This window comes from Rhodococcus sp. 1R11, assembly GCF_004563845.1.
Taxonomy (GTDB): Bacteria; Actinomycetota; Actinomycetes; order Mycobacteriales; family Mycobacteriaceae; genus Rhodococcoides.
On sequence record NZ_SPNG01000012.1, the window covers coordinates 1 to 114,456 of the forward strand.

The 114,456-nt window shown below is 64.8% G+C and carries 109 protein-coding genes (1 of these 109 only partly in view); 71 read left to right on the top strand and 38 right to left on the bottom strand.

Features of this window, described 5'->3' with window-relative positions; genetic code table 11:
• From E4P29_RS19910 to E4P29_RS26005, 7 genes are all read left to right on the top strand, one after another.
• Window positions 1–1,118, top strand: a 1,118-nt coding sequence (locus E4P29_RS19910; RefSeq protein WP_135046887.1) for an acyl-CoA carboxylase subunit beta, incomplete at its 5' end; no start/stop codon positions are given.
• Window positions 1,115–1,390 carry an acyl-CoA carboxylase epsilon subunit gene (locus tag E4P29_RS19915; RefSeq protein WP_135046888.1) on the top strand — a complete coding sequence of 92 codons (276 nt, stop codon included), beginning with the start codon at window positions 1,115–1,117 and terminating at the stop codon, window positions 1,388–1,390. The genes E4P29_RS19910 and E4P29_RS19915, both read left to right, overlap by 4 nt.
• A 14-nt stretch (window positions 1,391–1,404) precedes the next feature.
• On the top strand, window positions 1,405–3,201 hold the full coding sequence (locus E4P29_RS19920) for an acetyl/propionyl/methylcrotonyl-CoA carboxylase subunit alpha (RefSeq protein ID WP_135046889.1): 1,797 nt from the start codon (window positions 1,405–1,407) through the stop codon (window positions 3,199–3,201).
• A gap of 13 nt (window positions 3,202–3,214) precedes the next feature.
• Window positions 3,215–3,679 carry a MarR family transcriptional regulator gene (locus E4P29_RS19925; protein ID WP_135046890.1) on the top strand — a complete coding sequence of 155 codons (465 nt, stop codon included), beginning with the start codon at window positions 3,215–3,217 and terminating at the stop codon, window positions 3,677–3,679.
• Window positions 3,680–3,940: 261 nt separating this feature from the next.
• Window positions 3,941–4,420, top strand: a complete 480-nt coding sequence (locus E4P29_RS19930; protein ID WP_135046891.1) for a Fur family transcriptional regulator — start codon at window positions 3,941–3,943, stop codon at window positions 4,418–4,420.
• Window positions 4,421–4,495: 75 nt separating this feature from the next.
• Window positions 4,496–6,691 (top strand): catalase/peroxidase HPI, encoded by a 2,196-nt coding sequence (katG, locus tag E4P29_RS19935; protein ID WP_209205479.1) that lies wholly within the window; start codon window positions 4,496–4,498, stop codon window positions 6,689–6,691.
• Between the two features lie 165 nt (window positions 6,692–6,856).
• Window positions 6,857–7,000, top strand: coding sequence for a hypothetical protein (locus E4P29_RS26005; RefSeq protein ID WP_167735557.1), 144 nt, complete (start codon window positions 6,857–6,859; stop codon window positions 6,998–7,000).
• A 3-nt stretch (window positions 7,001–7,003) separates the two neighbouring features.
• Here the strand turns inward: E4P29_RS26005 and E4P29_RS19940 are convergent, their stop codons facing one another.
• Window positions 7,004–8,002: a fumarylacetoacetate hydrolase family protein gene (locus E4P29_RS19940; RefSeq protein WP_135046893.1), complete on the bottom strand. Its 999-nt coding sequence runs from the start codon at window positions 8,000–8,002 to the stop codon at window positions 7,004–7,006.
• Window positions 8,003–8,108: 106 nt separating this feature from the next.
• Here E4P29_RS19940 and glsA point away from each other — a divergent pair, with 106 nt between their 5' ends.
• Window positions 8,109–9,317, top strand: coding sequence for a glutaminase A (glsA, locus tag E4P29_RS19945; protein ID WP_135046894.1), 1,209 nt, complete (start codon window positions 8,109–8,111; stop codon window positions 9,315–9,317).
• A gap of 25 nt (window positions 9,318–9,342) precedes the next feature.
• On the opposite strand, the gene E4P29_RS19950 is transcribed toward glsA, so the two are convergent.
• Both E4P29_RS19950 and E4P29_RS19955 read right to left on the bottom strand, forming a co-directional pair.
• Window positions 9,343–10,524: an FAD/NAD(P)-binding oxidoreductase gene (locus E4P29_RS19950; RefSeq protein WP_135046995.1), complete on the bottom strand. Its 1,182-nt coding sequence runs from the start codon at window positions 10,522–10,524 to the stop codon at window positions 9,343–9,345.
• Window positions 10,525–10,532: 8 nt separating this feature from the next.
• Window positions 10,533–11,000 (bottom strand): hypothetical protein, encoded by a 468-nt coding sequence (locus E4P29_RS19955; protein ID WP_135046895.1) that lies wholly within the window; start codon window positions 10,998–11,000, stop codon window positions 10,533–10,535.
• Window positions 11,001–11,201: 201 nt separating this feature from the next.
• Here E4P29_RS19955 and E4P29_RS19960 point away from each other — a divergent pair, with 201 nt between their 5' ends.
• Together E4P29_RS19960 and E4P29_RS19965 are read left to right on the top strand one after the other, a co-directional pair.
• Window positions 11,202–11,888: a HemK2/MTQ2 family protein methyltransferase gene (locus E4P29_RS19960; protein WP_135046896.1), complete on the top strand. Its 687-nt coding sequence runs from the start codon at window positions 11,202–11,204 to the stop codon at window positions 11,886–11,888.
• A 61-nt stretch (window positions 11,889–11,949) separates the two neighbouring features.
• Window positions 11,950–12,114, top strand: coding sequence for a CDGSH iron-sulfur domain-containing protein (locus tag E4P29_RS19965; RefSeq protein ID WP_135046897.1), 165 nt, complete (start codon window positions 11,950–11,952; stop codon window positions 12,112–12,114).
• Here the strand turns inward: E4P29_RS19965 and E4P29_RS19970 are convergent.
• On the bottom strand, window positions 12,096–13,094 hold the full coding sequence (locus tag E4P29_RS19970) for an iron-containing redox enzyme family protein (protein WP_135046898.1): 999 nt from the start codon (window positions 13,092–13,094) through the stop codon (window positions 12,096–12,098). The genes E4P29_RS19965 and E4P29_RS19970 overlap by 19 nt on opposite strands.
• 127 nt (window positions 13,095–13,221) lie before the next feature.
• Here E4P29_RS19970 and E4P29_RS19975 point away from each other — a divergent pair, with 127 nt between their 5' ends.
• Window positions 13,222–14,403, top strand: coding sequence for a zinc-dependent alcohol dehydrogenase (locus E4P29_RS19975; protein ID WP_135046899.1), 1,182 nt, complete (start codon window positions 13,222–13,224; stop codon window positions 14,401–14,403).
• A 76-nt stretch (window positions 14,404–14,479) separates the two neighbouring features.
• Here the strand turns inward: E4P29_RS19975 and E4P29_RS19980 are convergent, their stop codons facing one another.
• A complete protein-coding gene (locus E4P29_RS19980) occupies window positions 14,480–15,433 on the bottom strand; it encodes a ferritin-like domain-containing protein (protein WP_135046900.1) in 954 nt (317 codons plus the stop codon).
• A 207-nt stretch (window positions 15,434–15,640) separates the two neighbouring features.
• On the opposite strand from E4P29_RS19980, the gene E4P29_RS19985 reads away from it, so the two are divergent.
• Both E4P29_RS19985 and E4P29_RS19990 read left to right on the top strand, forming a co-directional pair.
• Window positions 15,641–16,018 (top strand): OsmC family protein, encoded by a 378-nt coding sequence (locus tag E4P29_RS19985; protein WP_135046901.1) that lies wholly within the window; start codon window positions 15,641–15,643, stop codon window positions 16,016–16,018.
• Between the two features lie 39 nt (window positions 16,019–16,057).
• Complete coding sequence (locus tag E4P29_RS19990; RefSeq protein ID WP_135046902.1) at window positions 16,058–16,894, top strand: YihY/virulence factor BrkB family protein; 837 nt, start codon at window positions 16,058–16,060, stop codon at window positions 16,892–16,894.
• Here the strand turns inward: E4P29_RS19990 and E4P29_RS19995 are convergent.
• The 4 genes from E4P29_RS19995 to E4P29_RS20010 all read right to left on the bottom strand — a co-directional run bounded on the left by E4P29_RS19995 (window position 16,842) and on the right by E4P29_RS20010 (window position 21,283).
• A complete protein-coding gene (locus tag E4P29_RS19995) occupies window positions 16,842–17,555 on the bottom strand; it encodes a CDP-alcohol phosphatidyltransferase family protein (RefSeq protein ID WP_135046903.1) in 714 nt (237 codons plus the stop codon). The two genes, E4P29_RS19990 and E4P29_RS19995, sit on opposite strands and share 53 nt — an antisense overlap.
• A 98-nt stretch (window positions 17,556–17,653) precedes the next feature.
• Window positions 17,654–17,887 carry a hypothetical protein gene (locus E4P29_RS20000; RefSeq protein WP_135046904.1) on the bottom strand — a complete coding sequence of 78 codons (234 nt, stop codon included), beginning with the start codon at window positions 17,885–17,887 and terminating at the stop codon, window positions 17,654–17,656.
• Between the two features lie 97 nt (window positions 17,888–17,984).
• Window positions 17,985–20,303: a glycosyltransferase gene (locus E4P29_RS26440; protein ID WP_245154421.1), complete on the bottom strand. Its 2,319-nt coding sequence runs from the start codon at window positions 20,301–20,303 to the stop codon at window positions 17,985–17,987.
• Window positions 20,300–21,283, bottom strand: a complete 984-nt coding sequence (locus E4P29_RS20010) for a WcbI family polysaccharide biosynthesis putative acetyltransferase (protein WP_135046905.1) — start codon at window positions 21,281–21,283, stop codon at window positions 20,300–20,302. The genes E4P29_RS26440 and E4P29_RS20010 overlap by 4 nt, the downstream gene beginning before the upstream one ends.
• Before the next feature lie 131 nt (window positions 21,284–21,414).
• Between E4P29_RS20010 and E4P29_RS20015 the strand changes: the two genes are divergently transcribed.
• Genes E4P29_RS20015 through E4P29_RS20035 form a run of 5 tightly spaced genes read left to right on the top strand, consistent with a single transcriptional unit; the run spans window position 21,415 to window position 26,510 of the window.
• A complete protein-coding gene (locus E4P29_RS20015) occupies window positions 21,415–22,482 on the top strand; it encodes a glycosyltransferase (RefSeq protein ID WP_135046906.1) in 1,068 nt (355 codons plus the stop codon).
• Window positions 22,479–23,591: a glycosyltransferase gene (locus E4P29_RS20020; RefSeq protein WP_135046907.1), complete on the top strand. Its 1,113-nt coding sequence runs from the start codon at window positions 22,479–22,481 to the stop codon at window positions 23,589–23,591. The genes E4P29_RS20015 and E4P29_RS20020 overlap by 4 nt, the downstream gene beginning before the upstream one ends.
• Window positions 23,588–24,607, top strand: coding sequence for a glycosyltransferase (locus tag E4P29_RS20025; RefSeq protein ID WP_135046908.1), 1,020 nt, complete (start codon window positions 23,588–23,590; stop codon window positions 24,605–24,607). Before E4P29_RS20020 ends, E4P29_RS20025 begins: the two co-directional genes overlap by 4 nt.
• A complete protein-coding gene (locus tag E4P29_RS20030; protein WP_135046909.1) occupies window positions 24,604–25,455 on the top strand; it encodes a galactosyltransferase-related protein in 852 nt (283 codons plus the stop codon). Before E4P29_RS20025 ends, E4P29_RS20030 begins: the two co-directional genes overlap by 4 nt.
• Window positions 25,456–25,487: 32 nt before the next feature.
• Window positions 25,488–26,510, top strand: a complete 1,023-nt coding sequence (locus E4P29_RS20035; RefSeq protein ID WP_135046910.1) for an LLM class flavin-dependent oxidoreductase — start codon at window positions 25,488–25,490, stop codon at window positions 26,508–26,510.
• A gap of 79 nt (window positions 26,511–26,589) precedes the next feature.
• Here the strand turns inward: E4P29_RS20035 and E4P29_RS20040 are convergent, their stop codons facing one another.
• Window positions 26,590–27,783, bottom strand: coding sequence for an alpha/beta fold hydrolase (locus E4P29_RS20040; protein ID WP_135046911.1), 1,194 nt, complete (start codon window positions 27,781–27,783; stop codon window positions 26,590–26,592).
• Window positions 27,784–28,136: 353 nt separating this feature from the next.
• Here E4P29_RS20040 and E4P29_RS20045 point away from each other — a divergent pair, with 353 nt between their 5' ends.
• A complete protein-coding gene (locus E4P29_RS20045; RefSeq protein WP_135046912.1) occupies window positions 28,137–29,393 on the top strand; it encodes a PucR family transcriptional regulator in 1,257 nt (418 codons plus the stop codon).
• Complete coding sequence (locus E4P29_RS20050; RefSeq protein WP_245154422.1) at window positions 29,390–30,124, top strand: EAL domain-containing protein; 735 nt, start codon at window positions 29,390–29,392, stop codon at window positions 30,122–30,124. The genes E4P29_RS20045 and E4P29_RS20050 overlap by 4 nt, the downstream gene beginning before the upstream one ends.
• A gap of 61 nt (window positions 30,125–30,185) precedes the next feature.
• Here the strand turns inward: E4P29_RS20050 and E4P29_RS20055 are convergent, their stop codons facing one another.
• A complete protein-coding gene (locus E4P29_RS20055; RefSeq protein WP_027496220.1) occupies window positions 30,186–30,383 on the bottom strand; it encodes a CsbD family protein in 198 nt (65 codons plus the stop codon).
• Window positions 30,384–30,501: 118 nt separating this feature from the next.
• Between E4P29_RS20055 and E4P29_RS20060 the strand changes: the two genes are divergently transcribed.
• Window positions 30,502–30,963: a hypothetical protein gene (locus tag E4P29_RS20060; RefSeq protein ID WP_135046913.1), complete on the top strand. Its 462-nt coding sequence runs from the start codon at window positions 30,502–30,504 to the stop codon at window positions 30,961–30,963.
• Between the two features lie 72 nt (window positions 30,964–31,035).
• On the opposite strand, the gene E4P29_RS20065 is transcribed toward E4P29_RS20060, so the two are convergent.
• The 4 genes from E4P29_RS20065 to E4P29_RS20075 form a co-directional block, all read right to left on the bottom strand.
• A complete protein-coding gene (locus E4P29_RS20065) occupies window positions 31,036–31,584 on the bottom strand; it encodes a DNA starvation/stationary phase protection protein (protein WP_027496222.1) in 549 nt (182 codons plus the stop codon).
• A gap of 79 nt (window positions 31,585–31,663) precedes the next feature.
• Complete coding sequence (locus E4P29_RS20070; protein ID WP_135046914.1) at window positions 31,664–32,728, bottom strand: TerC family protein; 1,065 nt, start codon at window positions 32,726–32,728, stop codon at window positions 31,664–31,666.
• Window positions 32,725–32,880, bottom strand: a complete 156-nt coding sequence (locus E4P29_RS26010) for a hypothetical protein (RefSeq protein ID WP_167326732.1) — start codon at window positions 32,878–32,880, stop codon at window positions 32,725–32,727. The genes E4P29_RS20070 and E4P29_RS26010 overlap by 4 nt, the downstream gene beginning before the upstream one ends.
• 160 nt (window positions 32,881–33,040) lie before the next feature.
• Complete coding sequence (locus E4P29_RS20075) at window positions 33,041–34,255, bottom strand: helix-turn-helix domain-containing protein (protein WP_135046915.1); 1,215 nt, start codon at window positions 34,253–34,255, stop codon at window positions 33,041–33,043.
• 215 nt (window positions 34,256–34,470) lie between these two features.
• On the opposite strand from E4P29_RS20075, the gene E4P29_RS20080 reads away from it, so the two are divergent.
• Both E4P29_RS20080 and E4P29_RS20085 read left to right on the top strand, forming a co-directional pair.
• Entirely contained in the window at window positions 34,471–35,910 is a 1,440-nt protein-coding gene (locus E4P29_RS20080) for an amino acid permease (RefSeq protein WP_135046916.1), read from the top strand.
• The gene (locus E4P29_RS20085; RefSeq protein ID WP_135046917.1) at window positions 35,907–36,806 is read left to right on the top strand and encodes a universal stress protein; all 900 of its coding nucleotides are present in this window, start codon (window positions 35,907–35,909) and stop codon (window positions 36,804–36,806) included. Before E4P29_RS20080 ends, E4P29_RS20085 begins: the two co-directional genes overlap by 4 nt.
• Before the next feature lie 7 nt (window positions 36,807–36,813).
• Here E4P29_RS20085 and speB read toward each other — a convergent pair whose 3' ends face one another.
• Entirely contained in the window at window positions 36,814–37,773 is a 960-nt protein-coding gene (gene speB, locus E4P29_RS20090; protein WP_027496227.1) for an agmatinase, read from the bottom strand.
• Between the two features lie 115 nt (window positions 37,774–37,888).
• On the opposite strand from speB, the gene E4P29_RS20095 reads away from it, so the two are divergent.
• From E4P29_RS20095 to E4P29_RS20105, 3 genes are read left to right on the top strand one after another with little or no spacing between them, the layout of a single operon-like run.
• Window positions 37,889–38,521, top strand: a complete 633-nt coding sequence (locus E4P29_RS20095; protein ID WP_135046918.1) for an XRE family transcriptional regulator — start codon at window positions 37,889–37,891, stop codon at window positions 38,519–38,521.
• Window positions 38,518–39,363 (top strand): carbon-nitrogen hydrolase family protein, encoded by an 846-nt coding sequence (locus tag E4P29_RS20100; RefSeq protein ID WP_135046919.1) that lies wholly within the window; start codon window positions 38,518–38,520, stop codon window positions 39,361–39,363. Before E4P29_RS20095 ends, E4P29_RS20100 begins: the two co-directional genes overlap by 4 nt.
• A complete protein-coding gene (locus tag E4P29_RS20105; RefSeq protein ID WP_135046920.1) occupies window positions 39,360–41,045 on the top strand; it encodes an NAD(P)/FAD-dependent oxidoreductase in 1,686 nt (561 codons plus the stop codon). The genes E4P29_RS20100 and E4P29_RS20105 overlap by 4 nt, the downstream gene beginning before the upstream one ends.
• On the opposite strand, the gene E4P29_RS20110 is transcribed toward E4P29_RS20105, so the two are convergent.
• Window positions 41,042–41,752 carry a YoaK family protein gene (locus tag E4P29_RS20110; protein WP_135046921.1) on the bottom strand — a complete coding sequence of 237 codons (711 nt, stop codon included), beginning with the start codon at window positions 41,750–41,752 and terminating at the stop codon, window positions 41,042–41,044. The genes E4P29_RS20105 and E4P29_RS20110 overlap by 4 nt on opposite strands.
• Window positions 41,753–41,780: 28 nt before the next feature.
• Window positions 41,781–43,277: a PucR family transcriptional regulator gene (locus E4P29_RS20115; RefSeq protein ID WP_135046922.1), complete on the bottom strand. Its 1,497-nt coding sequence runs from the start codon at window positions 43,275–43,277 to the stop codon at window positions 41,781–41,783.
• Between the two features lie 129 nt (window positions 43,278–43,406).
• Between E4P29_RS20115 and gabT the strand changes: the two genes are divergently transcribed.
• Together gabT and E4P29_RS20125 are read left to right on the top strand one after the other, a co-directional pair.
• Entirely contained in the window at window positions 43,407–44,771 is a 1,365-nt protein-coding gene (gene gabT / locus E4P29_RS20120) for a 4-aminobutyrate--2-oxoglutarate transaminase (RefSeq protein WP_135046923.1), read from the top strand.
• A gap of 1 nt (window position 44,772) precedes the next feature.
• The gene (locus tag E4P29_RS20125) at window positions 44,773–46,224 is read left to right on the top strand and encodes an NAD-dependent succinate-semialdehyde dehydrogenase (protein ID WP_135046924.1); all 1,452 of its coding nucleotides are present in this window, start codon (window positions 44,773–44,775) and stop codon (window positions 46,222–46,224) included.
• A gap of 95 nt (window positions 46,225–46,319) precedes the next feature.
• Here E4P29_RS20125 and E4P29_RS20130 read toward each other — a convergent pair whose 3' ends face one another.
• Both E4P29_RS20130 and E4P29_RS20135 read right to left on the bottom strand, forming a co-directional pair.
• Window positions 46,320–47,465, bottom strand: a complete 1,146-nt coding sequence (locus tag E4P29_RS20130; RefSeq protein ID WP_209205474.1) for a Glu/Leu/Phe/Val dehydrogenase — start codon at window positions 47,463–47,465, stop codon at window positions 46,320–46,322.
• A gap of 166 nt (window positions 47,466–47,631) precedes the next feature.
• Window positions 47,632–48,111, bottom strand: coding sequence for an Lrp/AsnC family transcriptional regulator (locus E4P29_RS20135; RefSeq protein WP_027496234.1), 480 nt, complete (start codon window positions 48,109–48,111; stop codon window positions 47,632–47,634).
• A gap of 134 nt (window positions 48,112–48,245) precedes the next feature.
• Between E4P29_RS20135 and pdhA the strand changes: the two genes are divergently transcribed.
• The 3 genes from pdhA to E4P29_RS20150 all read left to right on the top strand — a co-directional run bounded on the left by pdhA (window position 48,246) and on the right by E4P29_RS20150 (window position 51,737).
• Window positions 48,246–49,328 carry a pyruvate dehydrogenase (acetyl-transferring) E1 component subunit alpha gene (gene pdhA / locus E4P29_RS20140; RefSeq protein ID WP_032375633.1) on the top strand — a complete coding sequence of 361 codons (1,083 nt, stop codon included), beginning with the start codon at window positions 48,246–48,248 and terminating at the stop codon, window positions 49,326–49,328.
• Window positions 49,325–50,329, top strand: a complete 1,005-nt coding sequence (locus E4P29_RS20145; RefSeq protein ID WP_032375634.1) for an alpha-ketoacid dehydrogenase subunit beta — start codon at window positions 49,325–49,327, stop codon at window positions 50,327–50,329. Before pdhA ends, E4P29_RS20145 begins: the two co-directional genes overlap by 4 nt.
• Before the next feature lie 76 nt (window positions 50,330–50,405).
• Window positions 50,406–51,737: a dihydrolipoamide acetyltransferase family protein gene (locus E4P29_RS20150; protein ID WP_135046925.1), complete on the top strand. Its 1,332-nt coding sequence runs from the start codon at window positions 50,406–50,408 to the stop codon at window positions 51,735–51,737.
• Between the two features lie 32 nt (window positions 51,738–51,769).
• On the opposite strand, the gene E4P29_RS20155 is transcribed toward E4P29_RS20150, so the two are convergent.
• On the bottom strand, window positions 51,770–53,239 hold the full coding sequence (locus tag E4P29_RS20155; protein ID WP_135046926.1) for an MDR family MFS transporter: 1,470 nt from the start codon (window positions 53,237–53,239) through the stop codon (window positions 51,770–51,772).
• A gap of 139 nt (window positions 53,240–53,378) precedes the next feature.
• On the opposite strand from E4P29_RS20155, the gene E4P29_RS20160 reads away from it, so the two are divergent.
• Window positions 53,379–53,996, top strand: a complete 618-nt coding sequence (locus E4P29_RS20160; RefSeq protein ID WP_135046927.1) for a helix-turn-helix domain-containing protein — start codon at window positions 53,379–53,381, stop codon at window positions 53,994–53,996.
• Between the two features lie 67 nt (window positions 53,997–54,063).
• Here E4P29_RS20160 and E4P29_RS20165 read toward each other — a convergent pair whose 3' ends face one another.
• Complete coding sequence (locus E4P29_RS20165) at window positions 54,064–55,206, bottom strand: FAD-dependent oxidoreductase (RefSeq protein WP_135046928.1); 1,143 nt, start codon at window positions 55,204–55,206, stop codon at window positions 54,064–54,066.
• Window positions 55,203–55,700, bottom strand: a complete 498-nt coding sequence (locus E4P29_RS20170) for an Lrp/AsnC family transcriptional regulator (protein WP_135046929.1) — start codon at window positions 55,698–55,700, stop codon at window positions 55,203–55,205. The genes E4P29_RS20165 and E4P29_RS20170 overlap by 4 nt, the downstream gene beginning before the upstream one ends.
• A 166-nt stretch (window positions 55,701–55,866) precedes the next feature.
• Here E4P29_RS20170 and E4P29_RS20175 point away from each other — a divergent pair, with 166 nt between their 5' ends.
• Both E4P29_RS20175 and E4P29_RS20180 read left to right on the top strand, forming a co-directional pair.
• Window positions 55,867–56,439, top strand: coding sequence for an antibiotic biosynthesis monooxygenase (locus E4P29_RS20175; RefSeq protein ID WP_135046930.1), 573 nt, complete (start codon window positions 55,867–55,869; stop codon window positions 56,437–56,439).
• Between the two features lie 46 nt (window positions 56,440–56,485).
• Window positions 56,486–57,010, top strand: a complete 525-nt coding sequence (locus E4P29_RS20180) for a peroxiredoxin (RefSeq protein ID WP_135046931.1) — start codon at window positions 56,486–56,488, stop codon at window positions 57,008–57,010.
• A 3-nt stretch (window positions 57,011–57,013) separates the two neighbouring features.
• Here E4P29_RS20180 and E4P29_RS26560 read toward each other — a convergent pair whose 3' ends face one another.
• Window positions 57,014–57,136 (bottom strand): hypothetical protein, encoded by a 123-nt coding sequence (locus E4P29_RS26560; RefSeq protein WP_280634556.1) that lies wholly within the window; start codon window positions 57,134–57,136, stop codon window positions 57,014–57,016.
• Between the two features lie 114 nt (window positions 57,137–57,250).
• Between E4P29_RS26560 and E4P29_RS20185 the strand changes: the two genes are divergently transcribed.
• Window positions 57,251–58,369, top strand: a complete 1,119-nt coding sequence (locus E4P29_RS20185) for a methyltransferase (RefSeq protein ID WP_135046932.1) — start codon at window positions 57,251–57,253, stop codon at window positions 58,367–58,369.
• A 24-nt stretch (window positions 58,370–58,393) separates the two neighbouring features.
• Here E4P29_RS20185 and E4P29_RS20190 read toward each other — a convergent pair whose 3' ends face one another.
• Window positions 58,394–58,819, bottom strand: coding sequence for a hypothetical protein (locus tag E4P29_RS20190; RefSeq protein ID WP_032376583.1), 426 nt, complete (start codon window positions 58,817–58,819; stop codon window positions 58,394–58,396).
• Between the two features lie 197 nt (window positions 58,820–59,016).
• Between E4P29_RS20190 and E4P29_RS20195 the strand changes: the two genes are divergently transcribed.
• Window positions 59,017–59,865 carry a Bax inhibitor-1/YccA family protein gene (locus E4P29_RS20195; protein ID WP_135046933.1) on the top strand — a complete coding sequence of 283 codons (849 nt, stop codon included), beginning with the start codon at window positions 59,017–59,019 and terminating at the stop codon, window positions 59,863–59,865.
• A 66-nt stretch (window positions 59,866–59,931) separates the two neighbouring features.
• On the opposite strand, the gene E4P29_RS20200 is transcribed toward E4P29_RS20195, so the two are convergent.
• Both E4P29_RS20200 and E4P29_RS20205 read right to left on the bottom strand, forming a co-directional pair.
• On the bottom strand, window positions 59,932–61,152 hold the full coding sequence (locus E4P29_RS20200; RefSeq protein WP_135046934.1) for an acetyl-CoA C-acetyltransferase: 1,221 nt from the start codon (window positions 61,150–61,152) through the stop codon (window positions 59,932–59,934).
• Window positions 61,153–61,224: 72 nt separating this feature from the next.
• Window positions 61,225–62,238, bottom strand: coding sequence for an SGNH/GDSL hydrolase family protein (locus tag E4P29_RS20205; protein WP_135046935.1), 1,014 nt, complete (start codon window positions 62,236–62,238; stop codon window positions 61,225–61,227).
• A gap of 95 nt (window positions 62,239–62,333) precedes the next feature.
• Between E4P29_RS20205 and E4P29_RS20210 the strand changes: the two genes are divergently transcribed.
• Window positions 62,334–63,719 carry a cystathionine beta-synthase gene (locus tag E4P29_RS20210; RefSeq protein ID WP_135046936.1) on the top strand — a complete coding sequence of 462 codons (1,386 nt, stop codon included), beginning with the start codon at window positions 62,334–62,336 and terminating at the stop codon, window positions 63,717–63,719.
• A gap of 53 nt (window positions 63,720–63,772) precedes the next feature.
• Here the strand turns inward: E4P29_RS20210 and E4P29_RS20215 are convergent, their stop codons facing one another.
• Window positions 63,773–64,945 carry an acyl-CoA dehydrogenase family protein gene (locus E4P29_RS20215; RefSeq protein ID WP_135046937.1) on the bottom strand — a complete coding sequence of 391 codons (1,173 nt, stop codon included), beginning with the start codon at window positions 64,943–64,945 and terminating at the stop codon, window positions 63,773–63,775.
• An 81-nt stretch (window positions 64,946–65,026) separates the two neighbouring features.
• On the opposite strand from E4P29_RS20215, the gene E4P29_RS20220 reads away from it, so the two are divergent.
• The 12 genes from E4P29_RS20220 to E4P29_RS20275 all read left to right on the top strand — a co-directional run bounded on the left by E4P29_RS20220 (window position 65,027) and on the right by E4P29_RS20275 (window position 79,425).
• Window positions 65,027–66,199 (top strand): cystathionine gamma-synthase, encoded by a 1,173-nt coding sequence (locus E4P29_RS20220; protein ID WP_135046938.1) that lies wholly within the window; start codon window positions 65,027–65,029, stop codon window positions 66,197–66,199.
• The gene (locus tag E4P29_RS20225) at window positions 66,196–66,966 is read left to right on the top strand and encodes an aspartate/glutamate racemase family protein (protein ID WP_135046939.1); all 771 of its coding nucleotides are present in this window, start codon (window positions 66,196–66,198) and stop codon (window positions 66,964–66,966) included. The genes E4P29_RS20220 and E4P29_RS20225 overlap by 4 nt, the downstream gene beginning before the upstream one ends.
• 108 nt (window positions 66,967–67,074) lie before the next feature.
• Window positions 67,075–68,283, top strand: a complete 1,209-nt coding sequence (locus E4P29_RS20230; RefSeq protein ID WP_245154423.1) for an MFS transporter — start codon at window positions 67,075–67,077, stop codon at window positions 68,281–68,283.
• A gap of 198 nt (window positions 68,284–68,481) precedes the next feature.
• The gene (gene mdo / locus E4P29_RS20235) at window positions 68,482–69,753 is read left to right on the top strand and encodes an NDMA-dependent methanol dehydrogenase (RefSeq protein WP_027496261.1); all 1,272 of its coding nucleotides are present in this window, start codon (window positions 68,482–68,484) and stop codon (window positions 69,751–69,753) included.
• 82 nt (window positions 69,754–69,835) lie between these two features.
• Window positions 69,836–70,873, top strand: a complete 1,038-nt coding sequence (locus E4P29_RS20240) for a MoxR family ATPase (protein WP_135046941.1) — start codon at window positions 69,836–69,838, stop codon at window positions 70,871–70,873.
• On the top strand, window positions 70,870–72,387 hold the full coding sequence (locus E4P29_RS20245; protein ID WP_135046942.1) for a VWA domain-containing protein: 1,518 nt from the start codon (window positions 70,870–70,872) through the stop codon (window positions 72,385–72,387). Before E4P29_RS20240 ends, E4P29_RS20245 begins: the two co-directional genes overlap by 4 nt.
• Window positions 72,388–72,573: 186 nt before the next feature.
• Window positions 72,574–73,761: an iron-containing alcohol dehydrogenase gene (locus E4P29_RS20250; protein ID WP_245154429.1), complete on the top strand. Its 1,188-nt coding sequence runs from the start codon at window positions 72,574–72,576 to the stop codon at window positions 73,759–73,761.
• Window positions 73,758–75,110 (top strand): histidine kinase, encoded by a 1,353-nt coding sequence (locus tag E4P29_RS20255; RefSeq protein ID WP_135046944.1) that lies wholly within the window; start codon window positions 73,758–73,760, stop codon window positions 75,108–75,110. Before E4P29_RS20250 ends, E4P29_RS20255 begins: the two co-directional genes overlap by 4 nt.
• The gene (locus tag E4P29_RS20260; RefSeq protein ID WP_135046945.1) at window positions 75,107–75,787 is read left to right on the top strand and encodes a response regulator transcription factor; all 681 of its coding nucleotides are present in this window, start codon (window positions 75,107–75,109) and stop codon (window positions 75,785–75,787) included. The genes E4P29_RS20255 and E4P29_RS20260 overlap by 4 nt, the downstream gene beginning before the upstream one ends.
• Before the next feature lie 119 nt (window positions 75,788–75,906).
• Entirely contained in the window at window positions 75,907–78,087 is a 2,181-nt protein-coding gene (locus E4P29_RS20265) for a molybdopterin-dependent oxidoreductase (RefSeq protein ID WP_135046946.1), read from the top strand.
• A gap of 37 nt (window positions 78,088–78,124) precedes the next feature.
• Window positions 78,125–78,439, top strand: a complete 315-nt coding sequence (gene fdxA / locus E4P29_RS20270; protein ID WP_135046947.1) for a ferredoxin — start codon at window positions 78,125–78,127, stop codon at window positions 78,437–78,439.
• A complete protein-coding gene (locus E4P29_RS20275; RefSeq protein WP_135046948.1) occupies window positions 78,436–79,425 on the top strand; it encodes an NAD(P)/FAD-dependent oxidoreductase in 990 nt (329 codons plus the stop codon). The genes fdxA and E4P29_RS20275 overlap by 4 nt, the downstream gene beginning before the upstream one ends.
• An 18-nt stretch (window positions 79,426–79,443) precedes the next feature.
• Here E4P29_RS20275 and E4P29_RS20280 read toward each other — a convergent pair whose 3' ends face one another.
• Window positions 79,444–80,502, bottom strand: a complete 1,059-nt coding sequence (locus E4P29_RS20280) for a helix-turn-helix domain-containing protein (RefSeq protein ID WP_135046949.1) — start codon at window positions 80,500–80,502, stop codon at window positions 79,444–79,446.
• Window positions 80,503–80,719: 217 nt separating this feature from the next.
• Between E4P29_RS20280 and moaA the strand changes: the two genes are divergently transcribed.
• Window positions 80,720–81,778 (top strand): GTP 3',8-cyclase MoaA, encoded by a 1,059-nt coding sequence (gene moaA / locus E4P29_RS20285; protein WP_245154424.1) that lies wholly within the window; start codon window positions 80,720–80,722, stop codon window positions 81,776–81,778.
• Window positions 81,775–83,025, top strand: coding sequence for a gephyrin-like molybdotransferase Glp (gene glp / locus E4P29_RS20290; RefSeq protein WP_135046950.1), 1,251 nt, complete (start codon window positions 81,775–81,777; stop codon window positions 83,023–83,025). The genes moaA and glp overlap by 4 nt, the downstream gene beginning before the upstream one ends.
• A gap of 308 nt (window positions 83,026–83,333) precedes the next feature.
• Here the strand turns inward: glp and mftM are convergent, their stop codons facing one another.
• Entirely contained in the window at window positions 83,334–84,161 is an 828-nt protein-coding gene (mftM, locus tag E4P29_RS20300; RefSeq protein ID WP_135046951.1) for a mycofactocin oligosaccharide methyltransferase MftM, read from the bottom strand.
• Window positions 84,162–84,439: 278 nt separating this feature from the next.
• Here mftM and mftA point away from each other — a divergent pair, with 278 nt between their 5' ends.
• The 5 genes from mftA to mftD (E4P29_RS20325) are packed head-to-tail and all read left to right on the top strand — an operon-like array spanning window position 84,440 to window position 88,558.
• Window positions 84,440–84,553 (top strand): mycofactocin precursor MftA, encoded by a 114-nt coding sequence (gene mftA / locus E4P29_RS20305; RefSeq protein ID WP_069973092.1) that lies wholly within the window; start codon window positions 84,440–84,442, stop codon window positions 84,551–84,553.
• Window positions 84,554–84,555: 2 nt separating this feature from the next.
• A complete protein-coding gene (gene mftB, locus E4P29_RS20310) occupies window positions 84,556–84,840 on the top strand; it encodes a mycofactocin biosynthesis chaperone MftB (RefSeq protein ID WP_135046952.1) in 285 nt (94 codons plus the stop codon).
• 33 nt (window positions 84,841–84,873) lie between these two features.
• Window positions 84,874–86,106 carry a mycofactocin radical SAM maturase gene (gene mftC, locus E4P29_RS20315; RefSeq protein WP_135046953.1) on the top strand — a complete coding sequence of 411 codons (1,233 nt, stop codon included), beginning with the start codon at window positions 84,874–84,876 and terminating at the stop codon, window positions 86,104–86,106.
• 2 nt (window positions 86,107–86,108) lie between these two features.
• A complete protein-coding gene (gene mftD, locus E4P29_RS20320) occupies window positions 86,109–87,287 on the top strand; it encodes a pre-mycofactocin synthase MftD (RefSeq protein ID WP_135046954.1) in 1,179 nt (392 codons plus the stop codon).
• Window positions 87,284–88,558 carry a pre-mycofactocin synthase MftD gene (gene mftD, locus E4P29_RS20325; RefSeq protein ID WP_135046955.1) on the top strand — a complete coding sequence of 425 codons (1,275 nt, stop codon included), beginning with the start codon at window positions 87,284–87,286 and terminating at the stop codon, window positions 88,556–88,558. The genes mftD (E4P29_RS20320) and mftD (E4P29_RS20325) overlap by 4 nt, the downstream gene beginning before the upstream one ends.
• Here the strand turns inward: mftD (E4P29_RS20325) and E4P29_RS20330 are convergent.
• From E4P29_RS20330 to E4P29_RS20340, 3 genes are all read right to left on the bottom strand, one after another.
• Window positions 88,522–89,253, bottom strand: a complete 732-nt coding sequence (locus tag E4P29_RS20330) for an aspartate/glutamate racemase family protein (RefSeq protein WP_135046956.1) — start codon at window positions 89,251–89,253, stop codon at window positions 88,522–88,524. The two genes, mftD (E4P29_RS20325) and E4P29_RS20330, sit on opposite strands and share 37 nt — an antisense overlap.
• A 10-nt stretch (window positions 89,254–89,263) precedes the next feature.
• Complete coding sequence (locus E4P29_RS20335; protein ID WP_135046957.1) at window positions 89,264–90,817, bottom strand: NCS1 family nucleobase:cation symporter-1; 1,554 nt, start codon at window positions 90,815–90,817, stop codon at window positions 89,264–89,266.
• Window positions 90,818–90,911: 94 nt separating this feature from the next.
• Entirely contained in the window at window positions 90,912–91,637 is a 726-nt protein-coding gene (locus E4P29_RS20340) for a GntR family transcriptional regulator (protein WP_135046958.1), read from the bottom strand.
• A 70-nt stretch (window positions 91,638–91,707) separates the two neighbouring features.
• Here E4P29_RS20340 and mftE point away from each other — a divergent pair, with 70 nt between their 5' ends.
• The 13 genes from mftE (at window position 91,708) to E4P29_RS20400 (ending at window position 107,783) form a co-directional block, all read left to right on the top strand.
• Window positions 91,708–92,394 carry a mycofactocin biosynthesis peptidyl-dipeptidase MftE gene (gene mftE, locus E4P29_RS20345; protein WP_135046959.1) on the top strand — a complete coding sequence of 229 codons (687 nt, stop codon included), beginning with the start codon at window positions 91,708–91,710 and terminating at the stop codon, window positions 92,392–92,394.
• Between the two features lie 126 nt (window positions 92,395–92,520).
• Window positions 92,521–93,918, top strand: coding sequence for a mycofactocin biosynthesis glycosyltransferase MftF (mftF, locus tag E4P29_RS20350; protein ID WP_135046960.1), 1,398 nt, complete (start codon window positions 92,521–92,523; stop codon window positions 93,916–93,918).
• Window positions 93,919–93,999: 81 nt separating this feature from the next.
• Entirely contained in the window at window positions 94,000–95,493 is a 1,494-nt protein-coding gene (mftG, locus tag E4P29_RS20355; protein WP_245154430.1) for a mycofactocin system GMC family oxidoreductase MftG, read from the top strand.
• A 57-nt stretch (window positions 95,494–95,550) separates the two neighbouring features.
• Window positions 95,551–95,688 (top strand): hypothetical protein, encoded by a 138-nt coding sequence (locus E4P29_RS26015; RefSeq protein ID WP_167326762.1) that lies wholly within the window; start codon window positions 95,551–95,553, stop codon window positions 95,686–95,688.
• Between the two features lie 109 nt (window positions 95,689–95,797).
• Window positions 95,798–97,093 carry a transcriptional regulator gene (locus tag E4P29_RS20360; protein ID WP_027496283.1) on the top strand — a complete coding sequence of 432 codons (1,296 nt, stop codon included), beginning with the start codon at window positions 95,798–95,800 and terminating at the stop codon, window positions 97,091–97,093.
• Between the two features lie 121 nt (window positions 97,094–97,214).
• Window positions 97,215–98,738 (top strand): aldehyde dehydrogenase family protein, encoded by a 1,524-nt coding sequence (locus E4P29_RS20365; RefSeq protein WP_135046961.1) that lies wholly within the window; start codon window positions 97,215–97,217, stop codon window positions 98,736–98,738.
• Window positions 98,738–99,277 (top strand): DUF779 domain-containing protein, encoded by a 540-nt coding sequence (locus E4P29_RS20370; RefSeq protein WP_209205476.1) that lies wholly within the window; start codon window positions 98,738–98,740, stop codon window positions 99,275–99,277. Before E4P29_RS20365 ends, E4P29_RS20370 begins: the two co-directional genes overlap by 1 nt.
• An 84-nt stretch (window positions 99,278–99,361) precedes the next feature.
• On the top strand, window positions 99,362–100,345 hold the full coding sequence (locus tag E4P29_RS20375) for a cation transporter (protein ID WP_135046962.1): 984 nt from the start codon (window positions 99,362–99,364) through the stop codon (window positions 100,343–100,345).
• 121 nt (window positions 100,346–100,466) lie between these two features.
• Window positions 100,467–101,921: an ethanolamine permease gene (gene eat, locus E4P29_RS20380; RefSeq protein WP_135046963.1), complete on the top strand. Its 1,455-nt coding sequence runs from the start codon at window positions 100,467–100,469 to the stop codon at window positions 101,919–101,921.
• Window positions 101,918–103,330, top strand: coding sequence for an ethanolamine ammonia-lyase subunit EutB (locus E4P29_RS20385; protein ID WP_135046964.1), 1,413 nt, complete (start codon window positions 101,918–101,920; stop codon window positions 103,328–103,330). The genes eat and E4P29_RS20385 overlap by 4 nt, the downstream gene beginning before the upstream one ends.
• Complete coding sequence (gene eutC / locus E4P29_RS20390) at window positions 103,327–104,118, top strand: ethanolamine ammonia-lyase subunit EutC (RefSeq protein ID WP_135046965.1); 792 nt, start codon at window positions 103,327–103,329, stop codon at window positions 104,116–104,118. The genes E4P29_RS20385 and eutC overlap by 4 nt, the downstream gene beginning before the upstream one ends.
• Before the next feature lie 52 nt (window positions 104,119–104,170).
• On the top strand, window positions 104,171–105,787 hold the full coding sequence (locus tag E4P29_RS20395; protein WP_209205477.1) for an AMP-binding protein: 1,617 nt from the start codon (window positions 104,171–104,173) through the stop codon (window positions 105,785–105,787).
• A 31-nt stretch (window positions 105,788–105,818) separates the two neighbouring features.
• Window positions 105,819–107,783 carry an acetoacetate--CoA ligase gene (locus tag E4P29_RS20400; protein WP_135046967.1) on the top strand — a complete coding sequence of 655 codons (1,965 nt, stop codon included), beginning with the start codon at window positions 105,819–105,821 and terminating at the stop codon, window positions 107,781–107,783.
• Here E4P29_RS20400 and E4P29_RS20405 read toward each other — a convergent pair.
• Window positions 107,759–108,193, bottom strand: a complete 435-nt coding sequence (locus E4P29_RS20405; RefSeq protein ID WP_027496292.1) for a thioesterase family protein — start codon at window positions 108,191–108,193, stop codon at window positions 107,759–107,761. The genes E4P29_RS20400 and E4P29_RS20405 overlap by 25 nt on opposite strands.
• Window positions 108,194–108,269: 76 nt before the next feature.
• On the opposite strand from E4P29_RS20405, the gene E4P29_RS20410 reads away from it, so the two are divergent.
• On the top strand, window positions 108,270–109,727 hold the full coding sequence (locus E4P29_RS20410) for an amidohydrolase family protein (protein ID WP_135046968.1): 1,458 nt from the start codon (window positions 108,270–108,272) through the stop codon (window positions 109,725–109,727).
• Window positions 109,728–109,807: 80 nt separating this feature from the next.
• Window positions 109,808–110,233: a PPOX class F420-dependent oxidoreductase gene (locus tag E4P29_RS20415; protein ID WP_135046969.1), complete on the top strand. Its 426-nt coding sequence runs from the start codon at window positions 109,808–109,810 to the stop codon at window positions 110,231–110,233.
• A gap of 359 nt (window positions 110,234–110,592) precedes the next feature.
• Here the strand turns inward: E4P29_RS20415 and E4P29_RS26020 are convergent, their stop codons facing one another.
• The 4 genes from E4P29_RS26020 to E4P29_RS26035 form a co-directional block, all read right to left on the bottom strand.
• Window positions 110,593–111,201, bottom strand: coding sequence for a hypothetical protein (locus E4P29_RS26020; protein ID WP_167735558.1), 609 nt, complete (start codon window positions 111,199–111,201; stop codon window positions 110,593–110,595).
• A 23-nt stretch (window positions 111,202–111,224) separates the two neighbouring features.
• On the bottom strand, window positions 111,225–111,665 hold the full coding sequence (locus tag E4P29_RS26025) for a hypothetical protein (RefSeq protein WP_167735559.1): 441 nt from the start codon (window positions 111,663–111,665) through the stop codon (window positions 111,225–111,227).
• 1,593 nt (window positions 111,666–113,258) lie between these two features.
• Window positions 113,259–113,438 (bottom strand): hypothetical protein, encoded by a 180-nt coding sequence (locus E4P29_RS26030; RefSeq protein WP_167735560.1) that lies wholly within the window; start codon window positions 113,436–113,438, stop codon window positions 113,259–113,261.
• An 897-nt stretch (window positions 113,439–114,335) separates the two neighbouring features.
• A protein-coding gene (locus E4P29_RS26035; protein WP_167735561.1) for a hypothetical protein crosses the window boundary here: on the bottom strand, window positions 114,336–114,456 show its end. It continues 146 nt past the right edge of the window; 121 of the gene's 267 nt are visible here — the last part of the coding sequence; its start codon lies off the right edge, out of view; it ends in the stop codon at window positions 114,336–114,338.

Consider the following 114,456-nt stretch of genomic DNA (forward strand, 5'->3'; position numbering starts at 1 on the left):
GGGTGATCCCGCAGATCTCGGTGATCATGGGCCCCGCCGCCGGTGGACACGTCTACTCACCCGCCCTGACCGATTTCGTGGTCATGGTCGACGGCACCAGTCAGATGTTCGTCACCGGCCCCGATGTCATCAAGACCGTCACCGGGGAGAACGTGACGATGGAAGAGCTCGGCGGCGCACACACCCACATGGAGAAGTCCGGCGTCGCGCACTACGTCGCCTCGGGGGAGCAGGACGCCCTCGACTACGTCCGCGACCTCCTGTCGTACCTGCCGTCGAACAATCGGGCCGATGCCCCGCGCACGGCGGCGTCGGATCCGATCGTCGGATCCATCGAGGACAATCTGACGGCGGAGGATCTCGAGCTCGATACGTTGATTCCGGATTCGCCGAACACTCCGTACGACATGCACGAGGTGATCCGCCGGATCCTCGACGACGACGAGTTCCTCGAAGTGCAGGAGGGTCGGGCCCGCAACATCATCGTCGGGTTCGGGCGGGTCGACGGCCGGTCGGTGGGGATCGTGGCCAATCAGCCCACCCAGTTCGCGGGCACACTCGATATCGATGCCTCGGAGAAGGCGGCGCGGTTCGTCCGCACCTGTGATTGTTTCAACGTTCCGATCATCACGTTGGTCGATGTGCCGGGGTTCCTGCCCGGGACGGGCCAGGAGTACAACGGCATCATTCGGCGGGGGGCGAAGTTGTTGTATGCCTACGGGGAGGCGACGGTCGGGAAGATCACCGTCATCACCCGTAAGGCGTATGGCGGGGCGTACGACGTGATGGGGTCAAAGCACATGGGTGCCGATGTGAACTTGGCGTGGCCGACGGCGCAGATCGCGGTGATGGGGGCTTCGGGTGCGGTCGGGTTCGTCTACCGCAAGCAGTTGCTCGAGGCCGCGAAGAAGGGTGAGGACGTCGATGCGTTGCGGCTCGAGTTGCAGCAGCAGTACGAGGACACGTTGGTCAATCCGTATGTCGCTGCCGAGCGCGGGTATCTCGATGCGGTCATCCCGCCCAGTCACACCCGTGGGCAGATCGTGACCGCGCTACGACTGCTCGAACGCAAACAAGTGACCCTGCCCCCGAAGAAACACGGAAACATCCCACTATGAGCGGCGAAGCGAATCATGACGCAGCGAGCGCCGAAGCGAATCATGACGCAGCGAGCGCGAATAATGTTGCTGTTCAGGGTAGTTGGACGTTCAGTGGGCGTCCGACCGATGCCGATATCGCCGCGGTTGTCGCCGTGCTGACTGCTGCGCAGACTTCCGTGGTTCAAGAATCTCCGCCGGTGCTCGATCTGTGGGGTCGACCGGAAGATATGCATCGATATGGACTCGCCAGTGCTCCAGCTCTTTTCGTCAATGCCCGATTCGGCCAGTGAAGGACTTCGCACAGATGACCACCTCTACCTCCCATAAGAAGATTTCCAAGGTTCTTGTTGCCAATCGTGGTGAGATCGCGGTTCGGGTGATCCGCGCGGCTGCTGATGCCGGTCTGGCCAGTGTCGCTGTGTACGCCGAACCCGACGCCGATGCACCGTTCGTCCGCCTCGCCGACGAAGCATTCGCACTCGGCGGACAAACCTCCGCGGAGTCGTATCTGGTGATCGACAAAATCTTGGATGCCGCCGCCAAATCCGGAGCCGACGCCATCCACCCCGGCTACGGATTCCTCTCCGAGAACGCCGACTTCGCGGGGGCTGTCATCGACGCCGGCCTGATCTGGATCGGACCCTCCCCCCAGTCCATCCGCGACCTCGGCGACAAGGTCACCGCCCGCCACATCGCCGCCCGCGCCAAAGCACCCTCGGTCCCCGGCACCTCCGAACCGGTCAAAGACGCGAACGAGATTTTGGCGTTCGTCGACGAACACGGCCTCCCCATCGCCATCAAAGCCGCGTTCGGTGGCGGCGGACGCGGCATGAAAGTCGCGCGCACCCGCGAAGAAATCCCCGAACTGTTCGATTCGGCCACCCGCGAAGCCGTCGCCGCGTTCGGGCGCGGGGAATGCTTCGTCGAACGCTACCTCGACAAACCACGCCACGTCGAAGCCCAGGTCATCGCCGACCAACACGGCAACGTCATCGTCGCCGGCACCCGCGACTGCTCCCTGCAACGCCGCTTCCAGAAACTCGTCGAAGAAGCCCCCGCCCCGTTCCTCACCGACGCCCAACGCAAAGAAATCCACTCCAGCGCCAAAGCCATCTGCCTCGAAGCCGGCTACTACGGCGCCGGGACCGTCGAATACCTCGTCGGCCAAGACGGCCTCGTGTCGTTCCTGGAAGTCAACACCCGCCTGCAGGTCGAGCACCCCGTCACCGAGGAAACCTCCGGCATCGACCTGGTGCTGCAACAGTTCCGCATCGCCAACGGCGAAGAACTGTCCATCACCGAAGATCCCGAACCGCGGGGGCATTCGTTCGAGTTCCGGATCAACGGTGAAGACGCCGGGCGTGGGTTCCTGCCCGCCCCCGGCCCGGTCACCACCTTCACCGCCCCCTCCGGGCCGGGAGTGCGCGTCGATTCCGGTGTCGAATCCGGCAGTGTGATCGGGGGCCAGTTCGATTCGATGCTCGCCAAACTCATCGTCACCGGAGCCACCCGTGAGGAAGCCCTCGCCCGCTCCCGTCGCGCCCTGGCCGAATTCACCGTCGAAGGCCTGGCGACAGTCATCCCGTTCCACGCTGCGGTGGTCTCCGATCCCGCGTTCATCGGCGACGGTGACTCCTTCTCGGTGCACACCCGGTGGATCGAAACCGAATTCGACAATCAGATTCCTCCGTTCACCGCAGGCCAGCTCCAGAGTGACGACGCGGTCCTGCCGCGGCAGTCCGTCGTCGTCGAGGTCGGGGGTCGACGCGTCGAGGTCTCGTTGCCGGGCGAGCTCACCCTCGGCGGCGGCAACAGTGGGTCTGCCGGTGCGGTGCGGCGCAAACCCAAGGCCCGCACCCGTGGTGGTGCCGGAGCCGGCGCGGCATCCGGTGATGCGGTCACCGCACCCATGCAGGGCACCGTGGTCAAAGTCGCCGTCGACGAAGGTCAGAGCGTCGAGGTCGGGGACCTCGTCGCGGTCCTGGAAGCGATGAAAATGGAAAACCCCGTCAACGCCCACAAAGGCGGCACCATCACCGGCCTGAGCGTCACCGCAGGCGACGCCATCACCCAAGGCACCGTCCTCGCAGAAATCAAGTAGGGGGTACCTTTCGATGACTGCCCTCGCTGAATCGTTCGACGGCGACACCTCTCCGGCGCATTCCACCGAGTTCGAGATCGTGTCCACGGTACTGCGGATGGCCTCGGTCGCCCGGGTGCGGTTGGCGGAGGCGCTCGATGCCCAGGGGCTGAGCTGGGCACGGTACGAGGTACTCGAATTGGTCTGCAGGAGAGGGCCGTTGTCGTACAGCGCGCTCTCACGTGAATTGGTACGACACCGGACCAGCATCACTGCGACAACCGCCAGTCTCGTCGACGCGGGCCTGTTGGTGCGCAGTGTCAATCCGCGAAATCGACAGCAGTACTTGGTCGACGCCACCGACTCGGGGTATCGCGCGGTGACACGTGCCGAACGCGCGCTCGAACGGGCTCGGTCGCGGATGGCAGTCGATGCAGATTCCGAACAAACACTCGAAGTGCTGCGCGGCATCGAGAAGCAATGGAACAGGCGGCGCTGACCGACACATCCTCGCGCTGATGCGCCAACGGTGAATCGAATACCCCTGGGGCCTTACCTTCAGGGGTATTCGCGTATCCCGGAAGGTGCGGAAGCGACGACCGACGCTGCCGCCCGGCGGGTGAGTGAACCGAGGGGACGATCGAACTCCGGGCGAACGGCATGTGTCGAGTTGCCGTCGACATCGAATCGCGGTCGACAAGCAGTGAATTCGACTGCATACTTGACTTGGTCCAGAAAACCGGAGGATACTGACGCTGTGATGCCCATCTCACCCTATGCGGAGCAATTACGCACCGCCGATTTGCGCGTGACCCGTCCGCGGGTCACGGTGCTCGAGGTTGTCGAAACCAATCCGCATACGGACACCGACACGATTCTCGGACTCGTCCGATCGGTGCTCCCCGAGGTATCACGCCAGACGGTGTACGACGTTCTCAATGCCCTGACCGCTGCGCGCCTGGTGCGTCGCATCGAGCCCGCGGGATCTCCCGCGCGATACGAATCTCGGGTCGGGGACAACCATCACCACGCTGTATGCCGCAATTGCGGCGTCATCGCAGACGTGGATTGCGCGGTGGGCGAGACGCCGTGTCTCACCGCATCGGACTCCGTCGGTTTCACGATCGACGAGGCAGAGGTCATCTACTGGGGCTTCTGCGCACAGTGTTCGGCTGCTCGCGAGCAGCCGGCAGTTCCCGTTCAGTTCCCTCCCCGGTCTCGAACACAGCAGAGTTCGTGACCACCGATCACAGCCCGATCGTCACACCTTGGAAGGAAGCACGTGTCTGAAGATCACGTAACACGCGAAAAAGAGATGAACGAGGATCAGCCGCAGGAGAGCGGTGGCAAGTGTCCGGTCATGCACGACGCGATGCCCAGGCCGGTCGAAGGCGGCGGCAACCGTGAGTGGTGGCCCAAGGCGCTCAACCTGAAGATCCTCAAGAAGAACCCGGCCGTGGGCGATCCGATGGGTGCGGATTACGACTACGCCGCCGAGTTCAACTCTCTCGACCTCGCCGAGGTCAAGCGTGACATCGAAGCCGTGATGACCAACTCGCAGCCGTGGTGGCCCGCGGACTTCGGGCACTACGGTCCGTTCTTCATCCGCATGGCGTGGCACGCGGCCGGAACCTACCGCAAGCAGGACGGCCGCGGCGGTGCCGGAGCGGGCATGCAGCGATTCGCTCCCCTCAACAGCTGGCCCGACAACGCAAGCCTCGACAAGGCCCGCCGTCTCATCTGGCCGGTCAAGCAGAAGTACGGCCGCAAACTGTCCTGGGCCGACCTGATCGTGCTCACCGGAAACGTCGCCATCGAGTCCATGGGCCTGCCGACCTACGGCTACGCCGGCGGACGCGTCGACGCCTGGGAGCCGGACGAGGACGTCTACTGGGGCCCCGAGCAGACCTGGTTGGGCGACGAGCGCTACCACGGTGATCGCACGAGTCTCGAGAACCCACTGGCCGCAGTGCAGATGGGCTTGATCTACGTCAATCCCGAAGGCCCCAACGGTAATCCGGATCCCGTGCAGTCCGCACTGGACATCCGCGAGACCTTCGGCCGCATGGCCATGAACGACATCGAGACTGCAGCGCTCGCGGTCGGTGGACACACCTTCGGCAAGACCCACGGCGCAGCCGACCCCGATGCCCACATCGGACCGGAGCCCGAGGGCGCGCCCATCGAGCAGATGGGCCTGGGCTGGAAGAACAGCTTCGGCACCGGCTCGGGCGCCGACGCGATCACCAGCGGACTCGAGGTCATCTGGACCCCGACGCCGACCCAGTGGGACAACTCGTTCCTCGAGACCCTTTACGGCTTCGAGTGGGAGCTCTACAAGAGCCCGGGCGGCGCACACCAGTGGCGTCCGAAGAACGGAGAAGGCGCGGATCTCGTTCCCGACCCGGCGGATCCGTCCAAGCGTCGCCACCCGTCGATGCTGACCTCAGACATCGCGATGCGCGTCGATCCGATCTACGAGCAGATCACCCGTCGTTGGCTCGATCATCCCGAGGAGCTCGCAGAAGAATTCCAGAAGGCGTGGTTCAAGCTCACCCACCGCGACATGGGACCGGTCTCGCGTTACCTCGGCCCCGAGGTTCCGGCGGAGCCCCTGCTCTGGCAGGACCCGATTCCGGCCGTCGATCACGAGCTGATCGGTGACGCACAGATCGCCGAGCTCAAGCAGGCCATCCTCGGTTCCGAACTGAGCCAGGATCAGCTGATCTCGGCTGCCTGGGCGGCGGCATCGTCGTTCCGCGTCAGCGACAAGCGCGGCGGTGCCAACGGTGGCCGTCTGCGCCTGCAGCCGCAGGCCGGCTGGGAGGTCAACGAGCCCGACGAGATCGCACAGGTCGTCCGCGTTCTCGAAGGCATTCAGCAGTCGTTCTCCGGAACGGTGTCGTTCGCGGACCTCGTCGTCCTCGGCGGCGTCGCAGCCGTCGAGCAGGCCGCCAAGAACGCAGGCGTCGACATCACGGTCCCGTTCACCCCGGGCCGCATGGATGCGACGCAGGAGAAGACGGACGTGGACTCGTTCTCCGATCTCGAGCCCAAGGTGGACGGCTTCCGCAACTTCCTGGGCAAGGGCCAGAAGCTGCCTGCCGAGTTCAACCTGGTCGATCGGGCCAACCTGCTCTCGCTCAGTGCACCGGAGATGACCGTGCTGGTCGGCGGTCTGCGTGTACTCGGCGCGAACTACAAGGGGTCGACGCACGGCGTCCTCACCGACAAGGTCGGCACGCTCACCAACGACTTCTTCGTCAACCTCCTCGACATGGGCACCGAATGGGTTCCCACCGCGGAGGACGGCATCTACGAGGCCAAGGATGCCGCTACCGGCGAGAAGAAGTGGACCGGAACACGTAACGATCTGGTCTTCGGCTCGAACTCCGAATTGCGCGCTCTCGCAGAGGTTTACGCTTGCGACGACGCCAAGGAGAAGTTCGTCCGGGACTTCGTCGCGGCCTGGGACAAGGTCATGATGCTCGATCGCTTCGAGCTCGCCTAGTCCTCACCGGCGCTGACGCGTCGATCGAACTCGAAGTTGTGGATGGAATACGAGCTGGATCCATCCACAGCTTCGAGTTCGTCGTTACCGGCCTGTTATCTTTCGATGCCGATTCGTGACTTTGCACCCGGATTTGTCGCAATGTCCGATTGTCATGCTGGTTCCATGACACAACAGGACGTATCCGCAGGCTCTGCGGACAACAACAGAGACGAAACACGTCAGAGTGCATCCGGTTTCGGGTCGTTTCTCGAGATGTTCCAGGACGCATCGACCGACAAGTTGGACACCGAGCGCGGAATCCGATAGGACTCAGCGAGCTCCGATGGTGTTGGCGACGGAGCCGATCCGTTCGATATCGAGTTCGACGTGATCGCCCGGAACGATCCACCGGTCGAGTTCGAGCCCGCAACCGCGAGGCAGAGTGCCCGACGTCAGAAGCTCGCCGGGCTGGATGTTCTCGCCGCGACTCGCGTACGACAGAGATTCGCTCATGGAATAGCGCATCCCGGCAGTGCTGGTGGTCGACCAGAGCTCGCCGTTGACCCGGACGGTCGCGGCCAGCGAATCCAGATGTCCCGCAACCTCATCGGGGGTGACGATGTCTGCGCCCATCGAACTGGCGAACGTCTTGGTCTTGACGACCGGACCGAACGGCGTCCGCCGCTGCTCTTCCCACTGCGTGTCCCGCGCGCTGATGTCGTCGAAGACGATGTAGCCGCCGATCGCAGCCCCGGCCTCCCGTTCGGATGCATCTCGGATCGGTCGGGTGACGACAGCACCGAATTCGAGCTCGAAGTCGAGAACTCGGCTGTACGACGGCCATTCGACATCGGCCTCGTCGGCCACGACGGTCAGGTGATTGCCGGTGTAGTAGATCGGATGGTCGTCGAACCCCGGACCGGGACGCAGAGCCGGGAACGTTCGACGCGTCAGCATCTCGAACCCACGGATGAACGGGACGGCACGCGGAAGATTCCGACGAACGAGGTTGTGTGCGGCGAGGTCCCAGTGCTCTTCCCAGCCCAGGAAACAGCGCAGCGACGCCGGAACGACGGGGAGGGTCGGTGCCGGTCGTTCCATCGTCGCGACGCCCTCGTCGGCCGCCCGCCGCGCCACCGCAGCTGCGGCATCGCGAGCGGATTCACCTGCATCGAGGAACCGAAGCATGGATCCGGCGAGCGGGCGCAGGATCTCGGGGCCACCCAGAGTCGAGAGCGCAGCCTCGAGATCGATCCATGTGGTCGTGTCGGGCACGTGGACGGCAAGGCGGTCGGCTGAATCGGTGGAGGTCAAGCGTCGCAGTCGCACGGGCGCGTCCGATCTGTGCGGAGCGATGCTCCACAACGGTTGAGGAACCCGGAGTGTAAACGGTGCCACGGTCGGTGTGTCAAGACCCGACAGTTAGCGTGGAGTGATGAGATCACCGGTGCCCGAGTATCTTCAGTCCGTCCTGACGGAGTGCCGACACCTCGACGACGGGGATATGTCGAGCGGCAACCCGGAATTGGCAGCGGCCGATCCCGACACGTTCGCGGTCGCGCTCGCCACGGTCGGCGGGTCGCACTACGGGGCGGGCGATACCGACACCGAATTCTCGATCCAGTCGATCGCCAAGGCAGTGGCCTATGCGCTGGCCATCGAGGACAACGGACTCGCGGCGGTACTCGAGGCCGTGGACGTCGAACCGTCGGGTGATTCGTTCAACGAGATCTCGTTGGAAGCGCGGACCGGTCGACCTCGCAACCCTCTGATCAATGCCGGTGCGCTGGCGGTACATTCGATGATCGGGGGCAGTGACGGCGAAGAACGAGCGGGGCGGCTCATCGAGCTGCTCGGAGCCATGGCAGGCCGCGAACTCCACATCGATCGGGCGGTGTACGAGGCCGAACTGGAATCCGACGATCGAAATACCGCGATCGCACACCTACTGAAGTCGGTCGGCCACCTCGGCGCGGAACCCGCAGTCGTCGTCGACGGATATGCGCGCCAGTGCGCGGTGAAGGTCACGTGCAACGATCTGGCCGTGATCGCATCGGTGATGGCGAACGGCGGAACCGATCCGTCCACCGGCCGACAGATCGTCGACCCCGCGGTCAACCGTCACGTTCTCGCCGTCATGACAACCTGTGGGATGTACGACGGAAGTGGCAGTTGGATTGCGACCGTGGGCATTCCGGCCAAGAGTGGAGTCGCGGGAGCCATCATGGGCGTACTCCCCGGGCAGGTGGGTGTTGCCGTGATCTCGCCCCGGTTGAACGAGCACGGAAACAGCGTCCGCGGAGTCGCCGTGTTCGAGAGGCTCTCACGCGACCTCGGTCTGCACATGATGCACGTCCCTCCCAGCGGCGAATCCGCCATTCGCACGCTGAGCGAATCCGACGGCGTCACGACCGTCGAACTGCAAGGCGAGCTCCGGTTCGCCGGTGCGGAATCCGTCGTCGCCCGACTCGCGGCCGGCGTCCCGGACTGCGAGAAGATAGTCGTCGATTTCACCGAAGTGCGCGCCGTCGACGGAGCTGCACAGCGCCTCCTTCGAGAGGCGGTGAGCGGACTGGAGGGCGACGGCTACCGCGTCGTCGTCGAGGATCCCGACGGGCTGATGAACGTCTCCCGCGACAGCTGACACCTCTCGAAGCAGACGCTCGGTGTCACAGTCGCCCGGCGAGAATCATGTGCCAGTAGGACTGCGGTAGGCCGTATCGGTCGAACGCCCACGCGGACCGTCTGGGTTTCAGGGGATCGAGAAACGAGGGTAGCGACGACGCCAGTGCGCCGGTCCGGTCGAACTCGGCAGTGATCAGAGTGTGCGCTTCGACAGCGATGGGTGCGACGGTGTACCCGTCGTAACTCGACATCGCTCCGCCGCTCCTGGATGCGACGAGATTGTCGACGAGGACCGAAATCTGTTTGCGGAGAGCGCCACCCGAGGAGTCGGTGTCGATCGCTGCACCGTCGCCCGCAGCCCACACCTCGGGGTGACGTCGGTGCCGCATCGTGCGGGAGTCGATGTCGACGACACCGTGCTGCTGCTCTCCGGCCAGACCGGACTCCTCTACCCACAGTGGTCCGCGATACGGCGGGACCAGGTGCAGCATGTCGTAGTCGAGTCGCTCGTCGCCCCCGGCGTTATCGGTGACGGTGATGCGCTTGCTCTCCGGCTCGAGCGCCGTGACCGCCGTATCCATCAGGACGCGCACACCCAGGTCTCGGAGGTGGCCGGCGAGCCGGGGGTCCAGGTCAGGGACACCGAGCAGACTCTGACGATCGACGACCAACGTGATGTCGACGGTCGGTAGTCGTCCCGTGCGCTTCCAGTGGGCCGCCGCGAGAAACAGCGGCTTGACGGTGGTCCCGGTGCACCCGACGGGCGGACGCGGCACGGTGAACACGGCGTGACTGTGTGCAGGCAGGTCACGGACCAGCCGCCACGTGCGCTCGGCCCGGTCGAGGTAGTTGCTGGCGACATCCGGAAAACGAAGTGCCGCATGCACACCCGGCAGAGCGGCTTCGTCGGCGATCAGACCTTGCCCCAGCACGAGATCGCGGTAGCCGTACTCGATTCCCGACGCGCAGCGAACCGATCGATCTGCCGGATCCACCGACACGACCGAATCTTCGAGCCAACCACAGCCCTCGGGGATCACCGAGCGTTGGGTCCGTTCGGCCTCGGTCAGCGGTGCCTGGCCGGCACCGACGTACGACAACAGGGGCTTGTACGTATGCACCTGCTTGGGCTCGATCACGGCGACGTCGGACACGCCCTTCTTCAGCAGTCGTGCGGCCGCGCTGATCCCGGCGTTGCCTCCACCGATGATCAGCACGTCGTACATGGTGCGGGTCACCGTGAATCGGCCGCCTGCGCTGTGACTTCGGTGCGGGCACCGGTATTGCTGCGGGCATCGGCGAGCGTGCGGTAGACGAACACGCGGTCCGAGACGCCGTTCGGGTCTGCCCCGTCGGGAAGCACAACGGAGAGTTTCTGCTGCCAGCGACCCTGGCGAATAGCGGTGGCGTCGAGCACGGAGCGAACTCCTGCCGCGACGAACGTGACGCGAGACAGATCGAGAATCAGAGCCCGGCCGCGCTCGGCGGCTTCCCCCAACGTCTCGGCCAGCACCGGGACGTCGACGTCGGTGATGGAGCCGGCAATTCGCACCTCGATGTCGTCGCCTGCGCTCTCGTCGACCGACACCGTCATCTCGGCCTCCGGGAGCGAGAAGCGGGTACTCGAGGCGCGGTCGTCGGTGGTGGAGAGCGATGGAACCACACCGGCGAGCGGAGTTCGAATGGACGGAACGACGATCATGGACAACTCCTCTGGAGCCGAACTCCTGAACCCGTGCAGGGGGAGTGCGGCAGTCGACTGCCGAGACTGCGGGCTGCTCCTCAACCACACACGAACTAGCACTACCCCGAAGTACGTGTCGGTAAGCCTGTTCCGAACAACCGGTTTGCGGGGCTTGGACACGGGAATACGAATCCGACAATGCACGTGGGAGGAATGTCCATGACGACAGCCGAATTCGATTCCGTCCGTTCGCTGGCACGAGTGCACGCCGATCCCGGAGTGTACGAGCCTCAGGAGGATTCACTTCTGCTGTGCGACGTCGCCGCAGATTCCCGGCTCGTACCCGGAGCGCGCGTACTCGACATGTGTACCGGTAGCGGCGCAGTAGCCAACACCGCAGCACTGCTCGGTGCCCGCGAGGTGGTGGCCTTCGACATCTCTCCGCGTGCGGTTGCCTGTGCGCAGCGCAATGCCCGGTCGGTCGGAGTCGATGTGGATGTGCGGCTGGGGTCGTTCTCGGAGGCAGCCGAGCTGGAGCCGTTCGACGTTCTGCTGTGCAATCCTCCGTACGTCCCGTCGGAGACCGCGCCGACCGGGATGGGTCTGCATCGCGCGTGGGATGCCGGCGAGGACGGGCGAGTGGTGCTCGACCCTCTGTGTACGCGAGGCGCGGAAATGCTGGCACCCGGCGGTGTGCTGCTGGTGGTCCACTCCGAATTCTCGGGCCCGCAGCGAACACGGGAGATGCTGAATACTCACGGTTTCGGTGCATCGGAGGCGGCGTGCCGCACAATCGACTTCGGGCCCGTCATGACGGCTCGTGCCGAGTGGCTCGAGGCCAAGGGCGTGCTCGAAGCAGGCCGCAGAACGGAAGAATTGGTGGTGTTGCGTGGAGACAAGCGATGAGCCGACGGGTGGTGATGTTGCACCTGCGCGCACTCGGGTGAGATTGGTCCGAGGCGGACCGATGCTGATCGACGGGCCGGTCGAGATCGAACTCGACGACGGCTCCGTCGTCACCTCGGATCGTTTCGTGGTTGCGCTGTGTACGTGCAAGCGCAGCAAGACGTACCCGCTGTGTGACACGAGCCATCGCGCGAAGCGACGAGCGGCTCAGTCCAGCGACGACTGACCGGTGGACCACCGCTGCATCACGTGGTCCGCAAGCTCGTTCTCGACGAAGTCCAGTGCGCGCATGCCGAATACGATGTCGGATTCGATGTGCGGTTCCTGCCTGACCAAATTCTCCACCACGTCGTGGCGCAGCACCTGCTCGTGAACGGCATCGGCCTCGACATGCTCGGCGTAGAACGCGATGCATGCAGCCGGCGCGGACAGCCTGCGGAGACCTTGCACGAACCGCTGCGAACCCGGCGAGGACGTGATCTCCGTGGCAGCGAAATGGCCGACGGTGGCACCTCGGCGGCTGCGATGCAATCCCAACAACGACATGAGGTTCACCCACGCGAGTGTTTGCGCGGGAACGCGATCCACGTACCCGAGGTAGGACGCATCGAGGTCTGCTGCCGTCATCGATTCGGCCCACAGATGCTGGTGGACACGCTCACCCCTGCCACCGCCGTACTCGTCGAATTCGACGGCGACATAGGAGGCCTTGACCTGGCCGGCCAATCTCGGGATCGCCCACGCATGGGGATCCGCTTCCTTGAGGTGGTAGATGGACCGGTGTACGAAGTACTCGCGCATCTGCTCCCACGATCCTTCGTCCCGCAGGAACCACGACGGACCGGTACCCGACGACGCCTCGATCGACAGTCGTGTCATTTCGGCCACGACGTCGTCGCCGGGTTCGACATTCGAGCGAACGTAGTCCTGAAACGCGGACTCGAGCCCAGCTCTCAACTGCAGCAGTGCCGGATCCCATTCCAGTTCGTCGTCCACGCCCTCGAACCCGCGGTAGTGCAGTTCGTAGCTCATGAGCAACGCCAGTTGCATATCACGGGACGTCGGGTCGGCATCCGTTGCGCTGGGTAATGCGCCACCGCCGCCGGTGGAGAGGTACCGGGCGACTGCGTCAGAGAGTGGACCACATGGCACCGGCAACCGAGGCGACACGAGGGTGGGGGCGATGGCGGGGGTCACGACACTCATTGTTCACGCCTACCCGCTCCCGGTCACGGTCAATCGCGTGGGTCCGATGCGTTTGCACGCATACGAACCAGGTAATCCGCTTCGTGCGGTTCCGAGTTTCGGGGTCGAGCAACAGAGAGGAGCCTCCATGCGCGCAGTGACATGGCAGGGCAAGAGGAACGTCAGCGTCGATTCGGTGCCCGATCCCCGCATCGAAGCGCCGACGGACGCAATTGTGAAGATCACGACCACCAATATTTGCGGATCGGACCTACACCTGTACGAGACGCTCGGTGCCTTCATGGACCAGGGCGATATTCTGGGTCACGAGCCCATGGGAATCGTCGAGGAAGTCGGTTCGGAGACAGGCGATCTCGCCGTCGGAGACCGTGTGGTAATCCCGTTCCAGATTTCGTGTGGGCATTGCTACATGTGCAATTCGAGTCTGTACACCCAATGCGAGACCACCCAGGTTCGTGAGCAAGGCATGGGTGCCGCGTTGTTCGGCTTCTCCAAGCTGTACGGCCAAGTGCCCGGTGGGCAAGCCGAGTACCTCCGTGTTCCGCAAGCGCAATTCACGCACATCAAGGTCCCCGAGGCCGGACCCGATTCGCGATTCGTCTATCTCTCCGACGTATTGCCTACCGCGTGGCAGTCGGTGGAGTACGCGTCGATACCTGCAGGCGGGTCGGTGACGGTGCTCGGACTCGGTCCCATCGGAGACATGGCCGCTCGCATCGCTCAGCACAAGGGTGCTCGGGTCATTGCCGTCGATCTCGTACCCGAGCGCCTGGCGCGAGCTGCGGCACGGGGAATCGAAACGGTGAATCTGGCCGAACACAGCGGTGGCGTCGGCGACGTCATTCGTGACATGACCGACGGCAGAGGAACGGACTCGGTGATCGATGCCGTCGGAATGGAGGCGCACGGATCACCGGTCGGCAAGCTGGCGCAGCAGATCGTCGGGATGCTTCCCGACGCCGTGGCCGCGCCGATGATGCAGAAGGCCGGCGTGGACAGGCTCGGTGCGCTGTACTCGGCCATCGACATCGTTCGACGCGGCGGAACCATCTCGATCATCGGTGTGTACGGGGGTATGGCCGATCCGCTACCGTTGATGACCTTGTTCGACAAGCAGATTCAGCTGCGGATGGGCCAGGCGAACGTCAAGCGATGGGTCGACGACATCATGCCGCTTCTCGGCGACGACGATCCGTTGGGTGTGGATTCGTTCGCCACTCACGAGCTTTCGCTCGAAGAAGCGCCGCATGCGTACGACATCTTCCAGAAGAAGCAGGACGGTGCGATCAAGGTTCTGTTGAAGCCCTGAACCATTCGAATACAGCGATGCGGCCCGGAACTTCACGGGCCGCATCGGTATTCGCAGAAGGAACGATCGATCGTCGTCAGTCGACGGAGATGACGTCCTTGGCGATTGCTGCCAGGCGGGTCTGTCCTGCGGACACGACTCCGTGGCGGTTCTTGTGCGCCTCCTCGTACGCCACGACAGTGCGTACATCGGCGGGTGTGGTCAGTTCCTTGATGGCGGCCACGGCGTCCGAGACGTTGAGGTCGTCGTAGTCCGCTACCGGGAGCTCGTCGGCGGTGAGAGTTCCGCCGGCGGATCGAGCCGTGTGAATGGCGTCGGCGACAGAATCGACACCTTCGCTACGGGTCACATCCTCGGCGGCTTCGAGTGCTGCATCGCGGCTGGCAGTCAAAGTCTTGACGGCAACGTCGCCTGCGTGTGCACCGCGACCGAGCAGTGCGCTCAGTCGATCCGGGGTGGCGCGGGCGGCGTCCAGTGCGCGGTCGAGACCGCGGGCCGACCAGTTGGCCGGTGCGTTGACGATCTTGACTGCGGTGCCGGCGGCTGCCTGGAAGGGCGTCCGGCGCAGTGCGGCGGGTCCACCCAGGGCGTCTTCGGCGAGGACGGTCTCGAGCCATTCGACCGTGGCGGCATGCGCGGTGGCCAAGCGGCCGGCCAGTGCAACGACGGACGGTTCGTCGGCTGCTGTCGCCAGAGCCTTGATGTACTTCGCACGCCCCAGCAGTTGCTGCTCGAGGGCGAGATCACCCAGTAGTGCCTCGTCGAACGGCTGCGCCTGCTCGGCGACTGCCTTCACCGCTGCGAAGGTGCGTCCGATGAACGGTGCCACTACCTCGGGCAGGCCACCGAGGTCGCGCAGTGCCTCCTCGATAGCGGCAGCGCGGTCACGTCCGTTGGCGGCGTTCTGCGTCAGTTCCCGACGAACCGCTTCGGTGCGCGCCTGCACGACGCGGGTTTCCGCGACCTGGATTTCGGTGTGAGTCAGCTGCAATGCAATGCGCAACTGAGCGATCAATGTCGATGTGCTCATGGTGCTCCCCTTTCGGTGGGTGGGTACATGGATCCGGCCGATGCCTGTGGGTCACAGCGTGATGCTCGGCCCTGTTCTGGTGTTACCCGCCGGTAAGTTCTGCCAAACGGCTGTACCGCAGGTGTGAACAGCGACACGTCCGAACCGCTACTCGTGTCGACGGGATCCAACGGTTTCGATCGGCGGCGGAATGGACATCCGACACCGATGACTACCGAGCTGTACACAGCAACCGTCTCTGCAACTGCGACCGGCGTGACTTCGGACGACGGAGTGCTGTCGTTGAGTGTGCGAGAGCCGGCCGAACTCGGTGGCCCGGGCGAGGCCACCAACCCCGAGCAGCTGATGGCCGCAGCGCTGTCGAGTTGCTTGGTGGAGTCACTGCGGATCGCGCTGGGGACCGTCGGCGGCAGTGTCGACGAACTCGCGGTCAAGGGAACCGTCGTGCTGACCGATTCCGACGCGAAGTTCGCACTGTCGGTGTCGCTACCGGGCACCGACAACCCGGAGGCCGTACTCGCGCAGGCCACGTCGATCTGCCCGTTCCTCAAAGTGATCGACGCCGTGGACGTCACCCTTGAATAACCGCTCGATCATTCGGCTTACCCGCTCCGAACGCGCGCGATGATGTCCATCCGCGTTCGGGCGGTTCGCGGATTGCAGGCGATCAAAGCGGGGTTCGCGCGGGAGGACACCACTCTGATCGCGGGCGGTCTGACGTTCTACGCGGTGATCGCCGTCGTCCCACTGTTGCTTCTGACGATCCGCGCGACCGTGTTGTTGGTGTCGGCGCAGTGGGTACAGGGCGGATTCGACGCCATGTCGGAGTTGCTGCCCGATGCGTTGGGTGCCCGCGCGGCGCTCGACGGTCTGGCCGATGCCGGAATACACCTGGGACCGCTGGGGGTCGTGATTTCGATATTCCCCGCGACGTTCTACGGAGAGGGTCTGCGAAGGGCGATCGTTCGCTTCGCCCCGACCCGTGAAACGTTCACCGGGTGGCGAGGCAGAGCTGCCATGGTGCCCTTTTTCGTTGCCGCCCCGGTGTTGCTCATCGGGGTGCTGACCGTCGCACGCGTTTTGCACGCGACCACGGGCGGCGGGGGTGCCGGTGCATTGGCTCTACGAATATTTCTGGGGTTCAACTGCCTGTGGTTGATCCTGGCCGTTCCGCTTGCCTGGACCTACCGGGTCATCGCGCCGCGGGCGGTGGGGTGGCGGGCTCTCGTGGCCGGCTCCTTGGTCACGTCGTCGATCGTCACCGGGTTCGTGCACGGCTTCATCTTGTTCCTGGCCATTCCGGTCGACCTCGGTGCACCGTTCGGCGGTCTCACCGACATCGGCGGCGGTGTGGCAATCATGCTGTGGATGTTCGTCTTTCACGTGCTGGCGCTGGCCGGCTGGCTGATCACCGCCGAGTTCGATCGGCCCGTCGGTACAGCCCGAACATCAGCTGGGTGAACCCGAGAACGGCCAGCCCACACGTCACCGATATTCCGATCGTCGCAGACGTCTGAGCGCTACCGGGGCCCGCGCCCGCAACGGTCGCGGTGACGACGGCGGCAACGACCCGAGACGGCCGCTCCCACACTGTCAGAAAGCCGACGTCGGAAATTCCGGCTCCGACGGCACGCGCGCGGGCCGTCTCGTGCAGCAATGTCGTCACACCGACGGCAACGACGATGGGCATCGGAGCGCCCAGCGCGAGGCTGCCCGCGAGGAACAGCAGATCGCTGCACCGATCCGACACCGTGTCCAGTAGATAGCCCCACTGCGATATAGAACGACCGATCATGGCCACGCCGCCGTCGATACCGTCGAGCAGCCCGGAGAACACGATGAGCACCGCCGCCAGGAGGGGCAGCGACGTGCCGGGCCGGGACAACGCCACCGAGCCTGCAGCCGCAACCACCGCGGCGATGGTGACGGAGTGGGCCGAGACGGACGCGCGCACGAGCGGGGCGCTCAGGAAGTACACCAGACGAAGCCAGGTCGACACGAGCACCGACGACGATGGATCGATGTTGCTGTGCAGACCCGACCATGTCGACAGATATTCCTGGCGGGTCGCCGGAAGTTCGGACGAAGTACGCCGGCTCGGTGTGCTGCGCTGGTTGACCATCGACGATCCTTGCTCGGCAAATCGAAAGACCGACTCTACGAAAGATTCGTCGGTGAATACCCGCCTACTCGAAACCCACACCCGAGCGGCTCGAACAGTTACTGCTCGTCGGAGTTGCTCTGTCTCCTGCGGGCTTTGAGCCGGGATATCTTGATCCCGACGGCCGCGAACAGAATCAGCCATCCCGCGATCAACACTCCGCCTCCGACGAATGCTGCTCGCTTCAGAGGATGGGTGTCTGCGTACACGTAACCGACTGTGCCCCACAACAAAGCGATGAAAGCGATGATCGCCATCATCCACATCATCGAATACAACGTTCTGTTCATCATTCGCCCGATCTCGCCGTTACGTTCGTTTGCCGCCTGTTTACATTCTCCCACTGGCCGTACCCGATTCGGTCGAGTCGACACCGGAAGCACCCCACATTCACCAGGCAAGTTTCGGTTGTACCTCGCCCGCGGAGAGTCCGAACTCCGCGCCTGTCCGATGCATGTGCCCGAACATGGCCTCCGCGAGGTCCTCGGAATCCATTCGCACAGTCGACGACCACCGTCGAGCGCGAGCGCTCGACCGAGACGTGCGTAGTTCGACTGTCCCCGAGTTGCCCACGTCTACAGTCAGCCGGTCCGCTCCTGTCTCCACGAGACTACGAAGTGCGTCGGCACCGAACAGGACCAGGCCGCGCACCTCGAGCACCGCGTGAGAACGTGCGGTGTCTCCCGGGAGCCCCACCTGGATGCGGCAGTCGGCGTCGCCCCACTGCCGCCGTAATTCATCGGCACCGGGTCCGTGAATCCACACCCGACAATCAGGATGCCTCAGGATCGAGCCGACGGTCTCGAGGAGGGACGCAGCGCTGTGCCCGGTGGTATCGACAACCGCGACGATCTCCGGCAACGCGAAGGTCAGACCTCGGTTACGCGCCGCAGGGTCGGTGATGCGGGAGGCCAGCATCAGCGCTTCGGCATTCTTTCGCTCTCGGTCTCCGCCCGTGCGTTCGGCCCAGTCGGGCCCGTCGTGCCAGGCGACAGCTCGCGGCCGATGGGCCAGTACGGCACCTGCGGCGTAGGCCCGATGCGCGAATTCCCAGTCTTCTCCGCCGTACCCGACGAACGTCGGGTCGAACCCGCCGAGTTCCTCGAAAAATGCTCGGCTGCAGGACATCACGGCACTGATGACGTATCGGTACGAACGACGGTCCGCGTCGAGAAGATCTCGCGAACCGGCGTAGCCGTCACGAAGCCATGGGGGCTCGGTGAATTCCGTCGGACCCGCAGATCGGCCCTCGAACCAGGTTCCGACATCCGCGGGCGACCACCCGCCGAAATCGGCATGTCGACGCCTACCCACCGTCACAGCATCGGGAACGGCCACGATCAGGCGTACCGATTCCTCGATGTAGTCGGGTTCGGGCACGGTGTCGGCGTCGAGGAAGCAGAGGATGTCTCCGCGCGCTGCGGACGCACCGAGATTACGTACGGCGGCGGCCCTGAATCCGAGATCCGGCTGGCGCACGACTGTGATGTCGAGAGCCGAGCCGAACCCCTCCACATTCGGTTCCTCGGGAGATCCGTCGTCGGCGACGATCACCTGGATGCGGGACGCGGGCCAGGTCTGCGCGGTCAACGCTGTCAGAACCAGGTCGAGCTGATGCTGCTGCCGGAAGTAGGGAATCACGACCGACACACACGGCGTGTCCGATGCGGTCGGTGCCAGATCCCACCGATTGTTCGGAACCACCCAGCGGCCGTCGGGCAGCGGGATGGACGGTCGAGCCATGCCCTCTCGGAACAGGGAGCTGTACAGGTCGGCCGCCTGCGCGGGCGAGGGATACGGTGCCGCGTCAGCGGTCTGCCATGTCTTCTCGGGGCGGCGCAATGCCTCTGCCATCGCCTCGGCCAGGCCCTCCACCGTGTCCTCGTGAATCCACAGCGCGTCGGGGGAATTGAGGGCCATCTCGTCGACGTATCGACCACGAGGGACCAGAGGGCGACGGCCCGCCGCGATCCAGGTGTTGATCGAACCGGATGCCGATACGTGCCGGTGGAAAGCAACCGGAACAGCAATGGACCGCAGTCGTTCGTTCAGATCGGCGTCGGGAACGAAACCGGTCGTCGAGAACGGCCTGCCCAGATGCCGGGCGGTGGCGCGTAATTCGTCGAGTACGTCGTCGTGTCCGGCCGACGCGGCCCCGATGATCTCGAACCCGACGTCGGTGTCCAGTGCGGACATGGCGCCGAGCACCTCGCTGTGTCCCTTCCCCGGATAGACGAACCCGAGAATCCCGACGACTCGCCGGGTGATGACGTCGTCGGGTCGTAGTGTCGGGCGGTCGATCGGCAGGGGAATCACCCTGATGTCGGGTCGACTGTCGAGTACGTCCTCGAGAAGCAGTCGCTCGTGCACACTCGACACCACGACCGTTGCAGCGCAGTCGATCACTCGGCGGTAGCAGTCTGTGCGTGCCGCGAACGCGGAGCCGTCCGAGATCTGCGGCACGTCGTGCAGCGTGACGGTGATGCGGGCTCGATGCTGCTGTGCCAGTGCGGCAATGGCATCGGCCGCTTCGGGCGCGGTACGTCCGAACAGCCGGTCGGTGAAGTGAATGTGGACGGGGTCATCGGGCGGTAGTCGGTCGGCAGCGGTAACCACGGGACTCGCTGTGGCGGCGGCCATGTCACGGGCGCAGCGGACGACTCCGTGGTCCGGTGGGCCGACCACGAGATGATGCACGGGTGCGATCACGGCGTCGTCTGCAGGATTCGCAGGAGCTCGGAGTGGCGAGTGAGTGCGGCGTCGACGAACTGGGGGTGAGCCGCATACCAATCGAGGTGAGCGCGGTGTACGGCGTCGCTGGACACGTCGGAACCGTCGACCATCCAGTCGGGGCGAGCATTACCGGGGAGGCCGAGTGCGTGAAGTACCCGACGTTCGACGGGCGCTCGAACACCGCCGAGCAGTTCTCTGCCTGGATCACTCACAGTGCTGCCGGTGTCGAGTCGGTCGAGTATTCGCTGCGCGAGTGCACTCAACACCACGTTGGTCGGGTGGTTGATCGTATGAGTGGCACGGCTTCCCGCACCCTCGAACAGGTCGGACGCAGCGATGTCGGTGTCGCGGCTCTCGCGTCGTCGTAGTTCCTCCAGGCTCGCCTGCGCGGCATCACGAAAGCCGGCGTCGGATACCGAGAGATCCCAGTCCTCGCCGGACCGCACTCCACGCTCGAAGGCCACAATCGTCCGCAGATCGTGGTACGGAACGAGATCCGGAACGGCTGCTGGATCGCTCGGATGCCGAACGATGACCTGAAAAGGATGCAGCGCAGCGTATCTCAGCACGGGCCAACGAAGTGTCAGGGCTTCGGGCGGGAGTGACCGTCTCAGATCGGGGACCCCGAGCGGCAAATCCCGATAACCCTCCCGCACAGGTTGAGTCAGCAGTACCGAGGTCTGCCGGACCAATCGATCGACATGCGGCAGATCGGCGGATTCGAGTTCGTGTACCGGCGGGATTCGTACCGTCCGAAACGGCATCGCCGCATCCGAGCTCAGCAGAATGCGCATCGCCTCGGCCTGGCAATTACCCCAGACGAGCAACAGGGGGCGATCGTCGAGGGGTGTACGTGGCGCGGCCTCGAGCCCCGATATTCCGTAGAAATCGCCGTAGTGGCGAGTACGCCCGTCCATGTCTGCCCCGACGTCGTGTGAGTGCGTGTGTTCGACCATGCTTCTGGTCAACGTAGCCCCGCCGAACCTGCGATGCCAACCGCGATTGAACTCGGTACGAAGTGGGTACAGACCCCATGCGCGTGTCGGGAACAGGCACGATTTCGTCTGACCTGTACCCGAAGGAATTCATGATTCGTATTGCGTCCGTACCCTCTTCTCACGTCTACGTACGGCACGTGCAGCCGGTGCCCGGCGGATCCGGCGACTCGGTGGTGCTGTTGCCGGATCCGACGCCGGTTCGCGTCGATGTGCCGGGCCAGTGGTGGCCGCCTCGCCTCCTCGACGCCGGGTGGTTGGCCGAGCAGCCCGATTCGAGCTTCGACGTTCTGCACGTGCATTTCGGCTTCGAGTCCTTCTCGCCGGAAGAACTGACCCGCACGGTCGAATATCTGCGGGCCCATCGCAAGCCCTTGGTGCTCACCGTCCACGACGCGCACAATCCCCATTTCGCGGACAACACCGGCCATCTGGAGCAGCTGGACGTGTTGATACGTGGTGCCGATGCCGTGATCACCCTCACCGAGGGCGCAGCTGCGTGGATAGCCGATCGGTGGAACGTGCATGCGACGGTGATCGAGCATCCACACGTGGTGCCCCTCGAGCGAATGAACGTCCCACGCCCGGTGTCGGACTCGTTCGTCATCGGAGTCCACGCCAAGAACTTGCGAGCGAACATCGACCCGCTTGCGGTCATGGACGCCGCCGTCGAAGCGGCCCGATCGCTACCGGCTGCGACGGTGCGGTTGGACATAGACGAGGACGTGTTCGACACGGCCGGCCACTGGTACGACCCGACCGTCGGCGCGAAGTTGCTGGACTACAACAGTTTCCCCGATGTCGACGTACGGGTGCACGCCCGATTCGACGACGCCGAACTGTGGGACTACCTGACTTCGATCGACGTCTCGGTACTGCCGTATCGGTTCGGAACACATTCGGGTTGGCTCGAGGCCTGTCGGGATCTGGGAACGGCCGTCGTCGCGTCCGATTGCGGGTTCTATGCCGACCAAGCGCCGATTCACAGTTTCGTCATGAACACCGACTCGTTCGATCCCGACACGTTGGTGGCAGCCGTGCAGGCGTCCCATGCCGATCGAACCACAGCGCTCGACGCCGCAACCCGGGCCGAGCAGAGACAACGAATCGCAGCGACCCACGCTGGGATCTACGCAGCAGTGACAAAGGAGATGCGTTGAACGAGAAGCCACTTCGCATCGCGGTGCTGGCGTCATCGAGTTTTCCGGTGGCACAGCCTTTCGCGGGCGGTCTGGAGGCACATGTCTACAATTTGGTGCGGGCGCTGACCGAGCGTGGACACCACGTCAGTCTGTTCGCCGCAGACGGATCGAGCGTCGATCTGGATGCCGCGATGTTGCCGGTCCGAACGCTGGATCTGACACCGATTGCCCTCGCCGATCTCGCGGTCACCCCCACTGCGGTTCGCGAGCACCACGCGTACCTCGCCGTGATGATGGAGCTGGCCGGTGCGCTGTCGAACTCTTTCGACATCGTGCACAATCACAGCCTCCACTACCTGCCGTTGGCGATGTCCGCCACGCTGCCGGTGCCGATGGTGACCACTCTGCACACGCCGCCGTTCGCGTGGCTGGAGTCGGCTGTCGCCTTGGCTCCGTTCGGTGCCAACACTTTCGCTGCTGTCAGTGCGTTCGCAGCCGAGCAGTGGGCCGACGTCGCGACCGGGACGATCGTCATCCGGAACGGGATCTCCCTGCAGGACTGGCCGTTCGGTGCGGGCGGCGACTACGTGGTGTGGTCCGGACGGTTGGTTCCCGAGAAGGGGTTGAACCTGGCCATCGCCGCCGCGAAGCTCGCCGGCCGGTCGCTACGAATCGCCGGCCCCATCAGCAACCTCGATTACTTCCACGGTGTCGTCGAACCCCTGCTCGACGATCGAGTCCGGTACGTCGGACACCTCGATCAGCCGGCCCTCGCCGCGCTGGTGGCCGGTGCCGAGGTCGCGCTGGTGTCGCCGGTGTGGTCCGAGCCGTACGGTCTGGTGGTCGCCGAAGCCCTGGCCTGCGGTACCCCCGTGGCGGCATTCGCCCGCGGAGGGATACCCGAGATCATCGACGCCTCGTCCGGAGTGCTGGTGCCCGCCGACGACGTGGCGGGGCTCGCCGACGCCATTCCCGCCGCGGCAGCATTGAACAGGCACGACGCGCGGGCGCGCGCCGAGCAGGTGTGTTCGGTCGACCGGATGGTCGACGAGTACGAGGAGCTGTACCGATCGACCCTCGAGTCCGCATCGGCACCGGAGTCCGCCCACGGTCTCGCGATTGCATGATCGGCTACTACGCACACCACCACGGGGTAGGCCACGTCACTCGGTCCGATGCGATTGCGCGTCACTCGGGTGAGCCGATGACGGTGCTGTCCTCGCGGGCGCGGCCTCCGGAACATGCTGCAGCGGAATGGATCGCACTGCCGCTGGATGTGAACGACACCGTGGGCGAGGCAGCCGCCGACGACATCTCGGCCGGGGGAGTGGTGCATTGGGCACCCCACGACGTCGACGGGCTGACCGCACGGATGGCAATGATTGCCGAGTGGGTTGCGCGGGAGCGACCGCGGGCAGTGGTGGTCGATGTGTCCGTGGAAGTGGCGATGTTTCTGCGGCTGATGGGTGTTCGGGTCATCGTCATGGCGATTCCGGGAAACCGGGCCGATCCCGTCCATGCAATGGCCTACCGCGCGGCGACGCACATTCTCGCACCCTGGTCACGCAGTGTGTACGACCCGGCCTGGTTGCATCCGTACGCCGCCAAGACGACGTACTCGGGCTCGATCAGCCGTTTCGCGGGACGGGCACGAACCGACACGCCGAACACTGCGGCCTCCGAAGGCTCGGTTGTCGTACTGGGTGCAGCGGGCGGCACCTCGTTGACGCGTGAGCTGGTGGACTCGTGGTCCGCCGTGGACGACCGGTTCGACTTTCGCGCACTCGGAGTCGCCGGCGGTGACTGGGTGGACGACGTGTGGCCGGTGCTGTGCTCGGCGGCTCTCGTGGTGACCAATGCCGGGCAGAACGCCGTGGCCGACGTCGCCGCGTCGGGCACGCCGGCCATCGTGGTTCCGCAAGCCCGGCCGTTCGACGAGCAGGCTGCCACCGCGCACGCACTGGCGGCCGGATCCATCGCCGTGGTGCTCGACGAGTGGCCCTCGGTCGATCGGTGGCGACGCGCTGCCGACTGCGCCCTGGGCATCGGCGGACGGACATGGTCGCTGCTCGGTACCGACGGCGCACCCGATCGGGCGGCTCGCGCGATCGAGCAGGCTGCGGCCGGGACGGCTCGGCGATGAAAGTAGTAGTCGTGACCGTGGTCTCGGGTCGTCATGATCACCTCGCCGCGCAAGTTCGTGGATTGGCAGAGTCCACCGACCGGCCTGTCGAGCACATAGTGGTCGCCATGGGCGACGACGGCATTGCGGACGTACTCGCCCGATCCGGTTCTGCGGCAACGGTTCTCGACATGGACGCACAGACCCCGCTGCCGGTGGCGCGAGCGCGTAACCTCGGGGCGGCCGCTGCCCTCGATCGGGGTGCCGAGTTGGTGGTGTTCCTCGACGTGGATTGCATACCCGCCCCGAAGATGCTCGACAGATATCGCCGCGCCGCCCTGCGCCCCGACAGTCGGCGAACTCTGTTGTGTGGACCGGTGACCTACCTGAAACCCGACAGCGTCGGGCTCGAAGGCGACGCTCTGATCCCGCTCACCGCGCCGCATCCGGCTCGACCGAATCCGCCCGCGGGCGCGGTGGAACCCGGACACGATTTCGACCTGTTCTGGTCGTTGTCCTTCGCCGTGCACGCCGACACGTGGACCGAGATCGGCGGGTTCTGCGAGGACTACACCGGTTACGGGGGCGAGGACACCGATTTCGCGGCCACGGCCCACGCGTCGGGCATCGGGTTGCGGTGGGTCGGCGGCGCTCACGCGTACCACCAGTTCCATCCCGTGTCCGATCCGCCGGTGGAACATCTCGACGACATCGTCGTCAACGCTCGGATCTTCTTCCGCCGGTGGGGCCGGTGGCCGATGGGCGGGTGGCTCGAAGCGTTCGCGTCCCTCGAACTGGTCGAGTACGGCGACACCGAGATTCGCCGTCTCACCGCCGGTGTTCACGACACCGACGCCCGTGTGAATTAGGCTGGCCGGACTTTCACGAAACGAGGTCCGACGTGCCCGAACCATCCCGGCCCCTGCGTTCGCTCGGGTTTCTGACCATCGGGCTCTTCGACGAGAACGCACCCGAGGTCGGCCACGAATCGACGCTGCGCATCATCGAACTCGGGGAGCGGCTGGGATTCGACAGTGCGTGGCTACGTCATCGTCATCTGCAGTTCGGTATCTCGTCTCCCATCGCGGTCATGGCCGCCGCGTCGCAACGTACCGACCGCATCATGCTCGGTACTGCGGTGACGCCGTTGGGTTGGGAGAACCCGTTGCGTCTCGCCGAGGACCTGGCCACGGTGGATGTGCTGTCCGGTGGGCGCGTCAACGCGGGAATCAGTGTGGGACAACCGATGCACTTCGATCGCGTCGCACACTCGTTGTATCCCGACACCGCCGAGAACGAGGACTTCGGCTACGAACGAGTGTCACGGCTGCTTCGGTTCGTAGCCGGTGAACCTGCGTCCACGTGGTCTGGGACCGAGGGAATCGAGGCGTATTCCGAACGGGTGCAACCATATTCGCGCGGACTACGGGACCGAATGTGGTACGGCGGGGCCAGTCTTCGTTCAGCGCAGTGGGCAGGGGAGAACGCGATGAATCTTCTGGTGAGCAGTGTGGTGCGCGCCGAGGAGTCGACGGATTTCGATGCGATCCAGCGCGCGCACATCGGGCGGTTCCGTGACGCTCACCCGGCCGGTGCCGACGCACGGGTTTCCCAGGGGCTGGTGGTCATCCCCACCGACAGTGCTTCCGCTGCGCAGAGGCGCAAGTACGAGGACTACGTTCGCGCGCGCACTGCACGGACCGGAGAACCGCAGGGGCCGGCTCGGATGATGTTCGCGCCGGACCTCGTGGGTACCTCGGCCGAGATCGCGGAGCAGTTGTACGCCAATCTATCTTTTCGCGAGGTCGACGAGGTGGCGTTCGCGCTGCCGTTCAGCTTCGACTACGAGGACTACGTGCAGATCCTGGCCGACACGGCGCAGAAGCTCGGCCCGGCGCTGGGGTGGACCCCAGCACAGAACTGACCCGGACTTCCATCGAGGGCGATCGGCCCGATCGGCCCGATCGGCTGATCGCCCTCGGTGGAACAGAGGTACCGGTGTACTACTGGCCCGTGATGGGCGAGTTGTAGGCACACGGGATCGACTTCGCGGGGAAGCCCTTCGGATCCAGTGCGTTCTTGACGATGCCGATCGCGCGCGGTGAGACGGAGATCGACAGGTGGTCCGACAGGTCGATGCCGCAGCCGTCCTGCAGGGTGACGTTGTTGACGGTGGCACCGGGGCCTGCGGTCAGGAACGTCGTCTTGTACGGGGTGACGACCTCGTCGTACTTGGTGCCGATCACGGTGTACTTGATGCCGGGGTCGGTGTCACCGCCGACGGCCAGTCCCTTGACGAGTGGCGAGTCGATCACCTGGTCCGATGCTGCCGGCCCGGCGATGGCACCGACGACTCCCAGGACATTGAGTCCCAGGTTGTTGATGGTGCGCCCCAGAGTTCCGATGCCGACGAGTGTGGTGCCGTGATTCGATCCGGCGACGCTGACGACCGTGTTCACTTTGTTCTGCGTCGGGTCGGTCGGATTGGCACCGCCCTCGAAGCGTAGGTACTGACGGGTGACGAGCCCGCCCTGGGAGTGGCCGACGATGTCGACCTGGGCAGAGCCCGTGGCCGTCCGCACCGCTTCGACGTAGGTGGCGATTTCCTTGGCGTTCGACGCGACCGATGCAGTTCCGCGAAGCGACGGGAGATTGCCGACGACACTGGAGTCCCCGTCGCCGTAGTTGAGGGCGAAGATGCAGTAGCCCTCCTTCTTCAGGGCAGGCGACATGCGCGCGAAGTTGTTGTAGGCGTTCTCCCAGGTGCCGTGCAGGAGGACGACCGGGCGGGGGTGCGCGGCGGTGGGCTTGCAGTTCCAATCGTTGGCACCTTGAGGTGCGACGTTGGGGTTGACGATGCTGTAGAGGAATCCGGCCAGGAAGTTCTTCTGATCGGGCCCGTATCCGGTTGTCTCGGTCCGTGGGTCGTACGTCGCGGTGGCGGGGGCGGCCGAATCGATGCTCGGTGCCGTGATGCCCTGATCCGAGGCCTTGGGGTAGGCACCGGTCGGTCCCGGCGGAACGACGGTGTTGCCCTGCACGGTCGCGGGCGGTGCCGGTACCGGGACGGGTGCCGGCTGAGCCTGCGCTGCGAAACCCGAACCGAGGGCAACGGAGCATGCCATTGCAGCAATCATCGCAGCGCGGACTGTGGTGGCCTTCCTCGTTGCACGGAAGGTGGACCGAGAAGTGGTCATGAAGCCTGACTTTCGACGAGGGTCAAGTGGACAAGACGGAACTGTAAGCCCCGATTCCGGCCCGGAACGTGCTCCGAATCACGTTTGGAAACCACCTGCACGCGACCGTTCATTCGTGATGGGGCGTCACAAATGACGACGATCCGGACATGAATGTGGATTCGTTGCTGGATTCATGACCCAAAACAATCCCTGGGTTTTATTTGTGCACTATGGTTCGTATGTTCTCGTCGCGGCCGACGGTTCGGTCGTGGCAGGACGGTTCGATACCGAGGCAGGGGCGTTGTGGGCAGACATCGACCGCCTGAAGGACATGACCTGACGCGGGTTTCGAGTACGAGGGGTGGGGTTCGGTGACTGCAACAGACAGTGTGGACACGGCGCAGCAGGAGTACGCGGGTGGTCGACGTGCATCCGACCGGTTGCGGACGCCCCGGGAGACTGCCGCGCGAATGCTGAACCGATATTTCGTCGATTCGGAGGATGCGCCGCCGCCGCGCGACTGTGCACGGAGCGAGCTCGACGACATGGCCACCACGTGCAGCGAACTGGCTGCGGGGGTCCTCGACTCCGGTCGGCTCCCGATCGCGGGTGCGATGGACACCTTCCGAGACGCCGCCACCCGATGGGCCCGCGATGGAGTTCCGCTCGGCCGAATCCAGCATGCGATCAACGAGGGTTGCGCGCTGGGGCTACGGGCTGCCGAGCCGGTCGTGGACGGCGAGGCAGGCACGGCGGGCGGTGACCGGACGATCCTGATCATGGAGCTCCTCGACGTCGTCACCGAGGCGGTGTCCGACGCCTATCTGGCGGAGTTCCGCACGTTGGCGCAGAACGGTCCACGACACGACGTCGAACTGCTCGACGCCCTGCTGACCGGCGACGGCACCGCCCGCAGGATCGCCGATCGGATGGGTGCGCTGCTCGCCGAGGAGTATCACGTCGTGGCCCTGCACTTCCCGGCCCATGCCGACGAAGGGGGTAGGCGCGGCGATGCGGCGATGATGGCCGCACGGAAGTTGCGGAGAATTCACTCGGCCCTCGCAGCACACAACGACGACGTCGCCCCCATCGCATCGATCAGTGCGACCGGCGGAACGGTATTGCTGCCCGACGTTCCGGGCGCGGACGTCGACGAACTCGTCGAACGCCTTGCCGACGCCGGCCAGATCGCGGTGACCGCGACAACCGGGTCGGCGGCGATCGACGACATCTCGGTGACTGCGCCGCACCTGTACGAGCTCCTGAGCCTGGTCCGCAGGCTGCACTACACACCGGGCACCTACCGCATCTCGGATCTGGTGTTCGAGTACCAGGTGAGCAGGCCCGGACTCGGCCGAAAGCACCTCGTGACTCTGATCGATCCACTCCGTGACTCGGTCGACCTTCTCCCGACGCTGCAAGCCTTCGTGGACTCCGATTCCAACCGGAAGAAGACAGCCACGTGGCTGACGGTGCATCCCAACACCGTTGACTACCGCCTCAAGCGGGTGGATCAACTCACCGGTCTCGATCCGATGAAGCCGTCGGGATTGCGGCGACTGCACGCAGCATTGATCGCCGATCGCCTCGAGGCGCGCCGCACCCCGGTGGACGAGCGATCACTGTGACCGTCTCGAACGGCGCGGTACTGGCGGCGTCCGCGGCGCTCGAGTCGGTCGATTCGGTGGCGGCGTTGTTCCAGCCGGTCGTCGAACTGTCGACCGGACACGTCGTCGGTTACGAGGCCCTCGCTCGGTGGCCGTCTCCGAGCAGCGCTCTTCCCGAGGACGTATTCGCTCTGGCCCGAGAGCGGGGACTGGTCGGCCGAGTGGATGTGGCCTGCCGTGCGGCAGCTCTGCGCGCGGCGAGGGAACGTGCCTTCTCGCGCTCAGTGCGATTCTTCCTCAACATCGAACCGGGTTGTTTCCGCAACGAGCAGGACATCGACATGCACCTCGACGCGATCGGTGACGATCTCGACGTGGTCCTCGAGATCACCGAGCGAGACCTGGATCGGAACGTTCCGCTGCTGATGGCGCTGGTCCGCGGCGCACGCGCACGGGGGATGGGGGTGGCCATGGACGACGTCGGAGCGACACCGGCAACTCTGAGTCTGTTGGCGTTGGTGGCACCGGACATCGTCAAGCTGGACGCGTCGATCGTGCGAGCTCCCCTTCGGTCCCGACCGGCGATGCGACAGGTTCGTGCCTACGTTCGGTCGAGCAACGCGATCGTCTTGGCGGAAGGGATAGAAACGCGTCGACATCTGCGACGCGCGAAGGCACTCGGTGCAAGCTTGGGGCAGGGATGGATGTTCGGGCGGCCGTCGCCGCTGCCGAATCCAACAGAAGGCTTGTGACACAGAAGAACCCCGCACCCTGGCCTCGAGGGCAGGGTGCGGGGTTCTGCTGCACTATGGATCAGTTCGTGAACTTGTCCTTGATATTGCCGGCTGCGTCGGAGACGTCGTCGCCGACCTGCTTGGTCTTGCCCGACGCCTGGTCTTTTGCGCCTTCGGCAGCAAGGTCGTCGTTGTCGGTCTTGTGGCCGATCTTTTCCTTGGCTTCGCCCACGAGCTCTTCTGCCTTGTGCTTTGCCTTGTCGATGAAATCAGCCATGTGAACTCCTCGAAATCGATTGTTCTGCTCGTTCATGGGAGCTATACCCGAGATCGCGGTCGGTAATCATCGGACCGACTGCCGTGTTGCCCACGCGGGATGCGGGTACGCGCCGATCATGACTGCAGAGACGAACGACCGACATTCGCGTGAGACGCCGGCACCGGAGCACCGCCGTCCCGACGGAGTCGACGACGATACCGTGGCGGCCACGGGCAAATTGTCCGAGGCGCTCGAATACGTGGAGCGTGCACGCGGCCACCTCTACTCGTTCCATCAGCTGATGGGACACGCGGACCTGTTGCTCGGGGAGGCCTCCGACGCGTTGGCAGACGCCGGGCACGATGCGTTGGCCCAGCGACTCGAGACCGACATGATCGGCCGCAACATCGCTCAGGGTCGGTGGACATTCCAGCTGGTCGAGGAGTTCGACGACGGTTATTGGTCCGTACTGCGTGATCACGAGCGGGCGGTCCGTGACGAACTGCTCGGCGGACGTCGGCACGTCTTCGAGGCCGAGATGAAGGAACAACGGCGAACCCACGGTCGCAGCGGCCACGAGGCGCGTCCGACGGAGTGACCTGGATCTTCTACAACGAAAAGCACCGGCCTCGCCGTGATCGGCGAGACCGGTACTGCGGGTGAATATCTGTCAGCCGGCTTGCTTCGCAGCATCGACTTCGCTGGTCGCGCTCGCAGTGGAGAGCTGACCGCCGGAGTTCTCCAGGTGCGCACGGACGAACCAGTGGAACAGTTCGAGCTGAGCACTCTGGCCGATGAGCATGTCCTCGGTGATGGGGTCGATCTCGCCGACCTCTTCGATGTTCTTGCGGGTGGTCTCGATGACCCCGGTGTAGACGAGATCGAGAGCGCCGAGGTGCTCGATCGCCGTCGCCCGGCCGATCGAGTAGTCGTCCCAGGAACGTTCCTTGACGATGGTGCCCGGCGTGCCCTTAGCGGAGGAACCGAGTGTCGCGATGCGCTCGGCGACCTCGTCGGCGAAGCCGCGCACGGCCTCGACCTGAGGATCGAGCATTTCGTGGACCGAGATGAAGTTCGGTCCGACCACATTCCAGTGAATGTGCTTGAGCGTGAGATGGAGGTCGTTGTAGGCGTTCAGGCGATCCTGCAGGATCGCTGCGACGCGCGCGCCCACGTCCGACGAGAGTCCGGGAACGGTGTACGAGTTCTTGTCAGCCATGACGACGGTTTGCCCCATCACGGCGAAGTACAAACATGCCCCGCCGGATCGGATCCGGCGGGGCATGTGTGGTGCGGAACTACTTGTCGAGTCGAGGCGAATCGGTCCCCGACGTTCCCGTCGACGAGGAGCCGGCGGTGGAGGTTCCGTCCGTCGGATCGACGATCGGACTGTCGGCTGCGGCCTTGTCGACCGCGTCGGCGCTGTCTTCCTCCGGGGGATTCTTCAGGCTCAGGATGATCGAGCCTGCCAGGACCACGACGATGACCACCAGGCTGACGAAGGACGGGATCTCGGGGATCGACGTGCTGATCACCTTGTGCCCGGCCTGCAGGATCAGCTTGACGCCGATGAAGGCGAGGATGATCGCCAGTCCCTTGGACAGGTAGTGGAACTTCTCGAGCAGCCCTGCGAGCAGGAAGTACAGGGCACGCAGGCCGAGGATCGCGAACGCGTTCGAGGAATACACGATGAACGGGTCGTCGGTCACCGCCAGAACTGCAGGAACGCTGTCTACTGCGAACACCAGGTCGGCGGCCTCGATCGCCACCACGACGGCGAGCAGTGGCGTTGCCACCCGCTTGCCTGCTTCCTTGACGAAGAACTTGGTGCCGGAGTACTCGTCCTGAACGGGGACGATCTTCTTGAGCAAGCGCACTGCGATGGAGGTGCCGGGGTCGTACGAGTCGTCCTCGTCCTTCATCAGCTTGTACGCGCTGTAGAGCAGGATGGCGGCGAAGACGAACAGAACGGCGGCGAACTTGCTGACGATGGCCACACCGGCGGCCAAGAAGATGGCACGGAAGACCAGGGCACCGATGACACCGAAGAACAACACGCGGTGCTGGTACTCACGGGGGACCTTGAAGTAGCCGAAGATCAGTGCGAAGACGAAGAGGTTGTCGACCGACAGACTCTTCTCTAGCAACCACGCCGTGGTGTATTCGACGCCGGCCGTCGTTCCCAGTGTGAAGAAGACGACGATGCCGAACACGATGGCCACGCCTACCCACAGTGCGCTCCACCATGCGGCTTCCTTGAAGCCGATGATGTGCGCACCGCGGTGCGCCAACAGGTCGATTGCCAGCAGGATGAGGACGACGGCACCGAAAGCCGCCCACGCCCACCACGGAACGACGTTCATGAACGACCACCCTTACCGGTGAACTTCGTGCCCAACTGCTTCAACTTCGCCTGATTCTCGGGCTTGGTCGCATAGCGACGAGCTCGGTCGATCATCTGTTTGCCCTGAGGGCTGCGAGCGAATGCGGTCAATTTCTGTGTCAAGGACGACATCTGTCACTGCTCCTAACGTTCTCGTTCGATCGGTGTGTGGGCGGTTCGACCGCGACTACTCCAGTGTGACTGTTGGCTTTCCTGCAAACAGGGTCGGTTTGCGGACATGTTTCGGCGGACTTTATTGCCGACTTCCGGCAACCTCGTCCTCCAGTGTGATTCAGGAAATCAGGCCGGATCGCGGCCAGTCGAGCAACATCGCGCCGAGTACTGCCGTATGCAGCGCAAATGCCTCGACGGGGTTGCCCACATCCTGCCCGGTCAAATCTCTTATTCGCGACAATCTGTACGTGACCGCGCGCACGGACAGATGCATCCGGCGCGCGGTGGACGCCGAGTTCGCACCGGTCTCGAAGTACACCTGCAACGTTTCCAGTAGTGGGCCGGCACCACCCCGAGCGCTCGTCAACGGGGTCAGCAACGTCTCGACCAGATCGGCGATCGCGGCGCGATCACTGATCAGAACTCGATAGACGAGCAGGTCACGGGCATCGACGACGGGTGTGTCGAGCCCCAACGAGGAGGCGAGATCGAGCGCGTCCAGGGCGTCCCGGTACGACGCCGCCACGCCGACTGCGCCGCTGCGTGGGCGACCGACTCCGAGCTGTATCCGTCCGTACTCTCCTCGACGGCGCAGGTCGACGGTGTCACTCGGGCCGGATGCCGATGCACCGAGGACCCGTCCCGTGCGGGTGAGTACGTGATCGACGGCCGCGCGATCGGGTGCGGGAAACACCACGATCAGCCGACCTTGCTTGGTGGCGACGAGGAGATCGGCGTCCCCCTTGCTGCCCTGCACGCTGCGTTCGACCAGACCGATGGCCGACGTCGCGTCGGTGAACGGAACCGTGGACGTGACCACAGCGACTGCGTGCGGACTCGACAGGTCCAGCCCGAACGTCTCCGCACGTCCCAGGACACCGGCGACATCGGCCGTTCCCGAGAGCAGGTCGTCCACGAATTCGCGGCGCGCCAGTACCTCGGCGCGAACCAACGTCCGCCGGGCGAGTTGGAAACCTTCGGCGAGTTCGGCCGCGGCGTCGTCGACGGCTCGGAGCATGACCTCGCCTGCGGTGACGACCCCGGCCGGGTCTGTTGCGGCAGCCTGGACGGCGGGCAACTCGCGCCACAGTCGCCACGCCGCCGACAGATAGAGGTCGAGCAACGCGCGTAGGGCCACACCCGCTCGGGCTGCTTCGTCGCCGTGTACGCGGCACTCCCGCAGTTGCTTGCGGGTGAGCGGAACGCCTGCATCCACCGCGTCGGTCACGACGTCGAGAAAGTTCCCCAGGAACGCGACGTCCAGGCCGCCTGCGTCGGAGGCCGCGTGTGCGGCCACCGCGTCGAGCGGTGTCGCGTCCGGCTGTGTGGCCATGTGTTCGAGGGTCTCCCATCCGAGTCGAGGTCAATGGTAGGCGGCGCTCACACCGATACCGGCTCGACAACGAGCTCGCGGACCGCGCGGCGTGTTCGGTGTGCGACCGGGTGGCTCGGGGAGCAGAATCACCGAAATCGCCTCGCGGCGGCTGCTGTACCGCCCGCGGCACGGTTCGGTCCGCACCGTTCGTCTTCACGTTGGGAGTCTCGACCATGACATCGTCGAACGGACCCGCATCGGGTCTGCGCTCGCAGTTGTTCCGCAGGAAACCGATCGCAGAGCCCGACCAGCAGCCCGGTGGTCTGGAGCGCACCATCGGGACGTTCCAACTGACGATGTTCGGAGTGGGAGCGACCATCGGCACCGGCATCTTCTTCGTGCTCTCGCTCGCCGTTCCCGAGGCCGGTCCGGCCGTGGTCCTGTCGTTCCTGGCCGCAGGAATTGCCGCCGGGCTCGCCGCTATCTGCTACGCCGAAATGGCCTCGGCAGTGCCGGTATCGGGATCGACGTACTCCTACGCATACGTGACGATGGGGGAGGTGGTCGCAATGGGTGTTGCGGCCTGCCTGCTGCTGGAGTACGGGGTGTCGAGTGCCGCGGTGGCGGTCGGCTGGAGCGGGTACCTCAACGAACTTCTCGGCAATCTCTTCGGCTTCACCATCCCGCACGCGTTGTCCGCAGCACCGGGCGACGCCGATCCGGGAATCCTGAATCTGCCCGCCGTGGTGCTGATCGTTCTGTGCGCCGTATTGCTCATTCGCGGGGCGAGCGAGTCCGCAGCGGTGAACGCAGTCATGGTCGTCATCAAGCTGGGCGTGCTCGCGCTGTTCGCCGTCGTCGGCTTCACGGCCTTCGATTCCGGCAACTTCTCGGACTTCATGCCGCTCGGAGCGGCAGGCGTCACCGCGGCGGCCGGCACCATCTTCTTCTCGTTCATCGGTCTCGATGCCGTCTCGACAGCCGGGGACGAGGTCAAGAATCCACAGAAAACCATGCCGCGAGCCATCATTGCCGCGCTCGTCGTGGTGATCGTCTTCTACCTCGTCGTTGCGGTCGCGGCGTTGGGAACACAGCCATGGACCGCATTCGCCGGGCAGGAAGAAGCCGGGTTGGCCGAGATTCTCCGAAATGTGACCGGACGGGCATGGCCGGCAACGATTCTGGCGGCGGGCGCGGTGATCTCGATCTTCTCGGTGACTCTGGTGACGATGTACGGGCAGACGCGCATTCTGTTCGCCATGGGCCGAGACGGGATGCTGCCCAAGGCATTCGCGAAGGTCAGTCCCCGGACCCACACCCCCGTCAACAACACGATCGTCGTCGCGGTGATCATCTCGATACTCGCTGCGTTCGTTCCGCTGGACAAGCTGGCCGATCTGGTGTCGATCGGAACGCTCGTCGCGTTCATCGTCGTGGCGATCGGCGTGATCGTCCTGCGCCGGACGATGCCCGACCTCGAGCGCCCGTTCAAGGTGCCGGGCTACCCGGTGACACCGATCCTGTCCATCGCCGCCTGCATCTACATCCTGTCCGGCTTGCGGTGGACCACGTGGTTCTGGTTCGGGCTCTGGCTCGCCGTCGTTCTCGCGTTCTACTTCCTGTGGGGTCGGCATCACTCGGCGCTTCGATCGGGTGGAAAGGATGCGGAATGAGCGTTCTGATCGCCTTCGCGCCCGGCAAGGGAAGTGTCGGTGCCCTCGACCTCGGTGCGCAACTGGCCCGCTCCTCGAACACGAACATCGACGTGGTGACCGTGGTTCCCAAGCCGTGGTCGACGCCGTCCATGGCCCGGGTCGACGCCGAGTTCGCGGACTGGGCCGCGTCGACGGCCACCGAGTCGGAGGCAAAAGCGCGCCACTACCTCGAGGAACGCGCACCCGATGTCGCGGCGTCGTTCCACCGGATGTCGCACCGCTCGGTGTCCACGGCATTGACCGAGGCCGCGGAGACCACCGGGGCGTCGATCCTGGTTCTGGGTTCCTCGGGTGACGGTGCCCTCGGGCAAGTTGTCGTCGGTTCCACCGCGGACAAGTTGCTTCATTCCTCGCCGGTCACCGTTGCCTTGGCCCCGCGCGGCTACCGCATTCGAGATCGGGCCGTCCTGACGCGGATCACGTGCGCGTTCTCGGGCGACAGTGAGGCCACCCGCGTCGTCGGGCCCACAGCGGAGTTGGCCCGCGATACCGGTGTGCCACTTCGCTTGGCCTCCTTCGTCGTTCGCGGGGCGACGATGTATCCGCCCGAGATCGGGCTGCGAGCCGAGGACGAGGTAGCGGCGGAGCTCGCCCGAGGGCTGAGCGAGGCGCTGACCGCTGCGGTGGACGACGCCGTCGCGGTGGGGCTACCGGCCGACCGCGTCGGCACAGAGTTGGCGACCGCGGGCAGTTGGCGAGAAGCACTCGACGAAGTGCATTGGCAGGACGGCGAAGTGCTGTCCATCGGATCGTCCGGGCCGTTGGGTCCGATCGCCCGGGTGTTCCTCGGTTCACGGGCAACGAAGATCATTCGGCACTCGCCCGTTCCGATTCTGGTGCTGCCGCGCCGGTGAGTGCCTGCTACCGGTTGAGCGCAAGCACCGACAGCAACTCGTACGCGACATGGGCCGCCGCGATGCCGGTGATCTCGGCGTGGTCGTATGCGGGTGCGACTTCCACGATGTCGGCACCGACCACGTTGAGCCCCACGAGACCGCGCAGCGTGTTGAGCAACTCGCGTGAGGTCATCCCGCCGGCCTCGGGTGTGCCGGTGCCCGGAGCATGCGCGGGATCGAGAACGTCGATGTCGACCGAGACGTAGACCGGGCCACCGTCGAGGCGACGACGCATCCGCTCGACGATGCTGGCCACACCGTCGACCTCGTAGTCGTCGGAGCGAATCACCTGGAAGCCGAGCACCCGGTCGTCCTCGAGGTCCTGCTCACTGTAGAGCGGGCCGCGGATACCGATGTGCTGTGAGCGTTCGAGGTCGATGAGCCCTTCCTCGCTCGCCCGCCGAAACGGCGTCCCGTGTGTGTACGGCGCACCGAAGTACGTATCCCAGGTGTCGAGGTGGGCGTCGAAGTGCAACACCGCTATCGGCCCGTGATCACGTGCGAGCGAACGCAGGATCGGGAGCGCGATGGTGTGGTCGCCGCCGAGAGTCAGTACCGAAGAGCCGTCGGCGCGCAGGTCCGTCACGGCATCGTGCACCGTCTGCAGCGCTTCGGTGATGTCGAACGGATTGACTCCGATGTCGCCGAAGTCGGCTACCTGTTGGCGTGCGAACGGCGAGACCTGCAGGGCAGGGTTGTAGGGCCGCAACAGTTTCGACGCCGCACGAATGTGGCCGGGTCCGAAGCGCGCACCCGGCCGGTAGCTCACACCTGAATCGAACGGCACGCCGAGAATCGTCACGTCTGCCCGCGACACCTCGTCGAGCCGGGGGAGTCGCGCGAATGTCGTCGGTTCGGCGTAACGGGGAACCTTGGTGGCGTCGAGCGGGCCGACCGGGGTGTGTTCCGGGTTGTTCGCGTTCATCGAGATGTCCCTCCGCAGTCGAGCGCCCGGCCGTCGAAAGGTCGACCATGTCGCTCGGCAAGCGTTACTCTGATGCTCGGTCTTGTCAACACAAGTTTCCTGAAAGGCGAAAAGGGTGTCTTCAGCCGCGCAGGTCGACGTCGATGCGCCACGGATCGGTGCGCGCCTGAAGGAGGCGCGCCTGAAGAAGCGGCTCACGCTCGACGCGCTCGCCTACACCTGCGGGGTCACCAAGGGCTATCTGTCCAAGCTCGAGCGCGATCAGGTGAACGCATCGGTCGCGTCCCTGGTTCGAGTGTGCGCCGCGCTCGACGTACCGGTCGGCTCGCTGTTCGACGACGCACCCGTCGGCGAAGTGGTACGCGCACAGTCGTTGCCGCGCATCATGTTCGGTGGGGAACAGATGACCGAGTATCTGCTGACGCCGGTAGGGGAGCGCCGCGTGCAGGTGTTGTTGGGGCATATAGAACACGGCGGCGGAAGTGGGTCCGAGGCGTACACGCTGCCGCTCGACGTGAGCTTCGTGTACGTGATCGACGGCGAGCTACGGGTGATCTTCGACGCCGATCCCGGAGCGGACTTCGGCGGGGACGACATCTCGCTCGGGGCGGGGGACGCATTCACGTTCTCGCCGCGCCGTCGGCACAGTTTCCGCAGCGACAGCAGCGGTGGGGCGCGAGTGTTGTGGGTGCTGGCACCAGCCCTGCCCGAAGAACTGCCGATCGGAAAGCCGGGGTTGCATCGGTGACGAATACCGTCTCGCTCTATCAGGGGCCGGAGGATTCCGGCGATGTCGAGTCGAACCTCGAAGCACTCGACGCCGCGGCCGCGGCAGCCGCTGCGGCCGGCGCATCGATCCTGGTCACCCCGGAGATGTCGGTCAGCGGTTACGACATCGGCGAACTCGTCGTCGACCGCGCCGAACCGTTCGACGGGCCGATCTTCGGGAAGGTGGCCGAGATCGCCCGTGCTCACGGTGTCGCCATTGTGTACGGGTATCCGGAACGCAGCGGCGAGTCGGTGTACAACGCTGTTCAGGTGGTCGATGCGACCGGTACGTCACTGGCGCGTTACCGCAAGACGCACCTCTTCGGTGAGCTCGATCGTGCGCACTTCACCCCAGGCCAGGAGTTGTTGGTGCAGTTCGACTTCGGAGATCTGCGCTGCGGTCTGCTCACCTGTTACGACGTCGAATTTCCGGAAACCGTCCGCGCGCACGCCGACGCGGGTACGCAATGGTTGATCGTCCCGACCGGTCTGATGTCTCCCTTCGAGATCATCGCAACCCACGTGGTTCCCACGCGGGCCTACGAGAGTCAGGTGTTCGTCACCTACGTCAATCGGTGCGGCACCGAATCGACTCTGACCTATTGCGGGCTGACATGCGCAGTCGCACCCGACGGCACCGACATCGCCAGAGCCGGTGTGCACGAACAACTCTTGACGGTGCACTTGGACCCCGCCGACCTCGACAGGTCCCGAGCGATCAACACCCACCTTTCCGACCGACGTCCGGATCTGTATCGGACGGCACCTCGTCCCGTAGGGACCGCAGGCCCGGTACGAGCCGAGCAGGAGAACGACAGATGACCACCCCCGTCACCCCGGACAGCGCGATCGAGCCCGAGGACGAACAACCGCTCACCATGTTCGGGCCGGATTTTCCGTTCGCCTACGACGATTACCTCGCCCACCCGGCCGGCCTGGGAAGTGTTCCCGACGCCGCACTCGGTACCCGAGTTGCGGTGGTCGGCGGCGGACTCGCAGGAATGGTCGTGGCCCGCGAATTGCTTCGGCTCGGCCTGGAACCGGTTGTGTACGAATCGGATCGAATCGGCGGCCGCATGCGATCGGTGCCGTTCGAGGGACATCCGGGTGTGGTGGCCGAGATGGGCGCGATGCGGTTTCCGCCGTCCTCGACCGCGTTGTTCCACTACCTCGACTCCGTCGGGCTCGAGACGACGCCGTTTCCGAACCCGTTGGCCGAGGCGACCCCCAGCACGGTGATCGACATCAAGGGCACCAGCCATTACGCCCGCAAGCTCGAGGATCTCCCGCCGATCTTCGCCGAGGTCGCCGACGCATGGAACAGGACGCTCGAGGAGCACGCCGAACTGCTTCCGCTGCAGCGCGCCATCCGCAGGCGAGACGCGGCCGAGATCAAGCGCATCTGGAACGAACTGATCGTGAAATTCGACGATCAGACCTTCTACGGATTCCTCGCTGCGTCCGAGCATTTCTCGTCGTTTCGCATGCGAGAGTTGTTCGGCCAGGTCGGTTTCGGAACAGGAGGCTGGGACACCGACTATCCCAACTCCATTCTCGAGATCCTTCGTGTCGTCATCACCGCAGCCGACGATCACCACCGCGGCATCGTCGGCGGGTCGCAGCAGTTGCCGATGCGGTTGTGGACCGACACACCCGGGGACCTGGCGCACTGGCCGGCGGGCACGTCGGTGTCCTCGGTGAACGGCGGCACCACGATGCCGCGCGTCACCGAGATCAGGCGCACCGAGGGCGGCACCACGATTCACGACGACCGAGGAAACATTCGTACGTACGCGGCCGCGGTCGTGACCGCGCAGAGTTGGATGTTGCTCAGCAACATCAGGTGCGACGACGATCTGTTCCCGATCGATCACTGGACCGCCATCGAACGCACCCACTACATGGGGTCGACGAAGGTCTTCGCACTCGTCGATCGGCCGTTCTGGAAAGACAAGGACCCGGTGACCGGGCGTGATCTGGTCAGCATGACGCTGACCGACCGGATGAGCCGCGGCACATATCTTCTCGATCAGGGCGAAGGAAAACCGGGGCTGATCTGCCTGTCCTACACGTGGTCCGACGACTCCCTCAAACTGCTGGCTCTCGATCCCACCGAACGCATGAACATCATGTTGCGATCCCTCGAGGAGATCTACCCGGGCGTCGACTTCCGCAGCCACATCATCTCGACTCCGGTGACGCTGTCCTGGGAGACCGAGCGCGACTTCATGGGCGCGTTCAAGGCGAACCTGCCGGGGCACTACCGGTATCAGGAAAGACTGTTCACCCACTTCGTGCAGGACGAACTCGAACCCCGGCACCGCGGCATCTTCCTTGCCGGCGACGACATCTCGTGGACCGCCGGTTGGGCGGAGGGCGCGATTCACACGGCACTGAACGCGGTGTGGGGCGTCGTACATCACCTGGGTGGCGCCTCGGCACCGGACAACCCGGGCCCGGGGGACGTCTTCGACACCATCGCGCCGCTTCGATTGGGCGACTAACGCTTCGCTGCAGCCGATCGAGGTGGGCGCTCGTCGAACACGAACAGAGCCAGCGCAACGATCAGCATGACGGCCACCACCCAGATCGCGCGCAGCGCGAACAGTTCCACCGACACCGCGCCGAGTACAGCGCCGCCGAGAAATCCCGAGATCACCGCGCCGAACCGCCGAGCCCGAATCCCCGCCTCCCGATCGTGCTCGACCACACGATGAAACGCCGCCATGGCCATGGTGCGGAGGTTGCCCGTCGTCATCGTCGTGTTGAACGGCGAATCCACCAACACCCGAAAGGTCGTCACCTGCACGCCCGCGACATGCGCGAGGATGACCGACACCACCGCATCGGGAACCGTTGCCGGCAGAAACCCGACGATCACCAGAACCAGGATCTCGTAGCAGAGCACAGCCCGCACCGGCCTGCGCACGATCCTCTCGATCGCAGGCAACGCGATGAACTCCGCCGTCATGACACCCAGAACGAACGCAGTCAACGGCGGCAGGAACACCAGCGCCTCCACCCAACGCCCGCCCGCCACGTCCACGCCGAGCAGCACCACATTGCCGGTCTGGGCACCGGCGAACACACCGCCGCGAGTGACATAGGTGTACGCATCCAGAAAACCGCCCACTGCCGCGAGCAGCACTCCGAGCCGAACCGACTTCGCAGTGGCGACGGAGATCTGGGGTTCAGGACGAGGGGTGGTCATCGCGAAATCCTGACACAGAGGAGTGCTCTCATGCCGCCAGTAGGGAGAGCAGCAATTCCGCACGCACCCGCGCCGACGTCAGATCCACCGCCAGCAACTCCTCGCATCGCGTGATGCGGTTGCGCAAGGTGTGACGGTGCACCGACAGGTGGGCGGCGGCGGTCTCCCAGTGCCCGTTGGCCTCCAGGAACGCCCGAAGCGAACCCACCAGATCCGCGGTGTGGGTGCGGTCGTACTCGGCCAGTACGGCGATGGTGACGGCAGCCATGGCGCGCAACGACTCCCGAACCGGTTCCGAGGCCAGCAGCATCGACCCGGTGAAGTGGACGACCCGATCACCGTGGCCGGCCGCCGCACACGCCAGCCGCGCTTGTTTCAGCGCAGTGGGGGCCTCGGTGATGTGCATCTCGGTACCGACCCCCGCGCACACCGAGCGAGGGAGCGAATCCATCAGCTGCGCAATCGAAGTCGCGTTGTCGCCGGGCAGCAGCAACTCGACACCGTCGTCGGTGGACCTGACGAACGTGGGCCGTGCGTGGGCGCGGAACTGCGCATCGACGGCATCGGCGATGGAACCCCTCCGCCCCGTCGCGCCGCGGAGTACCACCACGATGATGCGTGAGTCGTCGTCGGCCGCATCGGCGAGATAGCTCGGTATCTGCGTGTCACCGGGGGACATGAGATGCCCGTCGAGAAGAAGTCCGAGCGCACGCGAGTTGAGGGCCGTCTGTTCCGCGCGAAGCCGCGCAGGCTTTTCCAGTTCGAGGGTTATCAGCGACACTGCATGCCCGAGCAATATCTGCTCGACTCCCGTCACAGGTCCCTTCGTGCGTATCGCGAGAAAGCTCGGCGCACTGGCCGTGATCGGTACCGAGTGCAGGCTCACGGTGCGACCCGGCTCGCTCACCGACACCGTCGCGGTCGACGACGACGGACGGATGCTGGCGGCGATCTCGCGAGCCTGCTCGACCAGATCCGCCGCGTCGACCGGATGGAACGACTCGGTCCGATGTCCGATCAGTGCGACGGATGTGGACGTGGCGACCGCCAGTTCGCGCACGATCGCGTCGACGCCGCCGTGCAGTGCGGCGCGGGTGATGCGGCTCTGAACCGACGCCGCCCGCAGGACTTCCTCGTATTCCTGCTCGGCGATGCGTGTGGTGATCGCCCGAATGACTGCGGCGAAAGGAGTGTCGTAGGGAACCTCGACGACGGGTAGCCCGACCTCGTCGGCCGCGTCCAGAAGTTCTCTCGGAATCACCCTGTGCGAGAGCCCGGTTCCGAATCCGAGGCAGGCAACCCCAGCCGTTCGAAGTGTGTGGACGTACTGCGCGAGTGCGGGGCCGTGAGAGTCGAAGCCGAGCCCTGTCGTCAGGATCAGCTCGCCGCCGGACAACCACGGACTCGGATCGGTGAGCTCGGTCGCCTGCGCGAAGGTGATGGCCGCGGTGCTGCGCTCGGGTCCGCCGCGATGACTCAGCCGGAGGTCGCGTTGTCTCAACAACCAGGAAATCTGCACACTCACCTGTCGCACTGTAATCGCACCTGACGAAATGGAGTGCGTATCTGCTCCTGAATGTACTTATCGGCAGTGTCCAGTCGTCCCGGGCGGTCGCATACTTGCTGCACAGCGACCAACCCGAAAGGTGCGACCATGGCTTCGATCGAATACCGACTTCCGCAGGAGCGCAGGATCGTCACCGCGTTCCCCGGCCCGAAATCCTCGGCGCTGGCCGAGCGCCGCAAGGCCGTCGTCGGTGCAGGCGTTGCATCGACGTTGCCGGTGTATGTGGCCGACGCGGACGGCGGTGTCGTGGTCGATGTCGACGGCAATTCGTTGATCGACCTCGGTGCCGGTATCGCCGTCACGACCGTCGGTGCGTCGAATCCGGCTGTCGTTGCTGCCGTGCAGGATCAGGTTGCTCACTTCACCCACACCTGCTTCATGATCGCGCCCTACGAGGGATACATCGCGGTCGCCGAGAAGCTGGCCGAACTCACACCCGGTGATCACGACAAGCGCACCGTGTTGTTCAACAGTGGTGCCGAGGCCGTCGAGAACGCAGTCAAGATCGCCCGGCATGCCACCGGCCGCTCGGCTGTGGTCGTGTTCGATCACGCGTATCACGGCCGCACGAACCTGACGATGGCTCTGACCTCGAAGTCGATGCCGTACAAGAGTGGATTCGGGCCGTTCGCTCCCGAGGTCTATCGGGTTCCGATGTCGTACCCGTTCCGTGAGGGCCTCGGTGCCGACGGATCGGCCGTCACCGGTGCACAGGCCGCCGCTCGTGCGATCTCCATGATCGAAAAGCAGGTCGGCGCAGACAATCTCGCTGCGATCCTGATCGAGCCGATCCAGGGTGAGGGCGGCTTCGTCGTGCCGGCGGACGGGTTCCTGCCTGCGCTGGTCGAGTGGGCGCGCGAGCATGATGTCGTGTTCATCGCCGACGAGGTGCAGTCCGGATTCACTCGCACCGGTGCCTGGTTCGCCAGCGAGCACGAGGGCATCGTGCCGGATCTGATCACCATGGCCAAGGGCATCGCGGGCGGTATGCCGCTGGCTGCGGTGACCGGCCGGGCCGATCTGATCGACGCCGTGCATCCCGGTGGGCTCGGCGGCACCTACGGAGGCAATCCCGTCGCGTGCGCCGCAGCACTGGCATCGATCGAACAGATGGAGACCCTCGACCTCAACGGCCGCGCCCGCGACATCGAACGCATCGTCGTCGATCGGCTCGCGGCGTTGATGCCGGAGGTGGGGATCATCGGTGAGGTTCGAGGCCGTGGGGCCATGCTCGCCGTCGAGCTCGTCGTACCGGGTGGGCGTGAACCGAACGCGGAGGCGACCAAAGCCGTTGCTGCTGCGGCACTCGCGGCTGGGGTGATCGTGTTGACGTGCGGGACCTACGGCAACGTCCTGCGCCTGCTTCCGCCGCTGGTGATCTCCGACGAGTTACTCGACGACGCACTCACGGTCCTCGAGAACGCACTGCGCGACGCTTCGAAGGGACTCTGACATGGCCGTCGAGCAGTTGTTGTCCTCGTTGCCCACCGACCTGTGGCTCGGTGGAAAGCAGACCCCCGCGCAGTCCGGCGCGCGATTCGCCGTCCTGAATCCCGCCACCGGTGAGGAGCTGACCACCGTCGCCGACGCGGGTGCGGCCGACGGCATCGCGGCCCTCGATCTCGCCGCCGCGGCGCAACCGGAGTGGGCGGCGACGCCTGCACGGGAGCGAGCCGAGATTCTGCGGCGCGCCTTCGATCTGCTGCAAGAACGTGCAGCAGATTTCGCTCTACTGATGACCCTGGAAATGGGAAAATCGTTGGCGGAGAGTCGCGGTGAAGTGAACTACGGCGGTGAATTCCTACGCTGGTTCAGCGAGGAAGCGGTCCGGATCGGCGGCCGGTACACCCCTGCGCCCGCCGGTAACGGCCGAATTCTGGTCACCAAGATGCCGGTCGGCCCGGTGCTGGCGATCACTCCGTGGAACTTCCCGCTGGCCATGGGAACTCGCAAGATCGGTCCCGCGCTCGCAGCGGGTTGCACCGTCATCGTCAAGCCGGCCGAGGACACCCCACTGACGATGCTCCTGCTCGGCCAGGTGTTCGCCGACGCCGGATTGCCCAGCGGTGTGTTGTCGGTGCTCCCGGCCTCGGATGCTGCATCGGTCACCGGGCCGTTGATGGACGACCCCAGACTGAGGAAGGTCACGTTCACCGGATCGACCGGAGTGGGAAAGCTGTTGGTGCGCAATGCAGCCGACCGACTGCTCCGGACATCGATGGAGCTCGGCGGCAATGCGCCGTTCATCGTGTTCGAGGACGCGAACATCGATGCCGCGGTCGACGGGGCGATGCTCGCCAAGATGCGTAACGGCGGCGAGGCATGCACTGCAGCAAACCGTCTGTACGTGGCCGAGTCCGTTCGCGAGGAATTCACCGAGAAGCTGACCGCGAGAATCGCGGCGCTGACGGTCGGCCCCGGTGATCGCGACGGCACCGACATCGGACCACTCATCAACGACAAGCAGCGGCGGACGGTGTCGGCACTCGTCGACGATGCCGTTGCCAAGGGTGCCCACATCCGCACCGGCGGATCGGTGCCCGACGGTCCCGGGTTCTTCTACACGCCCACTGTGCTCGACCGTATCCCGGCCGACGCAAACCTGTTGCGTGACGAGATCTTCGGGCCGGTTGCCGCCATCGTCGGATTCGAGACCGAGGACGAGGCCGTCGCCGCGGCCAACGACACCCGGTACGGATTGGTGGCCTATTTCTACACCGGAAGCCTCGATCGGGCTCTGCGGGTCTCGGCTGCTCTCGACACCGGGATGGTGGGGGTCAACCGGGGCGCCATCTCCGACGCCGCGGCCCCCTTCGGCGGTGTGAAGGAGTCGGGCTTCGGACGAGAGGGCGGCTCGGAAGGGATCGAGGAATACCTCGAGACCAAGTACATCGCGCTGCAGTAGATCGCAGCGGTGCAGTAGATCGGAACGGTGCGCTCCACTCCTGAGGCCGGCGCGGCACATTCGCCGCAGGGTGGAGCGCACCGGGCGTGCCGTCCCTAACCCCTCGCGGCCGCAATTCGCTTCTCGGCCAATCGGTCCGCGGCCGCACCCAGCAGGATCCCTTCGGTGCGTGCCATGGCGAAGATGTCGGTGACGGTGGTGCGGATCTTTCCGATGGTGGCCATCACCTTGGCCGAATCTCGGCCGCGCAGTTCACCTTCCACCTGGATCAAGCCGCCGGCATTGGCCACGTAGTCCGGTACCCAGACGATGCCCCGGGCGGCCAGCAACGATTCGACGTCGGGCGTGAGCAGTTGATTGTTCGCAGCACCGCACACGATGGACGCCGACAGCCGGTCCACCGAGGACGCGTCGAGCGTTGCTCCCATGGCGCACGGGGCGTACACATCGATGTCGGCACCGATGATGTCGGTTCCGATCGCGACGCCGGGGAAGTCCTGGGCGATCCGATCGAGTGCAGGTTCGTAGGAGTCGCTGACGAGCACGTCGGCACCCGCTCCGCGCAGGAGCGCCACCAGGTTGTAACCCACCTTGCCTGCGCCTTCGACACCTACTCGTCTGCCGGTCAGATCGTCGGAGCCCCAGGTCGATTCGGCTGCTGCCAGCAGAGAGAGATAAACCCCGAGTGCCGTCTGTGGACCGCTGTCGCCGGTGCCGCCCGCGGTGGTGTTCTTACCGACGACGTAGGCCGTTTCTTCGGCGACGATATCGAGGTCGTCGCTGTTGGTGCCGACGTCGCCTGCCGTGACGTACGTGCCGCCGAGCGATTCGACGAACCGGCCGTAGGCCTCGAGCAATGTCGGGGTCTTGATGACGGTCGGGTCGCCGATGATGACTGCCTTGCCGCCGCCCAGATCCACCCCTGCGACAGCCGCCTTGTAGGTCATCCCGCGGGAGAGTCGCAGTACGTCGGTCACGGCGTCCTGCTCGGTTGCGTACGGGTAGAAGCGCGTTCCGCCGAGCGCCGGTCCCAACACGGTCGAGTGAATCGCGACGATTGCGCGCAGACCGGTGTCTCGATCGTGGCAGAACACCACGCGCTCGTGCGCGGAGTCATGTGGCATGTCGGGCCGGTCGAAGACACCGGATGCGGCCGGTGCCGGTGCCGAATTCGCGTTCTGGGCAACAGAAGAGCGATGTCGAGTGGGTGTGACGGCAGAGTGGTCGGCAACGACGGACACAGTCGGTCTCTTTCGGTCAGGGGATGGGAGCAGATGCAGAGGCTGCCCGGATGTCTTGTCCGTCACAGGGTGTCGTGCACGACGCAGACCGGTCAACCGGCATCGCTCGGACCGTGCAGATTGCGTGATGCGGTCGGTATCGGTCCGGCGGGGATGGTCGGGGTGCTCAGCGGCGGCCGTCATCGGCGAGCTGTTCGAGCAACGGCTTGGTTCGATACTGAATCAGCTCGGACATGGCGATCGACATGTTGGTCCGCTCGACGCCAGGAATGTCGAGGATCAGGCCGGCTATGCGGTACAGGTCGTCGGCGTCGACCGCCGCAATGCGGATGTGCATGTCCGCTGCGCCGGACAGACCGAACACCTCGAGTACTTCGGGGATCGTCCGGAGGTGCTCGGTGACCGCTGCCAACGTGTGCTGATTGACCTGAGCGGTCACGAAGGCCTGCAACGGGCGTCCCAGAGACTTCGGTGGAATGCGGTGATCGATGGGGGTGAGCGATCCCTTGTCGTCCCACCGCCCGAGGCGTGCCTGGACGGTGTTGCGGGACAGGCCCAACGTTGTTGCGAGTTCGACGCCGGTGGCTCGAGGCTTGGCGCACAGGGCCAGGAGGAGTCGGGCGTCGGTCTTGTCGAGATCGGTCATTGCGCACTTCCTGTAGCTCGGTCGTTACCCGATATTGTGCACACTGCGTAATTCTGAAGTCGTCACTTGTGCACGCTGGGCGTCGGTGGTGTCCTTGTGAAGGACATCACATCACGACGGAGAGTGCCACGGACATGAACACCACCTCGCTGATACAGCTGATCAAGGAATCCGGAACGGTGGTCCGCAACGAGACGTATTCCCCTCTGGTCGCGGACATCGACACGGCTGCGATGAAGGAGATCTATCGCGATCTGGTGGTCGTCCGGCGCATCGACGCCGAGGCCACCGCGCTGCAGCGGCAAGGCGAGTTGGGGTTGTGGGCTCCGTTGCTCGGACAGGAAGCGGCGCAGGTCGGCTCGGCCCGCGCGCTCGACTCCGAGGACTTCGTGTTCGCCAGCTACCGCGAGCACGGGGTCGCCTACTGCCGCGGAGTCGATCCCACTCGCATGCTCCGCTTCTGGCGCGGATCGACCCTGTCGGGATGGGATCCGTACGAATATCGAATGACGACTCCGGCGATCATCGTCGGCTCGCAGGGTCTGCACGCGACCGGATACGCAATCGGCATGCAGCTCGAGGGTGCCGACGGTGCTGCCATCACGTACTTCGGAGACGGAGCAACCAGTCAGGGCGATATCTCGGAGGCTCTCGGTTTCGCCGCCAGTTTCCATGCGCCGGTGGTGTTCTTCTGCCAGAACAACCAGTGGGCGATCTCCGAACCGGTGACCGTGCAGACCAAGTCGACGATCGCGGCACGCGGTGAGGGATTCGGCATCCCGTCGGTACGAGTCGACGGAAACGACGTGCTCGCTGTGCTGGCCGTGACCAGAGCGGCGCTCGCCCGAGCCCGTGAGGGCAGCGGCCCGACGCTCATCGAGGCCGTCACCTACCGAATGGGGCCGCACACCACGTCCGACGATCCGACGAGATATCGATCCGGGGCCATGGACGACGAGTGGCGTGCCAAGGATCCGATCGACCGAATCGAGAAGCTGCTCAGACGAATCGGCGTGTTCGACGACGAGTTCGTGGCTTCGGTCCAGCGGACGGCGGACGACGTCGCCGCCGATTTGCGACGTGGATGCCTCGAGACCGTCGAACCCGAAGCGATGACGGTATTCGACAACGTCTACGCCGACCCGCACTCTCTGCTGGACGACGAGCGGGCCCAATTCGCCTCCTACCAAGCTGGATTCGAAGGAGTCACGTCATGACCACCCTGGAACGGCCCACCAGCCTGCCGCTGGGCAAAGCCATCAATGCCGGCCTGCGTCGCGCGATGGAGAACGATCCCAAGGTGTTGCTGATGGGTGAGGACATCGGCAAGCTCGGTGGCGTCTTCCGCATCACCGACGGCCTGCAGAAGGACTTCGGGCCCGGCCGAGTACTGGACATGCCGCTGGCCGAATCGGGCATCATCGGTACCGCTGTGGGCCTGGCGATGCGCGGATTCCGTCCCGTGTGCGAGATCCAGTTCGACGGCTTCATCTACCCGGCGTTCGATCAGATCGTGTCGCAGGTAGCCAAACTGCACTATCGCACGAGCGGAAATGTCAAGATCCCGATGACCATCCGCGTGCCCTACGGCGGCGGAATCGGTGCAGTGGAACATCATTCGGAATCGCCGGAGGGCTACTTCGCCCAGACCGCCGGACTGCGCGTGGTGACCTGCAGCAACGCCGCCGACGGCTACTCGATGATCCAGCAGGCCATCGCCAGTGATGATCCCGTGCTGTTCTTCGAACCCAAACGTCGATACTGGGAGAAGAGTGCGATCGACCTCGGTGCCGACGATCTCGACACCGCCTTCCCGCTGCATCGGGCGCGGGTGGTCACCGAGGGCACCGACATCACACTGGTGGCCTACGGACCGTTGGTGTCCACTGCCCGTAAGGCAGCCGAAGTTGCTGCACACGAGGGTATCTCGATCGAGGTCATCGATCTGCGGTCGCTCTCGCCGATCGACTTCGAGACCGTCGAAGCGTCGGTGCGCAAGACCGGACGGCTCGTCGTCACACACGAGGCCCCGGTTTTCATGGGACTCGGCTCGGAGATAGCCGCCCGCATCTCCGAGCGGTGCTTCTACAACCTCGAAGCGCCGGTGCTGCGGGTCGGTGGATTCGGAACGCCGTACCCGGCGTCGAAGCTCGAGAAGTTCTATCTTCCCGACGTCGACCGGATCCTCGACGCAGTGGACCGCTGCCGTTCGCACTGAGCTGCCGTTCGCATTGAGCTGCCGTTTCGCCTCGATCACACATCCTCCGCCGATACCGACCGAACAGGATTCGACGATGTCCACCATCAAGAGTTTTCCGCTGCCCGACCTGGGGGAGGGCCTCACAGAGGCCGACCTGTTGACCTGGCTCGTCGCGGTCGGTGACACCATCGAACTCAATCAGAACATCGCCGAGGTCGAGACGGCCAAGGCTGCGGTCGAGTTGCCTTCCCCGTTCGCCGGGGTCGTTGCTGCCCTGCATGTTTCCGAGGGCGACACGGTGGAGGTCGGAGTGCCGATCATCGACATCAGAGTCGGCGGTGAGGACGAACCGGTTGCGTCCGATCCGGAGCAGTCCGTTTCCCCGATTCAGAACACCTCTTCCGGGGAGGACGAGGACGAGCGCGTTCCGGTGCTCGTGGGTTACGGCGTCGCGAAGGAAGGCTCCAGCCGACGCGGTGGCCGCGTCGACTCACCCGCGGCGTCCGCGCCGAACGTCCAGAACGGAAAGCCGCTTGCGGCCCCACCGGTACGAAAGATGGCCAAGGACAACGGCGTCGATCTCAACGAGCTGCCCGCGAGTGGCTCCCACGGCGACGTCACCCGTCAGGACGTGGAGTCGTACCTCGAGGGCGCGTCGGCGGTGCAGAGTGAGACCGATGTGCAGAGTGGTACCGATGCGCAGCAGTCGGTATCCGGGCGGACCGGTCGAGAGGAGCGCACTCCGATCAAGGGTGTACGCAAGCACACCGCCGAGGCCATGGTGCGAAGTGCGTTCACTGCACCTCACGTCACCGAATTCGTGACCGTCGACGTGACCGAGACGCTCGAACTCCTCGAGTCGCTGCGGTCCTCCACGCATTTCCGGGACGTGCGGCTGACGCCGTTGGCTCTGGTGTCCAAAGCCGTTCTCGTTGCCCTGAAATCGAATCCGTCGCTGAACTCGAGCTGGGACGAGGTTGCACAGGAGATCGTGACCAAGTTCTACGTCAACCTCGGCATCGCGGCGGCGACACCCCGCGGATTGATGGTCCCCAACATCAAGAACGCTCACGAACTCTCCCTGGTGGACCTCGCGCGTGCTCTGGCCGACCTGACGCGTATCGCGAAGGAGGGCAAGAGCAGTCCGGCCGATCTGGCCGACGGCACCATCACCATCACCAACGTGGGGGTGTTCGGAGTCGACGCAGGCACGCCGATTCTGAACCCGGGCGAGGCGGCCATTCTGTGCTTCGGGTCCATCCGTCGAACGCCGTGGGAACACAACGGCGAGATCGCTTTACGGTCGGTGACGACACTGTCGCTCTCGTTCGATCATCGACTGGTCGACGGCCAACAGGGGTCGGAATTTCTCGCCCTCGTCGGTCGTCTGCTGACTCACCCGATCGATCTGATCGCGCTCGGCTGACCGCGGCGGCGCGGTGTGAATGCTGCCGGGGTTCAGTGAACCGGTTGCGCCGACACGGCCTCGTCTCGATCATTGCTTGCCTGTGCTCGGATGAAGAACGACGCAGCCACGGCGACCAGTGACACCGCCCCACCGCACAGAAATGCGGTGTGGATGCCTGCCTCGGAACCACCCACCTGCGTTGCGCCGTCGGAGATTCGGGCTGCTGCGGTGTTCGACATAACGGTGACGAACAGTGCGGTTCCTGCGGCTCCGGCCAGCTGCTGCACGGTGTTGAAGATTGCGCTGCCGTGCGAGTACAGGCGGGTGGGAAGGGATCCGAGCGAGGAGGTCATCAGCGGAGTCATGATGAGCGCGAGTCCCGCCGAGAGCAGCATGTGAATACCGACGACCAGTGGTAGTGCCGACTGTGCGTCCAGCACCGTCATGGACCACAACGCGGCGCTCACCACCATGGCTCCAGGGATGACCAACGGGCGCGGCCCGATTCGGTCGAAGATGCGTCCGACGAACGGTGCGAGCAGACCCATCAGCAATCCGCCGGGCAGGAGCATCAGGCCGGTCGCGAGGGTGTCGAGGCCGCGCACGTTCTGCAGATACATCGGCAGGAGGATCAAGGCACCGAACAGGGCCATCATCGAGATCGCGATCATGCCGAGTCCGATGCTGAACGTGGGGGTGCGGAACGGACGCATGTCCAGCAGCGCGCCGCCGCGTTCCTGGCGGGCGATCTGCCGCAGCACGAACACGACGAGTGCGATCACTCCCACCACCAACGGCAACCAGACCGGTACGACGGACTCCTCGGCAGAATGGCCGAGGCTGCTCAGGCCGTAGACGATGCCGCCGAACGCCAAGGCGGACAACACGACCGACGCGGGATCGAACGAGGGCCGTCCCGTCTCGGTCACGTTCCTCACCAGAGTGGTTCCGATGCCGAATGCGACGAGCGCGATGGGAAGAACGAGCCAGAACATCCAACGCCAATTCAGCGAGTCGAGAATGACTCCGGAGATGGTGGGGCCGACGGCCGGCGCGACGGCGATGACGATGGAGATCACACCCATCATCGCGCCCCGCTTGTGGGCCGGGACGACGGTGAGCACTGTGGTCATGAGTAGCGGCAGCATGATCGCCGTGCCGCTGGCCTGCGTGATGCGGCCGAGCAGAAGTAGCTCGAAACCGGGTGCCGAGGCCGCGAGCAGGGTGCCGATGGTGAACAGGGTCATCGCTGACACGAACACCTGACGCAGAGTGAAGCGTTGGAACAGGTAGCCGGTGACGGGAATGACCACCGCCATGGTCAGTAGGAATCCGGTGGTGAGCCACTGGGCCGTGGTTGCCGTGATCTCGAGGTCGACCATCAGGGTCGGGAGCGCCACGCTCATGATCGTCTCGTTGAGGATCATGACGAAGGCCGCGATGACCAATATGCCGATCAGTAGCTTGCTGCCCGGCGCGAGTTGCTCGTCGGGGGTGCGGTCGGTCTCGGGTGAACTCATATGTCGACAAACTTTCGCGTATGGGATCGAAGCGTGCAATCGTATGGAGATAGCTTCAATCATCATGACAGTGACTGTCAACTTGATGTTTGCTGGTAAGTTGACAGCGAATAGTGACCGCACCGACGGATGGACGAGGATGAGCGAACGAGTGCCGGACCTGCGAGAGCGACGTCGCCGAGACACTCGGCTCGAGATCACTCGCGCCGCACTCGAGCTGTTCGAGAAGCAGGGCTGCGCCGCGACCACGGTGGACGAGATCGCGCGCCGAGCGGGGGTGTCACCGAGTACGTTCTTTCGCAGCTTTGCCTCGAAGGAGGAGTCCGTTCTCGGCGTCGACCCTGATTTCGAGGTCGACTTCGCGCAGTGGCTCGCCGCCACCTCGCCCGAGCACATCACTCTGCCTGGAATCGAAGCGTTGTACGAGCAGTCCGTCGAGCGACTGTCGACAGCGCCCGAGGAGGCGCGTGACCGACTCCTACGCACTCGGCGACTGATCGGTATCGACGCGCATCTGCGAGCCGCAGCCTTCGCCGCCGACGCGATGACACTGTGCCGCATCACCGATGCGGTGACCGAGCGACTCGGTGACCACGAATCACGTTCGTATGCACGACTGTTGGTCGAAGGTGCCGGTATGGCCCTGCGTATTGCCTTCGACGACTGGGCGGTACGGATCGACGGCGGGCAGGATGCCGACCTGCTGGACATCTATCGAACGACAGTGCGCGATCTGCGACGCGTAGTCGCCGGCTGACGTCTCACGTCGTGAGTGGAACTTCGTAGCCCAGGTCGAGTTTCCGCGCACGTGGCGCGCAGCGCCTCTAGCCGAGACGGCGGGGCGACAGATCCGCTTCGAGAAGGCCGCGCTCGGCCACGTCGGCCGGAACCGGTTCTCCGCGAACGACAGCCGCGCCGACCCGGGCCAACGCCGCACACGTCTGGATTCCGTAGCCGCCCTGCCCGGCGCACCAGAAGAAGCCCTCGAGCTCGGGGTCGAACCCGACCACCGGGGTGCGATCGGGAACGAAGCTGCGCAATCCGGCCCAGGACGAACGAACGTGTCGCGCAGTCAGAGTGGTCACCTCGGCGATGTCGTCGAACGCCCGCGCGATCTCCAACTCGTCCGGGCGGGCATCGCTCGGTTCGACCGCCGTCTCGTCGGCCGGTGAGCACAACAGTTGTGCACCTTCGGGTTTGATGTAGAACTTCTCGTCGATGTCGCTCAGTGTCGCGAGACTCTCGGTGTCGAGATCGTCGGGCGCGGAGACCATGAAGACCGACCTGCGCTTGGGAACCAAGCCGATGTGGCGGGCCCCCGCCATCGCGCCGACGACATCCGCCCAGGCCCCTGCCGCGTTCACGACCAGTGGAGCCCGGTGAGTCGTCCCGTCCGACGCGCGTACGTGCCATAGACCGTTCGCTCGCTCGAGCTCGGTCACCGCGGTTTTGGTGTGAATCCGACCGCCCCGCTGTCGAAGACCGCCGACGAAGCCCTGATGCAGAGCATGGACGTCGACCTCCATCGAATGCGGTTCGTACAGAGCGCAATCGATCAGCTCGGGCCGTATCGGTGGGAAGAATGTGCATGCGTCGGTGGGGGAGACCAGCTGCGCGTCGGGAGTGAGGCGACTGACCTCGGTGTACATCGCTTCGAGGGCATCGCCGCGTCCCGTGGCCGCGAATTGCAACAGTGGACGTGGGGTGAGCAAATCCGACCGGAAACAATCGGGTGGGTTCACCAGAAAGTCTCGGCTGGCGGTCGTCAAGGCGCGAATCGTGCTGTTGCCGTAGGTCTCCAGAAACAGCGCCGCAGATCGACCGGTGGTGTGGAACGCCAGCGTGGACTCACGCTCGAGCAGTGTGACACGGCGGTCGCCGGCGAGTTCGTACGCGAGTGAGACACCGCCGATGCCGCCGCCGATGACAATGACGTCCGAGAGTGCGGGCTGTTCGGTGGCGCTCATGGATGTCTCCTGTTCGGTTTCGGCGTGGACCATTGCGCTCCGGGGCCGACTGCTTCGTCGAAGATCAGCCACGTCCGCGTCGACAGTATCCCGTCCAGCCCTTGCAACTTGTCGAGTACCAGGTGCCGCAATGCCGAGTTGTCCGGAGCGCGCACGAGGACCAAGGCGTCGAAGTCACCGCCCATCAAGCTGACGTGTTCCACGAACGGGAACGTACTGAGGTCGTCGGCGACAGCGCGCCAGGAATCCTGCCGAATCGACAGTGCGACATACGCGGATGCGCCGAACCCGGCTTTCTCGTACGCGATACGGGCGGTGAAACCCTCGATCACACCTTCGTCGACGAGGCGGTCGACGCGGACGTAGGCATGTGCGCGGGAAATGTGGGTGGCCTCTGCGAGGGCCCTCATCGACATGCGGCCGTCTCGGCTCAGTTCGGTGACGATGCGCCGGTCCACGTCGTCGAGTTCGTACTCGGTCTCGCTCGGTGCCATACGTCCACTCCAGACCGATCGCGATGGAAGCTCGTGGACGAATAGTCACACAGCGAGCTCCAGTATGCCATCGGTCTGCAATCCGGTTCCTGATTTGATACTCGGTCCATTTCGGCACAGTCTGTGTAGAACACACGGACGACGAACCGACGCAGGAGGGGACCCCATGGCCATGACCGACACGCTCGAGCACGTCACGACCTCGGTCGCACGACGCGTTCGTGAGGGACACGAGGCGGACTTCGTCGAATGGACCGACCGGGGCATCGACCTGGTGCGAACCTTCCCGGGCTTTCTCGGCGGAGGCTGGCTGCGCAGCTCGGCCGAATCCAGTGACTATCACGTGGTGTATCGATTCGAAACGCACGACCATCTCGAGGCATGGTTGCGTTCGGAGGCCAGGCGCGATTGGCTCGGCCGTGGCCGTCCGATAGCCGACGACGTTGTGACACATCGACTTTCGGGCGTGGAGGGATGGTTCGAGCCACAGTCGAACCTCACCGACGCCGTCCGCGTCGTGGGCGGTCCCCCGCCGCGGTGGAAGCAGGCCGTGTCCATCGGGGTTGCGTTCTATGCCGTCAGCCTGTTGGTGAACCTAGTGATCACCCCACATCTCACCCACCTGAACGTGGCCCTGCGGACTGCGGTCGTGGTGATGATGTGCACTCCGCTGATGGTGTACGTGGTGATGCCGTTCGTCACCGCACGACTGCGAAAGTGGCTGGCACCGCGCGCTTGACGGCCACGGGTCTGCTCGTTGCGAGCTGAGCGGTACCCTCTGCGTCATGCGAATCGGACAGACCGCCCCGGATTTCGAACTGCCCGATCATTCCGGTGAACGTCGTGCGCTCACCGAGCTCGCGGCGTCGGGACCGGTGGTCCTGTTCTTCTATCCGGCTGCGAACAGTCCGATCTGCACGGCCGAGGCGTGCCATTTCCGGGATCTGGGTGCGGAGTTCGCCAGGTTCGGTGCGCAGCGAGTGGGCATCAGCACCGACACTCGTGACAAGAACCAACACTTCGCGCTGCAGAGGTCGTTCGACTTTCCGTTGCTCTCGGATGCCGACGGGGCGGTTGCCGAACAGTTCGGCGTGCGGCGCGGCGGGTGGTTCGCCCGTAGGCGTCGACTTCGGGATTTCGAGCGCGGCCACTCGAACGTGGCTCGACGCAGTTACCTACGACAGTTGTTGTCCGTGAAGCGGACGACGTTCGTGATCGATCGGCACCGTACGGTGCGGATGGTGGTGCAGAGCGAGCGCGGTCACGTACACGCGACCAAGGCGCTGGAGTACCTGCGATATCTGTCGTGAGGGTCAGTCGTTGGCACCGCTGAAGAGGGCGGTGTAGACGGCGGGCTTCGTCGACTCGGCCGAGGCATCGGTCGATGCGTCGTCGGGATGGCTGAAGAGCGCCTCGTTCTTGTCTTTGTGTTCCATTCCCCGAGCATGCACCTCATCGGTCGCAATAGCCACTTGCCGCGCGGAATCGGGCCGGTGAACCGTCGAAACGACCGGTCGGGGCGCAGCTGCCAGGGGTGGAATACTGCCCGGGTGTCCGATGAAACGTTATTCGAAGCTCTGCGGCGTGAGCCCGATGCCGAGGCACCCAATCTGCATGCGGTCGACGCGGCAGATCGTTTGCTGCTCGACACCGTCGACGAGCTGGGGGTCGACCGCACCGCACCGATCGCTGTGATCGGCGATCGCTACGGCGCTCTGACTCTGGGTGCGGCGGCCCTGGGGTTCACCGACGTGCGAGTGCACCAGGACGCTGTCACCGGCGTACGCGCTCTCGAACTGAACGCAGCGCGTGTGTCGATGGTCGGCACGTATACCCACCACGGGCTGGGTGCGGAACTGCTCGACGGCGTCGGCACCGTGTTGATGCAGTTGCCGCGAGGTCTGGCCGAGCTCACCGAGATCGCCGAGCACATCGCGGCGCATGCACCCCAGAATGTCGTCGTCCTGGCCGGCGGGCGAGACAAACACATGACCCCCGCCATGAACGACGTGCTGCGACGGTCCTTCACGACGGTCACGGCCGGACGAGGCCGGCAGAAAGCCCGGGTGCTCACCGCGGCCGGGGCAGTGGCGTCGGAGATGACGTATCCGGTTCGCAAGCGAATCGCGGATATCGACATGACGGTCGTGGCCCATGGCGCTGTGTTCGCCGGCGCAGGCCTGGACATCGGGACACGGTTTCTGCTCGAGTTCGTTCCGAAGATGTTGCCGCGTGCTCGCACAGCCGTCGACTTGGGCTGCGGCACAGGAATTCTCGCAGCAGAGCTGGCGCGAACCAGGCCGGATCTGGAGGTGATCGCGACCGATCGTTCGGCTGCAGCGATCGCGTCGGCAGCGGCGACGGCGGAGGCGAATGGGACTCGGATCGCGGTGATCGCCGACGACGCGATGTCGACGTTCGAGTCCCGGTCGGTGGATCTGATCGTCTGCAACCCTCCGTTCCACGAAGGCGCTGCAGTACACACAGGCGGGGCAGGCAAGTTGTTCGAGGCCGCCGGACGCGTGCTGCGGCCGGGCGGACAGTTGTGGACGGTGTTCAACACCCACCTGAACTATCGCCGGGCCCTCGCCGACGCCGTCGGACCCACCGATTCGATGGGCCGCAACACCAAATTCACCGTCACTCGCTCGGTGCGCCCGAGCGAGTAACGGTGAAGATCAGGTGCGAGAACGTCAGGTGACCGGGCCGCCGTCTTCGGGGGAGCCGTCGATCTGGCCGCGGTTGCGCCCGCGGTCCTCGACGAGGGTTCCTTCGACGATCTCCGCCTGACGCTGGCCTTCGGCATAGTCGATATCGGGATCCTCGTCGGATTCCTCGACGACGTGGTCTACCAATTCCTCGGTCAACTCGTCGTCGGGGGTCTCGGTGATCGGGCGGTCGAGCTCTTCCTCGACCGCGATGTCGGGTTCTTCCTCGCTGAGCTTGAGGTCCAGGCTCTCGCCCTCGGCGGCCTCGCGGGCGGTGGTGCCGAAGCTGTTGGCCTCGCTCCAGTGGTCGGGGGGATCGACCACGGTATCGCCGTCGTCGTTGCGCACCTCGTCGGAGTCGACGCTTTCGCTGGGGTCCAAAGTCTGGTCGGGTCCGTCTTCGATTGCCATTTCCTCATAGTGCCCGTTTCGATTCGGTGTCACACACGCGGTCGTGTCCGCGTTTCGACGACCCACCCGGTAGAGTCCGTTTTGTCCGACGTAGAGGTTCTCGTCACGGGAACTTTTGTCCGGATGTCGAACGTTCTACTGATGACCGACGGGGAGATCCCCGGTGGGGATCAGAACTTACGAAGGGAAGAGACACGGTGCGCACCTCCAGCAACCCGGTGTTCCGCAACCTGCCCAAGCAGCAGGGCGGCGGATACGCCACATTCGGATCTGCGACGGCTGGAGCCTCGCAGGCCGCCACGTTCGGCCAGCATCCCGGAACACAGGCCGACCCGTACGTCACGCAGCCCGCGCAGCGGGCCATGACGATCGATGACGTCGTCACCAAGACCGGCATCACACTCGGGGTGCTCAGCGTCACGGCGATCATCTCGTACCTGTATGCATCCGCCAACCCTTCGGCCGCACCCGCGTTGCTCATCGCTGGTGGACTGATCGGCTTCGGCCTCGTCATGTTTGCGACTTTCGGGCGCAAGATGGACAACAAATTCATCGTCTTGGCCTACGCGGCAGCCGAAGGCGTTTTCCTCGGTGCTCTGTCGCTCGTGTTCACCGGAGAGATGTTCGGTATGAGCGGTGGATCTGGTCTCATCGGCCAGGCCATCCTCGGTACCTTCGGCGTGTTCTTCGGCATGCTGGTCGTCTACAAGACCGGCGCGATCCGCGTCACACCGCGCTTGACCAGGATGGTCGTCGGTGCCCTCATCGGCGTCGTCGTGCTCATGCTCGGCAACCTCGTCGCCAGCTTCTTCATGGACGGTGGATTCGGGCTGCGTGACGGCGGACCTATCGCCATCATCTTCAGCCTCGTCTGCATCGGTATTGCCGCGTTCAGCTTCCTGCTGGACTTCGACCAGGCCGATCAGCTGATCCGCGCACAGGCTCCCGAGAAGGCAGCCTGGGGCGTCGCCCTCGGCCTGACCATCACGCTGGTCTGGCTGTACGTCGAGATCCTGCGTCTGCTGAGCTACTTCCAGAACGACTAGTACTCACGCGAAAAGCCCCGCCACTCCTTTCCGGAGGGCGGGGCTTTTTCGTTGTGGTGTCTCGGATCAGCTGAGGCGTTCGAGCACCATTGCCATACCCATGCCGCCGCCGACGCACATCGTCTCGACGCCGAACGTCTTGTCGTGAGTGGTCAGGTTGTTCAGCAACGTGGTGGTGATGCGGGCACCGGTCATACCGAACGGGTGGCCGATCGCGATGGCACCACCGGAGACGTTGAGCTTGTCCTCCTCGATACCGAGGTCGCGCGCCGAGCCCAGGACCTGCACCGCGAAGGCCTCGTTGATCTCGAACAGGTCGATGTCGGAGATCGACATGCCGGCGATCTTCAGCGCCTTACGGGTGGCCTCGATCGGGCCCAGGCCCATGATCTCGGGGGACGTGCCGGTGACTCCGGTGGAGACGATGCGGGCCAACGGGGTCAGACCCAGTTCCTTGGCCTTGGTGTCGCTCATGATGACGAGCGCTGCTGCGCCGTCGTTGAGGGGGCAGGCGTTGCCTGCGGTGATGGTGCCGTTGGGCCGGAATACGGGCTTGAGCTGGCTGATCTTCTCGTACGTGGTGCCGGCGCGAGGGCCGTCGTCGGTGTTGACGACGGTACCGTCGGGCAGGGTCACCGGGGTGATCTCCCGCTCGAAGAAACCGGCGTTGATGGCTTCCTCGGCGCGGTTCTGGCTGCGGACGCCCCAACGGTCCTGGTCCTCGCGGGTGATGCCGGTGAGCAGTGCGACGTTCTCGGCCGTCTGGCCCATCGCGATGTACGCGTCGGGAAGCTGGCCGTTCTCGCGGGGATCGGTCCAGCTGTCCGCGCCCTCTTCCTGCGCCTTCTTGGTGCGGGCCTCGGCGTCGGCGAAGATCGGGTTGTGGCTCTCGGGCAGCGAGTCGGAGCTGCCGTGGATGAAGCTGGACACGCTCTCGACACCAGCGGAGATGAACACGTCACCCTCGCCTGCCTTGATCGCGTGCAGCGCCATCCGGGTGGTCTGCAGCGAGGACGAACAGTAGCGCGTGATCGTCGTTCCGGGGAGCGAGTCGTAGCCGAGCTGAACCGCGACGATGCGGGCGAGGTTGTTGCCCTGCATCCCGCCGGGCAGGCCGCAGCCCAGGAGCAGGTCGTCGATGTCCTTCGGGTCGAGCGAGGGCACCTTGGCCAGCGCAGCGGCGACCATCTGAGCAGTGAGGTCGTCGGGACGAATGTCCTTGAGCGACCCCTTCATTGCCCTACCGATGGGTGAGCGCGCGGTGGCGACGATGACTGCCTCTGGCATGAGATCTCCTTCGATATCGATACTGCTTACCTGCTCTGTTACCGCCGAGTAGGCGATGTCTCCTGATCGAACTTACAACCCTGCCTGACGGCCATCTCCACGACGTAGGAGATCCTCCGCCGCGCTGCCGATTTCGGCGTCGAGCTCGGCAGTTCTGCGGCGCAGGAAACGGTCCAACGCGGCGGTGGCGCGGGGGATGGCTCTGCGTGATTCGGCGGCGGCGGACACCGTCGGCAGTTCGGGCAGTGGGCCGCCGTGCCATACGCCGAGGGCGGAGGCGAGCACCGGCAGAATCTGTTGGGCGGCCAGCTCGTACCCCGCAGCGGACGGGTGGAAGCGGTCCGCCGAGAACATCGTGTCGGGGGCGGCCAGAAACTCGGGTGCCAGCAGATCCGCCAGGGCTACCGGATGTCCGCCGGCGCTGAGAGTCCTGGCCGTCTGGGCATGGGCCAGCCGCCGACCCCAATTGCGGACGACGGTACGCAGCGGTTGCGGAATGGCTGTCACGACACCGAGATCGGGGCACGTTCCCACCGCGACGACGCAGCCCTTGGCCGTCAGTCGTTCGACTGCATCGCCGAGCCTGGCCGCTGACGCCGGAATGGAGAACTTCTTCGTCACGTCGTTCGCGCCGATGAAGATCACCGCGGCATCGGGCGGCGGGCCCGCGACGAACATGGCGTCGACCTGGCCTTCGAGACCCTTGGAGGTGGCACCTGCAATTGCTTTGGTACTCAAGCGGATTCGCTGACCGGTTTCTTCCGCCAACCCGCGCGCGAGCAGGACCCCCGGTACCTCGTCGGCCACAGTGCAGCCCACACCTGCTGCGGTGGAGTCGCCGAAGATCATCAGATGAATATCTGCTGAACTTCCCAGTCGCCACCGCTCGGGTGCTGCGCAGCCGGCGGTGTAGACCCCGTCCGCCTCCGGCGGCTTGGCTGTGGTTCGTCCGATCACGCCTCGGGCCGCAGCCGCCTGAGCCATCAGATGCCGGTACGCGGCCCAGGACGCAGTCCCTGCTCCGGAGCCTGCCAGCACGGTCGCGGCGCTCGCTTTCGCGGCGGTACGCCATCCGCTCGCCGTCACAGATCGATCCCTCTCGTCGTGCCCTCTCACCATCGTATGCGGGTGTCGACAGCCGTGGCCGAGAGTCGAATACCTGCATCTGGGAAGATGGAGCAATGCGCATCGCACAGCACATCACCGAACTCATCGGCAACACCCCGTTGGTGAAGTTGTCCTCCGTCATCGGCGACGGTGCCGGCACGGTCGCGGCCAAGATCGAATACCTCAACCCGGGTGGTTCGTCGAAGGACCGCATCGCCGTGAAGATGATCGACGCGGCCGAGGCGTCGGGCGAGTTGAAGCCCGGCGGCACCATCGTCGAGCCCACGTCCGGCAACACCGGCGTCGGCCTCGCGCTCGTCGCGCAGCAGCGTGGCTACAAGTGTGTGTTCGTGTGCCCCGACAAGGTCGGTGAGGACAAGCGCAACGTGCTGCGTGCCTACGGCGCCGAGGTCGTAGTCTGCCCCACGGCCGTCGCGCCAGAGGACCCCAACAGCTACTACAGCGTCTCCGACCGACTCGTCCGCGAGATCGAGGGAGCGTGGAAGCCGAACCAGTACGCCAACCCGGCCGGCCCGGCCAGCCACTACGAGACCACCGGGCCCGAGATCTGGGCCGACACCGACGGCAAGATCACGCACTTCGTCGCGGGCGTCGGCACCGGCGGCACCATCTCGGGCACCGGCAAGTACCTCAAGGAGGTCTCCGGCGGCAAGGTCAAGGTCATCGGCGTCGACCCCGAGGGATCGGTGTACTCCGGTGGCACGGGACGTCCGTACCTGGTCGAGGGTGTCGGTGAGGACTTCTGGCCGACCGCCTACGACCCGTCCATCCCGGACGAGATCATCGCAGTCTCCGACGCCGACTCCTTCGACATGACCCGTCGCCTCGCTCGCGAGGAAGGCCTGTTGGTCGGCGGCTCGTGCGGAATGGCCGCCGTGGCCGCAATCCAGGTTGCCGAGCGCGAAGGCCCCGACGCGTTGGTCGTCGTACTACTGCCCGACGGTGGCCGCGGCTACCTGGCGAAGATCTTCAACGACTCGTGGATGTCCTCGTACGGCTTCCTGCGTTCACGTCTGGACGGCACCACCGAGGAGACCTCGGTCGGCGCAGTGCTGCGCGGCAAGTCCGGTGCCCTGCCCGATCTGGTGCACACCCACCCATCCGAGACCGTGCGCGACGCCATCGAGATCCTGCGCGAATACGGCGTTTCTCAGATGCCCGTCGTCGGAGCCGAGCCGCCCGTCATGGCAGGCGAGGTCGCCGGCAGCGTCACCGAACGGGACCTGCTCAGCGCCGTGTTCGAGGGTCGCGCCGCATTGGCCGATCCGGTGGCCAAGCACATGAGTGAGCCGTTCCCCCTCATCGGTGCCGGCGAAACCGTCTCCGACGCCACCAAGGCCCTCGGCGAGTCCGATGCGCTGATGGTCGTCGAAGAGGGCAAGCCTGTCGGTGTCATCACTCGCCACGATCTGCTCGGTTTCCTCAGCAAGGGTGCCTAGCGGCAGTGGTGTGGCTGAGTGCCCCAGGGGGCACTCAGCCACACCACTACGCGTCAGCGCACTGCACTCGAGCCGGTCAGCGCCTGCCCGATCACCAGCTGGTGGACCTCGGATGTGCCCTCGTAGGTGAGGACGGATTCGAGGTTGTTGGCATGCCGGAGTACCGGGTATTCCAACGTGATTCCGTTGGCGGCCAAAATCGTTCGGCATTCACGAGCGATTTTGATGGCTTCACGCACATTGTTGAGCTTGCCGAGCGACACTCGCTCGCCCGGTAGCTCGCCCTTGTCCTTGAGCCGGCCCAGGTGCAGCGCGAGCAGTTGACCCTTGCCGAGTTCGAGCGCCATGTTCGCGAGCTTGGCCTGGGTGAGCTGGTATCCGGCCAGCGGCTTGTCGAACACCGCGCGGGTCTTGGAGTACTCGATCGCCGATTCGATGCAGTCCCGAGCCGCTCCCATCGCGCCGAACACGATGCCGAACCGTGCCTCGTTGAGGCAGCTCAACGGGCCGCTCAGGCCGCGGGCCTCGGGCAACATCGCGTCGGCAGGGAGTCGGACGTCGTCGAAGACCAACTCCCCGGTGATCGACGCGCGTAGGGACAGCTTCTTCTTGACGGTGTTCGCGGTGAATCCGGGGGTGTCCGTGGGAACGACGAAACCTCGGACCTTGTCGTCGGTCTGAGCCCACACGACGGCGACGTCGGCGACCGGACCGTTGGTGATCCACATCTTGCTGCCGTTGAGAATCCAGTCGTCACCGTCGCGCTTGGCGCGGGTGAGCATGCCACCGGGGTTGGATCCGAAGTCTGCCTCGGTGAGACCGAAGCAGCCGATGAGCGAACCCTCGGCCATCCCCGGCAACCACTGCTGCTTCTGTTCCTCGGACCCGTACTTCCAGATGGCGAACATCGCCAGCGAGCCCTGCACCGAGACCAGCGAGCGGATGCCGGAATCGATGGCTTCGAGTTCGAGGCAGGCCAGCCCGTACGCCGTCGCCGATGTTCCGGCGCAGCCGTAGCCCTCGAGGTGCATGCCGAGCAAGCCGAGTGAGCCCAGTTCCTTGGCCAGTTCGCGCGCCGGCACCGTGCCTTCGTCGAACCAGTCGGCGATGTGCGGACGGATGCGTTCGTTGCCGAACTTGCGGACGGTGTCCCGGATCTGACGTTCTTCGTCGTCGAGGAGGGAATCGATCGCGAACAGTTCGTCGACGCTCTGGGAGTTGGCCACGGTGCCTCTTTCCGCTGGGGGTTGTCTTCGCAGGTTACCCACGCCCCCGCCGGGCGACGCAGGCCGATTAGTGTGGAGGCCATGAGTGAGCAGCGCAGCAAGGCAGACAACACGTCCTGGCAGGGCTTTTCCACCAAGGCGGTCCACGCGGGTTACGAGCCCGATCCGCTGACCGGCGCAGTGAACGTGCCGATCTACGCCAGCTCCACGTTCGCGCAAGACGGGGTCGGCGGAATGCGCAGCGGATTCGAGTACGCGCGCACCGGCAACCCGACGCGTCGGCCGCTCGAGGCCAACCTCGCGGCCATCGAGTCCGGCAGCTACGGGCGCGCTTTCTCGTCGGGCATGGCCGCCACCGACTGCATGCTGCGGTCGGCGCTGCGTCCCGGTGACCACCTCGTCATTCCCAACGATGCCTACGGCGGCACGTACCGACTGATCGACAAGGTCTTCACCCAGTGGGGCATCGAGTACTCCGTGGCCGCGGTCTCGGACGTCGACGAGGTCCGCGCTGCGATGCGTCCGAACACCAAGCTGGTGTGGGTCGAGACTCCGACCAACCCGTTGCTCAACGTCGGTGACATCGAGGCGCTCGCGGGCGTCGCGCACGAGGGCGGGGCCAAGCTCGTCGTCGACAACACCTTCGCTTCTCCCTACCTGCAGCAGCCGTTGTCCCTCGGTGCCGACGTGGTGCTGCACTCGACGACCAAGTACATCGGTGGTCACTCCGACGTCGTCGGCGGCGCTTTGGTGACCGACAGTGAAGAGCTCGACACCGCGTTCGCATTCCTGCAGAACGGTGCCGGGGGAGTTCCCGGACCGTTCGACGCGTTCCTGACCTTGCGTGGCATCAAGACCCTCGCGTTGCGGATGGAACGGCACAGCGACAACGCGGAGAAGATCGTCGAATTCCTCGACGGGCATCCGGCCATCTCGCAGGTCATCTACCCCGGCCTCGAGTCGCACCCGTCTCACGCGGTGGCCGCGAAGCAGATGCGACGGTTCGGCGGCATGGTCTCCGTGCGGCTGGCCGGCGGCAGGCAGGCCGCTCTCGATTTCTGCGCGAAGACCGAGATCTTCACTCTCGCAGAATCTTTGGGCGGCGTCGAGTCTCTGATCGAGCATCCCGGTGCGATGACCCACGCGTCGACGGCCGGTTCGCTGCTCGAGGTCCCGGACGACCTGGTGCGTCTGTCCGTCGGTATCGAGGACGGTGCCGATCTGGTGGGCGACGTCGAGCAAGCACTGGCATGATCGTCGCACTGATCGACTCGGGGTTGGGAATGCTCCCGACGGCAGCTCGCCTGCGTGAGTCGCGTCCCGAGCTCGATCTGGTGCTGATGATGGATCCCGACAACGCTCCGTGGGGTCCGAAGCCGGATGCGTGGGTGATCGACCGGGTGGTCGGTACCGCTCGGCATGCCGTCGAACTCGGAGCCGAGGTCGTGGTGCTGCCGTGCAACACGGCCAGTGTGACGGCGTTGAGCCAGGTGCGGGCTGCGCTCGGTGATTCGATTCCCGTGGTGGGGACGGTCCCGGCGATCAAACCCGCAGCGGCTGCGAGTGATCGGATCGCGATCTGGGCGACGGCGGCCACGACGGCAAGTGCGTACCAGGCCCGGTTGATCGACGAATTCGCCTCTCGTCGGACGGTGACCAGCGTTGCCTGCCACGGTTTGGCCGATTCGATCGATCGCGGAGACTCGACCGGAATACGCGCGGCCATCGACGCTGCGGTGGCCGCCACACCCGACGACGTCGAGTCCATCGTGTTGGGTTGCACCCACTACCCATTGGTGCTGGACGACATCGTCGCGCGTCTACCCAAAAGCGTGACGATGTTCGACAGCGCGGCGGCCGTGGCCAATCAGACGGTGCGACGCGCGGACGAGGTCGGTTCGGGGCGGACCGGTGCAGGAATGGTGTCGGTGTGGCTGAGCGGGATCGAAGGCGCGCTACCGGAGAGTGCACATCGCTACCGCGAGGCAGCGGTACTGCTCGACGGAGCGCGAGCTCGTTAGTTTCACGCCGCCGGGGAATGCCCGGTGCGTTCGTGCGTTGTCCTTCACTGAGGTAACGGTCGTTGCGGTGGAGGGAATGAGCACATGGTCGGTGTCGACACACGGAACGTGCACAGCAGGGTAGCGGCGCGAATTCCGCATCGACACGCCTTCTGGGTGGTCGGCATCGCCTTCATCGTGCTCATGGCGTCCTCGGCTGCACCGTCGCCGCTCTACCCGGTGTATCAGCAGTCGTGGGGGTTCAGCGCCATCACGCTGACGTCGATCTTCGCGGTGTACGCGGTCGCATTGCTGGCCACGTTGCTCACCGTCGGAAGCCTGTCCGACCACGTCGGGCGCAAGCCGATCCTGATCGCATCACTGCTGCTACTGATCGTCAGTCTGGTGTTGTTCATCGTTGCCGACAGCGTCCCGATGCTCATCGCGGCGCGTGTGGTCCAGGGCATCGCTGCCGGTGCCGCAACAGGGGCCATGAGCGCGGCCGTCATCGACCTGCAGCCCAACGCCTCGACCGGACCCCTGATCAACAGCATCGCACCCTCTCTGGGCATCGCCGGTGGCGCACTCGGTGCGGGACTGCTGGTGCAGCTGGCACCGGCGCCGGAGATACTCGTGTTCGCTCTGTTGATCGCAGCCGCGGCGGTATTGGCCGTGGCCCTGCTGTTCGTGCCGGAGACGTCCGCGATGCGCGGCTTCGATTCCCGGCGTCATCTGGCATCGACGCTGTTGCCGCGAGCCTCGCTTCCGAAGTCGGTGCGCGGCCCGTTCCTTCTCATCGCACCCGCTCTGTTCGCGACGTGGTCGCTCGGCGGATTCCACCTCTCTCTGGGGCCGTCGATCATCGGCACCGTCTTCGGTATCGACAACCACATCGTCGGTGGGCTCGAGATCTTTCCTTTGTTCGCGTCGGGCGCAGTTGCGGCTGCACTGGTACGCAACGGCGTACCGCGCACGGTGATGATGATCGGCGCGACGGTGCTGGCCGCCGGAGTCGCTCTGTCGCTCGCATCGGTGGTGACGTCATCGGTCCCGCTCTACTTCGTGGGAGCCGTTATCGCCGGTTCGGGTTGGGGAGCAACATTTCTCGGCGCGATGCGCACGCTGGGTGCGCTGGTTCCCGCTGCGGAGCGGGGTGGAGTGTTCGCCACCACCTTCGTCGTCAGCTACCTCGCATTCAGTGTGCCTGCGGTCATCGCCGGGTTGGCAGTTCATCGTCTGGGGTTGACCACGACGGTCGAGGTGTACGGGTCTTTCGTCATTGCGCTCGCACTGTTCTCGGTTCTTGGTTTCTCGATGTCGCAGCGACGAAATCGATAGCGCCTCGATCACTGCTCGATCTCCCCTCCCGAGGACGGGCACCACGTACTGCCCAGTCGGACAGTCCGGCAGCGGTGTTGGAACGGTTCTGCCCTGCAAGTGTTCCGATCTCCTCTCTGTGCGGCCATGGTGGTCATCAGTGAGACGCCGATCACACACCCCCGGCGTTTCCTGACCACACTCACCGAGGAGACACCGATGGCAATCGAGCTCAATCAGATCTGGGAATTCCCCATCAAGGAGTTTCACCCGCTGCCGCGCGCCAAGCTGGGAGTCGGCGCTCACGACATGATCGGCGTCGAGGCGAAGGAACTCGGATTCAAGCGTGCCCTGCTCGTCACCACCGGACTGCGCGGGTCTGGCATCATCGAGGAACTGATCGGCAAGATCGAATATCAGGGCGTCGAGGTGGTTCTCTACGACAAGGTCGAGTCGAACCCCAAGGACTACAACGTCATGGACGGTGCCGCGCTCTACCAGAAGGAGAAGTGCGACAGCGTCATCTCCGTCGGTGGCGGCTCGAGCCACGACGCGGCCAAGGGCATTCGCGTCGTCGTTGCCCATGACGGCCGCAACATCAACGAGTTCGAGGGATTCTCCAAGTCCACGAACAAGCAGAACCCACCCCATATCGCCGTATCGACCACCGCCGGAACGGGTTCGGAGACGTCCTGGGCGTACGTCATCACCGACACCTCGGACATGGAGAAGCCGCACAAGTGGCTCGCCTTCGACGAGGCGTCGACACCGACTCTCGCACTGGACGACCCGCTGCTCTACTACACCTGCCCCCAGCAGTGGACCGCGTTCTGCGGCTTCGACGTTCTGGCCCACGGTGCCGAGCCGTACGTCTCGCGACTCGACTTCGCGCCGTCGCTGGGCAACGCGATCTACTCGATCGGCCTGGTGTCCAAGCACCTTCGCGAGGCCGTCTACGACCCGGGCAATCTGAAGGCTCGCGAGGGCATGATGAACGCCCAATACATCGCCACGCAGGCGTTCAACTCCGGCGGACTCGGTGTCATCCACTCGATCTCACATGCGATCAGTGCGTTCTACGACAGTGCTCACGGCCTCAACAACGCCATCGCGCTGCCACGGGTGTGGGAGTACAACCTGCCTTCGCGCTACGAGCGTTACGCGGAGATCGCCGTGGCCATGGGTGTCGACACGAAGAACATGACCACCGTCCAGGCGGCCGACGCGGCAGTCGAAGCCGCCATCAGGCTGGCGAAAGACGTCGGCATTCCCGACAACTTCGGATCGATCCGTTCCGCGACGTACGACAAGAACCGGATGAACACCGGCAAGTACGCCGGCAAGGGCGACGTGATCAAGGGCGACGAGAAGTCGGTGCTCAAGATCTCCGAGCACATCCAGGAAGACTGGTGCACCCCGGGTAACCCTCGCGAGGTCACCGTCGAGTCGATGATTCCGGTCGTCTCACACGCGATCAACGAGTCGTACTGATGCTGCGCAGTGGTGCGGTTATGTGCCCCGGGCGGCGCATAACCGCACCACTGCGGCTCCGCCGCACTACGAAGGGAAACACATGACCTCGCTGTCGACAGTGCGTAGCGACGACACCGACACCGTTCGATTCACCGACGCTGCCGACCTGCGGAGGGCGCTCGCCGAGCAGGATTACATCGCCGACGACGACTTGGCGACCGTGGTGCATCTGGCGACAGCGCTCGATCGCCCGCTGCTGCTCGAAGGACCGGCGGGTGTCGGAAAGACGGAGCTGGCCAAATCGCTTGCTGCGGCGAGCGGCCGCAAGTTGGTGCGCCTGCAGTGCTACGAGGGGCTCGACGACAACCGAGCCCTGTACGAGTGGGATTACGCCAAACAACTTCTGCACGTGCAGATGCTGCGAGAACACATCGGTGCGCTGACCCAGCACGTCACCGACATCGACGACGCCTCGAAGATGCTCGCCGCCAAGGACTTCGGCCTGTATTCCGAGCCGTTCCTGTCGGTGCGTCCGCTGCTGGAATCGATCCTGTCCGAGGAGCCGGTAGTTCTTCTCGTCGACGAGGTCGATCGCACCGAGGAATCCATGGAGGCGCTGCTGCTCGAGGTGCTCGCCGAGAAGCAGGTGACCATTCCCGAGGTGGGTACCTTCACCGCACGAAGTGATCCCTGGGTCATTCTGACCTCCAACGACACTCGCGAGCTGTCCTCCGCCCTCAAACGTCGCTGCCTACACTTTCATCTCGACTACCCCTCCGCCGAACGGGAACGGGAGATCGTCACCGCCCGCGCTCCGGAGGTACCCGATCGGGTCGCAGCCGACATCGTGGCGCTGGCAACCGAACTGCGGGCGCTGCCGCTGCGCAAGAGCCCGTCGATCTCGGAGGTCATCGACGCGGCTCGTATCGCGTCGGTCCTCGGCCACACGGAGGACACCCGCAAGTATCTGCTCGCCGCGCTGGTCAAATACTCCTCGGACATGAAGATCGCGATGGCAGGACCGGCGACGGAGACAGTTTCTGCAGCAACATCTCTCGGAGCGGTCGTCAATACGACTGCGACGGCGTTTCGGGGTCATGGTGGACGGGACAAGGGCGGCATCGGGATTCGACGATGACTGCGGTCGAGCCGTTCGCTCCGTCGGTAGTACTCGACGTGCTGTCGGCTGTGTTCGGTCGGACGCTGCGGCGGTTCGGAGTGGCGGCGTCGCCGGCCGAGGTCATCGAAGTCCGACGCGTGCTCGGGCTCCTGGGGGCACGTGACCTGACGGTTCTGCGCGCGGCGTTACGCGCCACGTGCGCGAAGTACGACCACGAACAGCAGGGCTTCGATCTCGCGTTCGACTCGCTGTTCGCAGTCGCCCCGAACTCGGTGGTGAGCGAACGTACTTCGCCGGTAGGCGCGCAGGTGGCGGGCGGCCTCCCCACCGATCTCGACGTGGGAGCCGACCAGGAGGCGGCGAAGTACGCCGAATACAACGAGCGTGCCGTCGAGATCGGAGATCTGCTCGACGCCCCCGAGGCCGACAAGGGCTTCAACCCGCACAAGGACGACGACGACATCAGTCTGTCTTCGGAGGATCACGACCTGTCCATCGATACCGACGGGGACATGGGTCGACGGGGCGTGACCTACACCGTCGATCTGGAGCGTTCCGGTTCGACGGCGGCAGGGGAGTTGGCGTCGAGTACGAGCGGAGCCGTTGCCGGGCAACTGAACTGGGAGGATCCCGCGAGCATCCTGGCATGGTTCGACGCCTACGATCCCAGTAGCGTGTACGGCGATGGCGGAGATTCCGGGCCGCTGAGCGCGGCGATGTTGGACAGGATCACCGAAGCCGTGGAAGCCTTCGTCGCCGCTCTGGGTGAGTTGACCGGGACGATGTCGTCATCGGTGCCGGTCGACGGCGCAGGGCGGGGGATCGACAGCCACGCCGAGATCGAACGCGCAAGTCACGAAGTGTTGCGGCACATGCGCGGGACTCCTCGGCCGCGCCCTCGCGAACACTCTCGGGGCCCGCTGGACATGCGTCGCACGGTTCGGTCGAGCTTGCGCACGGACGGCATTCCGTTTCGGTTGGTCACCAGGACGCCGGTTCCGGACAAGGTTCGATTGCTGGTGCTGGCGGACGTCTCGTTGTCCGTTCGCCCGATCACCGCATTCACGCTCAGGCTTGCCCAGGCGATGCACTCGCGTGCGCACCGCTGCACTGTGATGGGCTTCGTCGATTCTCCGGTGGACGTGACGACCACCTTGCTCGGGAGCACGGGCGACGGTGCGCTGGCTGCCGTACTCGCAGATGCGCGATTGGACCTCGAAGCGAGCAGCGATTACGGCAGGACCTTCGCGGACCTGCTGGACTCGCACGGGGAGGTGCTGAACAAGCGCACCGCGGTGATCATCGTGGGGGACGGTCGGTGCAACGGACGGCCGCCCGGACTCGATGCGTTGGAAAAGATTCGGTCCAAGGTGCACCGCATCGCCTGGATCACTCCCGAAGCTCGTCGCTACTGGGCGCAGGCCGCGTGCTCGATGGAGGAGTACGAGCAATTCTGCGATCGGGTGGTCGTGGCGCGAGACGGGGAACAGTTGACGGCGCACGCCGCCGATCTGGGGCATGCGCTGTCCTGAACTGACCTGTCACACCGCGTACCTGCCCGATCGGGTAGGTAGGAACCTGGCCCGGTGCTGGTGGGAACGGACCGACTGCGCTCGTAAGGTTGTAACCTGAATCACAGGTCCGGATCTTGTTCGGATCGAAGGACAGCGAGGGTGTGAACGGTGGACCAGGCAGCTACTGCGAACGTCGGCAAGGCGCTGCACGATCTCGATACTCGGCGCAGCCGAGCCGAGACGCCACGTGTCCTCAAGTTCCATGCGCCCGAGATCGTGTTCGGTCCGGATTCGCTCGGAGAGGTAGCGCATGCGACGCGTCGTCTCGGAGGGGTACGGCCGATGCTCGTCACGGACTCCGGGTTGATCGAGAGTGGCTGGGCCGGCCAGCTCGTCGACCTCCTTCTTGCGCAGGGGCTGGAGCCCCAGGTCTGGAGCGCACTGACGCCCAATCCGAAGGACGTCGAAATCGAGGCCGGACACGGTTACTACGCGGACTTCGGCTGCGACGTGCTGGTGGCGATCGGCGGAGGATCGGTGATGGATGCGGCCAAGGGCATTGCGGTCCTCGCCGGCAACGGCGGTCGAATTCTCGACTACGAGGGGGTCGATCGGGCCACCCGGCCGATCCCGCCTCTGGTGATGGTGCCCACGACATCCGGCACGGGCGCCGACGTCTCGCAGTTCTGCATCGTCACCGATACCGCACGCTCGACGAAGATCACCATACTCGGCCGAGCCCTGGTACCGGACATCACGGTGATCGATCCGATGTTACTCACCACGATGCCCGAATGGCTCAACGCCGCAACCGGTTTGGATGCTCTGACACACGGGATAGAAGCGTTCGTGTCGCTGGGCCACAACCAGCTCACCGACCATCATGCTCTCCGTGCCATCACCATGGTCATGTCACAGTTGGCTCGCACCATCGACGAGCCGACCGACATGGTTGCACGAGGGTCGATGGCGCAGGCAAGCCTGGAAGCCGGCCTGGCATTCACGAACGCGATACTCGGTGCCACGCACGCGATGAGCCACCAAGTGGGCGGGCTGCTCGATCTCCCGCACGGGGTGATCAACGGAGTGTTGCTGCCACACGTCATTCGCTTCAACGCTGCCGAGGATCCGTTGCCGTACGTGGCCATCGCCACGAGCCTAGGACTACCCGAAGGCAGGGCCAGGCCGGAGGAGGCCGCCATGGCCGTGGCCGATCGAGTGGACCGCCTCGCTCGTCAGGTCGGTGTTCCCGCCGGCCTGGCCGAGATCGGCGTCAGCGAGTCCGATCTCGATGTGTTGGCCACCAACGCATTACGCGACGCCTGCATGTCCACCAACCCGCGCTCGGCCACGCACCGCGAGATGGTCGACCTGTTCAGGACTGCACTGTGACGTCCGGACCCGACCTCTCGTTGCTGACGGGACTGCGTTCGGGCAAGAACACGTTCTACCCCCAGTATCGCGGCGCGGCAGAACGTCTGGAACGCGTTGTCTATGCGCTGGAACTGATCTCGCGAGCGCTGGTGCGCACGGTCGACGGTCCGGAAACGCTGGTGTGCGCTGTGGCCGAGGCCGCACGCGCCCACTTGAGTGCACGCTGGGTCGTGTTCGCTCTCGCCGACGGGGCGTTCCCCGACGCTGGTCCTCGCCGATTGGTACTCGGACCCGACGCCACACCGTTTCTGGTCGACAATGTCGAAGGGCCACCGTTGCCGGACGACGTCGTCGACTGCCTCGAGTCGATTCGACAGTCGACGTGCGGCGACGGGCTGACCCCGGTGATCTCCGCTCATCACGCTTTCGTGCCGATCGCGTACGACGGTGGTGTCGTGGGTGCTTTTGCAGCGTGGACCGGTGAGCAACGTGTGCTGGACGCCACCGACGCCGCGGTGCTCAGCATCCTTGCCAGCCAAACCGCGGTGGCTCTGCAGAATTCGGCTCTGTTCCAGAGCCGAAGACAACTCCTCGAGCGCACCGAGAATGCCTACGCCGAGGCGAATCGAACAGCGGCCGACCTCGCCGCCCGCAATGCCGAACTCCTGCTGACGCAAAGACAACTCGGCGCCGCACATCGGCATCAGGTGCTCGACGACGAACGCCATCGGATCGCGCGCGAACTGCATGACAGCGTGACCCAGGCCGTGTTGTCGGCCGGTATGCAGATCGAGGTATGTCGCAGCGACATCTCGGCCGAAGAGCGAAGTGACAGGCTGGATCTGGCCAAGGATCTGACGCGTCGGGCAGTGGATCAGCTGCGGTCGGCGATCTACGCGCTCAATCACCCTCAGGACGCCGACCGTACGTCGCTTCCCGAAATGCTCGAACAGCTTTCGGTGGTCCACATGCCCGACGAGCTACAGGTTTCGCTGCGGGTGGAGGGAACTCCCGTCGAGTTGAGCAGCGAATGCGAGCATGCTTTGCTCCGCATTGCCGGAGAGGCGTTGTTCAACACTGCGGTGCACGGTCATGCATCCCGGGCAATTCTTCGCTTGAGCTATTCGCTCGATCAGGTACAGCTGTCGATCGCCGACGACGGTGACGGCGATCCGGCCCACTTGCGCATGATGCTCCACATGGCCGAGTCGACCGACGTCGACGGCCGCCACCGCGGGTTGGCGAACATGGCGGCGCGCGCCCGCGAACACGGCGGGGTTCTCGAGATCCGCCGTGCCCGCACCGGCGGTGTCCGAGTGGCAGTGCGTATCCCGCTCGACCCGAATTCCACGAAGGGCACAGCATGAGCGTCACAGCGATTCGAGACGGTTCGCCTCAGGCGGCACCGCCCAGGGTTCGGATCGTCCTGGTCGACGACCACGCGATTCTGCGCGACGGGCTGCGCTCGGTACTCGAGCGTGAATCGGATCTGTCGATCGTGGGGGAGGCGTCGACCCGGGAGGAGGGTTTGGCCGTCGTCGCAAGGGTCGAGCCCGACATCGTCTTGATGGATCTCAAGCTCTCGGCCAGCTCGGACTACGAGGGCTTGGCTCTGTGTGCGCAGTTGTCCAAGGCACACAACGGAATCGGTCTGCTGGTCCTGACGACGTTCCTCGACGATCGTCTGGTGGTGGAGGCCGTACATGCCGGTGCCCGGGGATACGTGGTCAAGGACGTCGACACCACCGAGTTGGTTCGGGCGATCCGCGCGGTGTCGCGCGGTGAGAGTGCATTCGACTCTCGGAGCGCGTCGGCCGTGGTCCGTTCTCTGAACGGCACACCGAGCAGCATCGAGCGGCTCACCGGGCGGGAGCTCGAAGTGCTCCGGCTACTGGCAACGGGTCTGTCCAACAACATGATCGGAACACGTCTGTTCATCTCGGCGACGACGGTGAAGTTTCACGTCAGCAACATCATGCGCAAACTTGCGGTGTCCCGCCGTGCCGAGGCCGTCTATGCCGCGAGCAAACAGGGATTGATCTGAGCAATGAGCCTTCGGGCACAGAGTGCAAAGTAGACGGCGCTCGGCGTCCTGTCGGGAGCGTCCTCGCGGTGCAGGCTACGGATAACACATACCAGTGATATCCACGCCGAGGAGCACCCATGACGACTGTTCAGGAAGATACGCGCTCACACGACGCCCCGGCCGACCGCCCGACGGAACTCACCGTTCTCGGGGCCTGTGCGCAGGATTGTCCGGATTCGTGCTCGATGGTGGTGACCGTCGAGGACGGGGTGGCGACGAGCGTCAGCGGGAGCAAGACCAACCCGTACACCAACGGTGGCCTTTGTGTGAAGGTGGACAACTATCTCGACAAGGTCTACAGCCCGGACCGAGTGCTGTACCCGCTCAAGCGGTCCGGGCCCAAGGGCTCGGGACGGTTCGAGCGGATCTCGTGGGACGAGGCCGTGGCCACCATTGCCGAGAAGTTCACCGCCATCGCCGAGGAATTCGGCCCCGAGGCGATCATGCCGTGCAATTACCTCGGCACCCAGGGCATTACGCAGGGTCTCAACGTCGGGGATGCATTCTTCAATCGACTCGGGGCGACGGTTGCCGAGCGCACCTACTGCGATGCCGGCTCGTGCACTGCCTACGCGATGACGGTGGGCGACACGGCAGGCGTCGACCCCGAGAGTTTCGTCCACTCCAAGTTCATTCTGATCTGGGCGGCGAACACCATGAGCACCAACCTGCACCTGTGGCCGTACATAGCCGAGGCGAAGAAACGCGGGGCCAAGGTGGTGGTGATCGATCCGATCAAGACCAGAACCGCCAAGGCCGCGAGCTGGTACATCCCCATTCGTCCGGGCACCGACGGCGCCCTCGCACTGGCGATGATGCACGTGATCATCGACGAGGGATTGACCGATGCGGATTACATCGAACGCTTCACCATCGGTTTCGACGAATTGGCCGAGCGGGTGCAGCAATACACCCCGCAATGGGCGTCCGAGGAGACGGGCATTCCTGTCGAGGACATCTACACGCTCGCAAGGGAATACGCACAGAGCCAGCCCTCCGTCATTCGGATCGGCGTCGCCATCGAGCGCAGTGCCGGTGGCGGGCAGAGCGTCCGAGCCATCTCCTGTCTACCGTCTTTGGTGGGAGCATGGCGTAAGCCCGGCGGCGGCATCCTGCAGCTGCCGCTGTGGGCGTTTCCGGTGAACTGGCCCGAGTTTCTGCAGACGGATCTGCAGACTCCGGGTACACGCGTCATCAATCTGTATCAGCTGGGTGAGGCGCTGACCGGCGGGTTGAATTTGGATACGCCCCTCAAGGGATTGATGGTGTACAACTCGAACCCGGTGGTGGTGTGTCCCGATCAGAAGCGCATGATCGACGGGCTCAGCCGGGAGGATCTGTTCACCGTCGTCAGCGACCACTTCATCACCGACACAGCCGATTACGCCGATATCATCCTGCCCGCCACGACACAGCTGGAACAGGACGACATCAACTTTTCCTGGGGCCACCTGTTCGTCACGTACAACAACCGGTCGATCGAGCCCCTCGGGGAGGCCGTCCCCAATACCGAGCTGTTTCGCCGACTGGCCGCAGCGATGGGCTTCACCGAACCGGTGTTTTCCCGAACCGATGAAGAACTCCTCGCCCTCTCCTACGACTGGAATGCCCCGGCAATGGAGGGCATCACGATCGACTCGCTCAAGAAGCTCGGGTGGCAGCGACTCAACCTTCCCGGCCCCGACGAGTACGCACCGCACGCAGAGGGTAATTTCCGGACGCCATCCGGCAAGACGGAGTTTCTGTCCTCGGCGGCGGCGGGTGGCAACTTCGTGCTGCCGCTGTTCCGGCAGGGATCGAACGATCACCAGCCGGGACAACCGGTGGATCCGCTTCCGCACTACATCCCGCCGCGCGAGTCGTCGAGGACCAATCCCGAACTGGCAGAGAAGTATCCACTCAATCTGCTCACGCCCAAATCGCATGCGTACCTGAATTCGAGCTTCGGCAATCTCGACATGCACCGCAAAGTGCAGAAGGAACCGACGCTGCTGATCAACCCTGTGGACGGCGAACAGCGGGGAATTGCTTCGGGTGACGTGGTGAGAGTCTTCAACGATCGCGGCGAATTCACCGTCGTTGCCAAACTCGACAAGTCGGTCATGCAGGGTGTCACCGTCTGTGCGATGGGGGCGTGGCGCAAGAACATGCTGTCTCTGTCGACCCCGGCCTCACTCAATCCGACGGTGTTTGCCGACCTCGGGAACGCTCCGACGTTCTCCGACACCCTCGTCGAGGTCGCAGCGCTCGACGCCTGACAACTCTTTCTCCTACTACGAACAAGAGGATTTCGAAATGGCCTACGTCGTGACCGAAGCGTGCATCGACCTACTCGACAAGGCATGCACGGAGGAGTGCCCCGTCGATTGCATCTACGAGGGCGCTCGGATGATGTACATCAATCCCGACGAGTGCGTCGACTGCGGCAAGTGCATGCCCGCCTGCCCCAACGACGCCATCTTCTGGGAGCACAAGATCCCGGAGGAACAGAAACAGTTCGTCGACATCGCCGTCGAATTCTGTGAAGAAGTAGATGCTTCCGGTGGTGCGGAAGATCTCGGGCCGATCGGGCGCGACCATCCCTCGATCGACGAGGTGGCGAAGAAGTGAGTGCCACAACGGTTTCCGAGAGTGACCTGATCATCGTCGGTGCTGGGCCGGCCGGTTTGTACGGTGCGTATTACGCGGGCTTCCGGGGCATGACGGTCACCGTGATCGACGCTCTGCCCCACCCCGGTGGGCAACTGGCCGCGTTGTATCCGGAGAAGAAGATATTCGACGTCGCCGGTTTTCCGGCGATCAAGGCGCAACATCTGGTCGACGCATTGGTCGAACAAGCGGATCAGGCGAAGCCGACGTACCTGATGGGTCACGTGGCGACCGAACTCGAGGAATCCGAGAACTTCGTGCGGGTCACGACGGACAAGGGCGAAACCGTCGTCGGGAAAGCCGTTCTCGTGGCCGCGGGTATCGGTAAGTTCACCCCGAGGCCATTGCCGGCCGGAGCCGAGTTCCACGACCGTGGCCTACGGTATTTCGTACCGAAACTCGATGACCTGGCCGGCGAACGGGTGATGATCGTCGGCGGCGGAGACTCGGCAGTCGACTGGGCGCTGAGCCTGGAACCGATCGCAAAATCGGTGGTATTGGTGCACCGTCGCAACGACTTCCGGGCGCACGCTCACAGCCTCGGTTTGCTGGAGCGGTCCAGTGTCGATGTCCTCACCCCGTTCGAGGTGGAGGAAATCCTTGGCGTGGACGCCGTCGAATCGGTAACGATCGTCGACGGCACCGGAGTCGATCGCCGACAGCTCGAAGTATCGAGTGTTGTTGCCGCACTGGGGTTCAAAGCCGCGCTCGGCCCCATCTCCACGTGGGGATTGGACAAGTACCAGCGCGATATCGCCGTCGGACGGACGATGCGCACCAGCCGAAGGCGAGTCTTCGCGGCGGGCGACGTCGCCGGACACGAAGACAAGGTCAAGTTGATCGCAGTCGGGTTCGCCGAGGCCGCGACAGCGGTGAACCACATCGCCCCGCTGGTCGACGGTTCGGCAGCGATCGTGCCCGGCCACTCGAGCGACTCGATTCACTGACGAGAGACCCGTAGGAGCTCAGTTCGACCGACGAGGACCGTGAGCAGTGCCGACCTCGGGCTGCTCACGGTCGCTCGGCCACATCGGGCGAGTCACCGCTCGCGGGTCGTCGGACTGCGCGCACGCGGCCGCGCGGTACTGACGCGGGCTCATCCCGTACTGCTCGCGAAAGGCGCGGCTGAACACCGCGGAGTCCGCGAAACCCCACCGTCGGCTTATCTGACCCAGCGAGCGGTCCACCGCGACGCTGGCGATGATCTCGCGTCGGCAGCGCTCGAGCCGTTTGACCCGAATGCTGCGCGCCACCGTCGTGCCACTGGCCGCGAACAGACGGTGCAGTTGGCGGGTGGAGACGAGCATGGCCGACGCGACCGTGCTGGGCGACAGGTCTGGGTCTGCGAGGTGCTCCTCGATGTAGCGCTGCGCTGTCCGAACCAGGGCAGTGCTGGGGGAGTCCAGCGCCGGGCTGGTAGTGGTGTTCCTGGCGATGACGCTGACAAGATCTCCGACCTCGTCTGCGATGGCCTGTGCGCCTGCGGTGCCCAGCGTCGATCGGGTCGACCCCAGGTCGTGCAGAAATCGGCCGAGGAGGCCGCTGAAACCGGCCGAACCGTCGAACGCCATCGCCGTCAGGTCGCTGGATTCACGCTCGTCGAGTCGCAGCATGTGACGGGGCCAGGTGAAGACTTCGAGCTCCCATTGGTCGTCGTCGGGATGACCGTCGATGATCCAGTCGAAGGGACGAGACGTGTCGTAGATGGCGAAGTCGCCGCGTGAGAGCACGCATTCGCGTCCGTCCTGCACCACGATTGCGCGGCCTCGACGGATCATCCCGATCTGAACGTATTCGATGCGGTCCTTCTCGATGAGCGAGTCGGTTCGCGCGATGCGTTGAGTCGTCGATCGGACAGTCGACACCTGCAGGTGCGCGAGAGACATCGACCGGACGGCTCCGGTGAATCGGCTGTCTGCGACGTCCTCTACGTCCAGGGCGACGAAGTGCTCGTTCAACATGTCGGACCAGTCGCCGCGGCTGGTCGTTCGAGTCGGAATGGAGAATCCGGATCGAGACAGCATGGGGACCCCTTGTGGTAGACGCTCACGGCGATGCAGGAGCTTTCTTCGAGATTAACCCGCAATGTTTCCGGTTGATTCACTGTTCGTAACTTTGCCGGAAAGTCGTGAGGCAGGGCCGTGCGCTGGTCGCTGCACGTCAAATACCGGGCGCGCGCGGTCAAGTGTGAGGCACTGCCGTCCGCGATTCTGGTGGTCGACCGAGTGAAAGGACTACTCCGTGGGTGATCCCGTTCGAGCAGTGCGCACGCATCCGACCGACCTCGATTCGGGGACGGTGGACGCTCGTGGACGGGCGCTCCGAGATCTCCGTATTTCGGTCACCGACCGGTGCAACTTCCGCTGTGTCTACTGCATGCCTCGAGCCGAGTTCGGTCCCGATCACCGATTCCTCGACACCGGCAGGCTGCTGACCTTCGACGAGATCGACAGAGTTGCGCGGGCTGCTGCCACGATCGGCATCCGCAAGATACGTCTGACGGGTGGTGAACCGTTGCTGCGGGCCGGAATCGCCACGCTGGTCGAGCGATTGAGCGCTATCGACGGCGTCGATCTTGCGATGACCACGAACGGATCGTTGCTTGCCGCCCACGCCGCGTCGTTGTACGCGGCCGGTCTGAAGCGCGTCACCGTCAGCCTGGATTCGATCGACCCGACGACGTTCGCGCGGATGAGCGACACGCGCGTAAACGTCCGGACCGTGCTCGACGGAATCGACGCGGCAGTTCGCGCCGGGATGTCACCCGTCAAGGTGAATGTGGTGGTGCGACGGGGCGTGAACAGTGATTCGATTCTCGACCTGGCCGAACGGTTCCGAGGGACCGGTATCGTCGTGCGGTTCATCGAGTACATGGATGTCGGGGCGACGAACCGGTGGGAAATGGCGCAGGTGACGGACGTCGACTCGATTGTCGACATCATCGGGGCGGCCCATCCGCTCGAGCGGATCGAGTCGATGTACGAAGGCGAGGTCGCGACGCGCTATCGGTATCGCGACGGGAGCGGAGAAATCGGGGTGATCGGCTCGGTGTCGAAACCGTTCTGCGGCAGCTGTACTCGGGCAAGATTGTCTGCGGACGGGCAGGTGTACACGTGCCTGTTCGCTTCTGCAGGAACGGATCTGCGTGCGCTGCTGCGTTCGGGGGCATCGCAGGACGCTCTCGCGGCGCGGTTGTCGGCGCTCTGGCACAGCCGTGACGATCGATACTCCGAATTGCGAGCGGGATCGGGGGATACCCCGGCCGGCGAGCGGATCGAGATGTCCTACATCGGCGGATGAGGCGGACCGGAACCTCCACCAACCGTTCGGTCGACGAACACCGTCGTGCCATAGCCGATCTCGGTCTGGCAGCCCGAGATCGGTCGGTACCCATCGGATCGGCGGTCGGCGCAGTCCTCGCCGAGGATGTCGTTGCCGAACGCGCGCTGCCGGCGTTCGACAATTCTGCAGTCGACGGGTTCGCTGTGCGCCGCACCGATGTGGCCGGGGCCCACCGATTGCCGGCCACGCTGACCGTGTCGGCCCGTAGCGTAGCCGGACGAGGGAGTGCCGAGCTGAGTGTGGCACCGGGCGAATGTGTGCAGATCATGACCGGTGCAATACTTCCGCGCGGGGCCGATCTGGTGGTACCGGTCGAACAGACCAGCGGATTCGTGACGTCGTTCGGCTCCGATACCGTGACCATCTGTTCGAGTGGTTCCAAGAGCAGCATCCGCGGTCGTGCTTCGGATTTCGGTGCCGGTGACGTGGCCATCAGGGTCGGTACGGTGCTGACTCCCGCTCAGGTCGGACTGCTTGCCGCACTCGGACGAACGCATGTCAGGATCGGTTCGACGCTGACCGTGGCTGTGTTGTCCACCGGATCCGAAATCTGCTGTGCCGGCACAACTCCGACGCTCGGTGAGTGTTTCGACGCCAACTCTCCGATGATCGCAGCCGATCTGCTGCGGTGTGGTGCCGATGTTCACCTCGAATCGGCGGTATCCGACGACGTACAAGCATGCAGAGAGGCGCTTGCTCGCTGCGCTGCGGTAGCCGATGTCATCGTGACGACCGGTGGAATCAGCGCAGGAACCGAGGAAGTGATCCGTCTCGCGCTGGCGGATCACGACGTCACCTTCGCCTCGGTTGCGGTCAGGCCGGGAAAACCGCAAGGCTGCGGACGATTCGATGGAATACCGATCATCTGCCTGCCCGGGAATCCGGTGAGTGCGCTGATCTCGTACGAGCTGTTCGTCCGGCCGGTCGTGGCATCCGCTCTGCAGGATCCGGCGGCGGAGCGGACGGTGAGAACAGTGCGAGTCCGCGGCGACGTGACCTCGCCGTCGATCACACCTCGGGTTCTGTTGGGATTCATCGACGGCGCGGATGTCGAGGTCACGCAGTCACATTCGATGAGAGCATTGGCAGCCGCGAACGGAATGGTCGTCGTTCCCCCATGCGACTCGCTCCCACAGGCAACAGGGCAATATCCCGCGTGGACCTTCGATTCACGTACGGCATCGAGACCGGGCCGGTACGTATGACCGCCACTGCCGCTTCCCCGGCTGCCACCGACCCGCGGCACGCTGCCAAATCGACCACGTGATCCCGTTCGACCACGCCAATCCACTCGGCGGCTGGACCACCGTCAACAACTTCCAATGCCTCTGCGAATACCACCACAGCGTCAAAACCGCCGGCTACACATCCCCACCAAGCCCAGACGATCCGGCATCATTGCCTACCCCGACCCACCCGACAACCCGACACCAGAACCGAGCGACGAGGAAGCCGACACAGCACCACCGTTCTAGTACTCCTGCGGATCCCATGCCTGGAGTATCGAGACTGTTCAGACGAGTTGCGGTGCCGTCATCTTGTCGATTACGAGCCAACCGCCGTGGTAGGTCGAGGTCTCGAAGGGCAGCCCCGTCGATAGTCCCAGCTCGGCCAGCGTCGTCTCGTCGAACGTGCGGATATGTCCGTGGCAGACGGTGGTCTCGGTCTCGAACGGTACCGCGATGACGACGCGGCAGCGCGCCACACGGAGTGCCTCCGCGACGATGGCAGAGCCCGTCTCGGCATCGACATGTTCTAGCAGGTGCAGGGCTGTCACGGTATCGACACTGTTGTCGTCGAACGGGATTCGGGCTGCATCGACCACTGCCGTGTCGAGTCTCGCGCCGAGGTGCGGAGCGACAGTCGCGAGCAATTTCATGGTTCCCGCTGACAGATCGGTCGCGATGACCGAATACCCCTGCATTGCCAGCCGCAACGGAAAGAAGCCGAAACATGACCCCAGATCGAGCACCGAACCGCGTATCGAGGCGGCGGCATGCCTGTGCACTGGAGCGAATTCTGCTCGGCCGGACAGGAGGTCATCCAACGAGTTTCGGTAGTACGTCGTCCATGCTTCGACCGGATCGGAAATGGTGGTGCGCACGATGCCGACCAGTACGTGCTCGAACTCGCTCTGGGACAGCCCGATGTGGCGCGCCTCTTCGGTGATGAGCGGAACGAGGCATTCGCCGATCTCGCCCGCAGCGAGGCAGTGGTTCACCTGCACCGTCGATCCTGCACGCACGGCGTCGAATCGAAGCCCGGGAGTGTGCCGGACGACGACGTTCTCATGAGCCCAAACCCCGTCGGGTCCGGGTGCCAATGCATCGATCTCGGTCATGAAAGTCTTCTTCTGTCGTTTCTGCAGCGATCGTCCGTTCCGGTGAGCGTTCCATAGCGAAGTGCGCCACAAGGCGCATCGACCGCTGGTCGGTCCTCTTGGACGCTGTTCACCCCGCAGGCCGGACGGGCCGGTACCTACCCATCTGGACGGTTGATCGCGACGGCCGACCAGTTCCTGCGCCATGGCCCGTCGGAAACCTCGACGGCCGTTAGCGTGGTGATCCTGAACACAGTCGATCGGATTGTGGCCGAACAGATTTCGTAGGAGGAATTCAGATGTCGAAGAAGAGTGAGAACGCTGTGGTCGGTACGTCGGTCGTCGAGTCCGATCTGGTGGAGGAGTCGTTGGTGGAGGAAGTGTCGATCGACGGCATGTGCGGCGTGTACTGATCATGACCACTGCTGTGCAGGACGTGCTCGATCTGGACGTGCGGTGGGTGTTGCATCCGCAGGTGGCGCTGCGTCCCGATTCGTTCGGGGCGCTGCTCTACCACTTCGGCACCCGCAAGCTGTCGTTTCTGAAGAACCGCACGATCGTGGCGATCATCGAGTCCCTTCCCGACCACCGGGATATGCGGTCGGCGATCGCGGCCGCAGGGATCAGCGATTCGGCATCGGCTCCCTACGTGAGAGCGCTTGCGACATTGGCGGACTCGAACATGATCACTCGCCCGTAGAACCTGACCCATTCGTAGAAGAGGACGGCCCCTATGACTTCCACCCTCGAAAGACCAGCTTCGGTAGGGAAATTGGTCGATCAGTTCGAGCTCGGTCTCGATGCTCCGATTTGTTTGACGTGGGAGTTGACCTACGCCTGCAATCTGTCGTGTGTGCATTGTTTGTCGTCGTCGGGTCGTCGCGATCCGCGTGAGCTCAGTACCGAGCAGTGCAAGTCGATCATCGACGAGTTGCAGAAGATGCAGGTGTTCTACGTCAATATCGGTGGCGGTGAGCCGACGGTCCGCAGCGACTTCTGGGAGTTGGTCGACTACGCGACTGCGCATCAGGTGGGGGTGAAGTTCTCCACTAACGGGGTCAAGATCGACAAGAAGGTGGCGGCGCGCCTGGCGGCGTCGGATTACGTCGATGTGCAGATCTCCATCGACGGGGCGACGGCGGAGGTCAACGATGCGGTGCGTGGTCCGGGGTCGTTCGATATGGCGTGCCGGGCGTTGGAGAATCTGAAGGAGGCCGGGTTCCGGGATGCGAAGATCTCGGTCGTCGTCACTCGCCATAACGTCAGTCAGCTCGACGATTTCAAGGCTCTCGCCGACAAATACGCTGCGACACTGCGCATCACACGACTGCGGCCGTCGGGACGAGGTGCGGACGTATGGGACGATCTGCACCCCACGGCCGGTCAGCAGCGCGAGTTGTACAACTGGCTCGTCGCCAACGGGGAAGGTGTGTTGACGGGCGATTCGTTCTTCCACCTCTCGGCGTTCGGTGACGCTCTGCCGGGGCTCAACCTGTGTGGTGCGGGGCGGGTGGTGTGTCTGATCGACCCGATCGGCGACGTGTACGCCTGCCCCTTCGCCATCCACGAGAACTTCCTCGCGGGCAATATCGTCCGAGACGCGACAGACGGTATGGGCGGATTCCAAACCGTCTGGCAGACCTCGGAATTGTTCCAGGAACTCCGCTCACCGCAAACCTCGGGTGCCTGCACCAAGTGTGCCCATTTCGATGCGTGTCGCGGCGGGTGCATGGCGGCGAAGTTCTTCACCGGTCTGCCGATGGACGGTCCGGATCCCGAGTGCGTCATCGGTAACGGTGAGATGGCGTTGGCGGCGGCGGGGGAGATCCCCAAGTCCAGTGTCGATCATTCGCGTACCGGTCAGCGCAAGACTCCCCGTAAGTCGGTGCCGTTGACGTTGATGATGCGTCCACCGACGAAGATCTGCGACGAAAACCCGCTCGCAGGAATGGAACAGGGAGCGTAGTCATGGCGAAGAGTGCGTGGTTCGAGACTGTTGCCGAGGCGCAGCGGCGGGCGAAGAAGCGTCTACCGAAGTCGGTGTATGCCGCGCTGGTGGCAGGCTCCGAGCGTGGGTTGACGATCGACGACAACATGTCGGCGTTCGGTGAGCTCGGGTTCGCCCCGCATGTGGCGGGGTTGTCGGACAAGCGGGATCTGTCGACGACGGTGATGGGGCAGCCGCTGTCGTTTCCGGTGATGATTTCGCCGACGGGTGTGCAGGCAGTGCATCCGGACGGTGAGGTTGCGGTGGCGAGAGCTGCTGCGGCGCGGGGTATTCCGATCGGATTGTCCTCGTTCGCGAGCAAGTCCGTGGAGGAGGTCGCTGCGGCGAATCCGCAGACGTTCTTCCAGATGTACTGGGTGGGTTCGCGTGAAATATTGCTGCAGCGGATGGAGCGGGCCCGCGCCGCGGGAGCAGTCGGGTTGATCATGACGCTGGACTGGTCGTTCTCCAACGGCCGCGACTGGGGTAGCCCGTCGATCCCGGAGAAGATGGACCTCAAGGCGATGGTGCAATTCGCTCCCGAGGGCATCATGCGTCCGAAGTGGTTGTGGGAGTTCGCCAAGACCGGCAAGATCCCGGATCTGACGACCCCGAACCTGACCCCGCCGACCGGTGGTCCTGCGCCGACGTTCTTCGGAGCGTACGGGGAATGGATGGGGACTCCGTTGCCGACGTGGGAGGACGTGGCATGGCTGCGGGAGCAGTGGGGTGGGCCGTTCATGCTCAAGGGTGTGATGCGCGTCGACGACGCCAAGCGGGCCGTCGACGCCGGCTGCACGGCGATCTCGGTGTCCAACCACGGTGGCAACAACCTCGACGGCACCCCGGCACCGATCCGGGCGTTGCCGGCGATCGCCGAGGCCGTCGGCGAACAGGTCGAGATCACCCTCGACGGTGGCATCCGGCGGGGTAGTGATGTGGTGAAGGCGTTGGCGTTGGGTGCTCGTGCGGTTCTGATCGGGCGGGCGTATCTGTGGGGTCTGTCGGCGGGCGGTCAGGCCGGTGTGGAAAACGTGCTCGACATCCTGCGCGGCGGAGTCGATTCCGCTGTCCTGGGGCTCGGGCACACCTCGGTGCACGACCTGTCACCGTCGGATGTGGTCATGCCGCTCGGATTCGACCGAAAGCTGGGTGTGTGAGCGAGTGGTTCGAGACTGTCGCCGAAGCGGAACGCCGCGCGAAGAAGCGATTACCGAAGTCTGTGTATTCGGCGCTGGTGGCGGGATCCGAACGCGGCATAACCGCCTCGGACAACACCGCCGCGTTCGCCGACCTCGGGTTCGCTCCGCATGTGGCGGGGTTGTCGGACACACGTGATCTGTCGACGACGCTGATGGGGCAACCGCTCTCGTTCCCGGTGATGATCTCCCCGACGGGTGTGCAGGCCGTGCACCCGGACGGTGAGGTCGCCGTCGCCAGAGCTGCAGCGGCGCGCGGTATTTCCATGGGGTTGTCGTTGTTCGCGAGCAAGCCCATCGAGGAGGTCGTGGCGGCGAATCCGCAGACGTTCTTTCAGCTGCATTGGGTGGCTTCGCGGGAGTTGTTGGGGCACATGCTCGATCGCGCACGTGCAGCCGGTGCGGTGGGTCTGATCGTCACGATGGATTGGTCGTTCTCGGAGGGCCGGGACTGGGGGAGTCCGGTAATACCGGAACGCCTCGACGCGCGGGCGATGCTGCGGCTGGCTCCGGAAGGGTTGGTCCGTCCACGGTGGCTCGCCCGGTGGGCGCGGTCGGGGACGTTCCCGGATCTGACGGCACCGAATCTCGCCGAGCCCGGAAAATCAGCGCCGACGTTCTTCGCCGCGTACCGGGAATGGAAGTCCACTCCGCTGCCCACGTGGGAGGACATCGCGTGGCTACGCGAGCAGTGGGATGGGCCGTTCATGCTCAAGGGGATTTCGCGGGTCGACGACGCGCTCCGGGCCGTCGATGCCGGTGTCACCGCGATCTCGGTGTCCAATCACGGTGGGAACAATCTCGACGGTTCCCCAGCGTCGATTCGTATGTTGCCGGCGATCGCCGAGGCGGTGGGGGATCAGGTGGAGATCACCCTCGACGGTGGGATCAGGCGGGGAAGTGATGTGGCGAAAGCACTGGCGCTCGGTGCGCGGGCCGTGTTGATCGGGCGGGCGTATCTGTGGGGGTTGGCGGCGAACGGTCAGTCCGGGGTGGAGAACGTGCTCGACATTCTGCGCGGCGGCCTGGACTCCGCGGTCCTCGGTCTCGGACATGCATCGGTACACACTCTCGGACCCTCCGACGTCGTGACACCACCCGACTTCGCTCGGGCAGATCAGCTCCCCGGTTCGGGAGATCCGACCATCCTGGCAAAGAGCGGATCGGAGCTCGGAATACAGAACCGAGGAGCTGATCAAGACCTGCTGAATCCCTCGAGCATGCCGGTGTAGCGCTTGGGCGGCGGAGCCGCGAACTCGCCACGCTTGCCGGTGCCGAGTCCCAGGGTGACGAGAGACTGCACGAACAACGTTCCCGCTGCGACCCCGTCGACGACGGGTACGCCGATCTCAGCCGAAATATGTTGGCAGAGGTCGGCCATACCTGCGCAACCGAGCACGACGGCATCGCTGCCGTCCGTCTCCACCGCGATGCGGCAGGCCTCGGTGACGATCTTGCGAGCGTCGGGGTCGGTCTCGAGATCGAGGACGGGCAGATCGCACGCGTGAATGCCGAGGCACTGCCGTCCGAAGCCGTAGTGGTTCGCCAGATCCTGCGCCCGTCCGATAGTGCGTCCGAGTGTGGTGACGACGCTGAAACCGCGGCCGAGAAAACTCGCGGCATGCATGGCCGCCTCCGCGATCCCGATGACGGGCCCCGACGCGAGCTCCCTGGCCGCGTCGATGCCCGGGTCGCCGAAACAGGCGATGACGTAGCCGTCGACCCCGGCGGCCTCACCGCGGGCGATCTCGGCGAGAATGCCTGGGACGCTGAGGGCTTCGTCGACATGGCTTTCGATCGACACCGGCCCCATGGATGGGCTGACCGCATCGACGACCGTGCCCGGGCCGACTACGGCCCGGGCACAGTCACCGATCGTTGCGGTCATCGAACTCGTGGTGTTCGGATTGATGACCTTGATGAGCACGTGCGAGATCCTATGCTTTCACTGGAGTGTCGAAGTTGGTGACGGCCAGCTTGGTCCGCGTTGCGAGATAGAAGTACATCGCGAATCCGATGCCGCACCCGATGAACCAGCTGTACTTGGACGCCGTCGACATTCCGGCGATCTGCATGCCGTCGATGGCTCCGTTGAACAGCACGGTGAACATGGCCACCAGCGCGCCGACGATGGTGGAGTACACCGCGGCCGGGTTGTATCCCTTGGAGTACCAGTACAGACCCGTGGTCGACATCGAGAACAGTTCGTCGACGACGACCTTCTGCTTGCGGACGAGGTAGTAGTCGGCGATCAGAATGCCGAACAACGGTCCGATGAATGCGCCCAGAGTTTCGAGGGTCAGGTGGATGACGTCGGGGTTGTTGTACAGGTTCCACGGGGTGATCAGCACCGACCCGATAGCGGCGATCATTCCGCCTGCGCGCCAGCTGATGCGCTGCGGGCTGACGTTGGAGAAGTCGAACGCAGGGGAGATGAAGTTCGCGACGATGTTGATGCCGATGGTGGCGATCGTGAACGTCAGTGCGCCGAGAACGATGGCGAAGGTGCTGTCGATTCGAGCGACGGTCTCGACCGGGTCGGTGATCAGCTCACCGAACACGGGGAGCGTCAACGACGCCGTGACGACCACCAGGATCGAGAAGACCAGGAAGTTGACCGGGAGGCCGAGGAAGTTGCCCTTCTTCACCGCGGCGTAGGACTTGCCGTAGCGGGAGAAGTCGCCGAAGTTGAGCATGGGGCCGGAGAAGTAGGAGACCACGAGTGCGATGGCTCCGAGCATCACCGGAATCGAGCTCAGACCCGTGTGCTCGACCTCGCCGAGGTTGAGATCGATTGCGCCCCAGCCGGCTTTCCAGATCAGGTAGCCGCACAGCATGAACATCACGACGTAGACGGCGGGCCCGCAGAAGTCGATGAACTTGCGGATCGATTCCATGCCGCGCCAGAAGACCGCTGCCTGGACGACCCAGAGGAACAGGAAGCTGGCCCAACCGAGCAGGGACAGACCGGCGAAGCCGTAGTCGGCGGTGACGGCGTACGGGGCCAATGACGGGAACAGCTTGATCAACACGATGTCGAGCGCTGCCGATGCCAGGAAGGTCTGGATGCCGTACCAGGCCACGGCGATCAGTCCGCGGATGATGGCGGGGATATTGGCACCGAGTACTCCGAACACGCTGCGGCAGATCACCGGGTAGGGCACCCCGGAGACCTGGCTCGGCTTGGCGACGAGGTTGCAGAAGAAGTACACGATGGTGATGCCGACGAGCAGCGCGATCAGCACCTGCCAGCTCGCCAACCCGAGTGCGAAGAGGCTGCCGGCCGTGACGTAGCCACCCACCGAGTGCACGTCGGACATCCAGAAAGCGAACAGGTTGTAGGAGGTCCAGCTCTGCTTCTTCAGCGGAGCGAGGTCTTCGTTGGTCAACCGCGGGTCGTAGCTGTCCTTGATCAGGCCTCCGCCGACGGGATGGCCCGCGGCTTCCACGAGATCTCCCGTTTGGGCGGGACCGTGCGCTGTATCTGTCATCGATGCTCCTGACGGCCGGGCAATGAATGGAACGTGTGAATGGGGAAAAGCTAGCGGCGAAGTATTGCGCCCTCGTGACGTGAGCGATATATCTTCAGCGGGGTGTTTCGGCGGGTGGGTCGGCGAACAATCCGTGATCGTTCGACAATGTCGAAATGACCGAATTGAGACGCGTGTGATGGTGCTGAGCAGCGCGCAACAGTGCGTCGGAGTCGCGATCGAGGAAGGCAGCGATCATGTCGGCGTGGTCGTCGTGCAGTGACGCGCGATCCGATCCGGCGACATGCACCATCGGTTGCACGGGTTCGGTTATGTTCCAGGCGGATTCGAGCATGTGCAAGAGTCGGTGCATCCGCGAAGGCCGGGTCAGTGACAGGTGGAATTCGCGAGAGAGGCGGTGGTACTCGCGTGAGTCGTCCTCGGTCAACGAGGCCTCGAGCTGCCGGTTGATCTCGATCAGATGCGCGCGATCGGAATCGGTGGCCAGGTCTACCGCGATCGGAAGTGCAGCAGTTTCGAGAACCTCACGCACGATGTACATCTCGCGCAGTTCTGCCGCTGTCAGCTGTGCCACCCGGTAGCCGAGATTGGGTCGATGGTCGACCAATCCCTCGCCTATCAGAGTCTTCAGAGATTCGCGTACCGGAATGCGGCTCACGCCGAACAATTCCGCGACTTCGTCGATCGGAATGGGTGTATTCGGGGGAGCGTCACCGGCAAGGATGACGCGTCGGAGCTCGTCCAGAATTGTCGGCTGCGGGCCGCCCGGTGTCGAGATGGACAATTGCGAGAGCAATATCGACCGACGGCGGGGTGGCACGAATCGAAGATTATCGGCCGTGTGTTTCGTCCGCGTGACGGCTCGGTTCCGTCCGATAGCATCTGCACTCATGGCCACGGACACCCTCGGTACCCAGTACTGGCCGGACATCGTCGGACCCAAGCTCCTCGTGGTTCCGGTCGGCTCGCTCGAGCAACACGGGCCGCACCTGCCTCTCGACACCGATACCCGCATCGCCGACGCCGTCGCGCGAACCGTTCCGAACGCTCTCGTGGCACCCGCGCTGGCGTACGGCTCCAGCGGCGAGCACGAGGGTTTCGTCGGCACCGTGTCCATCGGATCCGCCGCGCTCGAGGCGTTGTTGGTGGAGTACGGGCGCTCCGCGTGTCGGTGGGCAGAGAAGGTCGTCTTCGTCAACGGCCACGGCGGCAACGGCCCCACCCTGCGCTCGGCGGTGACGTTGTTGCGTTACGAGGGGCGCGACGTCGTGTGGTTCCCGTGCTCGGTGCCGGGAGCGGACGCGCATGCCGGACGCACCGAAACATCGCTGCTGCTGCATCTTTCGGCCGATGTGGTCGACATGACGAAAGCGGCACCGGGAAACACCACCGAGATCGCGGCTCTACTGCCCGAGCTGCGCGCCGGTGGCCTGGCCCCGGTCACGGCCAACGGTGTGCTCGGCGATCCCCTCGGGGCCACCGCCGAGGAGGGACGGCTCATTTTCGAGCAACTGCGGGAACGCGTGCTGGGTGCGGTGCGGAGATGGAGTCCGTCCCCGCACGGCGTCATCGTGTGAGCGAGCGCGGTACAGAACCGGCGGAAAGCCTGTTCGAGGCCTCGAACCGAAACGGGGAGCAGGTATGTTCCGACCGATTTACCGGGTGGCCGACACACCGACGGTTTGTCCGCTTACGATGCCCTGATGGGTGAAGGTCGGTTGCCTGACGGCTTCGGGGTGCGAGTGGATCCACGCGTACGCACATTCTCCGAGGGACGCGTTCTGATCGGTGGTTCACCGATGCGGATGCTCACGTTGGCACCGACGGCAGCGGCGATGATCGGTGACGGTTTCATCGAGGTGACCGACTCGCAGTCCGCCCTCGTGGCGCGCAAACTGCTCGACTCGGGGGTGGGCAACCCGCGGCCCATGTCCATCCCGTCGCCCAGCGATGTCACCGTCGTGGTGCCGCTGAAGAACAACGAGGCCGGGCTCGCGCGGCTGATCACGGCGATGCACGGGATGCACGTGATCATCGTCGACGACGGCTCCGACATCCCGGTGGCGGTTCCTGCGGTGTCGTGGAGCGTGGGTAGCGTGACCGTGCTGCGGCACGAGACCTCACGCGGGCCGGCTGCCGCTCGCAACACTGGATTACGTTGTGCTACAACGGATTTCGTAGCCTTTCTGGATTCGGATGTGGTGCCGCGCAAGGGGTGGCTCGAGGTCATGCTCGGGCACTTCTCGGATCCGGCGGTGGGCTTGGTGGCACCCCGAATCGTCGCCCTCGAGCCCGAGGGCAGCGCACTGGCCCGATACGAGCACGCCCGCTCCTCGCTCGACCTCGGACGCAAGGAAGCAGCAGTGCGCGCAGGGAGCGCGGTGTCGTACGTACCCAGCGCCGCGATGTTGCTTCGCCGGTCTGCTGCGGTGGAATGCCACGGGTTCGACGAGTCGATGCACGTGGCCGAGGACGTCGATCTGTGCTGGCGTCTGCAGGAGGCGGGCTGGCGACTGCGCTACGAGCCCGTCGCTCACGTGGCGCACGAGCACCGCGTCGACTTCGTCGAGTGGTTCGCCCGCAAACTGTTCTACGGCACCGGTGCCACGCCGTTGTCCGCGCGTCATCCGGGCATGGTGCCGCCGATTGCGATGTCGCCGTGGACTTTGGTGACCTGTCTTCTCGCCGCCTGCCTGACGCGTATCGGTGTGCTCGGTGCCCTGGCCAGCTTCGGCGTCACGGTCGTTCGGTTGCGCAAGATGTTCGTCGGCCTCGATCAGCCCACCCGCATCGCGGCCGTTCTCGCCGCCGAGGGCTTCGTGGCGGGGTTGTGGCAACTTGCCTCGGCGCTGTGTCGACACTATTGGCCGATCACGTTGCTCGCGGTGTTGTTGTCCAGCCGTATTCGGAAAATCGCGCTCGGTATGGCTGTGGCAGAGGCGTGTTCGGATTGGTACAAGCATCGCGAACTGGGCGGGCTCGATCCGATTCGGTACATCTTCTTCAAACGCGCCGACGACATCGCGTACGGAACCGGGCTGTGGAGCGGCGCGCTGTCGGCTCGTTCCATCGAGGCGTTGAAGCCCCGCCTGGACGGCTGACCCGTGCGCCTGGAAAGCCGGGCCGACGATGAGGGGAGTCCACTCGACGCCAACGCCAACGCCAACGCCAACGCCGACGTCATCGTCGTCGGGGGTGGGTCGTGCGGCTGCGTTGTCGCGGCGCGACTGAGCGAGAATCCCGACCGCTCAGTTTTGCTGCTCGAAGCCGGGCCGGCATCTGCGGGGGTCGACGACATTCCGCGCAGCCTGGGCGACTCGACGACGCTCCCCATCGGTCCGGACAGCCGGTGGGTGGGCCGCTACACCGCCGAACTCACCCGCGACGTCACGCGCACGGTGACGCGAGGCCGAGTGCTCGGTGGATCCGGTGCCGTCAACGGTGGCTACTTCGTCCGGGCGATCCCCGCCGACTTCGAGGCGTGGCCACAATCGAACTGGTCGTTCGATCAGGTGCTGCCGTTCTTTCGTCGTTCCGAGACCGATCTCGACATCGATGCCGCCGGCGGTACCGGCGTCGACCGTCGATGGCACGGATCGGACGGGCCGATGCCGATCACCCGACCACCCGCGCGGGCCTGGCATCGGCTGACGGCCGCGTTCGTGGACTCGGCGACGAACGCCGGGATCGGCTATCGCGAGGACCTGAACGCTCCCGATGCGGGGGCGGGCGGGGTCGGTGCTGTTCCCTCGAACGTTCTGGGCGGGACACGGGTGAGCGCGGCCCGGGCATACCTCCTGCCGAATGCCGACCGGACCAACCTTCGTGTTCAGGGTGATACGACAGTCGTGTCGTTGAAGTTCAAGGGCAGCAAAGTGATCGGGGTGGAGATCGTTGTCGGCGGAGTGCGCAGAATCGTCCGAGCCGATACCGTGATCGTGGCGGCCGGGTCCGTGCACACGCCCGCGCTGCTGATGCGGTCGGGTATCGGTGACCCCGAAAATCTTGTCCCGCTGGGTATCTCGATGGTGGTCGACAGTCCGGGTGTGGGTCGCGGATTCTCCGACCACCCCGAGGTCGCCGTTCCCCTCGTTCCGAAACGTTCCCCCGAACATTGCCCCGATGATCGGTTGTCGTGTCCGCTCGAGGCGGTGCTGCATGCGGGCGACGTGGAAATCCGGCCGTACACGAGGCGGTTCGACGAATTGATACCCGGACTGGACGTGGGGCCGCACTCGTTCGGCGTCGGTCTGATGCGTTCGACCGCGCGAGGACGCATCACGTTGCGCACGGCGGACGCGTTCACTCCTCCCGCGGTGAACTACCACTACCTCGAATCGGAACAGGACCGTCGGGCGATGCGAGACGGGGTCGAACTCGCCGTGGATCTGCTCCGATCCCCGGCCATGGCGTCGGCCGTGGACGTCCCCGCCATCGCCGATCCGCTCGCGCCACTCGGTACGTCGTTGCACCTGTCCGGGAGCGCCCGAATGGGGCCCGAATCGGATCCGGGGTCGGTTCTGGACGACCATTGTCGGGTGCGTGGGGTCGACGGCGTGTACGTCATCGACACCTCGGCGTTCCCGGTAGTGCCCAGCAGAGGGCCCCACGCAACGGCCGTCATGTTCGCCGAGCGGGCCGCGGCGCTGATCGATCGGCACGATCGCGGCGCGTAAGGCGTAGCGTTCGTGGTCTGGGGACCGTTCAGGTTCCCCAACAGATGGGTTTCTGCCATGTCGGACAAATCGCCCCGCAACACGATGACCAAGAAATCCGGCAAATCACTCAAGGACAAGCGCGCCGACAAGCGAGCGAAGTCGAGTGGAGACACCAGCAACGACATCATCACCTCCGCCGTCAAGAAGAAGTAGCCGGTCGTCGTCGACGGGACCGGCCCCGGTCGCACCCGTCGACAGCGGCTGTATCCTTGCCTGTGAGCTGGGTTACAACGATGTGGACAGGTCACGGAGGAAGCGTCGAATGGCAAGCCGATCGGACAGTGGCGGCAACCCCTGGGTCGCAGTGCGCCCCGGTGAGGATGTCACTGTGCTGGCGCGCCAAATGTCCAGTGCCCATCAATCTTTCGTCGACGACATCCGTACACACGGCTCGGCGGTGCGGTCCGTCGTGCTCGACTCGTGGATGCGAAGTCGAACCAAGGGTGTCGACCCGGACGGTGGTAGTCAGGCACCGGCCCTGAGTGGTCCGGACCTCGACCGCTACCGCAATGGGCATCCGATGGCACTCATCCGCCCGGTGATTCGCAAACTGCTCGTCGAGGACGCCTCCGACACCGGTCTGCTCGTCGCAATCTCGGACGCGGAGGGCCGCCTGTTGTGGGTCGAGGGCGATTCCTCGGCCAAGGACCGCGCGCTGACGATGGATTTCGCCGAAGGTGTCGACTGGAGCGAGGAGAGCAAGGGGACCAACGCGCCGGGAACGGCACTCGCCGTCGATCACAGCGTGCAGATCTTCGCGTCCGAGCACTTCTCGCGATCGGTCCACGAATGGAGTTGCTCGGCAGCACCGGTGCATCACCCCACCAGCGGCCACATCCTCGGAGCCATCGACATCACCGGCGGGCCGCGGGTGGCCGTACCCGAGGTGCTCTCGCTGGTGCGGGCCACCGTCGCAGCCGCCGAGTCCGAGTTACGTCTGCACCTGTTGAACTCGCCGAAATCGTTGGGCGATACCGCTCCTCGTCTCGAGGTCCTCGGATCCGGCCGGCCCGGAGTGGTACGCGGCTCCGGCCGAACACCTCTGTCTCAACGGCACGCCGAGATACTGCTGTTGCTCGGCGATCATCCGGAGGGGCTCAGTTCGGACCATCTCGCCGTCCTGCTCGACGAGCAGGAACTGGACTCGGTGACCATCCGCGCAGAGATGTCGCGGCTGCGTAAGTCTTTCGGCACCGCAGGCCTCGCATCCCGGCCGTATCGATTGGTCGGCGAGTTGTCCTCCGATGTCGGCGACATCCGACGTGCCCTGGACCGCGGCGACGTCGAGGCGGCTCTGCGGATCTACACCGGACCGGTGTTGCCCGGCTCGTCCGCACCCGGCATCGAGGAGATTCGCGAAGAATTGCGGTCTCGTATGCAGGCTGCACTGTTGCGGCTGGGGGATCCGGTGTTGCTCGCCCAGTGGACCTCCTCCATTCACGGTCGATCCGACGTGATCGCATGGGAGGCCTATCGCGCCACGCTGAGCCGCGATTCCGCGCTCTACGGCCAGGTCAGCGCACGTATCGATCTCCTCGACCGCGATCTCGGAGTCTGACGCACCCGTCGCGGCGGTGCCGTCGGAGTGACGGCAACGTAGTTGCAACGTTGCACCCCCTAGTGTCCTGAATCACACACCGCATCAGCAGTGCAGCACGTGTCGATCAGGAGGATTTTCAATGTCCGTCTATGCCCGTCCAGGTACCGCCGATTCCGTCATGTCGTTCCAGGCTCGCTACGACAACTGGATCGGCGGCGAATGGGTGCCACCGGTCAAGGGCCAGTACTTCGAGAACCCGACTCCGGTCACCGGTGAGAACTTCTGCGAGGTCGCCCGTTCCACGTCCGAGGACATCGAACTCGCCCTCGATGCTGCGCACGCCGCCGCTCCGGCCTGGGGCAAGACGTCTGCGGCCGAACGCGCCGTGATCCTCAACAAGATCGCCGACCGTATCGCCGAGAACCTCGAGTCGATCGCTCTGGCCGAGTCCTGGGACAACGGCAAGCCGATCCGCGAGACCCTCAACGCCGACATCCCCCTCGCGGTGGATCACTTCCGGTACTTCGCCGGCTGCATCCGTGCGCAGGAAGGCTCACTGTCCGAGATCGACAGCGACACAGTCGCTTACCACTTCCACGAGCCGCTGGGCGTCGTCGGACAGATCATTCCGTGGAACTTCCCCATTCTCATGGCCGTCTGGAAGCTCGCGCCCGCGCTCGCTGCCGGTAACGCCGTGGTGCTCAAGCCCGCCGAGCAGACTCCCGCCTCGATCCTGCACCTGATCTCGATCATCGGCGACCTCCTGCCCCCGGGCGTGATCAACATCGTCAACGGATTCGGTGTGGAGGCAGGAAAGCCGCTGGCGTCGAGCCCGCGCATCGCCAAGATCGCCTTCACCGGCGAGACCACCACCGGCCGCCTGATCATGCAGTACGCGTCGCAGAACCTGATCCCGGTCACGCTCGAACTCGGTGGCAAGAGCCCCAACGTCTTTTTCTCCGACGTGCTCCAGGCCAACGACGACTACCAGGACAAGGCCCTCGAAGGCTTCACGATGTTCGCCCTGAACCAGGGCGAGGTGTGCACCTGCCCGTCGCGTTCGTTGATCCAGGCGGACATCTTCGACGAGTTCCTCGCACTGGCCGCGATCCGCACGAAGGCTGTGCGGCAGGGTGATCCGCTCGACACCGAGACCATGATCGGTGCCCAGGCGTCCAACGATCAGCTCGAGAAGATCCTCTCGTACATCGAGATCGGCAAGGGCGAGGGCGCACAGGTCGTCACCGGCGGCGAACGCGCACAGCTCGGCGGCGACCTCAACGGTGGTTACTACGTGCAGCCGACGATCTTCACGGGCAAGAACGACATGCGCATCTTCCAGGAAGAGATCTTCGGACCGGTCGTGTCGGTGACGTCGTTCAAGGACTACGACGACGCCATCGACATCGCCAACGACACCCTCTACGGACTGGGCGCAGGCGTCTGGTCCCGCGACGGCGGCGTTGCCTACCGGGCGGGCCGCGACATCAAGGCCGGCCGAGTGTGGACCAACACCTACCACCAGTACCCCGCGCACGCCGCGTTCGGCGGATACAAGCAGTCGGGTATCGGTCGCGAGAACCACAAGATGATGCTCGATCACTACCAGCAGACCAAGAACCTGCTCGTGAGCTACGCCCAGAAGGCGCAGGGCTTCTTCTGATGGAGAACGCTCGGCCGCCCGCGCGGCTGAAGACAACCGCCGAGGCGATGGATCTTCTCCGTCGCCTCGGCGGTATCCACGGCGAACTGATGATGCATCAGTCCGGCGGATGCTGTGACGGCTCGTCGCCGATGTGTTATCCCGCAGGCGAATTCATCGTCGGCGATCGCGACGTTCTGCTCGGGTACATCGACCTCAGACTCGGAGTGGGCGAGATCGCCCAGGACCTTCCCGAGGGTGTCGACGGTGTGCCCGTGTGGATCTCGGGTTCGCAATTCCAGGCGTGGAAGCACACCCAACTCGTACTCGACGTGGTGCCGGGTCGCGGCGGCGGATTCTCGCTCGAATCGCCCGAAGGAGTTCGTTTCCTGAGCCGAGGGCGCGCCTACACCGCGGAAGAGAACGAACTTCTCGCCGCGCATCCACCCCTCGTCGGAGTCGACTGGGAAGAGGGCCGACGACCGCCGGTACCCGACGACCCACCCGTGGTCGCCGAGGCCGTCGACGCCTGTCCTGTGCCGGGGATGCTCCAGGGCTGAGTGCGGCTGCGCCGCAGTGGTGCGGTTATGTGCCGCCTGTGGCACATAACCGCACCACTGCGCGCAGCGCATACAGTGCGAACGATGAAGAGTTCATCGAAGCCGCCCGCCGGTGACGGCGGCGACAGCCTGCGCACAGTGGTGATCGCGTTCGTCGCCAACCTCGGTGTAGCCATTGCCAAAACGTTCGCGGCGGTGTTCACCGGGTCTGCGTCGATGGTCGCCGAGGCCGCGCACTCCTGGGCCGATACCGGCAACGAGATCTTCCTGCTCGTCGCCAATCGGCGCGGGGCGCGCGGCCCCGACGATCGCCGCCCGCTCGGGTACGGACGAGAGACGTATTTCTGGTCGACGCTCGCCGCGATCGGTTTGTTCGTCGCCGGCGCGGCGGTGTCGGTGTGGCACGGCATCACTTCTTTGCTTGCCGGCGAGTCCAGCAGTGAGAACTACCTCGTCGCCTACGTCGTGCTTGCCATCGCCTTTCTGCTCGAGGGCGTGTCCTTCCTGCAGTCGGTACGGCAAATACGCGGCGAGGCCGCGCAATACGACAAGGACTTTCTCGATTACGCGTTGGAGACCTCGGATCCGACGCTGCGGGCAGTGTTCGCAGAGGACAGCGCGGCTCTGATCGGCATCGTGATCGCCGGTGCGGGAATCGGTTTGCACCAACTCACCGGTTCGGCGGCATTCGATGCCATCGGCTCGATTCTGGTAGGCGTTCTACTCGGGATCGTGGCGTTCGTGTTGATCGATCGAAACCGCCGATTCCTCACCGGGGAGCCAGGATCGAGAGCATTATGGAACGCGGTAGTACAGCGAATCGAGCAACTCCCCGAGGTGGCGTCGGTCCGGTTCGTTCGCATCGAGTTCGTCGGTCCCAAACAGATCTACGTGGTGGCGAGTGTCGATCTCGTCGGTGATTTCGCTGAATCACGCATCGCGCACACGCTCCGGCGGCTGGAGCGTGAGCTGGAAACCAACAGAGCTGTGGTGGACGCAGTACTGACAGTCGCAGAACCGGACGAGGGAGATATCGGTGATGTGAATGCGGTTGCACAGCAGCCGTAATTCGCCCGTCATTCATCGATGACACCCCGCTTACATCACGGACCTATCGTGAACCGGTTCGCGCGCCCCACACACCCGAATGGGCGTCCCCTCGCGAGTGACCTGGTACGAGAGGCTTGCAATGTCCGTGAAAGATCCACAGTCGCCTCACCCGAAGTCCGGTTCCCACGACAGTACTGCGGCTCATGTCGAGGGCGGTGACTATCTGGCCAAGCGGACTCTGAAGAAGGGGACGGCGGGTTGGGTGCTGCTGGCCGGCCTCGGTGTCAGCTACGTCATCTCCGGCGACTACTCCGGCTGGAACCTGGGCCTGGCCGAGGGCGGCTTCGGCGGTCTGCTCATTGCCGCGATCCTCATCGCGGGCATGTACCTGGCCATGGTTCTCGGGATGGCGGAGATGTCCTCGGCACTGCCCGCGGCAGGCGGCGGCTACACCTTTGCCCGTCGTGCGCTAGGGCCATGGGGTGGATTCGCCACCGGCACAGCGATTCTCATCGAGTACGCCATCGCGCCTGCGGCAATCGCGACGTTCATCGGTGCCTACGTCGAGTCGCTCGGGCTGTTCGGCATCACCGACGGCTGGTGGGTCTACCTGTTCGTGTACGCACTGTTCATCGGTATCCACCTGTCCGGGGCCGGTGAGGCACTGAAGATCATGTTCGTCATCACCGGCATCGCGTTGGTGGGGCTCATCGTGTTCGCCGTCGCCGCGATCGGGCAGTTCGACGCGAGCAACCTCACCGACATCGCACCGACCGACGCGGCCGGAGCCTCGGGCTTTCTACCGTTCGGGTATCTCGGCATCTGGGCTGCAGTTCCGTTCGCCATCTGGTTCTTCCTCGCCATCGAAGGCGTCCCACTCGCCGCCGAAGAGGCCAAGGATCCGACCAAGAACGTGCCCCGCGGCATCATCGCCGCCATGGGTGTTCTGCTCGTGACCGGTGCCGTCGTGCTGTTCCTGGTCACCGGTGCCGGCGGAGCCGACGCCGTCAAGGAATCCGGGAATCCTCTCGTGGAGGCGCTCGGTGACGGCACGGCGAGCAAGATCGTCAACTACATCGGCCTGGCAGGTCTGGTCGCGTCGTTCTTCTCGATCATGTACGCGTACTCACGTCAGCTCTTCGCGCTCTCTCGCGCGGGGTACCTGCCGAAGACACTGTCCATCACCAACTCTCGTAAGGCCCCGACTCTCGCATTGATCGTGCCCGGCATCATCGGCTTCCTGCTCTCCCTGACCGGCCAGGGCGGAATGTTGCTTAACATGGCCGTGTTCGGCGCGGCACTGAGTTACGTTCTGATGATGGTCAGCCACATCGTGCTTCGCCGTCGGGAGCCGAACATGGACCGCCCCTACCGCACGCCGGGCGGCATCGCCACCACCGGATTCGCCTTGGTCGTCGCAGCACTCGCCGTCGTCGCCACCTTCGTCGTCGATTCCACTGCGGCACTGTGGTGTCTGGCAGTGTTCGTCGCGTTCATGGCCTACTTCGGCATCTACAGCAGACATCATCTGGTCGCCAACTCGCCCGACGAGGAGTTCGCCGCACTGGCCGAGGCCGAGGCCGAACTGGAATGACGATCTACACCCAGCAGGTATCCGGGACCACCTACACGTTCGACGGTCTGGTCGACCTGATGGCCAAGGCGACGCCGCTGCGATCGGGTGACGAATTGGCCGGCTGCGCGGCCGAATCCGATGCCGAACGGGCTGCCGCGCAGTGGGCGTTGTCGGAGGTCTCCCTCGATGTCTTCCTGCACGATCTGCTCGTTCCGTACGAAACCGACGAGGTCACCAGGCTCATCATCGATTCGCACGACCGCATCGCGTTCGGGGCCGTCTCGCACCTGACCGTGGGAGGTCTACGGGATTGGCTGCTGCAGGTGACCGCGGGGCCCGATGCGGCCGCGACACTGCGATCGGTCGCGGCCGGACTGACACCCGAGATGGTCGCGGCGGTCAGCAAGATCATGCGGAATCAAGATCTGATCGCGGTGTCTCGGGCCGCGCAGGTGACGTCGGCGTTCCGGACGACGATCGGCCTACCCGGAACTCTCACTACCCGTCTGCAACCCAACCACCCGACGGACGACCCGCGTGGCATCGCCGCGGCCACACTCGACGGGCTGCTCCTCGGGTCGGGTGACGCGGTCATCGGGATCAATCCCGCGACCGACTCACCTCAGGCCACCGCCGACCTGCTGCATCTGCTCGACGAGATTCGGCAGCGCTTCGAGATACCGACGCAGTCCTGTGTGCTCTCGCACGTGACGACGACGATGGAATTGATCGACAAGGGAGTTCCGGTCGATCTGGTGTTCCAGTCCATCGCGGGCACAGAGGGTGCCAATTCGAGCTTCGGCGTGAACATTCCGTTGCTCCGTGAGGCCAACGAGGCGGGTAGATCGCTGCACCGCGGAACCGTCGGGAACAACGTCATGTATCTCGAAACGGGTCAGGGTTCGGCGCTGTCGGCGGGAGCGCACATCGGCACCGGCGACCGGCCCGTCGATCAGCAGACCCTCGAGACGCGTGCGTACGCCGTAGCCCGCGATCTCGAGCCGCTGCTGATCAACACCGTCGTCGGATTCATCGGGCCGGAGTACCTGTACGACGGCAAGCAGATCATCAGGGCAGGCCTCGAAGATCACTTCTGCGGCAAGCTCCTCGGACTGCCGATGGGAGTGGACGTCTGCTACACCAATCACGCCGAGGCCGATCAGGACGACATGGACACGTTGCTGACGTTGCTCGGCGCGGCCGGCGTCGCGTTCGTCATCGCAGTGCCGGGAGCCGATGACGTCATGCTCGGCTACCAGTCCCTGAGCTTCCACGATGTGCTCTACGTGCGACAGGTCCTCGGTCTGCGGCCCGCCCCGGAATTCGAGTCGTGGCTCTCGCGACTGGGGATGGCGGACGCCGACGGTCGAGTTCTCGACGTCGATGCCGCGGGATCGCCGCTGCGGGCTTTGATGAGTGCGCAATGACAGACACATCAGGAGCAGTGCCCGCGGAACGACCCGAGGCAGAGTTCTGGGGTGAGTTGCGGGCGAGTACCCAAGCTCGGATCGGTCTGGGGCGCATCGGCGATTCGTTGCCGACCACGCGGGTGCTCGAGTTTCGCTCGGCGCACGCCGCCGCCCGAGATGCGGTGCATATGCCACTCGAGGTCGACGAGTTCGTGCGTCAGGTGGAGGAGGTGGGGCTCGGTACACCGTCGGTGGTGACGTCGCTGGCCACGAGCCGGGCCGAGTATCTGCGTCGTCCGGACCTGGGTCGTCAGCCGAAGGACCTGTCGGCGATTGCACATTCGGAGGACGAGATAGGCATCGTGCTGAGCGACGGATTGTCTCCCCGGGCCCTGGCCGATCACGGTGTCGCCATGGTGGAAGCGTTGAAAACCGAACTTGCCGAACGGTATTCGATTGCTGCTCCGGTCGTTGCGACCGAGGCCCGAGTGGCGCTCGGTGATCACATCGCGGCGGCGATGGGAGTGCGGACGGTACTGGTTCTCATCGGGGAGCGACCCGGCCTGTCCGTCGCGGACAGTCTCGGCATCTACTTGACGCACCTCCCCAAGCCCGGTCGTACCGACGCCGATCGCAACTGCATCTCCAACATCCACCCGCCCGAGGGTCAGGGGTACGCGCAGTCGGCCCGCATCGTGGCAGGTCTGCTGGCCGGAGCCAGGAAGCTCGGACGGTCCGGCGTCGCGCTCAAGGACACTTCGCGCGCCGAGGTGCTCGAGGCCGCGGACGTCATCACGCTGGAGTAGGACCCCCATTCGGGGGTGGCCGGCCGTGACCGGCATCACTACCGTGAGGCTCATGGACAGTTACGCCCGCGGCGCTTCGGACACAGCGATACTCGACGACACGATCGGCCGAAACCTGCATCGCACCGTCGAGCGGCACGCCGATCGCGATGCCCTCGTCGATGTCGCATCGGGCAGGCGGTGGACCTACTCGGAGTTCGCGGCGGACGTCGAGTTGTTGGCGGCGGGGCTCCTCGTGGCCGGTGTGCACGTAGGCGATCGAGTAGGGATCTGGGCACCGAACTGCCCCGAATGGACGCTGGCGCAATATGCGACGGCGGAGATCGGGGCGATTCTGGTCAACATCAATCCGGCGTACCGCTCGCACGAGCTGCAGTTCGTGTTGAGACAGGCGGGTGTATCGGTGCTGTTGTCGGCCACCGAGTTCAAAGGGTCCGACTACACCGCCATGATCGACGAGGTGCGACCGGAGGTGACAACTCTGCGCGAGGTCCTCTTCATCGGGAGCATCCAGTGGGAAGCAATGACCGATCGAGGGCACCGAGCGTTGGCGAAGACTCCGCAGATGGTCGCCGACGTGTCGAGCACACTTCGCCCGGACGACGCGATCAACATCCAATACACCTCGGGTACAACGGGTTTCCCGAAGGGTGCGACGCTCAGTCATCGCAACATACTGAACAACGGCTTCTTCGTCGGCGAGCTGTGCCATTACACCGAGAACGACAGGGTCTGCATTCCGGTGCCGTTCTACCATTGCTTCGGCATGGTGATGGGCAATCTCGCGTGCACGTCGCACGGAGCAACGATGGTCATCCCCGGTCCCGCGTTCGACCCGGTGGCGACCTTGACGGCCGTGGCCGATGAGAAGTGCACCTCGCTCTACGGCGTACCGACCATGTTCATCGCCGAGTTGGCACTGGAGAACATCGGCGAATTCGATCTGAGCAGCCTCCGTACCGGAATCATGGCTGGATCACCGTGTCCCACCGAGGTGATGAAGCAGGTCATCGAACGCATGGGAATGACCGAGGTGTCCATCTGTTACGGCATGACCGAGACGTCGCCGGTGTCGTTGCAGACTCGCAGCGACGATTCGATCGAGCAGCGCGTGTCGACAGTGGGCCGAGTAGGGCCTCATCTGGAGGTGAAGATCGTCGACCCGGTTCTCGGTGAGACGGTGCCTCGAGGTGAAGCGGGTGAACTGTGCACCCGTGGCTACTCGGTGATGATCGGTTACTGGGAGCAGCCCGACAAGACCGCGGAGGCGATCGACAGCGACGGGTGGATGCACACCGGCGACATCGGGGTCATGGACGGTAACGGCTACGTCGCGATCACCGGGCGTATCAAGGACATGGTGATTCGCGGCGGTGAGAACATCTATCCCCGCGAGGTCGAAGAGTTTCTCTTCACGCACCCCGACATCCTCGACGCTCAGGTGATCGGTGTGCCCGACGAGAAGTACGGCGAGGAATTGATGGTGTGGATCAGGATGAAAGACGATGCTGCGCCGCTCGATTCGGCCGCGATACGGTCATTCTGTGACGGTCGGCTGGCACACTACAAGATCCCGCGCTACGTGCACGTGGTCGACGAGTTCCCGATGACCGTCACCGGCAAGGTGCGCAAGGTCGAGATGCGTGAACGCGCGCTCGGTTTGATCTGAACCCAGCTCTTCGGCTGACATACTGACGTCCATGACCAGTGCGCTGTGGACGCCCACCGATACCGATGTCGAGCGCGCTCGGGTCACCGAGTTCACCCGGTTCGTCGAGGCGCGCCACGAGGTGCCGCTGCCCGACTACGCAGCGTTGTGGCGGTGGTCGATCGACGACATCGAATCGTTCTGGAAAGCGGTGTGGGACTACTTCGAGGTTCGTTCCACCACCGAACCGGCGTCGGTCCTCGAGGGCCACGGTATGCCGGGGGCGCAGTGGTTCCCGGGTGCCGAGCTGAATTACGTCGATCAGGTCGTTCGGCACGCGCGAGGAGACCGAGCCGCCATCGTTCATGCCTACGAGGACAGTACGACGCGGACCGTCACGTGGTCCGAGATGATCGCTCAGGCCGGTGCGTTGGCGGGCACCCTGTCCGAGGCGGGCGTGCGGCGCGGCGATCGCGTCGTCGGATACCTGCCGAACGTGCCCGAGGCGGTCATCGCCTTCCTGGCGACAGCAAGTCTCGGCGCGGTATGGGCTGCGTGTGGGCAGGACTACTCGGCGGCGGCGGCGCTCGACAGATTGGGGCAGCTCGATCCCGCGGCGTTGATCACCGCGTCCGGGTACGTCTACGGAGGAGCTTTCCGCGACAAAGGTGCGGACGTCGGCACTCTCGTACAGGGCCTGCCGACGGTTCGCACCGTGGTGACCATCGGAGACGCTGCGGGGACTGCGGGAAGCGCGGCGACGTCGCTGAGTTGGGCGGACGCGACCGCGATACCGCGCGAGCTCGCTCCCGTCGCAGTGCCGTTCGATCACCCGTTGTGGGTCGTGTTCTCGTCGGGGACGACGGGACGACCCAAGGGGATCGTGCACGGCCACGGTGGCGTCCTGCTCGAGCATCTCAAATCCGTTGCACTGCAGTCGGATCTAGGGCACGATGATGTGTTCTTCTGGTACACGAGCCCGAGCTGGATGATGTGGAATTTCCAGGTGGCCGGCCTGCTCGTCGGGGCCACGATCGTGTGTACCGACGGAAATCCCGCGTTCCCGAGAACGGATGCGCTGTGGGGTATTGCGGCCGCGCAGGGCGTGACGTACCTCGGTACCAGCCCCGGGTACGTGCTCGCGTGCATCAAGGCGGACGCACACCCCGGTGCCGATCACGACCTCTCGGCCCTGCGCGCCATCGGGATCACCGGGTCGGCGATGCCCGCGACGTCGTCGATCTGGTTGTCGGAGAACGTCGGCGCACACGTGCCGGTCTTTTCCATCTCGGGCGGTACGGACGTCGTGTCGGCGTTCGCCGGGGGAGTGCGGACCGTGCCGGTCTGGGCGGGGGAATTGTCGGCTCCGTTCCTGGGCGTTGCGCTCGACGCCTACGACGAGGCAGGCAACTCGGTGCGCGGCGCAGTGGGCGAACTGGTCGTCACCGAACCGATGCCGTCCATGCCGGTGCAATTCTGGAACGATCCCGACGGAACCCGTTACCGGGACGCGTATTTCGATACCTATCCGGGCATCTGGCGGCACGGCGACTGGATCACCGTGACCGATCGCGGCAGCGTCGTCGTGCACGGTCGTTCCGATGCGACGCTGAACCGCAACGGCATTCGAATGGGAAGCGCCGACATCTATCAGGCCGTCGAATCTCTCGACGAGGTCACCGAGGCCCTGGTGCTCGGCATGGAACAGCCCGACGGGGGATACTGGATGCCGCTGTTCGTGGTGGTTCCGAACGGACTCGGCGAGGAGCTCCGCGAGCGCATCGTTGCCGTCATCAGGACCCAGGCGTCCCCGCGGCATGTTCCCGACGACATCGTCGCTGCGCCCGCGATCCCGCACACTCGGACCGGTAAGAAGCTCGAAGTGCCGCTCAAGAAGATGTTCCAAGGTGCTGCCGCGACAACCGCTCTCGACACCAGTGCCGTCGACGATCCGGAGGCGGTGCGATGGTTCGCAGACCGCGCGGCGGAGTATCAGCGAGTCCAGCGCGCGAGGTAGGCCTTCTCCTCGGGCGCGATCCGGCGCAGAGTCTCGGCCCCGACGTCGACCATTGCCATGCGGGTGGTCGCCACCACCGCAGGCGGTGAATCCGGGGCCGCGCCTGCTGCCCGCACCTCGTAGCCGATGGTGAAATCGACCGCACGCACCTTCTCGAACCAGAGTGTGACGTCGAGCGGACCGTCCGAGTGCCGGAGCGGTTTCTTGTACGCGATGGTGACGTTCGCAATCAACGCACTCTTGATCAGGCTTTCGTTGGCCTCGCCCTCGCTGAGCAGCCATTCGATGCGCGCCTCTTCGAGCAGGGTGACCATTCGCGCGTGATTGATGTGCGCGAATGCGTCCATGTCCGACCACCGCACCGTGACGGTCGCGTGATATCCGACGGGGTCGGTCCGATCTGTCTGCATCGCAACAGGCTCTGTCTTCATTGCTAGAGGATGGCATGCGCGCCTGCGTCGGGGGTGACGCTCTAGAGTCCCAGGAGTGATTATCGCCAATGTCGCACTGGATGATTCCGGCGTGCTCTTCGACATCGAACTCGTCGACTCGGTCATCGGGTCCATCACCCCGGCCGGTAGCGATCGCACCCGCGGCGTCGAGGTCGTCGACGGAGCCGGTGGGGTGGCCTTGCCGGGGTTCGTGGACAGTCATGTTCATCTGACGCAATGGGCAGCGGCGCGGCGGCGCATCGATGTCGGGCCGGCCTCGTCGGCGGCCGATGCCGTGGCACTGGTGTTCCCCTATGCGCGAACAGCAGGCGATTCCGTGGTGCGCGCCAACGGCTTTCGGGACGCGCAGTGGCCCGACGAACCGCACAAGGATCTGCTCGAGAACGCGCTGCCCGGTGTCCGTGTGGCGTTGACGAGCATGGACCTGCACACGCTGTGGCTGAGTCCGGCGCTGCTGCGCGATCTCGGTATCGACCATCCCACCGGGGTGCTTCGTGACGTCGACGGGCTCGAGGCCGTCATGGCGCTGGAGGCATTGGAGGACCCCGCCGAGTTGGACCGAGCGGTGCTCGACGCCACCGCGGCGCTGGCGGTCCGCGGAGTCACCGGCGTCGTCGACTTCGAGTTCGCGGACAACCGGACGGTCTGGGATCGACGCCTGGCGGCCGGATCCCCCGCGGTGCGCGTCGACACCACGGTGTGGCCGCAGTGGCTCGACGAAGCGCTCGATCGTGGGGAGCGAACCGGCGACGTCTCGGCCGTCTCGGACATGATTCGGCGCGGACCGCTGAAGGTGATGCTCGACGGCTCGCTGAACACCAGAACGGCCTGCTGTCACGATCGCTATCCGGGCATAGACGGTGACGACGCCTACGGGCTGTTGCTCGAGACCGGCGACGGACTGTACGACCTCGTCTCTCGCGCGGCTCGCGGCGGCATCACCTCTGCCGTCCATGCGATCGGTGACCGGGCGAACGGGGTTGCGCTCGATGCGTTCGAGCGGGCGGGTTGCGGAGGTCGTATCGAACACGCGCAGCAGCTTCTCCCGGAAGACATCGCGCGCTTCGCCTCGCTGGGCGTTGCGGCGTCGGTGCAGCCGCAGCACGCCATGGCCGACCGCGACATCGCCGAGGATCTCTGGGCAGGTCGGCGTTCGGTGGCCTACGGATACGGATCGCTCCATCGAAGCGGTGCCACGCTTCTGTTCGGTTCCGATGCTCCGGTCAGCCCACCGGAGCCCCTGGCAGGCGTAGCAGCCGCGGTCTTCCGAACCGACGACGACCGGCCACCCTGGCATGCCGAGGAATCGGTTCCTCTCGGAGCGGCACTGCAGGCGGCGAGCGGGGGCCGTGGTGTGCTCCGCGTCGGAGACGTCGCGGACATCGTCGTTCTCGCGGAACACCCGGCGCACCGCTCGGCGCACGATCTCGCCGACACGGAGGTAAGGGCCACGATCTGCGCAGGCCGGCTCACCCACGTCGGCCCGGCTTAGCCTCGGCGATCGGGCGGCACGTCCGGGCCGAGTTCGTCTCTGACGTGAACCTGTCGGTCCGGCCGAGTAGCGTCACTTCGATGACGTCTTTCACCGATCCACGCGTGCGAGAGTTTCTGTCGGCAGGTACCCGCACCGGAAAGGTCGGCTACCTGGCTTCGGACGGACGGCCCCTGGTCGCCCCGATCTGGTTCGTCGTCGAGGACGACTCCATCGTGTTCAACACCGGAGCCGATACCGCGAAGGGGCGAGCGATCCGCAGGGATCCTCGCATCGTGTTGACCGTCGATCTCGAAGAGCCGCCGTACGGGTTCGTGCAGGTTCAGGGAGTCGCATCGGTCGACGAGGATCCAGCAGAGTTGGTGCGCACGGCCACCGAAATCGGAGCACGGTACATGGGGCGCGACAGAGGCGAGGAATTCGGCAGACGTAACGGAGTTCCGGGCGAATTGATCGTTCGTTTGGTACCTACCAAGGTGATTGCCGCTTTCGACATGACGGCATGACGACCGAAGAACTTCGCGCGTGCGGGCCTGTAGATTGGCCGGGTGCCGAATCCAGCCACCGGTTCCGCACGGACGGGGGTGGGTGCCCTAGGCGCGTGCTGGGCATGTAACGGTCCAGCCCATCTCGACGGATATGTACTGAAAGGTAACTTCCGAGTTGTTCATGGTGAGAAAATAGAGATCGACGTAGTCAGCTTGCTCGATGTGTTCGGTGCCCACCGTTGTCCGCTGCTTCGGCGGCCGGTGGGGGCGCGTGTGATTGTGGGAAAGAGAGGAATCGATTGGACCCGCTAGGTGTGGAAGGTGCTGGAGACGACGACACGGGAGTCGACCGTCAGCAGCATCCCTCGTTCCCACTGTCACCGGCCCAATTGGGGATGTGGTTCGCGCAGCACGTGGACCCCTCGGTACCCGCCAACATCGCGCAGTACGTCGAACTGCGCGGTGACCTCGACGTCGAACTGCTGCGGCGCGCATCGTCGCGCGCAGCCCTCGAATTGCAGTCCGGTTTCGTCCGCATCACCGAGATCGACGCCGAGCCACGACAGATCGTCGACCCCACCCTGGACGACTCGCTCGGGCTGGTGGATCTGCGCGGCGAGGACGATCCGCGCGCGGCCGCCCTCGAGTGGATGCATGCCGATTACAGCGCACCCATCGACATTCTCCGCGACCGACTGATCGCCGCCACCGTCCTGCGCATCGAGGACGATGTCTGGTTCTGGTACGAGCGCGTGCACCACGTCGTTCTCGACGGCTTCGGTGCCGTGACCTTCATGAACCGCGCTGCCGAGCTGTACACGTCCGAGGTCGAGGGCACCGAACCGACGAAGAACCTGGCCTCGGATCTGACCAAGGTCTACGACATCGAGATGTCCTACCGCGATTCGAGCCGCTTCCAGGCCGATCGCGAGTACTGGGCGTCCCGGATCGACGGAATCGACGGAGTCACCACCCTCGCCGGGCACACCGCTCCGCCGGCACCGAAGAGTCAGATCGACAGCACCGCTCTGTCTGCCGACACGATGAGCAATCTCGACGCCCTGCGCGCCGGGACCGACACGACGATGGCGACCATCGTCATCGCCGCGTTCGCGGCGTATCTGGCCCAGATGACCGGCCGCGAGGACGTCGTGCTGTCACTGCCGGTGACTGCGAGAACCACCGCGGTTCTGCGCCGCTCCGGCGGCATGGTGTCCAACGTGGTGCCGCTGCGGTTCGACGTCTCGGGCGACACCACCGTCGAAACGATGCTGGCACGCGTCAACGCCGAGGTGTCCGGTGCATTGCGCCACCAGCGGTACCGGCACGAGGACATTCGCCGCGACGCCGGCGGCGCAAGCGGACAAGCGGCCTTCTTCGGTCCTTGGGTCAACATCATGCTGTTCTTCGGCGAGGTGCGCCTGGGGTCGATGGTCGGCGGGATCAACATCCTCTCCACCGGCCTCATCGAGGATTTCGGCCTGAACCTCTACACGAGCGTCGCCGGGGCCACGACCCACATCGACTTCGAGTCCAACCCCAACCTCTACGGCCCCGATCAGTCCGGCCGCAATCACGAGCGGTTCGTCGACTTCCTCGGCCGTTTCGTGGCAGCAGCCCCGACGGACCTCGTCTGGAATCTGGCTCTGACCGACGGATCCGAGCGCGCCCTGGTCGTCTCCGAGTGGAACCACACCGAACACCAGACCACGCCGAGCACTCTGCTCGCCGCCTTCGAAGCTGCTGCGGCAGCTCGACCCGAGGCCACGGCTCTGGTGTACGAGGGCGACGTGCTGAGCTACGGGGATCTGTCGGCGCGGGTGAACGGCCTCGCTCGCCATCTGATCGACATGGGCGTCGGCCCGGAGACTCTCGTCGGATTGTCCATTCGACGCTCGTTCGATCTCGTCGTCGGCATGTACGCCATCGTGGCGGCCGGCGGAGCGTGGGTGCCGATCGATCCGGATCATCCTGCCGAACGCACGGCCTACATTCTCGACTCCGCGCAGCCTCGGTGCGTACTGATCTCGTCGCGTGACGACGTGTCGCTGCCCGAGGGCACCGACAAGGTCGCCGTCGATCTGGTCGACCTGTCCGCCCGGTCGTCCGCTCCGGTCAGCGACGCGGAACGGATTGCGCCGCTACGTGTTTCGAACACCGCGTATGTCATCTACACCTCCGGCTCCACCGGCCGCCCGAAGGGCGTCGCCGTGGAGCACGCCGCCATCCACAATCAGATGGAGTGGATGCTGGCGGAGTATCCGATGGATACCACCGATGTCTATCTGCAGAAGACGGCGACGACGTTCGACGTCTCGCTGTGGGGGTTCTTCCTGCCGCTGCGGGTGGGCGCGACGATGGTGCTCGCCACCCCCGACGGGCACCGTGACTCGGTCTACGTGGCGAACAGGATCGCCGAACATCGCGTCACGGTCACCGACTTCGTGCCCTCGATGCTGACCGTGTTCGTCGCCAACGCGCCGGCCAACACCTGTGCTTCGCTGCGTCACGTCTTCGTGATCGGCGAGGCGCTTCCAGTCGAGACGGCGGCAGCATTCCGATCCGTCTGCGCCGCAGGACTGCACAACCTCTACGGTCCCACCGAGGCGGCGGTCTCGGTGACGTACCACGAGAGCAGCCCACAGGACACGCGAACCGTCCCGATCGGTGTGCCCGAGTGGAACACCCGGGCCTTCGTACTGGACAGCCGGCTGCGACCCACTCCGGTGGGAGAAGCGGGCGAGCTCTACCTGGCGGGTGCCCAGCTGGCGCGGGGCTATGTGGGTCGCCCCGACTTGAGCTCGGATCGGTTCGTGGCCAACCCCTTCGGCGACGCCGGGGAGCGGATGTACCGCACCGGCGACCTCGTTCGGTGGCGCAGCGACGGAGTGCTGGATTACATCGGACGCACCGATTTCCAGGTGAAGTTCCGTGGCCAGCGCATCGAACTGGGCGAGATCGAAACGGTGCTGCTCGCACACGAATCCATCTCGCAGGCAGTGACATTGGTTGTGCAGACGGTCACCGGCGACCAGCTCGTCGGCTACGTCGTCGCCGGGCCGGGGAAGTCCATCGACTCCGCCGAGGCCATCGAATTCGCCGGACACGCGCTGCCGTCGTACATGGTTCCCGCAGCAGTGGTCGTGCTGGATGCACTGCCACTGAACACCAGCGGAAAGCTCGATCGAAAAGCGTTGCCGGAGCCGGTGTTCACCAGCGCCAAGAAGTACCGAGCACCGCAGAGTCGCGCGGAATACGTCGTTGCCGGAATCTACGAGGACCTGCTCGGCGCGTCCAAGGTCGGTCTGGACGAGGACTTCTTCGAGCTCGGCGGGAACTCGCTGATCGCAACGCAATTGGTGACACGAGTCGGCGGCGCTCTGGGAGTACGCCTGGGAGTGCGCGAGCTGTTCGAGGCACCCACCGTCGGCGCACTGGCCGCCCGGGCCGAGTCGGCTGCCGGCCGCGGAGCCGACACCCCGATCCTCGAATCCCGTGAGCGCCCCGAGCGCATCCCACTCTCGCCTGCACAGCAACGCATGTGGTTCCTCAACCGGTTCGATCCGGCCACTGCGGTGTACAACCTGCCGTTCTCGGTCCATCTGAGCGGCCCACTCGACGTGAGTGCCCTGTCGGCTGCGTTCGCGGACGTCGTGGAACGACACGAGACGCTGCGCACCGTGTACCCGGAGGTGGACGGATCGCCCGAGCAGGTCGTGCTCAACGCGGCCAGGACACCGGCCACGATCACCCCGATCCGCATCGAACGGCACGAGCTCGGTGGCCGACTGCACGAGTTGGTGGCCAAGGGCTTCGACGTCACGATCGACACGCCGTTCCGAATCGCGCTGTTCGAGATGTCGCCCACCGAGCACGAACTGGCGATGGTCCTGCACCACATCGCTGCCGACGGAGCATCCTTCGGGCCGTTGGCGCGTGACGTGCTGCTGGCCTACTCGAGTCGGATCCAGGGCCGCGCTCCCGAATGGACACCGCTCGAGGTCCAGTACGCCGACTACGCGCTCTGGCAGCGTGCGGTACTCGGTCCCGAAACCGATCCGCATTCGCTTGCTGCACGCGAAATCGCTTACTGGAGTGCCACACTCGAGGACCTACCCGATCAGCTGGCGCTGCCGTCGAGTAGGCCTCGCCCCGCCGTATCGTCCAACGCAGGCAGCAAGCTGCGCATCGAGATTCCGGCCCGGTTGCACAGTGCTCTGGCCGATCTCGCACGCGCGAAC

Excerpts from the sequence above, each read along its gene's own strand:
- E4P29_RS20220 (WP_135046938.1), top strand. The coding sequence starts at position 65,027 with ATGAGTGAGCAGCGCAGCAAGGCAGACAACACGTCCTGGCAGGGCTTT.
- E4P29_RS20160 (WP_135046927.1), top strand. The coding sequence starts at position 53,379 with ATGAGCGAACGAGTGCCGGACCTGCGAGAGCGACGTCGCCGAGACACT.
- E4P29_RS20360 (WP_027496283.1), top strand. The coding sequence starts at position 95,798 with ATGGCAAGCCGATCGGACAGTGGCGGCAACCCCTGGGTCGCAGTGCGC.
- E4P29_RS19930 (WP_135046891.1), top strand. The coding sequence starts at position 3,941 with ATGCCCATCTCACCCTATGCGGAGCAATTACGCACCGCCGATTTGCGC.
- E4P29_RS19985 (WP_135046901.1), top strand. The coding sequence starts at position 15,641 with ATGACTACCGAGCTGTACACAGCAACCGTCTCTGCAACTGCGACCGGC.
- E4P29_RS26560 (WP_280634556.1), bottom strand. The coding sequence starts at position 57,136 with ATGGAACACAAAGACAAGAACGAGGCGCTCTTCAGCCATCCCGACGAC.
- E4P29_RS20150 (WP_135046925.1), top strand. The coding sequence starts at position 50,406 with ATGTCCACCATCAAGAGTTTTCCGCTGCCCGACCTGGGGGAGGGCCTC.
- eat (WP_135046963.1), top strand. The coding sequence starts at position 100,467 with ATGTCCGTGAAAGATCCACAGTCGCCTCACCCGAAGTCCGGTTCCCAC.
- E4P29_RS20030 (WP_135046909.1), top strand. The coding sequence starts at position 24,604 with ATGAAAGTAGTAGTCGTGACCGTGGTCTCGGGTCGTCATGATCACCTC.
- E4P29_RS26025 (WP_167735559.1), bottom strand. The coding sequence starts at position 111,665 with ATGTTGATCCCGCCGACCATCGACCCCAGGCGCACCTCGCCGAAGAAC.
- E4P29_RS20200 (WP_135046934.1), bottom strand. The coding sequence starts at position 61,152 with ATGCCAGAGGCAGTCATCGTCGCCACCGCGCGCTCACCCATCGGTAGG.
- E4P29_RS20240 (WP_135046941.1), top strand. The coding sequence starts at position 69,836 with ATGACCTCGCTGTCGACAGTGCGTAGCGACGACACCGACACCGTTCGA.
- gabT (WP_135046923.1), top strand. The coding sequence starts at position 43,407 with ATGGCTTCGATCGAATACCGACTTCCGCAGGAGCGCAGGATCGTCACC.
- E4P29_RS20015 (WP_135046906.1), top strand. The coding sequence starts at position 21,415 with ATGATTCGTATTGCGTCCGTACCCTCTTCTCACGTCTACGTACGGCAC.
- mftA (WP_069973092.1), top strand. The coding sequence starts at position 84,440 with ATGTCGAAGAAGAGTGAGAACGCTGTGGTCGGTACGTCGGTCGTCGAG.
- E4P29_RS20400 (WP_135046967.1), top strand. The coding sequence starts at position 105,819 with ATGACCAGTGCGCTGTGGACGCCCACCGATACCGATGTCGAGCGCGCT.
- E4P29_RS20165 (WP_135046928.1), bottom strand. The coding sequence starts at position 55,206 with ATGAGCGCCACCGAACAGCCCGCACTCTCGGACGTCATTGTCATCGGC.
- E4P29_RS20105 (WP_135046920.1), top strand. The coding sequence starts at position 39,360 with ATGACCACCCCCGTCACCCCGGACAGCGCGATCGAGCCCGAGGACGAA.
- mftD (WP_135046954.1), top strand. The coding sequence starts at position 86,109 with ATGGCGAAGAGTGCGTGGTTCGAGACTGTTGCCGAGGCGCAGCGGCGG.
- E4P29_RS19950 (WP_135046995.1), bottom strand. The coding sequence starts at position 10,524 with ATGTACGACGTGCTGATCATCGGTGGAGGCAACGCCGGGATCAGCGCG.
- E4P29_RS20175 (WP_135046930.1), top strand. The coding sequence starts at position 55,867 with ATGGCCATGACCGACACGCTCGAGCACGTCACGACCTCGGTCGCACGA.
- mdo (WP_027496261.1), top strand. The coding sequence starts at position 68,482 with ATGGCAATCGAGCTCAATCAGATCTGGGAATTCCCCATCAAGGAGTTT.
- E4P29_RS20225 (WP_135046939.1), top strand. The coding sequence starts at position 66,196 with ATGATCGTCGCACTGATCGACTCGGGGTTGGGAATGCTCCCGACGGCA.
- E4P29_RS19975 (WP_135046899.1), top strand. The coding sequence starts at position 13,222 with ATGCGCGCAGTGACATGGCAGGGCAAGAGGAACGTCAGCGTCGATTCG.
- E4P29_RS26010 (WP_167326732.1), bottom strand. The coding sequence starts at position 32,880 with ATGTCGTCCTTGACACAGAAATTGACCGCATTCGCTCGCAGCCCTCAG.
- E4P29_RS20040 (WP_135046911.1), bottom strand. The coding sequence starts at position 27,783 with ATGACCACTTCTCGGTCCACCTTCCGTGCAACGAGGAAGGCCACCACA.
- E4P29_RS20080 (WP_135046916.1), top strand. The coding sequence starts at position 34,471 with ATGACATCGTCGAACGGACCCGCATCGGGTCTGCGCTCGCAGTTGTTC.
- E4P29_RS19960 (WP_135046896.1), top strand. The coding sequence starts at position 11,202 with ATGACGACAGCCGAATTCGATTCCGTCCGTTCGCTGGCACGAGTGCAC.
- E4P29_RS20180 (WP_135046931.1), top strand. The coding sequence starts at position 56,486 with ATGCGAATCGGACAGACCGCCCCGGATTTCGAACTGCCCGATCATTCC.
- fdxA (WP_135046947.1), top strand. The coding sequence starts at position 78,125 with ATGGCCTACGTCGTGACCGAAGCGTGCATCGACCTACTCGACAAGGCA.
- E4P29_RS20280 (WP_135046949.1), bottom strand. The coding sequence starts at position 80,502 with ATGCTGTCTCGATCCGGATTCTCCATTCCGACTCGAACGACCAGCCGC.
- E4P29_RS19970 (WP_135046898.1), bottom strand. The coding sequence starts at position 13,094 with ATGAGTGTCGTGACCCCCGCCATCGCCCCCACCCTCGTGTCGCCTCGG.
- E4P29_RS26015 (WP_167326762.1), top strand. The coding sequence starts at position 95,551 with ATGTCGGACAAATCGCCCCGCAACACGATGACCAAGAAATCCGGCAAA.
- E4P29_RS20110 (WP_135046921.1), bottom strand. The coding sequence starts at position 41,752 with ATGACCACCCCTCGTCCTGAACCCCAGATCTCCGTCGCCACTGCGAAG.
- mftM (WP_135046951.1), bottom strand. The coding sequence starts at position 84,161 with ATGACCGAGATCGATGCATTGGCACCCGGACCCGACGGGGTTTGGGCT.
- E4P29_RS20155 (WP_135046926.1), bottom strand. The coding sequence starts at position 53,239 with ATGAGTTCACCCGAGACCGACCGCACCCCCGACGAGCAACTCGCGCCG.
- E4P29_RS19980 (WP_135046900.1), bottom strand. The coding sequence starts at position 15,433 with ATGAGCACATCGACATTGATCGCTCAGTTGCGCATTGCATTGCAGCTG.
- mftE (WP_135046959.1), top strand. The coding sequence starts at position 91,708 with ATGGCCACGGACACCCTCGGTACCCAGTACTGGCCGGACATCGTCGGA.
- E4P29_RS20395 (WP_209205477.1), top strand. The coding sequence starts at position 104,171 with ATGGACAGTTACGCCCGCGGCGCTTCGGACACAGCGATACTCGACGAC.
- E4P29_RS20070 (WP_135046914.1), bottom strand. The coding sequence starts at position 32,728 with ATGAACGTCGTTCCGTGGTGGGCGTGGGCGGCTTTCGGTGCCGTCGTC.
- E4P29_RS20375 (WP_135046962.1), top strand. The coding sequence starts at position 99,362 with ATGAAGAGTTCATCGAAGCCGCCCGCCGGTGACGGCGGCGACAGCCTG.
- E4P29_RS20415 (WP_135046969.1), top strand. The coding sequence starts at position 109,808 with ATGACGTCTTTCACCGATCCACGCGTGCGAGAGTTTCTGTCGGCAGGT.
- E4P29_RS20065 (WP_027496222.1), bottom strand. The coding sequence starts at position 31,584 with ATGGCTGACAAGAACTCGTACACCGTTCCCGGACTCTCGTCGGACGTG.
- E4P29_RS20210 (WP_135046936.1), top strand. The coding sequence starts at position 62,334 with ATGCGCATCGCACAGCACATCACCGAACTCATCGGCAACACCCCGTTG.
- E4P29_RS20190 (WP_032376583.1), bottom strand. The coding sequence starts at position 58,819 with ATGGCAATCGAAGACGGACCCGACCAGACTTTGGACCCCAGCGAAAGC.
- E4P29_RS20025 (WP_135046908.1), top strand. The coding sequence starts at position 23,588 with ATGATCGGCTACTACGCACACCACCACGGGGTAGGCCACGTCACTCGG.
- mftC (WP_135046953.1), top strand. The coding sequence starts at position 84,874 with ATGACTTCCACCCTCGAAAGACCAGCTTCGGTAGGGAAATTGGTCGAT.
- speB (WP_027496227.1), bottom strand. The coding sequence starts at position 37,773 with ATGAACGCGAACAACCCGGAACACACCCCGGTCGGCCCGCTCGACGCC.
- E4P29_RS19920 (WP_135046889.1), top strand. The coding sequence starts at position 1,405 with ATGACCACCTCTACCTCCCATAAGAAGATTTCCAAGGTTCTTGTTGCC.
- eutC (WP_135046965.1), top strand. The coding sequence starts at position 103,327 with ATGACAGACACATCAGGAGCAGTGCCCGCGGAACGACCCGAGGCAGAG.
- E4P29_RS20010 (WP_135046905.1), bottom strand. The coding sequence starts at position 21,283 with ATGGTCGAACACACGCACTCACACGACGTCGGGGCAGACATGGACGGG.
- mftB (WP_135046952.1), top strand. The coding sequence starts at position 84,556 with ATGACCACTGCTGTGCAGGACGTGCTCGATCTGGACGTGCGGTGGGTG.
- E4P29_RS20145 (WP_032375634.1), top strand. The coding sequence starts at position 49,325 with ATGACCACCCTGGAACGGCCCACCAGCCTGCCGCTGGGCAAAGCCATC.
- E4P29_RS20370 (WP_209205476.1), top strand. The coding sequence starts at position 98,738 with ATGGAGAACGCTCGGCCGCCCGCGCGGCTGAAGACAACCGCCGAGGCG.
- E4P29_RS19915 (WP_135046888.1), top strand. The coding sequence starts at position 1,115 with ATGAGCGGCGAAGCGAATCATGACGCAGCGAGCGCCGAAGCGAATCAT.
- E4P29_RS20260 (WP_135046945.1), top strand. The coding sequence starts at position 75,107 with ATGAGCGTCACAGCGATTCGAGACGGTTCGCCTCAGGCGGCACCGCCC.
- katG (WP_209205479.1), top strand. The coding sequence starts at position 4,496 with ATGAACGAGGATCAGCCGCAGGAGAGCGGTGGCAAGTGTCCGGTCATG.
- E4P29_RS20085 (WP_135046917.1), top strand. The coding sequence starts at position 35,907 with ATGAGCGTTCTGATCGCCTTCGCGCCCGGCAAGGGAAGTGTCGGTGCC.
- E4P29_RS20335 (WP_135046957.1), bottom strand. The coding sequence starts at position 90,817 with ATGACAGATACAGCGCACGGTCCCGCCCAAACGGGAGATCTCGTGGAA.
- E4P29_RS19965 (WP_135046897.1), top strand. The coding sequence starts at position 11,950 with ATGCTGATCGACGGGCCGGTCGAGATCGAACTCGACGACGGCTCCGTC.
- E4P29_RS20055 (WP_027496220.1), bottom strand. The coding sequence starts at position 30,383 with ATGGCTGATTTCATCGACAAGGCAAAGCACAAGGCAGAAGAGCTCGTG.
- E4P29_RS19995 (WP_135046903.1), bottom strand. The coding sequence starts at position 17,555 with ATGGTCAACCAGCGCAGCACACCGAGCCGGCGTACTTCGTCCGAACTT.
- E4P29_RS20405 (WP_027496292.1), bottom strand. The coding sequence starts at position 108,193 with ATGCAGACAGATCGGACCGACCCCGTCGGATATCACGCGACCGTCACG.
- glsA (WP_135046894.1), top strand. The coding sequence starts at position 8,109 with ATGAGATCACCGGTGCCCGAGTATCTTCAGTCCGTCCTGACGGAGTGC.
- E4P29_RS20060 (WP_135046913.1), top strand. The coding sequence starts at position 30,502 with ATGACTGCAGAGACGAACGACCGACATTCGCGTGAGACGCCGGCACCG.
- E4P29_RS20125 (WP_135046924.1), top strand. The coding sequence starts at position 44,773 with ATGGCCGTCGAGCAGTTGTTGTCCTCGTTGCCCACCGACCTGTGGCTC.
- E4P29_RS20075 (WP_135046915.1), bottom strand. The coding sequence starts at position 34,255 with ATGGCCACACAGCCGGACGCGACACCGCTCGACGCGGTGGCCGCACAC.
- E4P29_RS26005 (WP_167735557.1), top strand. The coding sequence starts at position 6,857 with ATGACACAACAGGACGTATCCGCAGGCTCTGCGGACAACAACAGAGAC.
- E4P29_RS19990 (WP_135046902.1), top strand. The coding sequence starts at position 16,058 with ATGATGTCCATCCGCGTTCGGGCGGTTCGCGGATTGCAGGCGATCAAA.
- pdhA (WP_032375633.1), top strand. The coding sequence starts at position 48,246 with ATGAACACCACCTCGCTGATACAGCTGATCAAGGAATCCGGAACGGTG.
- E4P29_RS20000 (WP_135046904.1), bottom strand. The coding sequence starts at position 17,887 with ATGATGAACAGAACGTTGTATTCGATGATGTGGATGATGGCGATCATC.
- E4P29_RS20245 (WP_135046942.1), top strand. The coding sequence starts at position 70,870 with ATGACTGCGGTCGAGCCGTTCGCTCCGTCGGTAGTACTCGACGTGCTG.
- E4P29_RS20135 (WP_027496234.1), bottom strand. The coding sequence starts at position 48,111 with ATGACCGATCTCGACAAGACCGACGCCCGACTCCTCCTGGCCCTGTGC.
- mftF (WP_135046960.1), top strand. The coding sequence starts at position 92,521 with ATGGGTGAAGGTCGGTTGCCTGACGGCTTCGGGGTGCGAGTGGATCCA.
- E4P29_RS19955 (WP_135046895.1), bottom strand. The coding sequence starts at position 11,000 with ATGATCGTCGTTCCGTCCATTCGAACTCCGCTCGCCGGTGTGGTTCCA.
- E4P29_RS20265 (WP_135046946.1), top strand. The coding sequence starts at position 75,907 with ATGACGACTGTTCAGGAAGATACGCGCTCACACGACGCCCCGGCCGAC.
- E4P29_RS20385 (WP_135046964.1), top strand. The coding sequence starts at position 101,918 with ATGACGATCTACACCCAGCAGGTATCCGGGACCACCTACACGTTCGAC.
- E4P29_RS20365 (WP_135046961.1), top strand. The coding sequence starts at position 97,215 with ATGTCCGTCTATGCCCGTCCAGGTACCGCCGATTCCGTCATGTCGTTC.
- E4P29_RS20170 (WP_135046929.1), bottom strand. The coding sequence starts at position 55,700 with ATGGCACCGAGCGAGACCGAGTACGAACTCGACGACGTGGACCGGCGC.
- glp (WP_135046950.1), top strand. The coding sequence starts at position 81,775 with ATGAGGCGGACCGGAACCTCCACCAACCGTTCGGTCGACGAACACCGT.
- E4P29_RS19925 (WP_135046890.1), top strand. The coding sequence starts at position 3,215 with ATGACTGCCCTCGCTGAATCGTTCGACGGCGACACCTCTCCGGCGCAT.